Origin of the sequence: Kaistella sp. (assembly GCF_041824135.1) — a bacterium.
In the GTDB taxonomy this organism is placed as follows: domain Bacteria; phylum Bacteroidota; class Bacteroidia; order Flavobacteriales; family Weeksellaceae; genus Kaistella.
In genome coordinates this window covers 1-99,353 of sequence record NZ_JBGZYM010000072.1, presented here as the reverse complement: position 1 = coordinate 99,353, position 99,353 = coordinate 1, and the positions used below count along the sequence as shown (strand labels likewise).

General features: G+C 34.6%; 86 protein-coding genes and 1 riboswitch. Of the genes, 30 read left to right on the top strand and 56 right to left on the bottom strand.

The window, feature by feature from the left end; translation table 11 throughout:
* The first annotated feature begins 201 nt into the window (after positions 1-201).
* Positions 202-1,815: a M1 family metallopeptidase gene (locus ACEYOS_RS08240; protein WP_373707899.1), complete on the top strand. Its 1,614-nt coding sequence runs from the start codon at positions 202-204 to the stop codon at positions 1,813-1,815.
* A gap of 67 nt (positions 1,816-1,882) precedes the next feature.
* Here the strand turns inward: ACEYOS_RS08240 and ACEYOS_RS08235 are convergent, their stop codons facing one another.
* The 3 genes from ACEYOS_RS08235 to dacB form a co-directional block, all read right to left on the bottom strand.
* Positions 1,883-2,827 (bottom strand): hypothetical protein, encoded by a 945-nt coding sequence (locus tag ACEYOS_RS08235; protein ID WP_373707900.1) that lies wholly within the window; start codon positions 2,825-2,827, stop codon positions 1,883-1,885.
* A gap of 120 nt (positions 2,828-2,947) precedes the next feature.
* Positions 2,948-4,114, bottom strand: coding sequence for a sensor histidine kinase (locus ACEYOS_RS08230; RefSeq protein WP_373707901.1), 1,167 nt, complete (start codon positions 4,112-4,114; stop codon positions 2,948-2,950).
* A gap of 15 nt (positions 4,115-4,129) precedes the next feature.
* Positions 4,130-5,503 (bottom strand): D-alanyl-D-alanine carboxypeptidase/D-alanyl-D-alanine-endopeptidase, encoded by a 1,374-nt coding sequence (gene dacB / locus ACEYOS_RS08225; protein ID WP_373707902.1) that lies wholly within the window; start codon positions 5,501-5,503, stop codon positions 4,130-4,132.
* A 166-nt stretch (positions 5,504-5,669) separates the two neighbouring features.
* On the opposite strand from dacB, the gene ACEYOS_RS08220 reads away from it, so the two are divergent.
* Positions 5,670-6,119 (top strand): hypothetical protein, encoded by a 450-nt coding sequence (locus ACEYOS_RS08220; protein WP_373707903.1) that lies wholly within the window; start codon positions 5,670-5,672, stop codon positions 6,117-6,119.
* 186 nt (positions 6,120-6,305) lie between these two features.
* Here ACEYOS_RS08220 and ACEYOS_RS08215 read toward each other — a convergent pair whose 3' ends face one another.
* The gene (locus tag ACEYOS_RS08215; protein ID WP_373707904.1) at positions 6,306-8,393 is read right to left on the bottom strand and encodes a T9SS type A sorting domain-containing protein; all 2,088 of its coding nucleotides are present in this window, start codon (positions 8,391-8,393) and stop codon (positions 6,306-6,308) included.
* Between the two features lie 438 nt (positions 8,394-8,831).
* Here ACEYOS_RS08215 and ACEYOS_RS08210 point away from each other — a divergent pair, with 438 nt between their 5' ends.
* On the top strand, positions 8,832-11,036 hold the full coding sequence (locus ACEYOS_RS08210; protein ID WP_373707905.1) for a bifunctional (p)ppGpp synthetase/guanosine-3',5'-bis(diphosphate) 3'-pyrophosphohydrolase: 2,205 nt from the start codon (positions 8,832-8,834) through the stop codon (positions 11,034-11,036).
* 21 nt (positions 11,037-11,057) lie between these two features.
* Positions 11,058-12,242 (top strand): Na+/H+ antiporter NhaA, encoded by a 1,185-nt coding sequence (gene nhaA / locus ACEYOS_RS08205; protein ID WP_373707906.1) that lies wholly within the window; start codon positions 11,058-11,060, stop codon positions 12,240-12,242.
* Positions 12,243-12,287: 45 nt separating this feature from the next.
* On the opposite strand, the gene ACEYOS_RS08200 is transcribed toward nhaA, so the two are convergent.
* The gene (locus tag ACEYOS_RS08200; RefSeq protein ID WP_373707907.1) at positions 12,288-13,286 is read right to left on the bottom strand and encodes a YihY/virulence factor BrkB family protein; all 999 of its coding nucleotides are present in this window, start codon (positions 13,284-13,286) and stop codon (positions 12,288-12,290) included.
* Positions 13,287-13,316: 30 nt separating this feature from the next.
* Here ACEYOS_RS08200 and rlmH point away from each other — a divergent pair, with 30 nt between their 5' ends.
* The 3 genes from rlmH to ACEYOS_RS08185 all read left to right on the top strand — a co-directional run bounded on the left by rlmH (position 13,317) and on the right by ACEYOS_RS08185 (position 15,035).
* Positions 13,317-13,790 carry a 23S rRNA (pseudouridine(1915)-N(3))-methyltransferase RlmH gene (gene rlmH / locus ACEYOS_RS08195; RefSeq protein WP_373707908.1) on the top strand — a complete coding sequence of 158 codons (474 nt, stop codon included), beginning with the start codon at positions 13,317-13,319 and terminating at the stop codon, positions 13,788-13,790.
* A gap of 92 nt (positions 13,791-13,882) precedes the next feature.
* Entirely contained in the window at positions 13,883-14,665 is a 783-nt protein-coding gene (locus tag ACEYOS_RS08190) for a HipA family kinase (RefSeq protein ID WP_373707909.1), read from the top strand.
* A complete protein-coding gene (locus tag ACEYOS_RS08185) occupies positions 14,652-15,035 on the top strand; it encodes a DUF3037 domain-containing protein (RefSeq protein ID WP_373707910.1) in 384 nt (127 codons plus the stop codon). The genes ACEYOS_RS08190 and ACEYOS_RS08185 overlap by 14 nt, the downstream gene beginning before the upstream one ends.
* An 84-nt stretch (positions 15,036-15,119) precedes the next feature.
* Here the strand turns inward: ACEYOS_RS08185 and ACEYOS_RS08180 are convergent, their stop codons facing one another.
* Positions 15,120-17,447 carry an ATP-dependent helicase gene (locus ACEYOS_RS08180; protein ID WP_373707911.1) on the bottom strand — a complete coding sequence of 776 codons (2,328 nt, stop codon included), beginning with the start codon at positions 17,445-17,447 and terminating at the stop codon, positions 15,120-15,122.
* 254 nt (positions 17,448-17,701) lie between these two features.
* On the opposite strand from ACEYOS_RS08180, the gene secG reads away from it, so the two are divergent.
* Complete coding sequence (gene secG, locus ACEYOS_RS08175; RefSeq protein ID WP_373707912.1) at positions 17,702-18,064, top strand: preprotein translocase subunit SecG; 363 nt, start codon at positions 17,702-17,704, stop codon at positions 18,062-18,064.
* Positions 18,065-18,098: 34 nt separating this feature from the next.
* On the opposite strand, the gene ACEYOS_RS08170 is transcribed toward secG, so the two are convergent.
* The 3 genes from ACEYOS_RS08170 to recR form a co-directional block, all read right to left on the bottom strand.
* A complete protein-coding gene (locus ACEYOS_RS08170) occupies positions 18,099-18,953 on the bottom strand; it encodes a glycosyltransferase family 2 protein (RefSeq protein WP_373707913.1) in 855 nt (284 codons plus the stop codon).
* A complete protein-coding gene (locus ACEYOS_RS08165) occupies positions 18,950-19,759 on the bottom strand; it encodes a glycosyltransferase family 2 protein (RefSeq protein ID WP_373707914.1) in 810 nt (269 codons plus the stop codon). Before ACEYOS_RS08165 ends, ACEYOS_RS08170 begins: the two co-directional genes overlap by 4 nt.
* 66 nt (positions 19,760-19,825) lie before the next feature.
* Positions 19,826-20,437, bottom strand: a complete 612-nt coding sequence (gene recR / locus ACEYOS_RS08160) for a recombination mediator RecR (RefSeq protein ID WP_373707915.1) — start codon at positions 20,435-20,437, stop codon at positions 19,826-19,828.
* A 72-nt stretch (positions 20,438-20,509) separates the two neighbouring features.
* Between recR and ACEYOS_RS08155 the strand changes: the two genes are divergently transcribed.
* From ACEYOS_RS08155 to ACEYOS_RS08145, 3 genes are all read left to right on the top strand, one after another.
* Complete coding sequence (locus ACEYOS_RS08155) at positions 20,510-21,115, top strand: hypothetical protein (protein WP_373707916.1); 606 nt, start codon at positions 20,510-20,512, stop codon at positions 21,113-21,115.
* 30 nt (positions 21,116-21,145) lie between these two features.
* Positions 21,146-21,643 carry a hypothetical protein gene (locus tag ACEYOS_RS08150; protein WP_373797555.1) on the top strand — a complete coding sequence of 166 codons (498 nt, stop codon included), beginning with the start codon at positions 21,146-21,148 and terminating at the stop codon, positions 21,641-21,643.
* Positions 21,644-21,728: 85 nt separating this feature from the next.
* The gene (locus tag ACEYOS_RS08145; protein ID WP_373707918.1) at positions 21,729-23,171 is read left to right on the top strand and encodes an aminoacyl-histidine dipeptidase; all 1,443 of its coding nucleotides are present in this window, start codon (positions 21,729-21,731) and stop codon (positions 23,169-23,171) included.
* Between the two features lie 112 nt (positions 23,172-23,283).
* On the opposite strand, the gene ACEYOS_RS08140 is transcribed toward ACEYOS_RS08145, so the two are convergent.
* The 10 genes from ACEYOS_RS08140 to ACEYOS_RS08095 all read right to left on the bottom strand — a co-directional run bounded on the left by ACEYOS_RS08140 (position 23,284) and on the right by ACEYOS_RS08095 (position 33,868).
* A complete protein-coding gene (locus tag ACEYOS_RS08140) occupies positions 23,284-24,642 on the bottom strand; it encodes a flavin monoamine oxidase family protein (RefSeq protein ID WP_373707919.1) in 1,359 nt (452 codons plus the stop codon).
* A gap of 431 nt (positions 24,643-25,073) precedes the next feature.
* On the bottom strand, positions 25,074-26,816 hold the full coding sequence (locus ACEYOS_RS08135) for an APC family permease (protein WP_373707920.1): 1,743 nt from the start codon (positions 26,814-26,816) through the stop codon (positions 25,074-25,076).
* Entirely contained in the window at positions 26,797-26,967 is a 171-nt protein-coding gene (locus ACEYOS_RS08130) for a hypothetical protein (RefSeq protein WP_373707921.1), read from the bottom strand. The genes ACEYOS_RS08135 and ACEYOS_RS08130 overlap by 20 nt, the downstream gene beginning before the upstream one ends.
* Before the next feature lie 36 nt (positions 26,968-27,003).
* Positions 27,004-27,876 (bottom strand): helix-turn-helix domain-containing protein, encoded by an 873-nt coding sequence (locus ACEYOS_RS08125; protein WP_373707922.1) that lies wholly within the window; start codon positions 27,874-27,876, stop codon positions 27,004-27,006.
* A gap of 181 nt (positions 27,877-28,057) precedes the next feature.
* A complete protein-coding gene (locus ACEYOS_RS08120) occupies positions 28,058-29,179 on the bottom strand; it encodes an alanine racemase (RefSeq protein WP_373707923.1) in 1,122 nt (373 codons plus the stop codon).
* A gap of 1 nt (position 29,180) precedes the next feature.
* Positions 29,181-29,627, bottom strand: a complete 447-nt coding sequence (locus tag ACEYOS_RS08115; RefSeq protein WP_373707924.1) for a GNAT family N-acetyltransferase — start codon at positions 29,625-29,627, stop codon at positions 29,181-29,183.
* 14 nt (positions 29,628-29,641) lie between these two features.
* Entirely contained in the window at positions 29,642-30,547 is a 906-nt protein-coding gene (locus ACEYOS_RS08110) for a universal stress protein (protein WP_373707925.1), read from the bottom strand.
* A 243-nt stretch (positions 30,548-30,790) separates the two neighbouring features.
* On the bottom strand, positions 30,791-31,306 hold the full coding sequence (locus ACEYOS_RS08105; protein WP_373707926.1) for a pyridoxamine 5'-phosphate oxidase family protein: 516 nt from the start codon (positions 31,304-31,306) through the stop codon (positions 30,791-30,793).
* 245 nt (positions 31,307-31,551) lie between these two features.
* On the bottom strand, positions 31,552-33,315 hold the full coding sequence (locus tag ACEYOS_RS08100; RefSeq protein WP_373707927.1) for an endonuclease: 1,764 nt from the start codon (positions 33,313-33,315) through the stop codon (positions 31,552-31,554).
* A 7-nt stretch (positions 33,316-33,322) separates the two neighbouring features.
* The gene (locus ACEYOS_RS08095; protein WP_373707928.1) at positions 33,323-33,868 is read right to left on the bottom strand and encodes a tRNA methyl transferase PRC-barrel domain-containing protein; all 546 of its coding nucleotides are present in this window, start codon (positions 33,866-33,868) and stop codon (positions 33,323-33,325) included.
* A gap of 386 nt (positions 33,869-34,254) precedes the next feature.
* On the opposite strand from ACEYOS_RS08095, the gene ACEYOS_RS08090 reads away from it, so the two are divergent.
* Positions 34,255-34,806, top strand: a complete 552-nt coding sequence (locus ACEYOS_RS08090; protein ID WP_373707929.1) for a hypothetical protein — start codon at positions 34,255-34,257, stop codon at positions 34,804-34,806.
* Positions 34,807-35,054: 248 nt separating this feature from the next.
* The gene (locus ACEYOS_RS08085) at positions 35,055-35,489 is read left to right on the top strand and encodes a cold shock domain-containing protein (protein ID WP_373707930.1); all 435 of its coding nucleotides are present in this window, start codon (positions 35,055-35,057) and stop codon (positions 35,487-35,489) included.
* Between the two features lie 88 nt (positions 35,490-35,577).
* Here the strand turns inward: ACEYOS_RS08085 and ACEYOS_RS08080 are convergent, their stop codons facing one another.
* Together ACEYOS_RS08080 and ACEYOS_RS08075 are read right to left on the bottom strand one after the other, a co-directional pair.
* Complete coding sequence (locus tag ACEYOS_RS08080; protein ID WP_373707931.1) at positions 35,578-36,165, bottom strand: heme-binding protein; 588 nt, start codon at positions 36,163-36,165, stop codon at positions 35,578-35,580.
* 48 nt (positions 36,166-36,213) lie between these two features.
* Entirely contained in the window at positions 36,214-36,522 is a 309-nt protein-coding gene (locus ACEYOS_RS08075; RefSeq protein WP_373707932.1) for a hypothetical protein, read from the bottom strand.
* 182 nt (positions 36,523-36,704) lie between these two features.
* Here ACEYOS_RS08075 and ACEYOS_RS08070 point away from each other — a divergent pair, with 182 nt between their 5' ends.
* Positions 36,705-38,705 (top strand): BCCT family transporter, encoded by a 2,001-nt coding sequence (locus ACEYOS_RS08070; RefSeq protein WP_373707933.1) that lies wholly within the window; start codon positions 36,705-36,707, stop codon positions 38,703-38,705.
* 198 nt (positions 38,706-38,903) lie between these two features.
* Here the strand turns inward: ACEYOS_RS08070 and ACEYOS_RS08065 are convergent, their stop codons facing one another.
* The 23 genes from ACEYOS_RS08065 to ACEYOS_RS07955 form a co-directional block, all read right to left on the bottom strand.
* The gene (locus ACEYOS_RS08065) at positions 38,904-40,061 is read right to left on the bottom strand and encodes a lycopene cyclase family protein (RefSeq protein WP_373707934.1); all 1,158 of its coding nucleotides are present in this window, start codon (positions 40,059-40,061) and stop codon (positions 38,904-38,906) included.
* A gap of 660 nt (positions 40,062-40,721) precedes the next feature.
* Positions 40,722-41,363 carry a vancomycin high temperature exclusion protein gene (locus tag ACEYOS_RS08060; RefSeq protein ID WP_373707935.1) on the bottom strand — a complete coding sequence of 214 codons (642 nt, stop codon included), beginning with the start codon at positions 41,361-41,363 and terminating at the stop codon, positions 40,722-40,724.
* A gap of 498 nt (positions 41,364-41,861) precedes the next feature.
* Complete coding sequence (locus ACEYOS_RS08055) at positions 41,862-42,230, bottom strand: PH domain-containing protein (protein ID WP_373707936.1); 369 nt, start codon at positions 42,228-42,230, stop codon at positions 41,862-41,864.
* A 200-nt stretch (positions 42,231-42,430) separates the two neighbouring features.
* Positions 42,431-43,654: a hypothetical protein gene (locus tag ACEYOS_RS08050; RefSeq protein WP_373707937.1), complete on the bottom strand. Its 1,224-nt coding sequence runs from the start codon at positions 43,652-43,654 to the stop codon at positions 42,431-42,433.
* Positions 43,655-43,663: 9 nt separating this feature from the next.
* Positions 43,664-45,175 carry a helix-hairpin-helix domain-containing protein gene (locus ACEYOS_RS08045; RefSeq protein WP_373707938.1) on the bottom strand — a complete coding sequence of 504 codons (1,512 nt, stop codon included), beginning with the start codon at positions 45,173-45,175 and terminating at the stop codon, positions 43,664-43,666.
* A 5-nt stretch (positions 45,176-45,180) separates the two neighbouring features.
* Complete coding sequence (locus ACEYOS_RS08040; RefSeq protein ID WP_373739148.1) at positions 45,181-46,638, bottom strand: PP2C family serine/threonine-protein phosphatase; 1,458 nt, start codon at positions 46,636-46,638, stop codon at positions 45,181-45,183.
* The gene (locus ACEYOS_RS08035; RefSeq protein WP_373707940.1) at positions 46,638-47,681 is read right to left on the bottom strand and encodes a TerY-C metal binding domain-containing protein; all 1,044 of its coding nucleotides are present in this window, start codon (positions 47,679-47,681) and stop codon (positions 46,638-46,640) included. Before ACEYOS_RS08035 ends, ACEYOS_RS08040 begins: the two co-directional genes overlap by 1 nt.
* 368 nt (positions 47,682-48,049) lie before the next feature.
* The gene (locus ACEYOS_RS08030) at positions 48,050-48,211 is read right to left on the bottom strand and encodes a hypothetical protein (protein ID WP_373707941.1); all 162 of its coding nucleotides are present in this window, start codon (positions 48,209-48,211) and stop codon (positions 48,050-48,052) included.
* An 11-nt stretch (positions 48,212-48,222) separates the two neighbouring features.
* On the bottom strand, positions 48,223-48,861 hold the full coding sequence (locus tag ACEYOS_RS08025) for a VWA domain-containing protein (protein WP_373707942.1): 639 nt from the start codon (positions 48,859-48,861) through the stop codon (positions 48,223-48,225).
* 2 nt (positions 48,862-48,863) lie between these two features.
* Positions 48,864-49,502, bottom strand: coding sequence for a VWA domain-containing protein (locus ACEYOS_RS08020; RefSeq protein ID WP_373707943.1), 639 nt, complete (start codon positions 49,500-49,502; stop codon positions 48,864-48,866).
* Between the two features lie 12 nt (positions 49,503-49,514).
* Positions 49,515-50,195 (bottom strand): TerD family protein, encoded by a 681-nt coding sequence (locus ACEYOS_RS08015; RefSeq protein WP_373707944.1) that lies wholly within the window; start codon positions 50,193-50,195, stop codon positions 49,515-49,517.
* A gap of 81 nt (positions 50,196-50,276) precedes the next feature.
* Positions 50,277-50,888: a TerD family protein gene (locus ACEYOS_RS08010; RefSeq protein WP_373707945.1), complete on the bottom strand. Its 612-nt coding sequence runs from the start codon at positions 50,886-50,888 to the stop codon at positions 50,277-50,279.
* Position 50,889: 1 nt separating this feature from the next.
* Complete coding sequence (locus ACEYOS_RS08005; protein WP_373707946.1) at positions 50,890-51,858, bottom strand: hypothetical protein; 969 nt, start codon at positions 51,856-51,858, stop codon at positions 50,890-50,892.
* An 8-nt stretch (positions 51,859-51,866) separates the two neighbouring features.
* Positions 51,867-52,946 carry a toxic anion resistance protein gene (locus ACEYOS_RS08000; RefSeq protein WP_373707947.1) on the bottom strand — a complete coding sequence of 360 codons (1,080 nt, stop codon included), beginning with the start codon at positions 52,944-52,946 and terminating at the stop codon, positions 51,867-51,869.
* A 1-nt stretch (position 52,947) separates the two neighbouring features.
* Positions 52,948-53,502: a TerD family protein gene (locus ACEYOS_RS07995; protein ID WP_373707948.1), complete on the bottom strand. Its 555-nt coding sequence runs from the start codon at positions 53,500-53,502 to the stop codon at positions 52,948-52,950.
* Positions 53,436-54,311 (bottom strand): phosphoribosyltransferase family protein, encoded by an 876-nt coding sequence (locus ACEYOS_RS07990; RefSeq protein ID WP_373707949.1) that lies wholly within the window; start codon positions 54,309-54,311, stop codon positions 53,436-53,438. Before ACEYOS_RS07990 ends, ACEYOS_RS07995 begins: the two co-directional genes overlap by 67 nt.
* Positions 54,312-54,318: 7 nt before the next feature.
* The gene (locus ACEYOS_RS07985; protein WP_373707950.1) at positions 54,319-54,984 is read right to left on the bottom strand and encodes an HAD family hydrolase; all 666 of its coding nucleotides are present in this window, start codon (positions 54,982-54,984) and stop codon (positions 54,319-54,321) included.
* Between the two features lie 6 nt (positions 54,985-54,990).
* A complete protein-coding gene (locus ACEYOS_RS07980) occupies positions 54,991-55,650 on the bottom strand; it encodes a hypothetical protein (protein WP_373707951.1) in 660 nt (219 codons plus the stop codon).
* A gap of 4 nt (positions 55,651-55,654) precedes the next feature.
* On the bottom strand, positions 55,655-56,230 hold the full coding sequence (locus ACEYOS_RS07975; RefSeq protein ID WP_373707952.1) for a TerD family protein: 576 nt from the start codon (positions 56,228-56,230) through the stop codon (positions 55,655-55,657).
* A 662-nt stretch (positions 56,231-56,892) separates the two neighbouring features.
* Positions 56,893-57,558 (bottom strand): response regulator, encoded by a 666-nt coding sequence (locus tag ACEYOS_RS07970; protein WP_373707953.1) that lies wholly within the window; start codon positions 57,556-57,558, stop codon positions 56,893-56,895.
* Positions 57,559-59,241: a hypothetical protein gene (locus ACEYOS_RS07965; protein WP_373707954.1), complete on the bottom strand. Its 1,683-nt coding sequence runs from the start codon at positions 59,239-59,241 to the stop codon at positions 57,559-57,561.
* 255 nt (positions 59,242-59,496) lie between these two features.
* Positions 59,497-59,835 carry a hypothetical protein gene (locus ACEYOS_RS07960; RefSeq protein ID WP_373707955.1) on the bottom strand — a complete coding sequence of 113 codons (339 nt, stop codon included), beginning with the start codon at positions 59,833-59,835 and terminating at the stop codon, positions 59,497-59,499.
* 279 nt (positions 59,836-60,114) lie between these two features.
* Positions 60,115-61,125 (bottom strand): helix-turn-helix transcriptional regulator, encoded by a 1,011-nt coding sequence (locus ACEYOS_RS07955; protein ID WP_373707956.1) that lies wholly within the window; start codon positions 61,123-61,125, stop codon positions 60,115-60,117.
* A 76-nt stretch (positions 61,126-61,201) separates the two neighbouring features.
* On the opposite strand from ACEYOS_RS07955, the gene ACEYOS_RS07950 reads away from it, so the two are divergent.
* The 7 genes from ACEYOS_RS07950 (at position 61,202) to ACEYOS_RS07920 (ending at position 72,055) form a co-directional block, all read left to right on the top strand.
* Positions 61,202-62,482: a DUF2130 domain-containing protein gene (locus ACEYOS_RS07950; protein ID WP_373707957.1), complete on the top strand. Its 1,281-nt coding sequence runs from the start codon at positions 61,202-61,204 to the stop codon at positions 62,480-62,482.
* Complete coding sequence (locus tag ACEYOS_RS07945; RefSeq protein ID WP_373707958.1) at positions 62,475-62,822, top strand: hypothetical protein; 348 nt, start codon at positions 62,475-62,477, stop codon at positions 62,820-62,822. Before ACEYOS_RS07950 ends, ACEYOS_RS07945 begins: the two co-directional genes overlap by 8 nt.
* A gap of 11 nt (positions 62,823-62,833) precedes the next feature.
* Positions 62,834-63,463 (top strand): VWA domain-containing protein, encoded by a 630-nt coding sequence (locus tag ACEYOS_RS07940; protein ID WP_373707959.1) that lies wholly within the window; start codon positions 62,834-62,836, stop codon positions 63,461-63,463.
* A gap of 69 nt (positions 63,464-63,532) precedes the next feature.
* The gene (locus ACEYOS_RS07935) at positions 63,533-63,985 is read left to right on the top strand and encodes a hypothetical protein (protein ID WP_373707960.1); all 453 of its coding nucleotides are present in this window, start codon (positions 63,533-63,535) and stop codon (positions 63,983-63,985) included.
* 263 nt (positions 63,986-64,248) lie between these two features.
* Positions 64,249-64,821: a hypothetical protein gene (locus tag ACEYOS_RS07930; protein WP_373707961.1), complete on the top strand. Its 573-nt coding sequence runs from the start codon at positions 64,249-64,251 to the stop codon at positions 64,819-64,821.
* A gap of 3 nt (positions 64,822-64,824) precedes the next feature.
* A complete protein-coding gene (locus ACEYOS_RS07925; RefSeq protein ID WP_373707962.1) occupies positions 64,825-68,556 on the top strand; it encodes a hypothetical protein in 3,732 nt (1,243 codons plus the stop codon).
* A gap of 124 nt (positions 68,557-68,680) precedes the next feature.
* A complete protein-coding gene (locus ACEYOS_RS07920) occupies positions 68,681-72,055 on the top strand; it encodes a TM0106 family RecB-like putative nuclease (protein ID WP_373707963.1) in 3,375 nt (1,124 codons plus the stop codon).
* A gap of 476 nt (positions 72,056-72,531) precedes the next feature.
* Here the strand turns inward: ACEYOS_RS07920 and ACEYOS_RS07915 are convergent, their stop codons facing one another.
* From ACEYOS_RS07915 to ACEYOS_RS07875, 9 genes are all read right to left on the bottom strand, one after another.
* On the bottom strand, positions 72,532-74,949 hold the full coding sequence (locus tag ACEYOS_RS07915; RefSeq protein ID WP_373707964.1) for a helicase associated domain-containing protein: 2,418 nt from the start codon (positions 74,947-74,949) through the stop codon (positions 72,532-72,534).
* A gap of 145 nt (positions 74,950-75,094) precedes the next feature.
* Positions 75,095-77,194, bottom strand: coding sequence for a BREX system Lon protease-like protein BrxL (gene brxL, locus ACEYOS_RS07910; protein WP_373707965.1), 2,100 nt, complete (start codon positions 77,192-77,194; stop codon positions 75,095-75,097).
* Between the two features lie 4 nt (positions 77,195-77,198).
* On the bottom strand, positions 77,199-79,676 hold the full coding sequence (locus tag ACEYOS_RS07905) for a PglZ domain-containing protein (protein ID WP_373707966.1): 2,478 nt from the start codon (positions 79,674-79,676) through the stop codon (positions 77,199-77,201).
* A 40-nt stretch (positions 79,677-79,716) separates the two neighbouring features.
* The gene (gene pglX, locus ACEYOS_RS07900; protein WP_373707967.1) at positions 79,717-83,670 is read right to left on the bottom strand and encodes a BREX-1 system adenine-specific DNA-methyltransferase PglX; all 3,954 of its coding nucleotides are present in this window, start codon (positions 83,668-83,670) and stop codon (positions 79,717-79,719) included.
* Between the two features lies 1 nt (position 83,671).
* Entirely contained in the window at positions 83,672-87,313 is a 3,642-nt protein-coding gene (gene brxC / locus ACEYOS_RS07895) for a BREX system P-loop protein BrxC (RefSeq protein WP_373707968.1), read from the bottom strand.
* Between the two features lie 12 nt (positions 87,314-87,325).
* Positions 87,326-87,892 carry a BREX protein BrxB domain-containing protein gene (locus ACEYOS_RS07890; RefSeq protein ID WP_373707969.1) on the bottom strand — a complete coding sequence of 189 codons (567 nt, stop codon included), beginning with the start codon at positions 87,890-87,892 and terminating at the stop codon, positions 87,326-87,328.
* A complete protein-coding gene (locus tag ACEYOS_RS07885; protein ID WP_373707970.1) occupies positions 87,879-88,646 on the bottom strand; it encodes a BrxA family protein in 768 nt (255 codons plus the stop codon). Before ACEYOS_RS07885 ends, ACEYOS_RS07890 begins: the two co-directional genes overlap by 14 nt.
* On the bottom strand, positions 88,646-89,116 hold the full coding sequence (locus ACEYOS_RS07880; protein WP_373707971.1) for a BrxE family protein: 471 nt from the start codon (positions 89,114-89,116) through the stop codon (positions 88,646-88,648). The genes ACEYOS_RS07885 and ACEYOS_RS07880 overlap by 1 nt, the downstream gene beginning before the upstream one ends.
* 225 nt (positions 89,117-89,341) lie before the next feature.
* Positions 89,342-90,208, bottom strand: coding sequence for a hypothetical protein (locus tag ACEYOS_RS07875; protein ID WP_373748097.1), 867 nt, complete (start codon positions 90,206-90,208; stop codon positions 89,342-89,344).
* A 643-nt stretch (positions 90,209-90,851) separates the two neighbouring features.
* Positions 90,852-90,953: riboswitch (SAM-I-IV-variant riboswitch) on the top strand.
* 52 nt (positions 90,954-91,005) lie between these two features.
* Here ACEYOS_RS07875 and ACEYOS_RS07870 point away from each other — a divergent pair.
* The 9 genes from ACEYOS_RS07870 to ACEYOS_RS07830 all read left to right on the top strand — a co-directional run bounded on the left by ACEYOS_RS07870 (position 91,006) and on the right by ACEYOS_RS07830 (position 96,171).
* Positions 91,006-91,419: a hypothetical protein gene (locus ACEYOS_RS07870; RefSeq protein WP_373707973.1), complete on the top strand. Its 414-nt coding sequence runs from the start codon at positions 91,006-91,008 to the stop codon at positions 91,417-91,419.
* 15 nt (positions 91,420-91,434) lie between these two features.
* Complete coding sequence (locus ACEYOS_RS07865; protein WP_373707974.1) at positions 91,435-92,073, top strand: hypothetical protein; 639 nt, start codon at positions 91,435-91,437, stop codon at positions 92,071-92,073.
* Entirely contained in the window at positions 92,070-92,759 is a 690-nt protein-coding gene (locus ACEYOS_RS07860; protein ID WP_373707975.1) for a hypothetical protein, read from the top strand. Before ACEYOS_RS07865 ends, ACEYOS_RS07860 begins: the two co-directional genes overlap by 4 nt.
* A 19-nt stretch (positions 92,760-92,778) precedes the next feature.
* On the top strand, positions 92,779-93,159 hold the full coding sequence (locus ACEYOS_RS07855; RefSeq protein ID WP_373707976.1) for a hypothetical protein: 381 nt from the start codon (positions 92,779-92,781) through the stop codon (positions 93,157-93,159).
* 62 nt (positions 93,160-93,221) lie between these two features.
* A complete protein-coding gene (locus ACEYOS_RS07850; RefSeq protein WP_373707977.1) occupies positions 93,222-94,094 on the top strand; it encodes a hypothetical protein in 873 nt (290 codons plus the stop codon).
* A 64-nt stretch (positions 94,095-94,158) separates the two neighbouring features.
* Positions 94,159-94,410, top strand: coding sequence for a hypothetical protein (locus ACEYOS_RS07845; protein ID WP_373707978.1), 252 nt, complete (start codon positions 94,159-94,161; stop codon positions 94,408-94,410).
* A gap of 5 nt (positions 94,411-94,415) precedes the next feature.
* Positions 94,416-95,180, top strand: a complete 765-nt coding sequence (locus ACEYOS_RS07840) for an N-formylglutamate amidohydrolase (RefSeq protein ID WP_373707979.1) — start codon at positions 94,416-94,418, stop codon at positions 95,178-95,180.
* Positions 95,181-95,215: 35 nt separating this feature from the next.
* Positions 95,216-95,422 (top strand): ADP-ribosylglycohydrolase family protein, encoded by a 207-nt coding sequence (locus ACEYOS_RS07835; protein ID WP_373707980.1) that lies wholly within the window; start codon positions 95,216-95,218, stop codon positions 95,420-95,422.
* 155 nt (positions 95,423-95,577) lie between these two features.
* Positions 95,578-96,171, top strand: a complete 594-nt coding sequence (locus ACEYOS_RS07830) for a murein L,D-transpeptidase catalytic domain-containing protein (protein ID WP_373707981.1) — start codon at positions 95,578-95,580, stop codon at positions 96,169-96,171.
* A 1,144-nt stretch (positions 96,172-97,315) separates the two neighbouring features.
* Here the strand turns inward: ACEYOS_RS07830 and ACEYOS_RS07825 are convergent.
* The 3 genes from ACEYOS_RS07825 to ACEYOS_RS07815 all read right to left on the bottom strand — a co-directional run.
* Positions 97,316-98,476 carry a VapE domain-containing protein gene (locus ACEYOS_RS07825; RefSeq protein WP_373707982.1) on the bottom strand — a complete coding sequence of 387 codons (1,161 nt, stop codon included), beginning with the start codon at positions 98,474-98,476 and terminating at the stop codon, positions 97,316-97,318.
* Between the two features lie 104 nt (positions 98,477-98,580).
* The gene (locus ACEYOS_RS07820) at positions 98,581-98,862 is read right to left on the bottom strand and encodes an AlpA family transcriptional regulator (protein WP_076387087.1); all 282 of its coding nucleotides are present in this window, start codon (positions 98,860-98,862) and stop codon (positions 98,581-98,583) included.
* Positions 98,863-99,091: 229 nt separating this feature from the next.
* Positions 99,092-99,353: tyrosine-type recombinase/integrase (locus ACEYOS_RS07815; protein ID WP_373797554.1), on the bottom strand; the 262-nt coding region annotated here is incomplete at its 5' end.

Sequence of the window (99,353 nt, the reverse complement as noted above, 5' to 3'; positions counted from 1 at the left end):
TTTAAAGTATTGAGAATTTCTTTGTCTTTGTTACAAGAGACAAGAAAAACAAGTGCAAAAACGATGGAAACAATTCTAAGATTCATTAAATAAATTTTTTCAAAAATACTGAATTTTACTAAGACATCAAGAGCCAAATTTTTAAAACAGAAATTCATCAAGTAAAATAATAATTATATTTGCTTCACTTATTTAATTAAAATGAAAAAAACGCTCGCACTTCTTCTATTCTCCTCGGCATTTTTATCTGCTCAGAGCTTCACCAAACAAGATACACTGAAAGGCTCCAATATAGAGTTCAGAAATTTTTGGGATGTTAAAAAGTATGAAATTACGGTGGAACCAAAGTTTGCAGATCAAACTGTTTCTGGTACTAATAAAATCACTTTTGAGATTTTAAAGGATGTTAAAAATCCCGTCTTTCAAATTGACTTGCAGCAACCAATGAATTATAAGATCATTGATTCTGATGAAAAATTATGTTCTTCAAGAAGAGATGGTAATTTTATTTTTATTGAAACCAAGAAAGACTATAAAAAAGGAGAAACGCATTCTTTTACGATTCAGTTTTTCGGAAATCCGACGGTGGCGAAAAATGCACCTTGGGATGGCGGCTGGGTTTTTAAGCAAGATGAAAAAGGAAATCCATGGATGTCGGTTGCACAAGAAGGTATTGGTGCTTCGGTTTGGTTACCTTCCAAAGATATCTGGAGTGACGAACCTGACAATGGAATGACGATGAAAATTATTACGCCGAAAGATCTGGTTGGCGTGGGCAATGGAAGACTGATTGCTCAAACTACAGAAAAAGATAAAAACTTTTTTACCTGGGAAGTTAAAAATCCGATCAACCTGTACTCTATCGTTCCTAATGTTGGAAAATATGTGAATTTTAAAGAAACTTACGCGGGAGAAAAAGGACCACTCGATCTGGATTACTGGGTTTTAGATCATAATTTAGGAAAAGCGAAAAAACAATTTCAACAGGTTAAGCCGATGATGAAAGCTTTTGAATATTGGTTTGGTCCTTATCCTTTCTACGAGGATTCTTATAAACTAATCGAAACTCCATATCTCGGAATGGAACATCAAAGTGGTGTTGGCTACGGAAATAATTATGAAAATGGTTATTTAGGTCGAGACTTATCTGGAAGTGGCGTTGGCTTAAACTGGGATTTCATTATCGTTCATGAAAGTGGGCACGAATGGTTTGCCAATAATATCACCGCAAAAGATAAAGCTGATATGTGGATTCATGAAGGTTTTACCAATTATTCGGAAACATTATTTGTGGAGAATTACATGGATAAAGCTTCAGCGGAAAAGTATATTGTTGGAATTCGTCGTAACATTAAAAACGATGAACCTATTATTGCATCTTATGGAGTCGCAAAATCAGGAAGTGGCGATATGTATTACAAAGGTTCGAATATGATTCACACCATTCGGCAGGTCATTAATAATGATGAGAAATTCAGACAAATTTTACGAGGTTTAAACAAAGATTTTTATCATCAAACGGTAACAACAGAACAGGTAGAAAATTATATTTCGGATCAATCAGGAATTGACTTTTCAACTGTATTTGATCAATATTTAAGAACAACTCAAATCCCAACTTTACAATATTCCCAAACTGGAAATACTTTTAAATATAGATATGATGCAGGTGTAAAGAATTTAAAATTACCGATCAGAATCAATGAAACTCAGGAAATTAATCCAACAGAAAAATGGCAAACTGTAAAATTGACCACTTCAAATCCGGTTACATTTGACGAGAATTATTACATTTATTACGATGAACAAAACTAAATTTCATCAATTTTAATTCAACAAAAAATGCCGCTCTTTTTAGAACGGCATTTTTATTTGTCTTGCGTTATCCTTCATTTCTACAATTCAAAATATCGGAAACCTTCAACCGCTGACTTCCCGTATTTGCTGGTACCGCTACATCATCAGATGGAATATAATTCACCGAAGTAATCGTACTTGGAACGTATATTCTAACGGTCATTTGTTTGTAACCATGCGGCTGGTATGAAGTCCAATATCCATTCGGGTGAAGTCCCCAACTTCCATAAGCAATTTCAGAAGTTACCGGATTTACCCCTCCAAGCAAAGCCAATCGTTCTAAGTCCGAATAATTGGAGGAGGAAGAGCTGAAAAAGTTTCTTATTTTATTTTCAGCTTCTAAGACCATCTGGACCGATTGAGGTAAATTACTTTTGGCCCTAGACATAACGCTTGCCGGCACAAAGTCTAAACCCATCTTCGTTAAAGAAAGCAATTCATTTTTACTTAAAAGTTTCATTGCTGCCAATTGCATATCTGGGTTCATATTTTTGAAACTTGATTTAGCAATAATTCCCCAAACCAAGGCTTGAACGGTCTGCTGCGGAATATCTTGATTTTTATACCAGTTTTTAATTAAAGAATTTACGATTTCTTTTTTCTGACCTTTCAGCGGCCCATACAGATAACCGTCTCCTTTACTTGGTGCGTAGGTCCCGGCGTGCATACAGAAACTCTTCAGTTCAACAGTGTAGAAACCAGGTTTTAGAACATAACCTTCTGACGGAGAAAAATTGACATTACAAAGGTTAGTATATTTTTCATTTTTTCCAAAGTCCGCATTTTTGACATCGATTTTGTTGCAATCTTTAAAACTGGTGCTAATCGCTTCGGTAGTGATGGCACCAATTACTTTATCTCCAACCAAACTCGCGGTTTTATCTTTGACTTTGTCCTTTAGTAAATCTAAAATTTGCGCATTTGCAAGCAAAGAACCAGCAAGCAAAAACGAGAGCATTAGCTTTTTCATAATCAATTAGTTTTTAGGTATTTGTACGAATTTATATCTTTTATTCTAAACTATTGAAGAATAAAGGAGCGTATTTTAACCCTAATTGACTAATGACTTTATATTTTAAAGAGGTGTTTTTTAAGAATTTTTCATAGAGATCCGGAAGGTAGTTCCTGTTCCAATTTCGGTTTGAGCGATTTTAATATCACCGCGATGGTATTCTTTGATGACTCGTTTCGCAAGAGATAATCCAAGGCCCCAGCCTCTTTTCTTAGTAGAATATCCCGCCTTAAAAGCTTTCGCCGCCTGACTTCTGGTCATTCCTGAGCCAGAATCTTTAAAATCGATAACGATATTTCTATTTTTTTCATAGAGCTCGATTTCCAGTCTGCCCTCACCTCTCATCGCATCAACGGCATTTTTCACAATGTTTTCGATCACCCAACTCAATAAGATTCGACTATGTGGAATCAGAATTTGCTCTTTAGGTAAGATCAGCATAAAACTTACTTTTTTAGATATTCTGGATTTCAAATAATCATAATTTTGTTGAATGGTTTCATTGATATTGAGATCATTAAGCTCTGGAACAGAACCAATTTTAGAAAATCTTTCGGAAATTGTTTTCAGCCGGTTGATGTCATTTTCTATTTCTTTTACGCCGACACTATTTTCATTTTCCATGCGTAGGATTTCAATCCATCCGATCATTGAGGATAATGGCGTACCAATTTGATGGGCAGTTTCTTTCGCCAAACCTGCCCAAACATAACCTTCATCCGTTTTTTTAATCGTTCGCAAAAACCAGAAAGAAAAGAAAATATAAGCTAAAATCAGAGCACCTAAAATATACGGTGAATACCGTAAATTATTCAGTAAATCGGAGTTGGTGTAATAAACATATTGATTGTTTCCGTCTGGCATTTGCAGTTCGATTGGTCTGTAAGAACTCGCCATTTTATTGATCAAGGCTTGCATCTTCTTGGGATCTGTGAGCGTAGTTTCTGGAATATTTCTTTGAAAATCAACACCCAATGGTTTTTTATTTTTATCGGTAATGATGATCGGAATGGTATTATTAGATAAATTAATCTGCAGAATTAAATCCAGGGTCATCGCATCTTCGATAATCTCATTCTGTTGATATTTAATCGTCGTTGCAAAAAGTTCGATTCTTTTGATCTCTTCTTTACGCAAATAATCGATAAGAATAACAGACGCAAAAACCACTGCAGCTACCGCTGAAGTGAGCAAAATATAAATAATCCAGTTATTCAGTTTTGAAAAAATTCCTCTTTCGTTCATTGGTCGGAAATCCTGTTATTTTAAAACGTTGAGCACTTGATACAAGGCATCGCTGATATTACCACCTTGATAATTATTGATGATGATGGCAAATACGTATTTCTTACCCTCTTTTGAAGTGTGGTATCCTGCAAAAGATTTGGTATCTTTCATGGTTCCACTTTTCATTTTCATCCCATTTCCCTGGGTTGGAAATCCATCAAAAAACTCACTAAACCACGGTTGTTTTTTACTCCAGAGTAAAGACTGTACTTCCGCTCTGGCAGAAACATAATTTTGAGGTGAAAGACCACTTCCATCTGCAAAGTTAATCATGACTGAATTAATTCCTTTTGCTTTCCAGAAGTCTTTTAAATAAGAAATGCCGGCATCAAAACTTCCTACATTTTTCTTTTCCTTTCCTAAAGTTTTAATTAGAGTTTCACCGTAAAAATTAACGCTTTTTCGCATAAACCAAAAAATTATTTTATCTAAAGTCGGCGATTTATATTCAAGCAAAATATTGTTTTTAGGAGCAAAGGTGATCTTCTCCCCCGCAATTCTCTGCTCTGAGGTAGAAGTCACTTTTCCGTTAAACTCTATTCCTGCTTCATTAAACCAAGTTGTCACTTCTTGTCCGAGACTTAAAGGTGGATTAGGCGTTGACCCAGAGACCGTAATTGATTTTGAAGGTAATGTTCCGTTGATATAAGCAACATTAGAATGTGGCGCGGTGTAGATGAGACTTTGATCAGAACTTCCGCCGGTTTTAATATCATTCACCCAATTCACTTTCGGTAAATCGATATTCAGTTTTTTAATTTCGCCACCGATCATCTGCATATCAAACTGATTTTCACGCCAGTTGACGCCCCAAACTCCTGCCCCGTAATAATTTCCTATATCATTCCACGGCCAGCCACCAGGAATAGTTTGAAAATCAAAGTAAGAATCATCGATAATTAAATCTCCCGCTATTTTAGTAATTCCTTTATCCTTTAAGGATTGAATTAATTTTTGTTTAAAATTTTCCGGTTTGTAACCATCGTACCGCCAGCTTCCTAAAGTCGGATCACCAGTAGAAGTAATATAGAAATCTCCATTTAAATTACCCGCTGAAATCGTTCCTGAATAATGAGCGGTGGTGACATATTGAAAGTCCTTCCCCAAAGTTTCTAGTGCTGCCGCAGCCGTAAATATTTTTTGGGTAGAAGCGGTTGACAGTCCTTTATTTCCATTATTCTCATAAATGAAATTACCATTTTCATCCGCCACGTAGATAGAAAGATTTGCAGAGTAAGCCGCACTGGAATTTAATAGCTTTTTAGTAGCACTTTCTAAGCTTTGCGAAACGTTCTGCGAAAAACAGAATTGCGAAATAAATAGAACCAACGGAATCAACTTCTTCATAAACATTTTTTGATTTTCAAATATAAAGAAATATAATTTTTCAAGTGTTAAAAACATTAACGATAGAGGCGTTCTTTTTTAATAAATACATAATAACCATCGGTTTAACTTGCATAATTCACATAAAAATCGTAAACTTTGTATTGTAAACTTAAAATTTAGAATAATGGCATCAATTATCACCGGCTTATTTAAAAGCCAAAGTCAGTCTCAGCCAATTGGAAGGGATCTAGAAAATGCAGGTATTCAAAACAAAGATTATATCCTCTATCTGCATGACGAAAAAATCAATAAAGAAATTAAAACCTCTATTTGGCAACATTTTTTTAAGGATAAAACTCAGCTGGAAGATGACAGTTTGGTTGTTAGTGTGAAAGTGAGAGATCCTGATCAGATAGAAAAGGTAAAAGAGGTGTTTTCTAAAAACAACTGCATTCATCAAAATTATTTTCAAAACATAAAATTTCGCGCGGCTCAGTCGTTAGAATATTTAAAAAAGATCGTTTCGTTGCGAGCGAAAGCTGCAATTTATAATAGTCCACAAGTTAATTACAGAGGTCAATCGGCAGGGATTAATTCGGAAGTAACTTTTGGAAATTCTAAGTTAGAACAATAGTTCTTTTTATTTTTAGATTCAGAATTTACAACTGCACTTTCTAGAAAAGGTTCAATTAATTACAGCATTAGAAACAAACTTCCGCCTTTATTATCAAAGAAAACATTTATCAATAAAAGAACCCTTCAACAATTGAAGGGTTCTCTTTTTAGTATTAATAAAATACTTTTTAAATAGTGAAAGTCATTATTGTTTGATCACTTTATTCGTAATCACTTTACCATTTACAACTGCTTTTACCAAGTAAACGCCTTTTGATAAAGAGGACATATCGATTTGCGATTTATCTGCTTTCGGTGAGAAGCTCATTACTTTTTGTCCAACTAAGTTATAAACTTCAACATTTTCTATTTTACCAGAAGCCGTGATGTTTAATATTCCAGTTGTTGGATTTGGATAATAACTGAATTTAGTTGCATTCACATTATCAACAGCTAAAGTATTGATTGTATTCGCGATACTAAACATGGTAACTTCACTTCCGTTAGTAGAACCCATGAAAGTTGCTGCACCTGTTGTTACATCTACAGAGTAAAGGCCGCTGGTGAAATCAGTTAAGAAAGCAGCCATATAAAGTTTGTTATCCGAGACGTTGAAGTCTGCTTCTTGCGCATAATTAATATCGATTCCTAAAGCACCAACAAGAGTTGCCACACCTGTAGTTAAATTAAGTGAATATAATGAATCTGTTCCCACATCTGCAACGTAAGCTAAGCCATTATTATCTATTTCTAACCATATAGGAATCGTGGATCCTGTGATATTTGCTACAAAGGTTGGTACACCTGTCGTAAGATCGACAGTATAAAGTTTTGCAGCACCGCCGCTGGACACCATATACATTTTACCATCAGCTCTGTTCCAGGAAAGACCACCAATATTATCTGCAAGAGGAATTCCGGCCAATGTGGCAACAACTGTGGCAACACCACTATTATTAATTCTTAGCAATTCTTTGGTATCATTTTGCACCGCATATAAAACACCTGCTCCATCAATATCGTCTGCAAAGATTGCCGTTGATAATGTGCTAACTAAAGTTTGTGTTTGAGGCGCAGATAGTAAGGAAGTACCAAATTTAGCCGGATTGTCCGGATAACCACGCAGATCATACGTTTTATTAGTTGGCGGCTCTGTGGTATCAGCGATACTGAACATGGTATACTCCGCATTTTGAGCCGTAGTATCACCTACCAGAGTTGCAACACCAGTTGTTGTGTTAATAGTATAAATACCACCAACACCACCTCCTGTGTAAGAAGCTGCATAAAGCACATCGTTATCTTTATTAAAATCTGCTTCCTGAGCAAATTGCATATTGACTCCTAAGGCTCCAACTTCCGTAGCAGTACCCGTTGCCAAATCTATTTTATATAATTTATCACTCGCAATATCTGCTGAGTAGGCTTTTCCTGTATTATCAATTTCCAACCAGATAGGAGCTGTAGTTCCCGTCATCGTACCTACTAATGTTGCTACGCCTGTGGTCATATTGATCGTATAAAGTTCGCCTACCGTGCCTGTAATTGCAACCGCATACATGGTGCTATTCACACTGTTCCAAGATAATCCAGATAACGTAGAAGCAACAGGAATATTAGTCACAGGACCAATATCCGTAATAACTCCCGCATTATTTACGGTAACGAAATTTCTGCTCGCATTATCCAAAGCATATAATTTCCCATCGTCGGCAATATCATCTGCGTAAATTGCTCGCACACCAGGAATATTTCCATTAACAGTTAAGATATGTGGAGGTACTAATGGCAAGGTTCCAAAAGGTCTCGGCGCATTTGCTGCACCTCTTCCATTGGTTGCAAAAGCTTTATTAAAAAGTTTAGATGTACTAGCACTTTGAGGTTTAAGATTTTGAAGTTCAAAAATTCTCAAAGTTTTCAACTCTTGTGTCGTAAATAGATGATCAGGAAAAGCAAGTGGTGAATTTCCCAAATTTTTGATTTTATCTAAAATGGGTTGCACTTCACTTTGCGAAACTTTTTTCCTTAAATCTTGTTCCGTAATCCCATAAGGATTATTTTGTGCATATTGTGCATCTTCTTTTTTCTGAAGTTGATACGCACGGAAGAGATTTGCCTCTTCTTTAGTTAATTTCTTTATTGGGAAAGCTCCTGCCGGATTTTGCTTACCTAATACATCCAACTTGTTGAGTATAGGTTGGATTTGTTCATTTGTTATTTTCTCTTGAGAAAATGCTGAATTGGAGAAGACAATCATCGCAATGATTCCTAATCTGGTGTAAAGTTTTTTCATAAATAGTAATTTTTTTGATTAGGTTTCGAAATTAATTCTTTTTTATCACCCAAACAAATTAAATTACGGATTATAATAATTAACAGTGAAAACACCCTATAAATTAACAATGTTTTAATTAATTCTTTAAATTAAATTTAAATTAAAAATCATTAAATTAAATTATCGAAAAAACAAATAATTATTTGAAAATCTTACATGGAACGCTTTCTCAATAAAATTTCCACAAAAAAAAATTAGAACTTTTAAATTAAACCAAGCAATATTTTATTGTTCATCACCAAAAAACGGGTCATTAAAAAAGAGGATGTGAGAAGAACCTTAAATAACAAATATTTAAATGGAGAAATCGATGGCGCTGGTAACTGCATTTTTTGAGCAAAGCCACAATATTGCGCTTTTTTTTTCTTATTTTCGTGTCCTAATTGGCTTTCACAAATGGTTTACGATTTAGAACAGGAAAATAAAGAAATTCTCGCACGGTATAAAGATCTGATCACGAATACCTACCGCAATTTGGATGAGGAACAGAACAAACTCATTCGAAAGGCTTTTGATATTGCTTTAGATGCTCACAAAGATCAGCGTCGGAAAACGGGTGAACCCTACATTTACCATCCAATTGAAGTAGCCAAAATCGTAGCGAACGAAATAGGATTGGGAGCCACTTCCATTGCGTGTGCACTTCTGCACGATGTTATCGAAGACTCTGATTACACTTACGAAGATCTCAAAAAAATATTTGGAAAAAAGATTGCCGATATCGTCAATGGACTGACCAAAATTTCGGTCATGAATCATCAGAACATTTCGATACAATCTGAAAATTACCGCAAACTTTTACTGACCCTTTCGGAAGATTTCCGGGTGATTTTAATTAAAATTGCAGACCGTCTTCACAACATGCGAACGCTGGAAAGTATGACGCCAGAAAAGCAAAAGAAAATTGCGTCTGAGACCGTTTATATTTACGCACCACTCGCCCACCGTCTTGGTTTATATAACATCAAGTCGGAGTTAGAAGATCTGTCTCTAAAATTTAATAATTCTGAAGTTTATCTGGATATTTCTGAAAAACTGGAGCTGGCCAAAGAAAGCCGTGAGAAATATATTGAAGAATTTAAGAAAGAAGTTTTCGAACAGTTAGAAGATGAAAACTTGAACGTTTCCATTAAAGGTCGCGCAAAAGCAATTTCATCCATTTATCGAAAAATGCTGAAACAAGGCGTTGCTTTCGATGAGGTTTTTGACAATTACGCCATCAGAATTATTTATAAATCCGATGCGAAGAACGAAAAATTTCTGGCGTGGAAAATATATTCAATTGTAACAGATCTTTACCACAGCAATCCGCAACGAATGCGCGACTGGATTTCCCAACCACGATCTACAGGTTACGAAAGTTTACACCTTACCATTTTAGGTCCAGATAAAAAATGGATCGAAGTTCAAATCCGTTCTGAAAGAATGGATGATATTGCAGAAAAAGGGGTTGCAGCTCACTATAAATATAAAGAAGGATTTCGTCAAAGCTCTGATGAAAAGAACTTCGAACGTTGGGTTACTGAAATCCGTGAAGTTCTAGAAAATCAGGAATCTCTTTCTACAACAGAGCTTTTAGATGACATTAAACTTAATCTTTATTCAAAAGAAGTTTTCGTGTTTACACCACGCGGAGAAATAAAAATCTTACCGATTGGATCTACCGCCTTGGATTTTGCTTTTTCTGTCCACTCGGATTTAGGAACTAAATGTTTAGGCGCGAAGGTGAACGGAAAATTAGTACCGATCTCCTACGTTTTATTAAACGGCGATCAGGTCGATATTCTCTCTTCTCAAAATCAGAAACCGAAAGTGGACTGGCTGGATTTTGTTGTTACCTCTAAAGCGAAATCAAAAATTAAAGCGATTCTTAATTCAGAAAAGAATTTCTTGGTTGATGAAGGAAAAGAAATTTTGCAGCGTAAAATGCGTCATGCAAAATTGAATTTCAATGATGAGGAACTGAACAAAATGCAGAAGTTCTTTGAATTAAAAAGTTCTCAGGAATTATTTCTCAAATTTCAGAATGGTGATCTAGATATCGGCGATATTAAAAAATATACCGAAGGCAAAGGAATCTTCAGCAATATCATGCAGCGTTTCCGCAAGTCGCCAGCGAAAAATGAAGTCTATTCTGAAACGCCGGAAACCAATCTTGACATGATTGTTTTTGGCAAGGATGAACAGAAAATGAATTACTCCTACGCAAAATGCTGTACCGTAATTCCGGGCGATCGGATTTTTGGTTTCATTACTATTTCAGAAGGAATTAAAGTTCATAATGACAACTGTCCGAATGCGATAAATCTCCGAGCTCAATATGACTACCGCGTTTTACCTGCAAAATGGGTGAATGAAGAAAGTTTCAAAAACAGAATTAAAATTGAAATTGAAGGCTTGGACAGAATGGGAATGATTAACGATATCACGGCCGTCATCAGTAACAATATGAATATGGACATGAAAAGCATGTCGATTGAATCTAACAACGGTGTTTTCTTAGGCAACATTAATCTCGAAGTTCGCAATCGAATTCAATTAGATGAAACCTTCAAACAACTCAAAAACATCAACGGTGTTTCTCGTGTAAAACGAATGTAAAAACACTTCTAAATAACATTTATGCTAATAACCGACTATTTCAAAAGATTTCTACACAGTTCACAATCTTCAGGAATTATATTAATTCTTTGTGTTTTATTATCACTTCTTATCGCGAATTCGTCTCTTGGCGTTTCATTTCAAACGCTCCTTGACACCAAAATAGGAACCGATATTTTTCAGCTCAATTATCCTTTAAGCATTTGGATCAATGATGGTTTGATGGCTATTTTCTTTTTGCTTGTTGGCCTGGAGATTAAACGGGAAATTGTAGAAGGTGAACTTTCCACCTTTAAATCAGCTTCTTTACCTATTGTAGCGGCAATCGGCGGAATGGTTGTTCCTGCCCTAATTTACTATGCTTTCAATTACGGAACTGAATATGCAAATGGTTGGGCAATCCCGATGGCGACTGATATTGCTTTTTCTCTGGCCATTATTTCGATGCTAGGAAAACGAGCTCCTTTGTCTTTAAAAATATTTTTAGCTGCCCTGGCAATTGTTGATGATCTAGGTGCAATTATGGTGATTGCCATCTTTTACACCGACCAACTGCACTGGATTTATTTAGGATTAAGTGGACTGATGGTGGTTATTTTAATTTTACTGAATGTATTCAATTTTAAGAAACATATTTTTTATGTGGTTCCGGGATTATTCCTTTGGTATTTTATGCATCATTCGGGTATTCATGCTACGATTGCCGGCGTTCTTTTAGCGTTTACGATTCCAACCAATATTTCTACGACTGAAATTTCACCTTTAGAAAAGATGGAGCAAAAGCTGCATTTGCCTGTTAACTTTTTAATCATGCCCATTTTTGCTTTAGCCAATACCAATATTACCTTTAAAGATGGAATGGTTGATGGTCTCTTCACCAACTTTGGTTACGGAGTTATTTTAGGATTAGTTCTGGGTAAAATTATCGGAATCAATTTATTCTCCTGGATTTTCATCAAATTAAAAATCAGTGGTTTGCCAGATCAAGTCTCGTGGTCACAAATGTTAGGAGCAGGACTTTTAGCTGGAATCGGTTTCACGATGTCTATTTTTATTGGCTTACTCTCCTTTAAAGGTCATCCCGAAATTCAGGACGAAGCGAAGTTCGCAATTCTGGTTGCCTCCATTATTTCTGGATTTGCAGGATATTCACTATTAAGATATATCGGGAAAAAGAGAGAAATTATTGCTGAACAGAAAGATTAGGCGTTTACCTAACTTCTGTGAAAAAGAGGAAGTGTTGAAAATTCATTAATCCATTTTAATATGGTGGTGATCACTTATAGGTGCATCGATGTTATCTAAATCGGTGGTGAACTGCAGATCACTGGACGTCATTTCCTCAGCGATCATTTTATCTACCCGTACTTTTTTGATGGCAATGTTCAATTCATTTCCTAAAAGGATCAGGATGATATTGATGTTCACCCAAACCATTACTAAGATGATGGTCCCGATGGAACCGTACAACACATTATAGCGCGCGAAATTTCTAACGTAAATAGCAAAGAAATACGTCAATAAAACAAATAAGATTGTCGTTAAAATCGCGCCCGGAATCGCTTGTTTAAAAGTGGTGATTTTTAAACAACCTACCCAATAAAACAAAGCGAGTAATATAAAGTAGAAAATTGGGAACGAAATAAATCCAATAATTTTAGACATATTATCGACTAACCAAGAAATATTAATTTCTGGTGTAAATAGTTTCAGCACCACTTCACTGTAATAGACTCCCAATAAGGAAGCGACAATTAAAAGGATAAATGCAATGGTGATTACAAATGCCACCAGATATTCCTTCACTGCTCCTCTCTGCAAATTGGTATTGATATTAAAACCATTAATTAAAGAATGCGTGCCATTAACAGCGAAAACCATAGCAAAAACGATGGTGATATTACTGATGTTTTTAATATTAGGAATAATAAAATCCTGAATATAACCAGTCACATCACTTTGCATATTTGCAGGTAAGATATTGTGCATCAGCACTTCAAAAATATAAAACTGTAATTTATCGTAGTGTGGAAGATACGGCAAAAACGAAAGAAAAAATAAAATAAAGGGGAACAAACTCAAAAAGAAACTCCAGGAAATACTCGCAGCACTGCGGCCAATTTGCATTTTAAAAACACCTTGTCCGTAAATTTCAAACATTTTCCAAAGAGAAATCCCTAAAAAGGGAATGTGAATCTCATCCAGAAAATCTTTTATTTTGATGATGAATTGCGGAGTTTTAATGCCCATTAATTTATATTTGCAAAACAAAGATAAGAAATGCGAATTAATTTAGTCTGCATGGGCAAAACCGATGATAAAGAAATTACCAATCTGGTAAAATATTATCAAAACCGCTTGCCAAAATACTGGAATTTTGAGATCATTGAAATTCCAGATGTCAAAAATGCAAAAAATCTCAGTCCTGATTTACTTAAAAAGGAAGAGGGAAAATTGTTTCTCAATCATATTGAAAATTCAGATACCATCGTTCTGCTCGATGAAAAAGGAAAGCAGTTTACGAGTCGGCAATTTGCTTCAAAAATAGATAACTGGATGAGTTCCTCCGTTAAGAAAGTTTCCATCATTATCGGTGGTGCTTATGGTTTCTCCGATGAAATGTACGAGAGAGCCAATGAAAAAATGTCACTTTCAAAAATGACTTTTACCCATCAAATGATTCGTCTTTTTTTTGTAGAACAGATTTATCGTGCAGATCAGATTCTTCAGGGAAAACCTTATCATAATGATTAAGTAAAGTTGAAGGTTTACCAGAAAGTTGTTAGCGATTTCAGCATCTTCGAAAGCCACAATGCCACCCGAAGCTTTTTTCGTATTTTTGTCTCATGACTCAAGATTTATCACTTCGAACCGTAACCGTAATGCGCTATATTCTGCCTTTGCGAGAAGGTGGTTCTTTGCCGGCACTTGCGGAAGCCGACGACGATTTCAAATATGTTTTAAAATTTAGAGGCGCAGGTCACGGCGTAAAAATGCTGATTTCTGAATTGCTTGGCGGAAAAATATCACAGGTTTTGGGTTTACCTATTCCAGAGTTGGTTTTCGCTAATCTCGATGTAGATTTCGGACGCACAGAAGCTGATGAGGAAATTCAGGATCTACTGAAATTTTCCGAAGGTTTAAATTTAGGTCTTCATTTTTTATCAGAAGCCATTGCCTACGATCCTTCCATTAAAGTTGATGCATTGTTGGCTTCAAAGATTGTTTGGTTAGATGCCTACATCACCAATATCGACCGTACTTTCAAGAATACCAATCTATTGATGTGGCACAAAGAATTGTGGCTTATCGATAATGGAGCTTCCTTATATTTCCACCATTCGTGGATGAATTTTGAGAAACATGCGCTTAGCCCTTTCGCTTATATCAAAGATCACGTGCTACTTTCCCAAGCCACCATGCTTGACGAAGCTGATGAGTTTGCAAAAACAGTTTTAACTGATGAAGTTTTACATGAAATTGTAGAATTAATTCCATTGGATTGGCTGGATTGGAATGACACTGATGATTCTCCCGAGCAAATAAAAGAAGTGTATTTCAACTTTCTGAAAACACGCCGCGATCACTCTGTAAACTTTGTAAACGAAGCGAAAAATGCCAGAAAATAAAATTTACGAATACGCAGTAATTCGGCTCGTACCGAAAGTGGAAAGAGAAGAGTTTTTCAACATTGGACTGATTATGTTTTCGAAAAGGGAAAAATATATCCGATTTGAATTTCACCTTTGTACGGAGAAATTTCAGTCCATGAAAAGTAAACTTGAGTTTGATTCTATTTCGCAGAATTTAGCGAATTTCAAACATGTCGCAAGCGGAGAAAAAGAGGGCGGTCCAATTGCCCTACTCGAAATTCCGGAAAGATTCCGTTGGTTGACCGCAGTTAGAAGCTCTGTGATTCAGACTTCTCGTCCGCATCCTGGGAAAACAAAGGATTTGGATGGAACTTTTGATAGATTGTTTGAGGAATTGGTGAAATAGATAGAAAATTGTTATCAATGAATCTACATTAAATTATGTCGATCTCTTAATTTTGAATGCGCCTCTAAGGCACATTCCTACATTTTATATCTTCGTCAATTTCGCAAATTTCAAAATCAAATTCTTTTCACCTTCGTGCTGGAATTTAACTTTTGCTTTGATGTTTTGAGCATCGGTACCATCCAGGAAAATGACTTCTCCAACGCCAAAACGGTCGTGACGAACTCTGTCGCCTACTTCGATATCTTGGGACGAATTTCCACTTGGATTAATAATTCTTGCCGTAGCGACAGGTTTTAAATTTTGTGGTATCGGAGCTGGTTCATTTTTTTCGATGGTTTTCTTCGGATCTTTCTTTTTAAAGAATCTAGGCTCTGAAGGCTCATCATCAAAAATATTAGATTTTAATCCAGAATTATTCATGAAACGACTTTCAGTCGCGGGATTGACGAATTCTAAATACTGTTCGTCAACTTCACTTAAAAATCTAGAAGGCTCGGCACTCGTAATTTTCCCCCATTGAAAACGGGAAACTGCGTACGTGAAAAACACTTGCTTTTCAGCTCTTGTTAAGGCAACGTAAAACAATCTACGTTCTTCTTCTAATTCCTCGCGGGTCGAAGAACTCATAAAACTTGGGAAAAGGTTCTCTTCTAAACCAACTACGTGAACAACTGGAAACTCCAAACCTTTTGAAAGGTGAATGGTCATTAATGACACTTGGTCTCCATCAGCATCTTTATCGGTTTGTGTATCTGCGGACAACGCAATATTCTCTAAGAAATTGGAAAGTGACGCATCACCATCGTCTAACTGTTGCTGTTCTTCAATGAAACCCTGCATCGAGTTCATCAATTCCTGAATATTTTCAACCCTCGAAATTCCTTCCGGTGTCTGATCATCTTTCAAAAATTTAATAATTCCCGTTCTTTTCGCAACTTCCATAGCGACGTTGTACGCATTCTCTGTTTTTAGCATCACCTGAAATGCTTTAATCACCGACCAGAAATCTGAAAGTTTGGTTAAAATTCCATTATTTAATTTGAGATTAGGAGCATAAAAACCAAGATTATCTAAAACTTGAGAAACAGAAATGTTTTGAGAATCGGCAAAAACAATTAATTTATTTTGAGTTGTTTCGCCAATTCCGCGCACTGGATAATTAATAATTCTTGACAGTGCTTCCGAATCATTTTCGTTGACTAAAATACGAAGATAAGCGACCAGATCTTTCACTTCTTTTCTTTGGTAAAATGATAATCCGCCAAAAACTTTATACGGAATATTCTTCCTTCTCAAAGCATCTTCAAAAGCACGCGTTTGCGAATTGGTTCGGTATAAAATCGCAAAATCAGTAAATTTTTTCTGCTCAGAATTATGCTGCTGCCAAATATTAGAAGCGACAAAATTTGCTTCATCCGCATCTGAAAGAGAACGATATACTTTTATCTTTTCTCCTTCTTCGTTATCACTAAAAACGTTTTTCTTGAATTGTTGCAAGTTTTTCGAAATGACCACGTTTGCTGCATTAACAATATTTTGCGTCGAACGATAGTTCTGCTCCAATGATACGGTTACCGCGTCTGGATAATCTTTTTTAAAATTTAAGATATTCTGAATATTCGCCCCGCGGAAGGAGTAAATGGATTGTGCATCGTCCCCTACCACACAGATATTTTCAAATTTCGAAGCCAACGCTTTCACAATTAAATATTGCGAATGGTTCGTATCCTGGTACTCATCTACCAAAATATAACGGAATCGGTCTTGGTATTTCGCCAGAACTTCTGGAAATCTGGTTAATAATTCATTGGTTCTTAAAAGCAAATCATCAAAATCCATTGCTCCATTTCGGAAACAGACATCAACATATTTCTGGTAAATCGCACCGATGTTTTTCATATTGGCACGTTCATCGGCTTCTATGAGTTCTGGATTATTGAAATACGCTTTTACCGTAATTAAATTATTTTTATAGGAAGAGATTCTTGCCTGAACTTTCTTCGGCTTATATAAATCTGAATCAATATTCAATTCTTTTAATACTTTCCGAATAACATTTAAAGAATCCTGAGAATCATAAATCGTAAAGTTTGATGGAAAACCAATATAATGCGCTTCTGACCGAAGTATTCTCGCAAAAACAGAGTGAAAAGTTCCCATCCAAATAGATTTTGCTTCGCTTTGTCCAACCACTTTCGCAATTCTTTCCTTCATTTCCTTCGCCGCTTTGTTGGTAAAGGTTAAGGACAAAATGTTAAAAGGATCGACCAAGTTGGTAATCAAATGAGCAATCCGCATCGTAAGCACCCGCGTTTTACCGGAACCTGCACCAGCAAGCACCATTAGAGGGCCATCAAGTGTTGTTACCGCTTCATGTTGCGCTTCATTTAATCCTTTTAAATACTCCATTTTCATAAAAATTTGACAGACAAAGGTACGTTTTTTATAGCCTTTTTAAAAGTCTAAACTTTCCATTTAAGAAAATACGAACTCTTCTATTCGGATCAATTTCAACAAACAGAGTATTATCAACTTAATTCTATATTTAATTTTGAAAAAATCAGTATTTTTAAATATTTAAGTAAAAGCACAATTATTCTTTGTTAATGTTAAAGAATTACAAAAAATATCCTATATTTGCACACTAAAATTCAGAAGAAAAAATGGGCACTATATTTACATTATTCATGGTTCTAATCATGATTGCGAGTATCTTACTAATTATTATGGTAATGGCACAAAACCCAAAAGGTGGAGGTCTTTCCGGAACTTTCGGTGGAACATCTTCCGCTCAGTTTGGAGTTCAGCGAACCAATGACTTTATGGAGAAAGCGACTTGGACTTTAGGAGCTATCATTGTTTTATTAATTTTGCTAAGTGTAGTCTTAACAGCAAAACCTTCGACAGCATTTAAACAAACTGCGCCAGCAAGACAGGAAGCACCAGCTCCACAAACTGCACCAGGCACTAACAATTCAGTAACAATGCCTATTCCTGCGCCTGCAACTGCACCAGCGGATAAATAAAAAATCGTTTATTACAAAATAAAAAAAGAGATACTTAATTGAGTATCTCTTTTTTTTGGTTTAGTTTTCTTACTTCCATTCTGTGACGCAGTTTCAGTCCTGCGGACAGAAACCGATGCTGAACTGGTTTTTGATTCTTATAATATTTATCGATAAAAATTTGCATCGCTCCGTAGAATCTCTCCAAATATTGAGCATCGCGAACAGTACTTTCTCCTTTGTGATGAAGAAGTGAGGATTTACCGTAATACCAATTTTTATGTTTTTTTCTTAATAGAGTAAAACATAGATCGATGTCTTCTCCGTACATAAAATATTTCTCATCTAATCCGCCGATCTCAAGATAAAGCGCTCTTTTAATGAGGAGAAAAGCTCCTGTGATCACTTCTACTTCGGCGATCTCAAATTCATTGATATCATTTCTGTAATAAGACTTTGATTTTTTCTTCTTAAAGTTGGTAAATAGTTTTTCAAAAGAATTGAACATATCGGGAACAGAACGTTTACTTTCTGGCAAAAACTTTCCAGCAGCATCGTGCATACGAATTCCCAAACAGCCTAAATCTTGATGTTGATCAGCAAATTCTACGATTTCTTTCATGTAAAAACCCTCCAATTCTGTGTCCGGATTCAAGAGCAAAACGTACTCTCCTTTTGCTTTTTTTACCGCCTTATTATTGGCAATCGCAAATCCGTAGTTTAATTCTGATGAAATGAATTGTACTTTTGGAAATTCGATCATAAGATCTTTCCACGAAGAATCGGGAGATTGATTATCGATAACGATAACTTCATAAGGTAAATCCTGTACGAAATTGATTATTGAGCTTAGACAATTTCTTAATAATTCCGTTACATTATAATTGACAATGATGATTGATAATTTCATTTCCCCTGTAAATTTAAACACCTATTTCGACTGATTCTCACCATATACTTTGCTTTATAAAAAATAAAATATCCAAGATATTCCGCGAAATTAATTCTATTTAGATTTAAAACTTCCTTCAAATTTTTCTGAAAACCTTTCTCCATCTCTTCCAAATTTGCCGAAAGTCCGGAAACTCCAAATGTTCTTTTTCCTGAACCCGCTAAAACCAATTCTTCATTTAGAATAGCCATTTTATGATGTTCGGAAACTTTCAACCAATAATTTAAATCTTCAGCGTATCTCTGATGATCATCAAAGTATCCGCTATTTTCTAAGACTATTCTTTTAAAGATAACGGTGGAAGGCTGGACCTCATTTCTAGTCATTAATTTCCGAAAAGAAACTGATACAAGATTATTACCATCAACTTTATAAGGATAAAGAATTTGATGATTTTTTCGTCTGCAACTCAGAAAGTCTATTTGAAAATCTTGATCCTCTAAAACCTTCATTTGGTGCTCTATTTTCTGTGGATACCATTCGTCATCGGAATCTAACAAGGCAATAAAATTTCCTTCTGCGATTTTCAATCCGGCATTTCTCGCGTTCGAAACTCCTCCATTTTCTTTATTGATTAACTGAATTTTTAAGTCGAAATTATTTTGAATATAACTTTCAACCACTTCCCTACTTTTATCGGTAGAACCATCATTCACCACAATAATCTCAAATCTATCCTGAGGAAAAGTTTGATTTTTTACAGAATCTAAAGCGTTTAAGATAACGTTCTCTGCATTATACATGGGGATAATTACCGAAATCACTTTTTACTTTTCTTTAAATTTAAATATTATATTAAAGATCGAAAATAAGAAATATAATCCTTACAATTATTGCTGCTCATTATAAGGCAAACGATTCTGAATCGATCTTCCCAAAGAAATTTCATCAGCATATTCTAACTCATCACCTACTGAAATCCCACGAGCAATTGTAGAAAAACGAACAGGTGAACTTTTGAATTTTTTATAAATATAATAAGCAGTCGTATCACCTTCCATGGTTGCACTAAGCGCGAATATTAATTCTTTAACGATGCCGTTTTCTAATTTCTTTTCGATGGAAGAGATATTGAGTTTATTGGGACCAATGCCTTCCATCGGAGAAATTTTTCCACCTAAAACCAAATATTTCCCCCGAAACTTACCTGTATTTTCAATCGCCATAACATCACGAACATCTTCTACGACACACAGCAGTTCCTCAGTTCTTTTTGGATTCGCACAAATTTCACAAACTTCTGAATCAGAAAAATTATGACAGTTTTTACAATATTTAATATCGATGACTAACTTTTTTAAAGAATCACCTAAGGCGATCGCCTGACTTTCGGGTTGCTTGAGCAGATGCAAAGCCAATCGTAATGCTGACTTTTTGCCAATTCCCGGTAAACCCGAAATTTCATCTACGGCTTTTGCTAAAACTTTGCTCGGATAATCCATTTCACAAAAATAAAGTTTAATAACAGAAGTTCCAAGTTTCGCAGATTTTATTATCTTTAAAAAAAATAATAAATGGTCCTTAAAAATCTGAACTATCCACTTGATTTTAAATTTAAAATAACCACCTTATCGAGTGATTTTAATATTACCGATACCAACGGAAATTATGTGGCCTACGTTCGTCAGAAAATGTTTAAACTCAAAGAGGACGTGGTTGTTTTTAATGATGAATCAAAATCGGAGGAACTGTTTAGAATTAGGGCCGATCGCTGGTTAGATTTTAATGCCAGTTATTCAATCACCGACCTGATCAACAATAAAAATTACGGCCGACTCGCCCGAAAAGGAATGCGGTCTTTCTGGAAATCGCACTATGAAGTTTTAGATGAAAACGATCAGCTAAAATTTAATATTAGCGAAGATAACGCCTGGGTGAAAATTATGGATGGAATGGTTGGCGAAATCCCTATCGTTGGAATGTTTAGTGGATATTTTTTAAATCCGTCTTATACGGTAAGAGATGCCAATGGAACTGAATATTTTCGATTAAAAAAAATGCCCTCTTTAATTGGAAGAAGATTTCAGCTAGACCGGTTAAAAGATATTGACGATCAGGACGAGTCTTTGGTGGTGTTGTCTTTCCTGATGATGGTTTTGCTTGAAAGATCGCGAGGCTAAAAAATTGTAATTATAAAATAAAAATATCAGATGAAGAAATTGATGATTATTGCGTCTTTAATGATGATGTTTTCGTGTAAAAAAGAAGAACAAATAATAGAAAGTAAGCCGTTAACTACAGATTCTTTGAAGGTTGAAACTGATTCCATGAATGTAGGAACCTCTGAAACTTTAAATCAAATCAACTTGGAAACTTTTGGTTTTCCGGCAGAGGTCAATGGTTGTTCTTGCTATTTTTCTAAAAACAAAGAAGATTTTGATCAAGAGAAATATATTTACATCGACGATTACGGGAACAATGCTTATTTAAAAATTGACGGTAAAACCGTTAAAATAAAAATGAAAGAAGGAGATTTTGATCCTGATAATTTCAGTAAGGTTATTAAGAACGAAGAGATTTCTGTAACTATTCAAGGAAAGAAAGTCAATGAACTGGAGGAAGTGATGATGTTTGAAGGAACGATGACGGTAGAAAATAAAAATGGCGAAAAAACGATCACACCGATTTATGGAGAATGCGGCTGTTAAATAGTCTTAAAATTAAAATATAGCGCTTTTGGAAATTTCAAGAGCGTTTTTTTATTTGTATTTTTGAAGTAAATAAAATTTTAAAATGGAATTATCACAACTCGAACCGCAAATCATCTGGAAGAATTTTTCAGCTTTGAATGCGGTACCAAGACCATCAAAAAAAGAAGAACAAGTAATTAAATTTATTAAAAACTTTGGCGAAAATCTAAATTTAGAAACTACGGTTGACGAAGTTGGAAATGTCATCATCAAAAAACCGGCAACCACTGGAATGGAAGATCGGAAAGCAATCGTGTTACAGTCTCACTTAGACATGGTTTGCCAGAAAAACAACGACGTTAATTTCGATTTTGAAACGCAGGGAATTCAGATGGAAGTGGATGGAGATTGGGTGAAAGCAAAAGGAACAACTTTAGGAGCTGACAACGGCTTAGGTGTTGCTTCGATTATGAGTATTTTAGAAAGCAGCGACATTGCTCATCCAGCTTTAGAAGCACTTTTCACCATCGATGAAGAAACCGGAATGACAGGAGCAATCGGTCTAAAACCTGGACAATTACAAGGTCAAATTCTATTAAATTTAGATACGGAGGAAGATGACGAAATCGATATCGGTTGTGCCGGCGGAGTTGATGTTACGGCTTCTCAAAACTACGAGATCGAAGAATCTAAAGGTCAAATTGTGAAAATGACTGTGAAAGGTTTGCAAGGTGGACATTCAGGAATGGATATTCACAAAGGCTTCGGAAATGCCAATGTTATTTTAGGCAGACTTTTATATACCGGTCTTTATAACCAAAATATTCAACTGATTTCAATGGATAGCGGTGGTTTACGCAATGCCATCCCGAGAGAAGGAAATGTGGTTTTATCGGTTCGCAATTCTGTAGAGTTTATGGATCAGGCGAACAGCTTGAAAGCCTCAATCATAGAGGAATTTACTTCTGTTGAGAAAGATTTACAAATTAATATCGAAACATATTCCACTCCCGAAAAAGCAATTTCTGAAGAAGCTTCGAAGAAAGTTATTTTAGCTTTGAAATCTGCTCATAACGGTGTTTACAGAATGTCGCCAGATGTTGCCGACCTAGTAGAAACATCCAACAATATCGCCAGAGTAGAATTAAAAAATGGTGAGTTGAAGATTTTAAATCTTTCACGTTCATCGATTGAGTCAGGTAAATATGCCGTAGCTGAACAATTAAAATCAGTTTACGAATTAGCTGGAATGGACGTAGAATTTGGTGGATCTTATCCAGGATGGAAACCAAAACCCGGGTCTGAAATTGTTCAGGTAATGGAGAAGATCTACGAAAAAAGTTTCGATCATAAACCTCAAGTTGTGGCTTGTCACGCTGGTTTAGAATGTGGAATTATTGGTGCAAATTATCCCGATATGGAAATGGTAAGTTTTGGACCAACCATTCGTGGAGCTCACTCTCCGGATGAGAAAGCCAATATTCCTTCCGTACAGAAATTCTGGGGATTCTTAAAAGAAATTTTAGCAAATATTCCGGCGAAGTAAATTGATTTTAAAGCAATATTATAACTGAATTAACTTTGCCAAAGTCTTGAACTTTGGCAAAGTTTTTTTTAAAAAACGTCAAATGAATTAAAAGTAAATTTTCAATTCAAAATTAAGTTTTAAATACATTTTCAGCGGCGGCTTCGCCAGTTTCAATTGCTCCTTCCATGAAACCTTGCCAGTCAGCGAGATGTTCACCAGCAAAATGGGTATTCATAAATGGTTGCGCTAAGATCGGACGAAGTTTGAACCACTGATCAATTCCATAAAAAGCATAGGCACCGCGCGAATATTCATCATTTCCCCAATAATAAGTTACCTGATTTTTGAGGAAAGGTTTAATGTTTCCGAAGTGAGGTTCCAAACATCGGAAAACATCCTGCGCCAGAAATTCATTCGTCTGATTCGCATTCATCATGGCTTTATCACCAACCGAATAGGCAATTAAAACTCCGTCTTTTGATTTTTGATTTTTGGTCGCATGGTAAAAATACTGTGGTGACTGATCGGTGATCATATCAAAACTTTCATCTCCCCAGAATCGTTCGGTAAAATGCATCGCATGTTTTTGAATCCGAGCGTATTGTAATTCCCTTACGGCTTCGGCAAAATTGATTGGAAGTGCGGGCAACCAGTTGATTCTGCTCAACGCAAAAGCAGGCGCCGTACAAATCACTTTATCACATTCAATCACCGTCCCGTTGGTGCAATGAATACTTACCTTTTTACGGCTTTGATCAATCTTCGAAACGTGATGTTTTAATTTGATATTTTCTGTGCCGATTCTGTTCGCGAATGCTGTTGCTAATTTCCCGTTGCCGCCTTTCATTTTTAAATCCATTTCATTTTTCGGGCTGCTTTCAGCATATTCTGCCAAAGCTGCAAAGGCCGAGACATGACGAATACTTTCCCCGAAATCGGTACTGTCTAACAGTTCACGAATTTCTAAATCTCTGCCTTCACAACCGTTATCTACCAGATAGCGCCACCAGTCGTATTGATCAAGTTTTAGTTTCTCCGCTTCAGACATTTCAGGATATTTTTTTAGAATAGTTTCAAATTTATTGCGCCATTCTTCGCTGTAATCCCATTTTCCAGAAGGAGAATATTGATTTTTGTAGATGAGATGTGATTCGAATTGATTATTCTCGAGCGGTATATTGAACTCGCCACATAATTCCTGAATTCGGGCGTGCGAATTTCCGATCCATTCACCACCCAATTCGATGACGAGATCATTACTCATTTGATGCGAAAATACTCTACCGCCAATTCGGTTTCTACTTTCTAAAACGACGAACGAAATTCCTTTCTGTTTTAATTGATTCGCTGCCGCTAAACCGGAAAATCCTCCGCCGATGATGACCACTTTTACGTTGGCTGATTTCCCACCAATCGACCAGGCATAGGACGGCACCAATAATGCCCCAGCAGCTAACGAAGTCTGTTGAATAAATGTTTTTCTGTTCATGATTACAAGTTTTTATGGTTATTAGTTTTAAACAAAAAATAATTGGTCGTCATAAAATCGATACTTCATTTACTGGGAAAACTGCAGACTTATCATCCGTTTTACTCGACAAAGAATAAGTCACTGTTGTAGGTATTCATCTCCATTTTTTTATCCGACAAAACCAGAAATATATTTTGTCCTGAATATAGTTTTATCAAATATACTGATTTACAATCATATACATGAAACTTGAAATTGTAGTTCAGATAAGAAGATTACTATTAAATAAAAATTGAACTATTCTAAAAGAGCAAAGAATCAATTACATTTAAAACTGATGAGCACAAAAATCTTTAGAATAATAAACTTGGATATTATAAAGAAAGCCATCCCAATATTTTGAGACGGCTTTTATTAAAACAATAATTCTGCTGTATTAGAAAATACAATTACATTATTAAACGAACGCCACCCAGATCGGAAACCCGGTAACTAAACCGATCACTTGGGGAAGCGATAAACATAAAGTTTTTGGGAATATTCCATTTTTGAGAAAGTTGCTCGATGAGATCTGGTGTAAATTCACCTGTTATTTCAATAAACTCAATATCAATTTCGGGGTAAGCACGATCTAAAACTTCAATATCTACTTTCAATTTTTCATTGTCATCGCCAGGTTTCATTATGTTGACAATTTTTAATTTTTTAGTTGTTTCATTGATTTGAACATATTGCATTACTTTATTGAGGATCGCCACATCATCGCGCTTTGTAAAAAAAACAAATTCCTGCGAGTGCACTTTAAAATACATCTGTTTCAATTTTCTATTCGACAGAACAGATAATTTTCTCAACGGTCTGAAAAAAGCATCAGCCGTGACCAATAAAGCCGATATAATGATGGAGCGGTTTAACATCACCATGACTATCAAAAGTGCGGGAATTAAATAAAAGATAAAAGTTTTAAAAGAACTGGGATTTAATATAAAGTTGCCCCAGAAGGCAAGAGCGATAAAGGCAATTGCTACTAAAACACTAAAAACAGGTGCATATTCCGGACGTGGTAATTTTTTACGTTTGACTTTTAACATCAAATTTCCAATCCCAAAAAGAGCCATTACGGAGAGAAATGAAAACGTATAAACTCCAGCAAGAGAAGTCAGCACGCCATTGGTCGCAATTAATACGGAAACACATAATAATAGAAAAGCAAATGCAATCCGATAGTGCGAACCCTTTTTATGTTGTTTAAGAAAAAAATTAGGAAGAATTCTATCTAAAGTCATTCTGTTTACCAGCCCTGAAACACCGACGAACGAAGTTAGAACTGCACCACAAAGCACTAGAACGGCATCTCCAGAGATCAAATAAGCCAGCCATTTTCCGCCAGTTACTTCGCCAACATACGCCAAAAGCGATTCCCGATGCGCACCTACGGAAGCAAGTGGTAAAACGAAAATAATTATTAAAGCAATAAGCGGATTAAAGAAACTCACTGCCAACCACATATTGCGTAATGTTTTGGGAAATATTCCAGGCTCTTGCTCTTCTACAAAATTGGCAGAACTTTCAAAACTAGAAATCCCTAACATTGCCGCTGAAAACCCCAGAAAAAGGGCCATAATGATTCCACCAGATTTCACTGGAACTGCCCAGTTGAGATGTAAAGTAGACAAACCATTATTTGCAATAAACCAAAATCCCGCAATGACCAATAGTGTTAGTGAAACCAAATGGATCAAAAATATCACTACAGCAACGATGGAAGATTCACCAATTCCCGAAATTGTTAACAAAGTAAAAATACCGAGTACGACAATCGTTGCAATCATCACATCAAGACTTGGTATCAGTTGATTTAAAGAATGCATCGCCTCTGAACCCGAGAGTACCGCGGTTGCCATGTAAGACAAGACGGTAAGTGTGGCTGCAAGAGAAGCTAATCTTTTGGAAGAAGTGTTGAGTAAAACGTTGTAAGCGCCTCCGTTCAGGGGAAGCGCTCCTACGACTTCACCGTAAATTTTACGGAAAAGAAATAAAACCATCGCTACAACGAGCAGCGAAATCCAAACATATTGTCCAGCGTACATAATCGTAAGCGCCGATACATAAAGGCAAGAAGATGTAATATCATTGCCAGAAATTGCAGTCGACTGCAATTCATTGAGTTTTTTATGGACGGATTTTTCCATTTCTCATATTTTTCAATTTCGATTTCTCGTCTAAGATCTGATCATTATTCAAGACATTAATCCCACCAATTTTTCGGTCGATCAAGGCTTTTACGCCAGTATGAAAGGTTTGAGATGCTGCTGTTTTTTTGGTTGGTATTGTATTTTTCATCATTTTAAAATTATGGAGTTAAAAATTATTGGTTGCCTATAAAAATTTCTTTCTGAAATTATTAGGACTTTCCTGCGTTATTTTTTTAAAGTATTTGCCGAAATGTGATTTATCTGAAAAACCAAGTTCAAATGAAATTTCAGTAACTGACAGATCGGTGTTGAGCAGTAATCTTTCCGCTTCTAAGATCACTCTATTTTGAATGACGTTTTCTGCAGAAATATCGAGTTTTTCTTTGATCAAAGCATTAAGATAGTTCGCTGAAATCGTAAGTTTTTCCGAGTAGTCAGAAGTTCTCTTCAGTTCTTTAAAATGGATTTCTACCAGATTTTTAAACTGTTCGATATAATTACTTTTGCGATTGGTCTTAAAATCTATATAGTTTGCATTGTCCGTTTTTCTAATATATTTAAGCATTGAAGCCTTTAGTAAAAGACAGATTATTTCTTTGCTTAATACTTCAGGTTGCGTAAATTCTTTTTTAATATCGTTGATTCCTGCTCTGAAATTAACCAAGTCACTTTTAGAAAAATCCATGAATGATGGTAAATGAGAAAAGGCGGTATCGTTTTTAATTTTTCTATTTCCAGTATAAATTAAATTATAAAAAGACCGCGTAAAAAGAACAGCTTCTCCTTTTAAATTCTCTGCCTCAGTTAGTCTAAAGACTTGATTATAATTTATAAAAAAGACTCTTCCTTTTTTCAGGTCATGAACTTCATTATCAATGATCAATTTTCCAAAACCACTTTCTACAATGAACATGGTATAAAATTTCGTTTTAAAAGAATTATCTACTTTGAATAGCGCCACAACATCTGAAAGCGTCAACAAAACAAACTCTCCAGCAAACGAAAAAGGCAGTTTCAAAGAGTCAATCGTCATCGTATTAATAAGTGAGTTGGTCATGAAAAGGTCTGTTTTAATAATTACTCAAAGGTAAAACAAACCATTTTAATCGAAATATTTTTTAAGTATTTTTTGAAAAAGATTATTTTAAAGAAGAATTATTGAAGTAAAAAGCCATCAAAACAATGGAAAACTTTGACCCTTCCACTATCAAATTTTGTTTTATTTTAAAGGAAAAAGTTTAGTTTAGACAAATATATTCGTCTTCTCTACTTTCTAAAGGAACGATTTCGGTATCCACTTTTTTGTCAACGTAATCGGAATTCATGGATCTTAGAACAGCCATATAATTCATACTAAAGTCAATCGTATCGCCAACTTCAAGATTTCCAGAATTTTCTCCTAAATCTAAAATCAACATATCGGAACTTGCACCTATAATTCCGATGCCCGGAACTAAGGACTCGATATCTTTAAGATCAATATCCAGTAATCCAACATCTACTATTGCTCTTAGGGAAGATTTTCCTTTTTCCTCCTCAGAAAAAGTTGGAGTTTCACCAGTGAGATTTGTTCCAGCGATCCCAGAAGGAATTGTTGGTTTCTGTTGCTTTTCAATAATCTCTGCCGTCAGTGTAAAAACGTCCTGATACATTCCAGTAATCAAAGAATCTTTATAAACGTTGGTACCAAAAAACAAAGTTTCACCCACGCGGAAATGATTGATTCCCAAAGGTATTTCTTTTCTAAAAATCAACGGAATCGTTACTGAAGAACCGCCGGAAATGTACGGAATTTTCTCACCAGAATTTTCTTCGATGATTTCTTTGAATCTGTTGAGTTTGTACAATTTTTTCTCATCAGGTAAAATCCCATTTAGACAATTCAAATTGGTTCCTAAACCCACCACTTCGATATTGGGTAACGCCAGAACCTCATCATAAAACTGCATAAGATTAAGCGCCATTATACCTTCCCGCAACTCGCCCATTTCTACCATAAGCACTACTCTATGCACTTTGTTTTGAGCCACTGCTTCTGCAGAAAGTAATTCTAAAGTTCCTAATTCGGTATTGAAACTTACATCTGCAAATTTTACAATGCTTTTTGCCAAACGCTTTGCTGGAGGTTTAATGTAAATGGTCTGCGTTTTTGGAGATAGTTTCTTGATGGTTTTTAGATTGCTCAACCTGGAATCACAAATTTCTTTATCAGACAAGTTCAACAAAACCTGTAAAAATTTTTCATTTCCGCATAGTAACTTGGCAACAATTGCCCACTCAATTTCATTTTCTGCGAAAAGTTGATTGAGTACTTTGTAGTTATGTCGAAGCTTTGCAGTATGTAAAGTAATGTATGACATGTTATTTTTTTAATCTCATTTCGAGATATTTGCTGGAAAAGCCTAATTTTTCATATAAAAATTTCGCTGGATTATCGGGTTCACAATGCAAGGCCATATCACCGTCTGAAAGGTTAATGGCGGTTTGCATCAACTGTTTTCCGACGCCTTTTCCTCTCATATTTTTATCCGTCGCGATATAAACCAAAATGTTTTCCGGAATATAGCCGTCCATTCCAGTTTTATTAGTGATCACGGCTCCAACTATTTTTTGAGAATCAGAATCGATGGCTGAAAGAACCATTCCACCTGGTTTATTGTTTTGCCCAAAAGCGTAAACCATGCATTTTTCAATATCAGCTTTTGGATCACCATATTGCTCTAAACTTTCAAATAGAAAATTAATGATATCATTTTTTATTTCTTCTGTCGCTATATTATCTGGTGAATAAGTATTTATTTTAATCATATTGTAGTTTTTTTTTATCCTGGAATTGGCATTGTGATATCGTAACCCATCAAGTCTTCAGGCTTATTATTAATTCTATCTAGTTTAGACTTAACGATTAAGAGAGGAATATCTGTGCCATTAATCATTTTTTTAAAGAAATTATCTGCCATAAAAGATTTCCAGGAATCTTCATCTTGATCGGCTAAAATAATGATATCACTCTCCTTGTCGATGGCTGCTTGTATGATCACCTCAGCATTATCGTGAGACAATTGAAATTCTGATTCGTAATCTGCGGACTTCAGCATTAAGTTTCTTTTCATAGCGATGTAATCTTTCTTCACATCTTCCATTTTATCTAAATCACCAACCCCTAAAAGATTGATATCACCTCCATTTTTTTCGGCTAAAAGAATAGACAAATCTGCTTTTTGATCAAGCTCATGATTCACGCGTACCGGAAACAGAATTTTTTTAAAGGAAGTTTTTCTAAATGTTTCAGGAATCAACAACACTGAACAGTTCGCATTCAAAAGTATATTGTAAGAATTAGAACCTAAAATAAACTGTCTGATTTTTTGTCGTCCAGAGGTTCCCATTACAACAATATCAACCTTATTAGTTAGTATTAACTCATTGATACTGTCCAGAATACTTTCGCTGCTAATTTTTGTTTCAATAGTTATGTTAAATTCCTGGTTCAATGAAGTTTGAAGTTCAAGCAGTTTCGTTTTAGCAGTGTTCCTGTTTTCCTGAACGGTATCTGCACCAATAACCTGCTTTCCGCCGCGATCGATCATATAATAAGTATGAACAGTATGGGAAATGATCAATTTTGCCTCATGTCGTTGTGCCATTTTAACCGCCACTCTCAAAGCATTTTTTGATAAGTCGGAAAAATCCGTTGGTACCAATATGGTTTTAATTTCAGTTTTCATCTTCATTAATCGTTTAAGTTCATAACTATCTCGGTGCAAAATTACAAAGACGAATATAAAAAGCGTGTCAGTAATACACCCATTTGTGGTACTAATTACTTTTTAATGGAAACTATTTTATACAATTATATCAATTTCAACTAAATAAATAAAATAGAGATACCTTGAAAGCAAAGAAGCCGAAAGACATTCTTCCGGCTTCGTGATTAAATTTTATTCTGTGTAAATGAGCTGTTTGGAAGATTATACTTTTAACTCTCCTTCTACGCCACCGTCTTCATTTTTACTTCCAGTGACGGCTGCAAAAACCATTTTCGCCATAGCGAATATTTTATTATCTTTTGTTTCGTAGTAGTATCCATCTTCTGGACTTACGCCGATTACGGTAACGCGCGGATCATCTTTTCCTTCAAACCAAGCATCCGCAAAACTGCTATAATACTTGTCAATCAGAGCTCGATCCTGCGAAATTTTCGCATTTCCTTTTATAAATACATATTCATAAGAAGAATCATTTTGAAAGTGCAATTGAACCGTAGAATCTTCGGAGATATTTTGGTTGTGCGTACTGTCTATCGCGCTGATAAACCAAAGCGTTCCATGCTCGTCAACTTCTTGCAAAGCCATTGGAATGCTGTGCGCATCATGTCCTACCTTGGTGGTGAAAAAACAGATTCCAGCTTTCTCAGTTAAGTCCTTAATTTTTTCGATGGCTTCGTTTCCGCCTAAATCTTTGTGTGGTGATTGTGCTTGTCCCATAATTTAAATTTTAATGTTTTGGTAAATTTTAATGAGTGAGTTTAAAGTTTTAAAAAATGATATCCTTTAAAAACACTTTTCATAGATTATCAATTTTTAGTCCAAAAACTTACTAAAATATTAAATTTAAGACATTTTAATACTATTAATTACAATTTGATTATTGCCAAAGTTTCCCAAAGCAGAATAAAAAAATACCGAAAGATTACTCCTCCGGTATTTCATAATTGATTAACAATCGAATTTTAATCTACAATCATTTTTGCAGATTGTGATTTCGTTGTTACAAAATAAACTCCTTTTGGTAATTTATGAAGGTTCATTTTTTCTTTGTTATTTACGTTATTAATGGTTTGTAATAATTGACCATTTACACTGTAAATCTTAACCGTTTCGTTTTTATCGATTCCTTTGATAAAAAATTCGCTGTTTTTTACGGGGTTCGGATAAATGGTCATCTTTTCATTTCTGATTTCTGTAACCTCAGTTGCTAAAGAAGAATAGCAAGTCCAAGAAAGATTATCAAAAGAAACTCTATTGCTTGTGGTTTCATCAATTAATTCGATAATTACATTTCCTTCAATATTAATGTTTTCAATGGTTTGGGTTTTTGCCGTTTTAGAATATGGAATTAAACCTTTTTCTACACCATTGATTTTTAAAATATAATTACCAGCACTGTCACTAAACGGAAGATAAGTTTTAACCTTCAAAGTTCCGATACCACCAGAGATGACAGAAGATTTCAAACTTCCTTTTTTAAGACAAATTGCTTTATTAGTTGCGCCATCAATATAGATTTGAGTATCAGTTCTTGCGAAAGTAGACGTCCAAACAATTCCGTTAGCAGACCATGTTCTGTCACCATATGACGAAGCAGGAGGATTTCCACCTGTTGAGGGAATATTCTCAAAGTCTTCTGTTCCACACGTAGTTCCCGGTCCAATCGGACCAGCTTCGGTGGTTCCAACAACTGAAGCACTATTTGCTGATGTATTACCTGCTGCATCTTTTGCTGCAATAAAGAATAAGTATGATGTTTCTGGAGTTAAACCCGTAACCGTTATTGAAGTTGAATTCGAATTGCCAAAAAGAACACCGTCTTTATAAACATCGTAACCTGAAACAGCAACATTGTCTGTAGAATCCGTCCAATTCAAAGTAACACTGGAAGAAGTAACTCCCGTAACCGCTAGATTAGTAGGAACTGAAGGCGCTTCGACATCTGCAACTCCGCCACCACCTAAAGTATCTGGCCAAGTATTCTGTGCTGCAGGACCACCCCAAATCACCGTTGCTAAATAAGGATTATCGATAAAAGGATTTCTATTTTTCTGCATATTGGCTACCACATTCTGTCTTTGTAATTCAAAAGCAGAAACCGGATCTTCCACATTCCATTTTAATAAAATATCTGGAAAGTCTGACGAATACGTACTTGGATTCATGGCAATGTTTAAAGGCAAACATCTCGTGTTGTATCTCACATACATGTACATTAGAATTCTGGCAACATCACCTTTCCACTCATCACCTGGATACCAACCACCACGACTGGTTGTATATGCTAAAGCGCCAAGACCATCATCAAATAACAAACTTCCTCTGGCACTGTTTAATGAAATATCAGCCGGACGAAGATGGTGACCATCAGCTCCTGGGCCAGATGTTCCTAAGTTCGGAGTTCCTTTTGATTTTGCATAAACGTGTTCGCGGTTCCAGCTTCCGCCCGCACTGCGACTACGCTGATGCATACCTGAACCTTGCGATCCGTACACTAACAGGATATTTCCTGCTTGATCAGGATCGGCATCACTCGTTACCATCAACGTTTTCAATTCGCTGTAAGTGATAATCTTAGTGTGTGTGGATGTAATTAAAGTAGCCAAGTCATTCTTCAACTCATTTTGAGTTTTATTAAAATTAATGCCCGAGTAATACGCTGGTGCGGATTGAGCATAGATGAAGAATGAAATGATACTTGCTAAAAAAGATAGTTTTAGTCTCATGTTATAATTATTTATTGTTTTCTGCGATTATCGTATTCTGATAAAGAACACGGAATGGATTTTCTTTGATGATCATTAAAGTTGCTTGATTGAATTCGAGGAAGATCTGTTCCTCAAAAAGGTATAATTTTGCTGGAACTTTATGGTCAATAACAGCTGATTCCAGGTCAACGGAAATCCCAATTTGTAATTCAGTATCGGTACAAGTTGTTTCTTGATTCCATTGAAGAAGGTTTTTTGGAAAAGACAAAACACTCGTCCAGAGTCCGGGATGGTTTTCTCCTGTACCTACAAGAAGGCGATTATTTTCTTTATCGATTTGAATGACGTACAATGGTTCTTTTTTTCCACCTACTTTAATTCCTTTTCGCTGTCCTAATTTAAAATTTTCAAGGCCCGAATGTTCTCCCACTAAAAAGCCATCAAATAAAGAATACTTTGGCTCCTCAGATTTCCAGAGTAGTTCTTCTTTCTTCGATAAAAAATCAGGCTGCACCCTTTTGTAAAAAAGAGCGGATACTGGAATCTCAACTATTTGTCCTTTCTCGGTCATTTTCTAAAAGCCTTAAAATCATCCTATTAAAATGTGATAGCTCATCACTTTCTTTTAGGGCGGGCTAAATTATATATAATATTTTAGATTGTGGGTAATAAATATCATTTTTATAACAATACCGTAACGATCAGCCTTTACGAACGAATTATCAGCAATTTTTCGCTCACAAGTTTATTTTCATCGAAATGAATTAACTATTTCGTAACTTACTTCATTGTGTTTTTTAAATATACTTTCAACTATTTCTAAATGCTAAGGTTTGCAGTCGGAATCCATAGTCATCTATTGATCATCACAAAAACATCCTCTTCTATTACTAAAAAATTACGTCGGTTTTAAACCACTAAAATTTACCGTAAATTGCAACTACTAAAACAATACTAATGAAAATAATTAAAATCGGATTTTTACTTTTATTTGGATTCTTTCTGACTTCATGTGTAGTAGCGGCCGCAGCGAAAGTAGTGACCACCGCAGCGAAAGTTGGTATATCTGCCGTGAAAGGAACCGTAAAAGGAGTTAGTTGGGCCGTAAAAAAAGCGGAGGGAAAAATTGATGAAGACCGTCTCAACGGAACCTGGAAAGTAGTTGGTGTTTATGATGGAACCTACGAACAGTTTGTACAGGACAGTGATCCAGCGAATAACTTCAAAAGCGAATGCGCGCACGGTTCAGAGGTGATTGAATTTAAATCTAAAAGAGGAAAATTTCAACCGGTGCATTGTGAGTCAGAAAAAGAAGACTGGGTGAAATATAAATTTGAGTTTGGCAAAAATCCGCAAACGAAAAATAAAGAAAACTATTTGAAATACAATTCGGTCAACTACATTTCTATCATTGATGTTACCAGTAAGACCATGGTTTTAGAAGGCAACTTAATGGCGAGTTATGCATTCTCTGGTGGCAAATTATATTTGTTTGAAAAAGTGAAATAGACTTTCTGTATTTCATTGGCAGTTATAATTACTTATTATTACAAGTACTGGTTATCGTCAGCAGTATCTAAATTGGTTAACGAAAAAAAGAAGAAGTTTACCAATTATTTTAGCAGTTAAAGGCACATTAATTTTTTAAAATTCAATGGACAACTAAGACGTTAATTTTAACTATTTTAACATTTTATTTGCATCGTATTAATTAATTTTCGTACCTTATCAGATAATTCAAAAACAATACAAAATTTATGGCGGATTCTTTCACAAAAAAAGAAAACATTAAGAAAAAAATTCAGAAACAAAAGGAAAAAGCAATGCGCCGCGACGAGCGGAAAGAAAGCAATGACAAAGGAAAAGGGCTTGATGACATGATCATGTACGTAGATGCAAATGGTCAGCTTACAAGCACTCCTCCGAACAAGAGTAATGAAGAAGGGATTGATGTTAATAACATTCAGTTAGGTGCTGCGCCTATTGAAGCTGAAGAAGCGATTAAAACTGGAACGGTCACTTTCCTAAGTGAAAAGGGTTATGGTTTTATTACCGAGGAGAAAAGCAAGGAAAATATTTTCTTCCACGAAAACAACTGTGCAGAACAAATTAAAAAAGGAAATCGTGTTTCCTTCGAAATTGAGAAATCTCCAAAAGGATTATCTGCAATCGACATTAAAGTGGTTAAGTAAATCATTAAAAAAAAGCTTCTCTCGAAGCTTTTTTTTTGCTTTAAACTTAATCTATCCAACACTTAACTGAATAAACAGTTCTATACTATTATTTCCACTTGATGCTCACAATAATTTCATTTTTTCGATCCAGAACTTGATACGGTGCGTTGTAGCCTAAAAAACGGAAATTACCGAAATACTCGATTCCACTTAATTTTAAAGAATTTTCTAATTGATCAGCATATTTTTTAATATCCTCATCATTGGCATAGCCACCAAACTGAATTGCAGCAACGTATTCTTCCGCTGTCTTCTCGATTTTTATCTCTAAATTATCAGGCTTAGGTAAGTTTTCTCTATTGTATTCCGACGGCATTACAAAACTCATCGAAGATTCAGAATCATTAATGTCCATGTGAACTGGCGACGCCATCGCAATATTTTTTTGATCCTTATTTGCCCCAAATATAAAGGACGCCAATTTTCGAAAGCCAGTTGAAGATAATTCCTTATAAGATTTTGCATTCATCGAAACAGTGGCCATAGTAGCTGACGGATATTTCCGAATCTCAAAATCTTTTTCTGTTTTAATAACTTGATAAGATTGCGTTTCAGTTTTTGCCATGATAAAATAAATTTGAGTCGCCAAAAACAGGACGATGATTATGCTGGTAATGATGAGAAAAGTTTTCATACATCGCGGAATTTAAACGATTTAAGATAAAGAACATTAATAAATACTTTATTGCCTGCTTCTGTATTTCTCCCTTGACAAAATTTTCTCTGCTTCTCTCTCAATGAAAAGCCTCGCAATTGTTTCAGCAGCTGTAATTGTGTTGTCTGTATTTTCAGCCAACTTCTGTTTTAGTTTCGTTTCAGAAATATCTACCCGATAAAGAATACTCACTAAGCGGTTGAAATCATTTCGAATTAAATCATCAATAAAGCCAACTAAAATTGAGAATTGCTCCGCATCAGATTTCTGTTCGCTGTTGAACTCCAGAAGATCAAGATTGTTGACTACAGTATTTAATGCTTTGTTATTTTCCATCACCTACTAAAATTAGATAAAAATTATCACTATTCAATAAATTTCATTTCAGAAACGAAGCTTTTCTTATCTTTTTAACAATTAATTAAGATTTATTTGTAGATTGCTTCAGTGCTTTTATATTATATGAAGAAATTTAATTTTGTCTACCAAAAATCAGCACCTGAAAACAAACGAATTTTATGTTTAAATCTACGCTCAACAAGGGAATATTTCTTCCCAGTATTATCTTTATATTATTGGTTTCTGTGGTTTCCATCCTCTATCCAGCAGTGACTGATCAAATATTGGATACCATCAAAAACTTTATTTTCGTCAATCTGAACTGGGTTTACGTCTGGTCCGTAACGTGTTTCGTTATTTTTCTCATTTATTTATTGTTCAGTAAGTATGGAAAAATCCGCCTGGGTGATAATGACAGCCGACCAGAGCATTCTTTTTTCTCCTGGGTCGCCATGTTATTTTCTGCGGGAATGGGAATTGGACTCATGTATTTTGGGGTCGCCGAACCGATGCAACATTATACTTCTGAAGTTTTTGGTTTGCAGGAATATGTGAACAAACCCAAAAACGCACAATTGTATACTTTTTTCCATTGGGGAATACACGCCTGGGCAATTTATGGACTGGTAGGATTATCACTTTCCTATTTCACTTACCGACTTAAACTTCCTTTATCATTAAGAAGTTGTTTCTATCCATTATTAAAAAATAAAACCGATGGAAGTTGGGGAAACGCAATTGATGTATTCGCCTTGTGCAGTACCTTTTTTGGAATTACTACGACGCTGGGTTTTGGTGTTGTTCAAATTAATTCGGGCCTACAACATTTAAATATTGTTCCAGATACCAGCTTTATGTATCAAATCATTATCGTAGGTGTCCTGGTATCATTGGCGGTACTTTCGGCTCTCACCGGAGTTGATAAAGGCATCAAAATATTAAGCAATATCAATGTCACCATGGTAGTGGCGCTACTGGTATTCATTCTGATATTAGGTCCGACCGTTTATTTAATCGGAAGTTTCACGGAAGGACTGGGCAATTATATCAGCAACTTTTTTCACTTAACATTTGCTACCCACGTTTATGATGAAGAGCAGTTACCCTGGTTTTATGACTGGACGATTCTCTATTGGGCCTGGTGGATTTCCTGGTCGCCTTACGTTGGACTTTTCATTGCAAAAATATCTAAAGGCAGAACAATCCGCGAGTTTATTGGAGCCGTACTGTTACTACCATCTTTATTTAATTTTATCTGGATGACCGTTTTTGGAAACAGTGCCATTTGGTTTGATGAGAATGTAGGAAATGGCGCTCTAAGTGCTGTGGCTGGTAATCCTGACGCGTTAATGTTTCGGTTTTTAGAATACTTACCCTTTTCTACCATCGCCAGTTTTATGACCATTTTAATCGTGATCATCTTTTTTGTAACCTCTGCGGATTCGGGTATTTTTGTAATGAATAATATCGCGACCAAAAACGCTCTGAAATCCCCGAAATGGCAAACTGTTTTGTGGGGAGTATTATTGGGAGGACTGTCTTTACTTCTTCTGAATGCTGGTGGATTAAAAGCCCTTCAAAGTATGACGCTCATCACCGCTCTGCCATTTTCCGTTATTTTGATTTTGTTTATTGTAAGTTTAATTAAAGCACTCGCCATTGACCAGGCCTATTACGATCGTACGTTTTCCAAAGCAACTGTTCCGTGGTCAGGAAGATTATGGAAAGACCGACTGAAACAGATTGTTGCCACCAAAGACCGCAAATCGATTGATCATTTTGTGAACACAGTTGTTAAAGAAGCTTTTATCGAACTTCAGGCTGAGTTCGCCGAAAACGGAATCGCCTCCAGTTTAAATCAAAATTCTAATCCTACAAAAGTTGAAATAGAGATCAAATATGACACGATCAACAATTTCGTCTATGGTGTGGAGACGACTTCGAAAAAAGTATCCGGTTTCTTGGTAGATGAAGATAATATTCCAGAAGTTCAGGAGAAAGGAGCTTTTTATCCAAAAGCCTATTTCGGCGATACCAGAGAAAGCTACGATGTTCAGTACTTTACAAAAAACGAATTGATTTCCGACGTTTTAAAGCATTACGATCGGTTCTTAGATATTGTGTCGGAAGAAAGAAATGAAATGTTTATCAGCACCGATTCGAACGAGCGATATCAATAATCTGCTTTTAATTTTTAAAATAAATAAACCTCTAAAATTATTTTTCAGAGGTTTGTTTTTTGTTGTTATAATGTGGTAATAAACATCAATATTAATCAGATCCTTATTTAAAAAGGTAACAGCGTAGTGTCAAATCATATGATTTTTTATGCAATAATCATCAAATTTAAAAATGCAAAAAAAATAATATCTTAATCTTTACAATTGCTTTAATCCAGCCATCATAAATGGTCCAATTGGCAAAGCGGTCACTATTTTAAGATCATCCAAAATGCTACTTTCATTACCCAAAAATTTTAAAATCTGTTCAGGCGAACGTTTTGAAAACATCAAAGAAAAAATTTCTTTGCCTTGCATCTTTCCAGACAAAATAACTTCGAGTAAAGTGCGGTCATACCACTCATATCGCTTGTCATCAAAAGATTTTTCAAGATTAGGATTTTTTTGCTGCACTAAATTTTTAACGATTTGGGCTGTATTTTTCTGTACAAACTGAAAAGTATAGCCACTACTCGCCTTAGTGTAACCACCCGCTGTTCCAATGTTAATGATGCGATTAAATGCATCACTCTTCCGCTCAAACTTGGCTAATGACATTGGTATAATCCCAAATTCTGTGTGGGTAATTTCGTAATCTGAAATTTGAAGGTTATTTCCAATGTAATGCGTCAAGGCCGTTCTATATTCTTCTTTTGGTAAAACACTCTTGCTGAATAAAGTGTACTCGACCAAAGCTTCTGTGGAACTTGTCGGTAAAACATACATGAAGGTTGCGCCATGTTTTTGATCTAATGTAAAGTCCATTAACGTTCCAACCTTTGAATCGAAAGTTGCTTCTTTCGTTTTAATGACCCAACCCGTAAAATGTTGAAGCAACGAATTTTCTTCTGTGATCTTCGGATTAAATAAAGAAGTTGAATTGAATAAATATTCAGAATGGTAAACATTCTCCTCCGTTTCTACGGTCGCCTCAATAGCATCTGAAGTAATCCTTTTTATATTTTCATTTTTGAAGGTCACATTTTCGAAACCTGCTGCATACGAAAGGACAAACTCATAAAAATCTTTTCCCTGTATCATTTTGTAGCGATACTTTTCCAAATCAAATTGCCGGGTAAAATCTTCATTTTTAAAGATCAAAGATTTCCATTCATGAATGACCACCGATTCAAAAAGACCTTTTCCTTCCTCCCAAAAACACCAGGTTCTATCGTTTTCATTCTTTTGAATCCGATCAATCACCAGGATTTTTTTAGATTGTAAAACGGGATCGATCAGCAATCGGTAAAGCAAACTTAATCCAGCACAGCCAGAGCCAGCAATGATATAATCGTATTTTAGGTCCTTATTCTTCATGTAAAATTTTGAGGTGATCTTCTATTCATCAATAGAATTTTTGAAAATGATATTCGTCGATTAAAGATAGACTTTTGTTGGTTTGAAAATTGAAAACAAGTTTTAGATTGCGTAATTTATTTGCCGATACAGAATCTAAACAATCCTTTATCTATGGTGATTCAAGAGGGTCAAGGTGTACAAAAGTAGTACTGTTCTAACATGCTGCAACATCTTTTTACTTACATTTCCACCCGATTTTCGTCTCCTGTAAGTACCATCATTACTGAATTCTGTAAAAATACAACATTTTTCAAGATTTATATTGTACACCTTGACAAACCTAAAAATCAGAAAATCAATTACTTAACTAAAATAGAGACTATTAAAAAAATAATAGATGTTAACATGATCATCTTTAAATATCCATTACTTAAGATAAATTCTTATCTAAAAGACGTTTTTGATTTACTAATCACTCGAAACAAAATACCAATCTTTAAATTTCTCTAAATGCCAATACTCAATTTTACCTTATTTTTAGTGTCTCGAAAAAATGGAAGATAAAGGTGGGAACTAACATTCGACATCATAGAAAGACGCATATCGTAATTACAGTGAATTATGTATCAAATTACAGTATAAAATTTTCAAGAACCTTTAAAGTTATTATTTAAAATATTAATTATTTAATTTAATATTTGTTAGGTCACTTGTATTCACCTTCTTACCTAAAAATTTAGGCTTTCTCGCAATTACACAATCAAAGAAACTTTTTATAGTAGCAAACCACTCTCTAGCAAAGTACTTTCTCTGCCCTTTAGAAGATGACGAGTATCCGACTGCGTTAATCCCTTTCTGCTGTGCTAGATAAACTGATCGATTTAGATGAAACTTTTGAGTAACTATAACCGCATCCTTTATACCAAAAACCTTGCTTGCTCGTGACATTGTGGAATAAGTATCAAAACCCGCATAATCTCCGAAAATCTTATTTTGTGGAATTCCGGCATTCACCAGATATTCGTTCATTGCACTAATTTCATCGTAAGATTTCTCACCATTATCTCCAGAAACTAAAACTTTCTTAATAATTCCTTTATTGTAAAGATCAACTGAATCGTCTAATCTTTGTTTAAGAAAACTACCCGGCTTACCGTTTTTTTTAACACCGGCGCCAAGTACGATCGCAAATTCTTTTCTCGGAATATTAATACTTTGATTATAAATTTCATCTTTAACAGTGTACTTTACATAAATTGGCAATACTAATATCAATACTGCAATTATAGCGGTAATTACAGTCAGTGGAAATATTTTCATAGAATTTGGCATGTATTATTACTTATAAGAAGAAGTTCTCAACATAAAATATATTCCGGCAAAAAGAAGGGAAACTCCAATTTTGCATGCAATAAAAAGTACAACTGCTACAGAAATAAATAATAATCCAAAGATATTATCAAATATTTTTGTCTCTCGAACTCTTTTTCGGCAAGTCTTTTCACGCGCTAAATAGTAAGAATAAATACCGCATATATTTGATCCTTATCAAACCTTTCTTCTCTAAAATCCTGAGCCCAAATTTTTAATTAAGTTTCTCCTTATGAAGAAGATGCTTAGATCTTAAGATTATATTCTCTCTTTGCATAATGTATTTATTTAAGAACCAGAAAAGCCTTTAAATTTGCATGTCTAAAAATTTATTTTTAATTGGGATATCATATTAGTGCTTTGATGCAATTTTGCTAAAGGCACGCACGAATTTGGATGATTTACGCTTTTTGGAGATTTGAAAAGCCATTTTGAAACATCACTTTTTTAACATAACTCTTGAAATTTTTTCCTGAATCGAAGAGGTTTTCTAATATTTGTAAATAATTCTCTAGTACCCCCAGTGCCTACTATTTGAATACTTCCAAATCCTAATATTCTGCCCAAAACACTTTGATTAACATTGACACTTTCAATTTTCGTCAAGTTAAGTTCAACCGTTCTTCTTCTAATTAATCCAGTCTTTACAATTACCCTTTTATTTGTAATTGCAAATTCATCTGTCCAACGGTCAAGGATAGGTGCGATAAACAATGTAAGTAATGACCTTAATGAAATAAAAATTATCCAATGATAAGACGTTTCATATTGTACATGTTCTCCCGAAATCAAATTATTTTTTACGTAAGTTCCCATTTGTTAATTTTTGTATCAATGATAACCAATTAATTTATCTTTCAAAATATTATCACTACTAAACAATTTTTCAATTGCAGCTTATAAGTTTAAAAGCAAAAACGGCAAATGACCGAACAAAGAACTTTATCACAAAGTAAGTCATTTGATTATTTACCGTTTTTTAATAGTTTTAATTATTTATACAGCATAGCATAATACTACATTTCTAAGTCCTCACCTGTTAGATCATCATCTAAAGTTGACGTTACATCTTCTTTTGTTTCAGGAAATACTAATGATGCTAAAACGGATATAATTAAAACTCCAGCGACAATTCCTAACGAAATGGGTGAGGAAATATGATACCATGGTGAGATTAGCATTTTCACACCGATGAAACTTAATACTATTGCTAACCCATATGGTAATTTGCTAAACATGTGGATGAAATTTGCTAGTAAAAAGTACAGCGATCGTAATCCCAAAATCGCAAAAATATTGGAAGTATATAATATAAATGGATCTTTAGAAATAGCAAAGATTGCAGGTATTGAATCTACGGCAAATAGCACATCGGTAAATTCTATAACCGCAACAACAACTAACAATGGTGTTGCCATTCGCATTCCATTTTGTACGGTGAAAAATTTATCGCCATCGTAATTATCTGAAATTTTATAGAATTTTTTTACCAGTTTTGCACCTGCAGTATCACTAAAATCTTCATCTTCGTCGTCATCGCCAGATCCCCAGGATTGAATTCCTGCATAAATTAGAAACAATCCAAACAAAGTCATTACTAAATTTATTGGAGGTAATTCTACTGTCTTTACATCAATAACATATTTTGCATTAATAGCAACAAGAAGTGAAACTGCAAATAAGATTCCTAGACTTAAGAAGATCTTTTCTTCTCGTAAATATTTAAATGTCAAAACAATCACTGCTAATGCAATCAAGCTCCATATGACATAAAAAGTATTGCTTTCATTTGTCAGGAATGCTGATAAATAAGTTACGTTTATAATTCCAACGCCGGCAAATATAAATATGGCTCTAAAAATTAAAGCACCAATTATCCCCCAAAATAAAACTTTATGGTGTAGATGTTTTGGTACTTTAAAAAAACTAAATACTAGAATAAATACAAATAAGTTATCTACAGACAAAGCTTTTTCAACCCAATATGCTGCTTGAAATTGTGTAAATTTCTCAACTGCAATTTCATGTCCGCCTGCATCTTGATTAAAAATCCAATAAACAACACCAGAAAAGACCATTGAAAGGGAAATCCAAATGACACTCCATATCGTTGCTTCTTTAGATGTTACTTCATGCGCTTTTTTATTAAAAATTCCTAAATCTAATAAGAGCATGATAAAAATGACTACAGCAAATCCTACGATCAGGCCTGGATGTAAATCGATAATGTTTTGATTCATTTGTTAAGTTTATTTGTTTGTTAAAGTTATATACATTAGTCTCCCTCCATCTTCATCGGAGAGCATTATTTTTTTACCATCAGTCAACTCTACCATCGAATTAATTGGAATTACTTTATTCTCTGTAACATCTTTCATATTAGGCAGAGATTGATTAACCAATACCCATCTATTTTGATAGAAAGTAAAATATCCGACTGGTTTTTTATCAAGGGCGGTCAAACTTTCATTTCGGATTACTTTTTTTGAAACATGCCATTTGAAAAGATATTGATTATGATAAACCATTAATCTGTGATTTTCCGGTTTCCAAACATCATCCTTGAATTTATAGTATAAATCAACCACCGGTAATGTCCCTTTGTGTGCAGTTCCACAAAATGGGCATTTAGGTTTTGAGGTATTGTCGAAAACGTACCATTTTTCATCACAATTAGGATTACTGCATGGTTGAATTAAATCTACGGTTTTTAATAATGCGGTTTCCCACTCATTTGCGATAGGACGTAAAATTGGATTGTGTAACCCATCAACAAAAGCTCTTTTAAATAAGGCACTTAAATAGGGCCCAGTTACCGTGTAAGGTAGTTTTTTCGGATCTCCCCAAAAAGAATCCCATTTTCTTAAATGCTCTACTTTAACCCGATTCGTTGAATCTGTTGGATGCTCAATAAAAATTGCTTTTTCACCCATTGACAAAATTTCATCCTTTTCAGACTCTAAATCCCAAACCTTTCCACCTCTCAAAGGATGTCTTCGCAATAGATACATATAAATTAATATTGCTAAAGCATGTAGATCTGTCTTCTGATTTGGTAAAATTCTACTAGGATCTTGAATTTTAAGATGCTTGGTTTTCAATACTTCTGGTGCAATAAAATCAGCAGTCCCAATCACTTCCGGTGGAAACAAGCCAGGAACAACCAAACCATCTATATCGATAATCGCAGCAGACTTTGTCACAGGATCAATTAAAACATTATTGTAAGAGAGATCAGAATGTGCTAAGCCCATCTGATGCATTTTCTTTACTCCCCGACTTAAATTAATACCGATTTGAAAGTAACTCAACCAGTCCCCCAATTCTGACTTATCTAAGGCCAAAGGATATTGTTTATTTCTAAAAGAGGGAGCCGTAAACCATTTTCCTTTTTTTTCCACTCCCTTAATCGCTTCATTAGAAATGTAACCTTTTTTGAAAAAAAACTTGGAATCATAAACTGGTACAATAACTCCTACCTTTCCATTTTTTTCTACAGCGTCATAAGGCCATCTATATAAAAGATCTAGATAATAATCTGCGCTATGTCCTTTTTTAATATTATCAAGATACAATTTCACTATCCTTTTAATTCTATCCTTTTGATTAAAATCCAAGGGTTCCCGAAAGAAGGCTACCACATATTTCCTATCTTCAGAGAAATAAACATCTTTCATCCCACCTTTCATCGGATTACCATCATCCACGTAATTGTAAGATTTGGTTGGGTCTAAAATTGAATTGACTTTAATTACACTCATAATATTTAATATATTATTGCTAAAGTTCTGTCATCGTGATTTCCTTTACTCCAGAAGTCCATCCAATCTGAAAGCTGATTTTCGATATTTGTGTCGTCATCGAAATTTACTTTTATTTCATCATCATTTTCGCCATCTAAGTCACGAAGGAAATTTTTCCAACTTTCGACATTTTCCAGTTTGCTTTCCACAACAAATTTAGGATCATAAATACCATCAGTCATTAGGAAAAGTTTTGAAAAGTCCTCAAAACAGTTTAGGCCAAAACGATTTACCATATCCGGACGATTGAAAATTTCCGGCATGGTCATAAAACGAGTTGCACCACTACTTTCACCAACATCTAAAAAATTAAGTAAGTGTACACTACCATCTTTATTAATCACATTTATAGGACAATCACCAACACCAAAAGATAAAATAACATATCCAAAACTAAATTTTTTCACTAAGGTGAAAATTAGAGTTGTATGAAGGTCTCTGAGTAAGATTTCTTCACTTTCTGCATACTTAGATAGTGAATCATGTAATTCCTTAACATTTTTATATAGAAGATTAATAATGAAGCTCTTATTTTTAATTTTCAGATCTTCTACATCACTCGATATAACTTCGTCTTCAAAAGAAACATCTTTTGATTCAGTTTCACCTTTGTCATTCTCAATACTTTCAGAACTTTCAGAAGTAAAATATTGGGTAACTTTTTGTGATAATTCTTGCAAAACCTCCTCCTTATCAAAACTCTCAATAATATGATTACAAGCATATTTTGATCCAGCTCTCGCATATTTTGCAGATCCAGCACCGTCCGCAACAGTAACAATTGACCAATCATCAGGTAATGCTTTTACTAAAAAATCGTCATCTCTAAATGTTCCGTTATGGGCATGCGACCGACCTCTTTTAGAGGACACGACAATTTTTTTATCCAAAAACGAAGATTTATAGTTTAAGATTTCATCTTTGTAAAACCTACTGTCTGTAGGACTTGGTTTATCTAACCACAAATCTTTAGGATCTGCATTTACAATAAAAGGAACTACTTTGGTATCAGTCAATAAATTTTCATCGTTTTTATTAAAGAAAACAATGTGAATATCAATGGTATTAGCAACAGAAGGAACACCATATATGCAAGATTTCTCATCATCAAACTGCAAACCGACCAAATCTAAATTTTTTATTTCTTTGATCTTAATGGCTGGAAACAATGATAAATCAAAAGTAAAGTTATACTCTTTCTTTGCATTGGCGTTCGGAATAGGGAAATGTGCTTCTATGAATTCTTCACTATCTCTTTTCATTTTAAAAATTTCTATAATTTGATTTTTTATTTCTTTGATGGACTTTGTCAATTCAAAAACTTTTGAGTTATGTGCCAGTTTCAGAACTGTTTTCTCGACAACTTTTGTATTTTCAATATTAAATTCTGACAATAAATTATTTAATTGATCTTCCATCATTATCCTAAAGTTCTATTAATATCAAACCCACCTTCTGCCAAACCATAATTCGCTTCGCTACCGCACCAAGGACACTTTGCATAACCTTCTCCAGAAATACAATGAATTCCTCCACACTGGCAAGTAGCTAAAGCAAAGTTATTTCCGCATGACGGGCAACTAGGATTTCCCTGAATTTCCTCGCTTGAAATTTTCACTCCACTTACTCCTCCTTCAGAATATTCTTTATAAGCGTTTTCATCTATTTTGTACGCACCTTCAATTTTATAAAAGCGAGTTTCGAATCCAGGCACACTTGATTCTTGTAAAGTTTTTTTAAACTTCATCAAATACAACTTATCATTTGTTGAACATTTACCATTCAGTACTACAAAATTATTATCCGGTAAAGAATACTTTTTTGTTAAATCAATCTCTTCAACTACACCAGGATCTGTTTTGCTCAAATTAATTCCGTCTGTATTGGTATTAATAATATTCTCGCTCGTTGCTTTGATGGATGCTGTTACCCATTTGAAGAATTCTTTATAAGCATTAGTATCTGTATTATTAAACAACAACACCTGATCTGATAAGCGACCTAAAAGATTAAAATTAGTATTATCTCCGATTGAAATGATTATTAAATTACATTTGCTTCGATAATTGGTATTCCATGTCTGGATTGCTTTTTCTGAATCATCTGTAGGAACACCGTCAGTAAATAAAAAGACAATTGGTTTCCAATCACCCTTTCTTTCGAAAGTTGTTTTAACGATATCTTTATCCAATGAATTCATTAATTCTTCTAAACCTTTTGAAAGTGAAGTTCCACTGCCGATCGGGATTTTTGGTGGATAAAAAGTAATCACATCTTGTAGGGGCATAATAACTTTACTTTTACCTGCAAATCCAATGATTGAAATCCAAACTGTTTCCAAGGCATAGGGATCAGTTTTTAATTCTTTAATAATCATTGCAATTCCTTCCTGAACTTGCTCTATTGGCTCTCCCACCATCGATTCAGAAACGTCGAGCAGGAAATAAATTGGTAATCTTCTCATGATTTTCAGATTTTAAACTGTTATTATATTTTGTTTTTTTTTTTCTTAATGCTATGAAAATAGCTTATTAATCTTCTTACATTAAATTGATTCTGATTATTATACTCTAGGAATTTTTTTGAAGATCAATTATTACATGCTCTGTTGATAGATCTGTAAACATCAACTCACGTAACTTCTCTTTAAATGGTTAAATCATTATCTTCAGGTTCCTAATCTGGTAGGAATTTATAAATATTACTATTTAAAGGATTAAGTCATATGTCAACTATCCGAATTTTTGCTGAAAACACATAATAAACAAATACAAAAATCCAGGTATAATTGCTGCCATTGTCAAAACAAAAATCTTAATTCCTATAAAAAAATTATTTATTTTTTCCTAATAATGCTTTCAAAACTATACTACCTACTTTTCTTTTTAAGCCATCTTTCGTTGTTGGAATTCCAGTTTGCCTCGCAAATTTTTGTTTTGCAGCTGTAATTCCTAAAAGTCTATTTAAAGAAAATGAAAATCCAAATTTTCCCATATTTTTATTATTTATACAACAATATTCAATTCAGTTGGTGGCGGTGGCAATGTCATTTTCTCACCCGTCCCTTGTGATTTGCTACCCATTTCAATTGATGAACTTACCCATTGGAAAAAAGTTGATAATGTAGAAGAATCGGTCGCATCAAGCTTTACCACATGATCAGTTAATTCTAACAAAAAACTTTCTTCCGCTTTCGGACCGGCAGCACATGCTACAACTGCACCGAAATCTAATGCTTTTATGATTGGAATCATCTGTCGGTATTTTTGGATATCAGAAGGTTTTCCATCAGTAAAAATAAATAAGAGAGGTTTCCAATCTCCTTTTCGATCCATAGAACCTTTAACGAGTTCAGCACTTACTAAATCACGTAACATCTCTAAAGCCTGTCCTGAATGGGTCGGACCACTCTCTGGGCATGTTATTTCAATTGGCTGATAACTTGCCAAATCTACGAGTGGAATAATATTATGAACTTCCCGATCGAAAGTGATTGCACTAATATAGAGAGAATCCATTGCTTGCGGATCTTGTCTTAACATAGATATTAAGCCATTAAACCCATTATTTAGCGCAGCGATTCCCTCTCCCCGCATTGAGCCAGAAGTGTCTAATAGAAAATAAGCGAGTAATCTTCTGTTCATAATTAGGAAACAATTACTAACTCAGAAGGTGGCGGCGGAAGTTGGTCTAAACCTGCTAACTCAATACCAGTTTCTTCAACTTTTGTTGAAGTCGTAGAAATTGAAGCGGTTACCCACTGAAAAAACTTTTCAATACTACTTGAATCTGCATTATCCAATCTTACGACAGCACCCGCAACTTGTTTTAAAATGGTATCATCAGCACCATTTCCGGCAGCACATGCAACAATTAAACCTTTATTGACCACTTTCAGTTTATTAAATCCTGATTGCCAGTCGTCCGTAGGAACTCCGTCAGTCATAATAAAAGTCAATGGTTTCCAGTCACCTTTTGTATCAGTAGTAGTTTTTGTGATTTCAGATTCCATTTTATCAGCCAATAAAGAAAGTGCAGCTCCTAAAGAAGTTGTACTGGACGCTTTAATATCAACCATTTGGAAAGAGGCTAGATCAGTAAGCGGAACTATTTGTTTTGCTTCACTATCAAACGTAATTACGCTTACATAAGCGGTTTCTAAGGCCTGCGGATTTTGACGTAAAGAATGCAACATCATTTGAACACCATTTTTAACAGCTTCAATTGGTTCACCAGTCATTGATCCAGAAGTATCCAATAATAAATATACAGGTAATCTTCTCATTTTAAATTTAGATTATTTATAGTTTTGTGTAATTTTTTGAATAGTTTGAATAAAAAGTTTGTCATCTGTAGGATCACCAATAGCATCAAACTTCCATTCACCATTTCTACGATAAAGCTTACCAAGAATTAGGGCACCTTTTCCACGGTAGCTTGAATCGGTCACAATATCATAGTTTGAAAAAACACTGTTAACCCTCGTAGGTGTACCTTCATACATTCTTATCTTGGCAAAAGGAATCTGGGAAAAATCAAAATTTTGACCTTGATTTAAATAAATATTAAGAAAGAAAAAAATTTTATCAACGTTGTTACTGACACGATTTAAATCGACCGTAATAATCTCGTTATCTAATCCATCATCTCCACCTACATCACCTTGTCGGTCATCTCCGCTGTGACGTAAACCACCATCATTTGAAGTCAGCTTACCTAATGGAAATTTATTTTGTGATAGCCAGGCATTGTATTCTGGAGAGTAAATCCAATCTACGAGTTCTCCATTTTGGTCAAGCATTATACAACTTAGATCCAAGTCTACATCTTCAATTACTTTTTTACTTCCGATACCAAAAAGACCTGGTTTTGTAGTTTCGATTGCACCCCAATTAACGCCAACGCAAAAATTGGTCAATGCTTCTCCCGACGATTTTCGTAAATCAATTTTTTGTCCTTTTTGTAAATTTATTGCCATGATATATTTTTTTTAGTACAAAAAAGTGCCTGAAATAATTAAAATTAAACAGGCAGCGTTTAAATACATTTTTATGATATTTTACAAATAATTTTGCTGAACTGTTTTCACAGTTTCTTCAAGTTTTCTGTCCTTGGTAGGTTCACCGATGGCGTTGAATTTCCACTCACCGTTTCTTTTGTAAAAAACTCCCATTACCATGGCAACGTGTCCAGCGAAATTGTCACCTTTCGCAATATTGTACGTTGCAAAAACTTCAGAAACTCTTGACGGAGTACCTTCATAAATACGAATTGATGCAAAAGGAATTGTGCCAAAATCTTGTCCTTTATAACTATTTAAAACAAAAGCAACAGAGCTAACATTAGCATTAAGTTTTGAAAAATCTAAAGTTATTATTTCATTATCAAGACCGTCATCACCTGACATATCTCCCGTAAGATCATCTCCACTGTGCTTTATTGCTCCATCTTTCGATTTTAATTGCCCAAAGTAAACAACATCAAGCGAGGTTTTTGAATCATCAAATAGAATGCAACTCGCATCTAAATCTACGGCTTCCTTAGACATTCCACCAAGCCATCCTTTTTTCTCTATTGCACCCCAGTTAACTCCTACGCAAATGTTTTGTAGGGTATTTCCATTGTCTTTCTTCAGATTTATTCTTTGTCCTTTTTGTAAGTTAATTGCCATTTTATTGTAATTTATTATTTAAATTTAAAGTAAGCATAGAATTGAGGATATTCAACTCTTCATCTATGCTTAATAATTGATTAATTATTTCTTGGTTTTCTAAGTTCTCTTTATACTTTTCTAAAATTGATATAACCTGATCTGGCAAGGTAGTTTTTAAAATTTTCGCCCTTTCTTCTAACTCTTTATTCTTAGTATTTAATTCAGTTACAAATGATTTTTTCGACGAAGTATTGGGCGACTTATCAAGTAGTACTGAAATATCCTCCGGAATAATATAGAATTCGTTTATCTGCAAATTCCAAATAAAATCTTCGTCGATATCCGTAATTTTGAATAATTCAAAAATTTGATTGTTAATATTATAACCGCACAAAAATCGAATTTTAAAATGATTAGAATTTAATTTTCCCAATAATTTCCTTTCTACATCGACATTCTCAAATTCATAACATTTAATATTGGGCAAACTAATCAAGAACTCCATCTTCGCAGTAGTTCGATAATACTCTACAGCGTAATTATTTGAAAGTTCACGAATCTTTTTGTAATCAATGGGTTTTCGTACATCAGTTAAATTACTATAAATATTTTCTAGAAACTCCGAGACATAACCGTTTTGGTATTTTCGGTCGATATTAAAATTTCTACCACCATTCTCTCGATCAACGAAAGAATCTATATAATCCTTATTTGCATCAATCTCCTTATAAATTGTAAGGATATTTGCCTCTTTCTGTTTTTTTATTTTATCTAATAAAACAAGTAGACTGTCTGTGTATTGAAGGTGAAAAAGTTCTAACTTATTAAAATCTAAACCTAGCTCAGATTTTGTCTCAAAATAAGACTGAATAATCTCTGTCTTTATAATGATATTAATAAGTTCAGTTTGTCCAAAAAATTTGCTGAGAAGTTTTAATTTTTGAATTCTTCTCTTGCTTTTTTTTAATATTTCTTTTTCTTGATCCAACTTTTATATTATGACTTTTGCATTTGATTTTTAAGAGTTTGTTCTAAGTTTTTGAGTTCTCCATCTAATACAAGTCTATTTTGTGCACCTTGCTGTTGAATCTGTTTTACTTCATTCAAAGTATCAATCAAAGAACTGGTAGTTTCTCTCAAAGTTTCTACAGATACGATAGTCTGCTCATTAGCACGTGCTACATCGACGGTATTCTGTTGTAATCTCTGAGCATTTTTTCTCAAAATTTCCTCAGTCGTTGAAGATACCTTTTTCTGCACTTCAATATTTTGCTGTTGTCTATGCATGGCTACAGCTAATGTTAACTGATTCTTCCAAAGAGGAAGGGTGGTTGTTAATATGGTCTGTGCTTTTTCCGCGATGGATATATTGTTGGACTGAATTAATCTAATTTGAGGCAGGGACTGCAAAATGATAAAACGAACTACTTTTAAATCCGCCAATCTACGGTCTAACCTAGAAATAAAATCTCTTTTGTCCGATATTTGATAATCCTGATAATTGGCAACATTAGATTCCATCATAGCTAACTCTTCACTGGATTGCTGAAACTTTAATGTCCCAGCAATAATGTAATCTTCAATTTTTTTAACCGAATCTATATTGCCAGTAAAGATCGTCTGCAAGACCGCATTGTCTTTGGTAGAATTTATAATTCCTGCATTAACCTTATTTGAGATATCAGAAATATTGGTTACAATTTTATCATATTTCACAAAAAGGGTTTCTACGGAGGTCACCATTTTCCCGAAGAAAGGAATTTTCTTCAGAAACTTTTTTACAGAGCTTCCCTCTAATTCATCTACATCCACATAATTTAACTCGACCAAAAGTTTGTTGATCAGTTCTCCCACTTCGCCAGAATTCGATTTCCGTACATTATTTAGGAAAGAATCACTTTGGCTCGCCAAAGAATTCTGCAAATCTGACCCAAAATTAATAATGGAATTAGGATTCTGCTCATCAATAGTTGTTGCAATACTGTCATATTTTTGCAAATCTGCACTTGGCAATACTGCCAGATCTACGTTTCCGCTTTTATCTATGGCTATATTTGTTGTTGGTTGTGGTTCCATATTAATTATACAGGTCTAAATATTTCTGTAAACCTTCTCTTTGTCCGTTTCCTACCGCTTCAAATTTCCATTCTCCATTTTTTTCATAAACTCTACCGAATTCTACTGCAGTTTCTATGGAGAAATCTTCATCTAATTCATATTTCAAAATTTCCTCATTAGTCTCAGTATTAAAAATACGAATGAAAGAATTTCTAACCTGTCCAAAATTTTGATTTCTGGAATCAGCTTCATGAATGGTAACTACTACAATAATTTCTTTCACACGGCCATCAATTCCAGTGAGATCAATTTTGATTTGCTCATCATCACCGTCGCCATCACCTGTAAGATTGTCACCGGTGTGCGTTATAGATTTGTCTGGCGTTTGCAGATTATTGTAATAAACGAAAAAAGAATCATCTACTAATTTTTTACTATCGCTTAATCCAAAAATGGAAGCATCTAAATCAAACTGACCCCCAGTTGAAGAATTATTAGCATCCCATCCTAATCCGATGGTAAATTTTGGTGCATTAATGTTTTGTCTTTGTCCTTTTTGTAAGTTGATTGCCATTTTATTTTATTTTTTAATGTCGTTATATTTTTTTTATATTCTTCTACTTGGTGATAATTGTTACTAATTGCCAGACTTAAAATTTCATTTCGTCTTTTTTCTGCAATATTATCATAAAGATGCTCAAATTCAGATACCTTCATAAGAAGGATGAATTTTGTTATTCTTGTATTAAAATGAAAGTCTCTTCCATTAATGACTTCCACTAAATCTTCGGTTGTTTTAACTTTAAAGTAATTGTAATGGTTTTCAATTTTAGGATGAATATTAGTATTCATTAATTCCGCAAAATAGACAAAAATAAACTCTCCTTTTACCTCATATTCTTTCAGAATTCTATCCACAGTATTTTCATGACTTCCCGTAATTTTAATATCATCTAAGAAAATGCAAAATTTTCCATCGACAAAATGTTTATCGATATAGTAAGTGTCATTTGAAATTAAATTAATCCTCTCTTCGTAGTTCATGTTGCCATAATCCTCTACATAGGTTTGCTGCCGGTATATTTTCCCCTCTATGCACGCTGCTCTACCATGTTCGAAAAGAAAATAGTTTAGTTCTTCTTTAAAATAATGACACAGAAAGTTAGAAGCTGTGGGAATACTGTAATATGGACTTGGGAAAAGAATTATTTCTTCCTGCTTTAAAATCTCACTCTTAAATTCTGCGATAAAGCCAACAAATAATTGCTTGGCAAATTTTCTTGCAAAATAGGTATCACCAAATTTAAACAGGCTATACTCGCCTTCATCAAACGGACTTTTTTCCTGACTTTCTATTTTATTTAAACTATATCTTTTCCTCATTACTTATTTAAAATTTTATCAATTTGGCTTCAAAACCAAAATTTTTTGCGCCCTCAAAATCTGCGATTATATTATCACCGATATGCAATATTTCACTTTTATTTACGGTCTGAAATTCATTCACTTTTCTGCACACTGTTTCAAAAATCTTTGGATTCGGCTTAGAAACTTTTTCGATGTCTGAAAATATCATGAAAGAAAAATAGGTACTTAATCCCAGATCGTCCAGCACTTTTACCAAAGATTGACCATGAATAAAAGCGGTATTGCTTAAAACATTCGCTGTTTTACCAGCATCTTTAATTTTGATAAGAATTTCTTCGATATTTTCCCAAAGCAAAACAGGCCTGTACTCTAAAAATAAACGGTCTACCTCTGTGAAAAAAGTACTTAAACTCTCCGTTGTGATCTCCTCCTCATTTTTACCTAATGTTTTTAAAATTAAAAGAAACGCGACTTCGCGTTGAATATGAAACCCTGTTTTTTCAGAAATTCTATTAAATAGCAAATCATAATAACGTACTTCTTTACGAATTTCGTCAAGGTCTTGATCTAATGAAAAAAACTCCTTAAGTAAACGATCTCTTTTCCCTTTAAATTCAGGATTAGACCTAATAATAGTTAGCCAAAGATCAAACGAGAAATGAGAAAATTTAGATATGTTTAAGTCCATTACATATTATTTCGATCCCGTCGCCCATTTCATTCCCCAACTATACATCTTATCACAATCACTATGAGTGTTATGGAAGGTTACTAATTTTTTAACCTGCAAATTAGTCGGTGAAAATATAATTTCAGCAATCGCACAAAACTTACGAGAGTCCGTCTGTTCACCCATTTTCACCTCAATATCTGGATTTCCTTCTACTTTAATGGTTACAACTCCATTTGTTTCTGTCCATTTTGCAACGCCATCATAAATAAAACAATAAATAATCATTCTTTTTATTCCATTAACACCTGCGGGATTCACTACAATATTTTCGCCAGAACCTGCTGCCGCACCTCTATCATCACCGGTATGCCATATCCAGGGAGAATTTGTATAGCGTCCCTGACGAGTTTTTTGATCTCTATTTCCACCATTACCTTTAGAGAATTGCACTCCGTCGATCACATTTTTCTCGCCATTATCCAGTTCATAAAAACAACCAAGATCCAGATCTATTTCTGAATTACCACCTAGTAGATTGCCAAAAAAACTCTTTTTGGTTGTGCCTTGCGACCAATTTAAGTTAATCACAATTTCACTCGAAGCTGAGCGATTTTTTGTAAGATCTATAGATGCTGTGTCGCCAGTTTTTTCAATGGTAACTTTTTGTAAATTAATTGCCATAATTTTATTTAATAATTGTCCCGCTGTAATATTTTTCTAAAAAGAAACCTAGATCTGCTTTGTACCCAATTCCTGAAGCTTCGAATTTCCAACTGCCATTTCGTTTATAAAGTCTACCGAATTCGACACCTGTTTCGATTGAAAAATCTTCATCTAACTCATATTTTGCAATCTCCTCATTATTAGAGTTATCTACGATTCTTATATAAGAATTTCTAACTTGTCCAAAATTTTGTTTTCTGGCTTCAAAATCTGCAATTGTTACTACAAAAAGAATCTCTTCAACTTTAGAGTCTACCTTTGCAAGGTCAACGATAATTGCTTCATCATCATCACCATCACTGCTCTTTCCGTCTGGGTCGTCACCGGTATGAGTTAATGCTCCATCTGGAGAAACTAAATTATTATAAAAGATGAACGAATCTTCACCAAGTAATTTTCGTTCAGCATTTATCATAATTGCAGATGCATCTAAATCGAATTCATGCCCTGTTCCCTCACTTGGATCCCATCCAAGACCAATTGTCATTTTTGATAAACCAATATCAATTTTTTGACCTTTTTGTAAATTGATTGCCATTTTTTTGAATTATTTTAATTTAACACAAATTTTGACCGTGATAAGTAAAAAATTTGCGAATATTTTATTAAGTTTCGAAAGATAATAAAAATTTTTAATTGCTGAAATGTACTTATTGAATTTTGCATCATTAATAGTAAATTCATAACTTCTCGACAACTTTTAGTAAAAAAACTGGTCGTTTATACGTTTAATCCGACTTCAAACACAAATCCAAAATTAAGAAAATAATGGTCTAATAAATTTTGTAATTGTTAATCTACGGAACTATTCTCGAAGACGTTAAACTGCAACATATTATTAAATTAGCTTTCCTATGAGTAGTAATTAAAATTATAACGTTTCAGTTTATATATTTTACAATAAATCGCAATATAAACTAATTTATTCCTGCCATATCTATACTTTTTAATAATAGCATATCCAAACAACAAATAATTCCACCTCCAACTCCAGAAAAAAACTATATAAATTTGTGTTTTGAGCTTCCTGTTTTTGCTTTCTGGAGCTTTTGGTGTTTGAATGTTTTTCAGGTCTCAAATATAGAACACCACAAGCAGACTTCCTTACGGGAAACCGTAAAGCGCGAAGTATTATGCTAAAAAATCGAATTTATTAAGGGAAAAAGGAAGAACTCAGGAGAGGCAGTGCGAAAAACATATTTACAACACCCCCAAATCTTTGCAGATCGCAATCAAATGTTCGTTGCTTTTGGCCGCAAAAGTCTCTTTCAAATAATTTAAAGTTTTTTCTACTGAACTTAAGCTGTTGGGTTTTAGGGATCGTTGTTTCAAAATTTCAGTCATATCTTTTTGTAGAACTCCCTCTGAAAGCAATTTTAAAATTGAAAACTCTACAGAAGTCAGTTCTATGGTGTCTGTTTTTCTCAAATTAATGAGATTTTCTGAAGAGAGGTACGTTTTATTTTCAAAAATAGTTTCAACGGCAGTTTTAAGATTTTTACCATCCATTCTGCCTTTATTGACATAGCCATCAATTCGTAAATCACTGAACAATTCTTTAATAATTTGGGGCCGTTTTTCTCCCGAAAATACCAGAATTTTCAGGTTCGGCAGAAGTTTCCGAGCTTCAACAATGAGTTCTTTTCCTGATTTTAAATTCTGCTTTGAAAAGTCTTCTTCAAATGAAAGATCGGTGATCAGTAAATCGAAAGGTTTATTTTCGCGAAGGCTTTCTTTGAGCAAAACAAGCGCTTGGTCACAATAATATACAAATTTTTTTTCTGCAATATTTAAATCAGTTAGTGATTTTTGCACTGAAATGCTTGCACTTTCGAAATCTTCGGCAGCGAGAACTTTTTGAAACATTTATCCGTTTTTTAAAGGGAAAGAAATAAGAATATGAGCTCCTTTTCCTGTTGTATCGTCAAAAGTAAGATTTCCTTTTTGAGAAAAAATACGGGTTTCCACATTTTGGAGCCCATTTTTTTTCTCCATCGTGTTTCCAAATCCTATACCATCATCTGAATACACCATTTTCAGGCTATTCTTGACAATTTCAAATTTTAAAATTATTTTATTTGCCTGGCTGTGTTTTTTTGTATTGATCAACAATTCCTGCAAAATAAGCGCAATTTCCGTCTTCAAAGTTGGCTGAATTTCGGACCATAAAGCTTCGTCATTTCCAATAATAATTGTTTGTAAAATGTCGGATGAAAATGATTTCGTCAAGGTTCCAACCTGCAATTTAAAATCTGCATCAGCATTTCCCGTCAAATTCTCATAGGAGATGTCGCGCGATTTCTCGTAAACGATCTCTAGCTTATCGAGCAATCTGTTTTTATCGATTTCGGCACTGTTTTCAATTTCCGACATGACTTGATAAATTCCGTTCGAAACCACGTCATGCACTTTTTTAGAATACTTTAAGGCGGTACTTTTCACCTCGAAATCTTTTTCCTGTTTTAAATGCTCCTTCCTTTTCTGCGTCCAAAAAATGGCGAAGATTAATGCCAAAAAGGCTGCTCCCAACGCAATGTTTCTTTGCAGGATCTGATAACGGTTCTCTATATTTTGCGCTTCAGCTTTTAAAAAATCTACCCGGTTTTTTTCAGATTCATACCGGATTAATGCAAACTGATTTTTCGCCTTGTTCCGAATATTTGTTAAGCTGTCCTCCAGATTTACATATATTTTATAATATTTTTTGGAATTAATTGGATTTTCTAAATCAACTAATTTTTGCAAAGCTTCCAATTGATCATCGGGACTTTCTATTTTCTTGGAGATTTCGTACATCTGATGGGCGTGAAAAAGAGATTTTGCAACATCTTTCTTCGCAAAATAATCTGACAAATGCGATTGACTTGCATTTTGGCCCCACAAATCCTTTTCATTTTCCCTAGTCTTCAACGCACCGTACATTTTCATTTCTGCTTTATAAGCGGGATTCTGTAAAAATTTGATGTACGCAAGATTATCGACTACTCTAGCAAATCCTTTTTGATCTTTCACGGGATCAATATTTTTAAAAATATCTTCTAAGATGTTAATCGATGCATCATAGTTTTTCAAATACTTGAAACAGTTTGCTTTATTATTCAAGCAGGTATTGATTTCTGACTGAGAAGTTGCAAAGGCAATTGCCTGCTCGAAGAAAGAAATCGCCTTGTTATAATCACCTAGATTTTTGGTCACAATTCCTAAATTATTATAATTAGAATACAGGATGGGATGTAATTTCTCTTCCTTTTTATTTAAATATTTGATGGCTGACAAAGACATTTCCTGACTTCCATAATAATCGCCTTTTTCAGCTTGTATAATGGCCATATTAACCATGCTGTTTCCTATTCTGGCAGAATCACCCGTTTGTGTGAAGGCATTTTTTGCAACATTAAAGTAAATAAAAGCACTGTCTTTTTCACTGGTGGATAGAAAATCGTAGGCTTTATCGTAAAATTTATTTTCGCTTTTCGCAGGTTCAATAATTTGCTTCTTGCAGGAAACTAAGGAGAAAAGTATGATAAGGAGATAGAATTTCAGTTTCAAGTTTTAATAGTTTAGTCCAAATTTAGGCAAAAAAAATAGCGAAAATAAATATTTCGCTATTTCTGTTATAAAGTTTAAATTTTGGGAGGCGGAACTTGTCCGTCTTCGCCGCCAGTATCAAAATTTAAAGTTGTTTCTGACTGATTTTGATTATTAATATGCGTGTTTATATTGCCATTAGGGAAAGTGAATCCCAAAATCTCCTCCTATTCGTCAGCATGGCCGTAGATATCTCCTATGAAGTTGTACATAATATCAACAGTTTTTCTTTTCCAGAATTTCTCCAAGCATAATAGTGAAATTGCAATTTTCTGTGGTTAGTAGGTCTTTATCCATATCAAAATCTTCGTCGGTTTCTATGAACACACCCTCGCATCCGATTATTATTTGTGGCGCATCTTTGCTATAGCCCATTTGAAATTTTACCGTGTCATATTTTTTAGTACCCTGGATTTCTCCCTTTTCATCAACTTCGCATAAACGGTTGATATAGAAATCTGTAAAATCACGGTATTCTTCGGTTTTGGTACCATCGAGAATTTCGTTGAAATATTCTTTCTTTAAGACGAGATAGAGCTGTTTTTTGTCGTTCATATGCTTTTTTTTCTCATGACGAAAATCTATATTTTCGTATGAAATGTTTTTAAATTAACATCACAAAGAGAAGCACAACCTGTGCATTCTAACTGCATCTCTTATTTATTTCGGAAAATATTCTAATATTAAGACGCAGAATAATACATTTAATCATTGACTCCAAAACAATTGCGTACACCATTTACTCTTACTCTAATTTAAAATCATCCTAATATTCTTTATTTTAAAAGCAAAGGCCGTCCTTCAATTGTGCAGGAGGTGGTGTAATTATTATCGTTACAGTTTATAACTAGCGATGGCTTCTTCTAAGATAGAAATTATTTTACTTTTTAAATGATCCGGTGCGATTACCGTGACCTGCTTCCCAAAAGAAAGAATTAATTTCTGGAGTTCGAAATTAGGAATAACACTGATCCGGATTTCCAGATGTTCTCCTACCTCTTTTGTCTTTTGAGATGCGTGAACAGGCTTCGTTAAAACATAAGGTTTTGCTTCTGCACTGAAAAGTAATTTTACCTCTTCTGCTTCTGCCTCAAAAGGTCGGCTCACTCCTACGATGTCGTAAAAATAATCCTCCCAGTCTCTATCTGAAGAAATATAGAAGTCTGACGTTTCCTCGATTAGACTTATCCGGTCCAGAGCTAGATTCCAGGTATCGATACCGTTTTCCGCATTGAGTCCAAATGCAAACCATCTGTTATTGTATTGCTTTAAATGGTAGGGATGAAAAATTAACTCGGCAGCTTTCTCCTGTCTGAATCCGTGGTAAGTAATTTTAAGAACGCGCTTATTGTGAATGGCATTAAAAATAACTTTAATGTATTCAGCTCCTATATAATCGATGTTGGATTCGTAACTGATGATACGGCTACTGTCTTCAATTGCACCAAATTTGGCTTCCAACCTTGGTAATATTTCATCCATCCACTCAAACTGGGGAGAACCGGAAAATCGGGAAAAGATCTGCATTGCCGACTGCATATGAACCGCTTCGGCTGCACTAAGTGGTTCGTTCCTTATACTAAATTCTTTATCAGAATACCTGTAAATTTTCTTTTTGCCGTCTTTGATCTTATCTAATGGAATCGAAAAACCATCTTCACTTTCCATGTATTTGATATCATCAAAAAGCTGACGGCGCTGAATACCGGAATTGCCTGGATTGTTTTCAAACAATCTGTTATTGATCTCTTCCAACAGATCATCAATCGTATATTTTCTTCCGGTATTTCGAAAACAAATGTCCAGGATCTGATATCTCAGATATGCGTTTTTATTGATTGCCATAGTTTAATTATTAAGATGCAGATTCACTGCACAAGATACAAATACTTTTGTACTGTCAATCAATAAAAACAAAATGATGAAAACTCAAAAGCAAACAATTAACTGCCCCAGCTGCGGAACTGAGATCGATGTTAATGACGTATTTTCCCATCAGATCGAAGAAACTTTAAAATCTAAACTTCTTGCAGAAGAAAATTCTCTAAAACAAAAATATGCAGAAAAAGAAGAAATGCTCCATGTAAAACAGAAGGAAGTTGAAGAATTAAAGAAAAACCAGGATTCTATTCTGAAAGCCATCCTTGAAGAGGAGAAAAAGAAAATTGAAAAAGCAGCTGAAGCGGCTATTAGAATAAAACTGGAAGCCGATAATGCAGAAATCCTGAAATCAAAAGATGAAGAACTGAACACCAAATCGGAACAGTTAAGAGATTTTAATAAAATGAAAGCTGATTTTGCCAGAATGGAACGGGAAAAAAAGGAACTGAAAGAAACTTTGGAAGCGGAGAATGAGCATAAACTCAATACAAAGCTTGAAGAAGAACGCCAGAAAATAAAAATGCAGCTGGAGACACAGAATGAATTTAAAGTAAAGGAACTGGAGAAAAAACTGGAGGTACAACAAAATTTAACCAAAGAAATGCAGCGCAAACACGATCAAGGTTCAATGCAACTGCAAGGTGAAGTGATGGAACTTGCTATTGAAGAATTTCTCGCACTTAATTTTCCCCTGGATACGATCGACGAAATTAAAAAGGGTGCATCAGGCGCCGACTGTTTGCAGACTGTTAACACTTTCGACACTCAAAACTGTGGAACCATTTATTACGAAAGTAAACGCGCAAAAAACTTTGCAGGAGCATGGATTGAAAAATTTAAAAATGATATCCGTGAAAAAGGAGCTGACATCGGAGTTCTTGTAACGGATGTTTTACCGACCGGGATGGAAAGGATGGGATTTTACCAGGGTATCTACATCTGCAAATTTGATGAATTTAAAGGCCTGGCAAGTATTTTACGACAATCATTGATCACCATCAGTGCTGCTGTTAAATCTCAGGAAAATAAAGGGGATAAAATGGTAATGCTCTATAATTTTCTTGCCGGTACCGAATTCAGACTGCAGATGGAAGGAATTATCGAAGGTTTTCAACAAATGGAAACTGACCTGAACACAGAAAAAAGAGCCATGATGAGAAGTTGGAAGCAACGCGAAAAGCAAATCCAAAAAGTCATCAATAATACGGTGAATATGTACGGCTCTATCAAAGGAATTGGTGGAAATGCGGTTCAGACCATAGAAATGCTGGAAATAGGATTTTCCCAATATCAACTTGAAAATACGCTTGACAATGAATAATATCGTAAGAAACAAACTCATCGAAGTTTCGAAAAACAAAAGTATTATCAGTTATCAGGAATTGTGTAATGCCTGCGATTTAAAACTCAACATGCGGGACAATCCCTCTGATCGGGGTGAAATTGGAAGGATCCTGGGAGAAATCTCCGTCTACGAATTTGAAAACAACCGTCCCCTATTAAGTGCAGTTGTACTTTCAAAAAATGGTGAAGAAGGCGATGGGTTTTATAAGCTTTGCGAGGATTTAGGACTTACAAAAAACTGGAGAAAGCTGAAAGAGGAAGGAATATTCAGTATTCAGGAAATTATTAAATGCCATCAATATTGGGCTAACAACTAAAATTATTTATTATGGAAAAGCAACACGTACACAACCTCATTATTTTAGACGAAAGTGGCTCAATGGGCAGTATTAAATCGCAAATCATTTCAGGCTTTAACGAAACAGTTCAGTCGATTAAAGGTTCCCAAAAAAAATTCCCGGAGCAGGAGCATTTTATCTCTGTAGTGAGTTTTAATGATCTTGCCAACAAATTGTTGCACTTCATTGATCCGGTAGAAAAACTTAATGAGATCGATGCTGATCTCTATCAGCCGAATGCTGCTACTCCACTCTTCGATGCTATTGGATTTGCAGTGACGAAATTATACAGCATGGTGAAAAATCAGGAAAAGTGTAATGTTCTTGTCACCATTATGACAGATGGTGAAGAAAATGCTTCGAAAGAATATTCCGGAAAACAGATTAAAGAACTCATTGAAAAGTTGAAACAGGAGAAATGGACCTTTACCTACATCGGAACCGATCATGATGTCGATCAGATCGCACTTAAACTTTCCATAACCAATACTTTGATCTTCGAGAAGAATGAAGCCGGCATTAAGAAAATGTTCGAGAAGGACAGAACTTCACGTGATGTTTATTATTCTAAAGTACGAAGAAATGAAGATACTAAGGATAATTTTTTTGAAGAGCTGTAATAAGAGCTGCTTCAGATTTCATGATAACATCATTAAAAATAATAAACTTCAATATAAAAATAATTAAACATGGCAAATACCACCCAAAGCCCCAATGAAAAATATGAATTCGATTTCGATATGAATAAAATTACACTCGAAGATTTAAAAATTCTTTATGCTCATTTTCAAATTGATGATTTTGGAGACGCAAAAGCTGCATATGATAAAGAATCTTTTTTTAAATGTTTTGTTGAAGATGAGACAAATGGTAACGACGACGCTTTTTTACTAATCCGATTGGCAGCGATGCTGTCTTCTGGAAGTGCTAAAGTCATACAGGAAGAATTTATTAGAGATGATTCAACTACTTACTTCAGAGATTTATTAGGGATAAGAACTGGATATAAAGTGGATTTCCAGGAGATGGATTATTATGAATTGACTGATGACGGTGAGCAGATATCTGTGGTGATTGAGATGTTTGATGTGGAATCGATGACGCCATTACTTTCAAAATATGATTTTTTAAAGCAGGTCTAATTAATAAATATTCTGTTTAGAATAATAAAGACCATCATTGTGGTTTTCATAAAATCGTTAAATAAATAAAGTTATGATTTTTTTACTATCTATATTATTTTAATATGAACACCTCAAATATTTAATTTAAATGGAAATATAATCGTATTTATGTAATCCAAAAATCTAAAATTTAATAATTGGAATGAGTGGTTTATAAATAAGAGATAAAGTTTCTATTGTGATTATTAATTTGCCAGTTTAAAATAAAAAAAGACACTTCTATGAATGACATCTTGAATGAGAATTTTGTAAGGAAATATAGTGAATTAGAGTTCGACAAGAATCGCTATTATTGGTTACATGGGATAGATTGGAAGTTAAGTAAAAAGGAAATCATAAAACAACTGAATGAAAACTTAGCTGATATTACCGATTTTATATGGCACTCACTTACGTTAAGTTTGGTTAATAAAATGATTTACAATTATGCACCACAAGACCATCTATACATTAGCAATTACTTTCGATGGAAAACCGGCAGCAGTGAGATATTTGCGAAATTTTATCCACACGCATTCTGCAGGATGACTGATATTGTATTGGGGAATTTACCGGGAAACTTACGATTGGAGGTAAATAAAATTTCTAAAACGAATATGGATCTTTACACCGATTTTTTCATAAGTATATTTAATCACTTTGATTTGGATCTCGTAGGTATCGAAACAGACGCGATCTTAACCAGAGCGGTAGATGATGAGTATTTTATAAAAGAATTTTCTGATGAAACGGGTTGTCTGTCGAAAATCTACTTAAGTTCCTTAATTCACAAAATCAGTAAACATAACCAATAATTTATGGGTAATCTTTTTTTTATTCCAATGCTTTCTAAAAATTTCACAATTGAAGGCGATGAAACTATTCTGCATGAATTTAAAGAGAAATGGAAGACAGCGAACCTGGCATACTATCCTAGTTCCGGTTTAGATCTTAACGATCTACAATACCTCAACAGAAGGCGTTTTAAGGAGCTTGAAGGTAATGATCCGGAAATTTATATCCACAGTGATCTTTTATGGCCAGATATTGAGTACTATGACAAACGACGATGGCTTGGCTGTCTCAAGGAATTCTCAATCACTTCCGTAAATACCTTTAGATATTTACACGGTGAAAATAGATCAGTTGAAATTCACAAAGTAAAGATTGGTAACAGCGACACCGTAAAATGGCTACTGTATTTCCGGGGGTATATGAATGAAGAAGTACTGGCCAATCTCCTTCGTAATAAAATCCAGATCCCAATCGTTTATACTTATTGCGACGGCATTACACATGGTATGGGCAATTTTGAGGGAACTATACCAACAGTTTTCTACCCGCTTATAGCCCGGCAGCTCGGTATAAAAATGATCATAACAGAACAGTCGGCTGAAGATTTTTGCAAACGAACAGATGATAATAAGAGTCTCCGAGAATGGATTAAAAACACGCTTGACCTGACTGGAAGCAGTGTACTGAAATCTTTTTTAAAATTAGATGATGCGATTTTTCGCCAGACACTGCATCAAACCCTCTTATCAGTTCCTGAATATTCGGTCAATACTGAGGCGAAAAAACGTCTGTTTGTCAGGGGAGGTGATATTGATATGGTAATTAAAACTCCGGAGATCGGTATTATGAATATATTATCAGCTTATATAGAAGAAAATTCAAAAGTTGAGCAAATTACAGAAAAAAAAGAGGAAGAAAAAGAAGTAGAACCTGAGCAAAACAACTACAACGGTGAACTTGAAGACCCCATTTATTCCCAGGATATAGGTTTGCTTGAAATTCTGCCTGGAATTGGTAAAATTCCGTACCAAATAAAAAACCATTACAGAACCATTGATGAGCTTCTTTTTAATAATGAAATTATATCGCCCCTCGTAGGGACTTTGAGACAAAGAATTATCAATAATAAAGAGATAAGTGTTTATTTGATGTCACAGCTTCTTCTTCGGAAACTCAATGAAAACGTGTCTATTACAGATTTTGAAGGTGAATTGAAACTTTTTATTGAAAATGCATATGGTATTTTGCCGTCGGAGGAAGATCTTTTAAACTGGGACAGACTACAACTTTCAGATTACAGCAAATTACTCTTGCCAAAATGTCTAAAAAGAATGCTGGAAAATGAGCAGCCAAGCAAACTAAAGATCATGTGTACCGATAATCACTCTTTTCTCAGAATAAAAGGAATGACTGAAAATAAACTTAATGATTTTATTGAATTCCAACGAACATTATTAGACAGTGACAGTATAAAAGCACTGGAAAAGCTTCCTAGCAGAGATTCACTACATCTAGATTATGATTATGAAAAAACACTTACAGAAAATATTGAAAAATATAGAGACCGCGTCGTTGACCATGTAGAGAATTTCAACATTAAGTACGTTAATAAATATAGAAGTCAGGAGATCCGAAACCTGCAAATTTTTAAAACTTATTATAAAGAACAAACAGATCTTAATTACAACCAAACCGGAAGAATTTATGAGCTTTCGGGAGAAATGATCCGGCTACTTTTCACAGAAAAAGAAAAGCCTTATAATATTTTCTCATTTATTTTCGGTTCTCCTAATGAATACCTACTGGACCTGACAGGAAATTTTACGGAGGAAATTAAAATTATATTGAGCAGCGAACTATACAATCCTGAATTTGGAGAGCAGTTAAATGCTAATGCACAAAATTATGAGACTCTTGCTAAATATATGTCCCTGTTTGGATTTGACTTGGCACAGTTTCACAATAACTCCGTAATACCTTATTATGTACTGATTGAGCCTGAGATATATGGTATCACAAAATTCAAACACTTTAACAGAGAACTTTTTCAACTGATGAAAAACTCTCCATATAGCCTTACTCTGGAGGAGATCGTAGAAAAACTTACAACAAAATTTACGGTTGATGAAGGTGTGCTCGAAACTGTTTTAAAGTTCAAGCCTTACCAGTGTGCAGAACATGAGGACGGAACACTAAAATATAATATTCAGCCCAATCTTTTGGGAAGTTTAATGCTAAAAGTAGAAAGGCTATTGTACAGGAATGAAGATAATATGTCCTCAGACCAAATTTTAGAGGAATTGAATATGATTCAGCGAAATTACGAAGACGATGAATACACTGCAAATCAACTCATCATCAAAAGTAATAGAAATGTTATCAGTTTTGGTAACAATACCTGGATTCATTCTGAATACTGGCATCATGCTGAAAGAGAAGTGCCTTCTGTTTTCATTGAAAATCAAATTATTACAAATGGAGGAAAAATCTCTTATGCTGAAGTTATAGAAGCAATTCGCGACAATCACTATAACATTAAGGATAGTTCAGTGAGAGCTTATATTATGTCATTTTGCAGAACAAGCAAAGATGATCTCAATCTTTTCGTTCACAAAGATTATGTTAACGAGTATCCTGAAATTAAATTTCATCCGGTCAGAAATCAACTTATCGGTCGGGCCATGTTGGAAGCGTATAAAATAGCCTCAGAACATAGCCCGCAGTTTACAAAAGAAAATATACAGAATCGAGTATGGGAACTTCTTTCTGAAGAGAACAGGGACGAAAGACAGATAAAATTATATTTCCGAAATCTGTCAGAAAAAGAATATTTTCTTGAGCATAACGGCATTTATATGGTTAACCCTGAAAAAAATATTGCGAAGATCAAATACCGGAAAGAGCCACAGTACAAGACGCTTATCCGGGCTTTTATCGTACAGGATCTCAAAGCCAACCCAGAAGGATTAACTTTAAAATCCCTACGTTCAAAGTATAAGGAAAATATTCCCGAAGGCGTCAGTATCAATAATTTTTATAAATTTTTCCACAACGGTCATTTGTTTGAGAAGTTTAGACGTGATAATATTGAATATGTAAAACTTGTACCGGAATATCTTCCAGAAGCGCAGCCAGCAAATATCAATACTATTGAACCGGAAGCTGACGAAAGAGCGGCAGTGGGACATGGTTTGGAATATGTGGAGGGTAGAGCATTCAACAGGGAAGAACTAATGGTTGCTTTGCAGGAAAAACTTGAGCCTTACTTTATATCAGAAAATCACTATGTGCGATCCTTTAATAAGTTTGTGGAACAAATGGAGGATTTAACCAATGGCAGTATTACCTTACATTATCTTTTTAAAGTTTTCGTGTTGAAAACTGATCACTATGAAAGGTTTGCTTTTCTTGGAAATATTGTGAATTTTTATGAACCTTATTTGAAGTCTTTAAACTTTGAACCGAACAATCAATATGAAAGAGGTTTAGGAAATATAATCCGCAGTAATGGGATATTGGGAAATCTTCGAATGTACGAAAGAGATATGAAGCACCGTCCTGCATATCTTGCAGATTCCAGAAAACTTTACTTTTCAAAATCGCTTAATAGCCTAATGCACTATCGAAATCTTAAGGACCATGACCTCACTTCGGAATTACTTCTGGAGGAAAATATAAATATTGTAGAACTTATTTCCCAGTTTGTGGCTTTGTACATGTATACCTGTACAGAGGTTTATCAACCGGTGGCATAAAACATAATCTATCTCTTTTTTTAAAGCATTACAAAACCTAAAGAGTGATGCACTTTTAATTGACGGTCAAAAAACAAAGGAATATTAATTCCACAACCCAAAGAAATTAGCAAAATATCTAGCCATGAGAAAATCCAATAATCAAATCATTTTTTCTGCTTCAGATCTCTCGAACCATATTCACTGTAAGCATTTGACTTCACTTAATAACGGAGTTTTAGAAGGTCTTTTGGAAAAACCCGTGAACAACAACAGGGTACTGGATGTTTTGCGGGAACGCGGAATAGAATTTGAGAATTCATTCTTAACTTCATTGGAAAATGAAGGCTGTTCGGTTTTGAAAATAAATCCCGAAGAAAGTGATCCCAGGCAAAAAACCCTACAGGCAATGCAGGACGGTTTTGACTATATCTATCAGGCAAGACTTGGGAATGACCAGTGGCAGGGTTGGGCAGATTTTTTAGTGAAGGTTCCTTTACCCAGTAATTTATGGGCTTGGTCATATGAAGTTATCGACACAAAACTTTCCACCCATACCCGAGCCGGAACTATCCTACAAATCACTTTATATTCTCAGCTTTTAGAAGAGGTTCAGGGTGTATTGCCGGAATATATGCATGTGAGAACACCGGAAGGAGAAACCGACTACCGGGTAAATGATTATATTTCCTATTTCAGACTGATCAAAAAAAGATTGGCAGCTGATTTACAAAGTCCGAATGAGACCTATCCGGAACCCTGTTCTCATTGTGATATCTGCAACTGGTGGGAACACTGCAACAAACGACGGAGAGCAGATGACCACCTGAGCTTTATCGCCGGAATGGGGACGTCACAGATGAAGGAGTTAAAATTCCAAAGTGTTGACACGCTGGATCAGTTGGCTTCCCTACCCCTTCCTTTGGCTTTTAAACCCCATAGAGGATCAGTAAGCACTTTTGTGAAATTACGCGAACAGGCGCGCGTGCAAAATGAATCCCGTTTAGCAAACAGGCCAGTATATGAGCTTTTAGACAGGATTGAATCAACGGGGTTCTATAATCTGCCCGAGCCTTCCCGTGGAGATATTTATCTGGATTTTGAGGGCGATCCATTGATTGAGCCTTCGGGAATTGAATATCTTTTTGGATGGGTTTTTCAGGATGAATATTTTAAAATTTGGGTAAAAGATCTGGATGAAGAAAAAGCTGCACTGGAGCAGTTTGTTGATTTTGTATTTGAAAATCGGGCACTATTCCCGGATCTACATGTCTATCATTTCGCGCCTTATGAAACCATTGCCCTAAAAAGAATGATGGGAAAATACGCCGTTAAAGAAAATGAAATTGACATTCTGTTACGGGCCGGAACTTTTGTAGACTTACACCGTATTTTGAAGCAGTCTTTAAGAGCCGGTGTTGAAAGGTATTCTTTAAAGGATCTGGAAAAATACCACGGTTTTGTCCGTGAAATGGATCTGCGGAAACTTTCCAAAATAAAAGCCTATTACGAATTTTTACTCGAATTAAAAAAATTTGAATTGATCACTGAAGAGATGACAGATGCCATTCAACTTTACAATCAGGAAGACTGCTTTTCTACGCAACATCTTCATTTGTGGCTGGAGAATGAAAGAACACAACTGATCGAGAATGGTGAGAACATATCACGACCTTTTCCACAGAATGTTGAAGTACCTGAATCTGTAAATGCACATTTGCTGAAGATTCAACCGTTATATGATGCATTGATGGAAGGCGTTTCTTTTGACGCCACGGAAAGAAATAAAGAAGACGAAGCGAAATATCTTCTTGCCCATATGCTGGACTGGTACCGTAGAGAAGAAAAATCTTTTTATTGGGAATATTTTCGTCTCCTGGAAATTGACGATGATGAAATTATGGAAGAAAAAGAAGCGATCAGTTATATGCAGTTTACCGGTGAGCGTGTTCCAAGTTTATCCTGTCATATAGATACCTATTCTTTCCCACCGCAGGAATATGAATTCAGACCTAACGATAATCTGCAAAATCAAGACGGAGAAAGAGCGGGAACCGTTGTAGAAGTTGATGAGATAAGAAATTTGATCAAAATTAAAAAAGGACCCTCCATTCATAACGTACATATCGAGAAAATTATTAAGTATAATAAGATTTCCAGTGCTAAAAAAGCAGAAACGCTTATTCGCATTGCAGAATGGATCATAGAAAACAGTTTTAATCATGATAGTAACGACTATAGCGTAACGAGAGATCTTTTACTCAACGGCTTACCAAAAGTTTCCGCACCTCCAATCAATGAAACCGATACTGTAAAAAGGAGCATTGACTGGGCCTCAAAATTAAACAACAGCTTTTTACCAATTCAAGGACCACCAGGTTCCGGTAAAAGCTTCACGGGCAGTCATATGATCTTCGAATTAATAAAAAAAGGCTTTAGAATTGGGGTTAGCGCGTTAAGCCACAAGGTGATCATGAACTTACTCCTGAAAGTGAGAGAAGTGGCTACTACAGAAAATTTTGATCTTAAAATTAATTACAAAGGCAGTTCTTCAGCCGAGCGATCACCACACTGGAATAAAGCAGGTAACATCAATTCAATCGTAGAAAATCTCACCAGTTATCATATCATTGCAGGTACGAGTTTTATGTGGGCAGATGAAGCACTTCGGAATTCTGTTGATTATCTCTTTGTTGATGAAGCCGGACAGTTTGCTCTCATCGATACCGTTGTAGCTTCCCACGCTGCCAGAAATATTGTATTATTGGGAGACCATCAGCAACTGAAGCAGCCGATACAGGGAATACATCCTGAAGGAACAGAGGTTTCTGCTTTGGAGCATTTACTCGAAGGCCATAAAACGATCCCCGCAGGAAAAGGAATTTTTCTGGAAAGAACCTGGCGCATGCATCCTGACATCTGTTCCTTCGATTCTGATATGTTTTATGAATCCCGACTAAATCCTATTGATGAACTGGAGAACCAAAGAATTGAAGGAAACACTCCGTTTCAAGGCTCTGGCTTATTTTATAAAATGGTAAATCACACCGGGAACAGTAATTTCTCGGTAGAAGAAGTTGACTGCATCGAAAAAATAATCGAAGATTTAACTAAAGGAGATGTTTATTTTTTTGATAAGCAGAATAACAGACACCTTTTGCAGCATAAACATATAAAAATCATCACTCCGTACAACAGCAATGTTTTTGAATTACAGAAGAGATTACCTGAAATCGAAACAGGAACGGTGGATAAATTCCAGGGGCAGGAAGCACCTGTGATTATTTACAGTATGGCAAGTTCCTCTCCTGAAGACGCACCCCGCGGCATGGATTTTCTCTACAGCCCAAACCGCTTTAATGTTGCAGTATCAAGGGCGAAAGCGGCCTTCATTCTGGTGGGAAGCCCGAAATTATTCGAACCCGATTGTAAATCTCCGGAACAGATCAAATTGGCGAATCCTTTCTGCAGGTTTATGGAAATGGCCACGAAAGTGGATACCATTTTCGCGGAGATTTAAATAGAATAAACTTTTTACCATCTTACATTTTGCACCCTAGTGATTTATCATCAGGGTATTTTGTTTTATACCACTTTATAAAACTTACAATCTTTTCCACACCCTCTTGTCCGCAAGACCAATGAGTATAGCATAACTTTAAAAGGAATGGGCAAGCCATCACCAATCTGCATGTAATTACATGTAAGATCATGAAATACCTAACTTCTACCGCTCGCCGTGTTGATCAAATCGCGCTTAATCTTTTCATACCTATACTTTGATTTTCGAGAAGAATGAAGCCGGCATTAAGAAAATGTTTGAAAAGGACAGAACTTCACGTCATGTATATTATTCTAAAGTACGAAGAAATGAAGATACTAAGGATAATTTTTATGAGGAATAATACTGGGTAGTTCTTCACTACTACCACTTAAGCATAGTGCTTGGATTATAAAATCTGAGCATTATGATTTTTTTTAAAAATTTATTAAATCTTAAATAAGATCAAACGGTTGAATTATTTTAATATATAATTGTAAATCTTGGGGAGATAATTTTTTATTATTATAAAGATTTCTTTGCCTACAAAGAAATCTATACAGATAACTTTCACCAATATTTTTGGATTTGGGAAGTCTCAAATTTGTTTTGATGAACTTTTGTAAAGCAGTGTATTTAATTTCTGTTGTTTGCTGTACTTTTCCGAGACCACCGCGAATCTTATTTCGTAAAATAAACTCACGAAGTAACTTAGATTGATGAAATGTCAACTCTCCTGAAATTAATTTTGACTTTTGAACTTTTAGCCATCTATAAAGACTTAATTCAATTGCATTAGAAGAACTGCTTAAAGGTATTGAATTATTTTCTTGTAAAAAAAGCTGTAGGTCTTTAAATCTCTCGTCCCAAGTTTTAACTGGAATTTGGTTTACAGATTTCAAAATAATAAAAGTCAAATCGTAATCTTTATTTTTAACGCCAACATAATTATTCTCAAAAAACACAAATGATTTTGACTTCTCCAATTTTAAATTTTCAAGAATACTCCTTTCGGTAGTACGTCGATATTTTGAAACAAAATGTAGAATTTCCGAAATATTTTTCGGCTCTTGAAAACCATCTAAATATTCGAAAACAATACTACGTATAGTACCTGTCCCAATTTCGCTAATCAATTCCTCCCATGATTTCAGACCATATAAACCAGTTCGTCCGAAAGAAATAATACTAACGGATCTTTGACAAATAGTTTTGATACTTACATCACTTTTATATAAATCTGGAAAATATAATTGCAAATTTCTATTTATCTCATTTATCGTAGAAGGTTTATCTAATCTTTCCAAAACCTCAATAACACGCTCAGCTAAAGTTTTCTTCGTTGTTCTTTTGAAAACAATATCACCATGTCTTATTTCGATGTCAAATTCATTCCTAATAAAAACAGAAACCACATTTTGAATTTTCATAATCTCCTTTTCATCCTTTGTTTTTAAAAATTTAAAAACATAATCCTTAAAATTTAAAATATAAGATTTATCTCTTTTTTCCAGTGTTCTTTGACTTAGATCTTTAAGTAATTTTGTGAAATTAATTTTAAAATAAAGTTCTCGTTCTATCAGATAAAAATATTTTGACTTGTCAAATATTTTTTTATCATTTTGTTGTCTTTTAAATGCTTCGTCTATATTTCCGAAAATTTTATATTTTTTATTTGTAGAAATATAAAGAAGAAATAATATAAACTCCTTGGAAAACTGTGTTCCATTTATTAAATTAATATTTTCTGCTTCTTCTTCATTAATAAAAATACAATCAAGATTCGAAGTAAGATTAATGACGAATTCGTCCTCAAAATAAGTTAAAAACGAAAAATTATTTTGTAGGTTTTGTAATAAAGCAGTTCTAATTTGAACAATTTTAAATTCTGCTAATTGCAATATTTCTGCAGCATTCTTAATCTTTAGAATGTCCTTTTTTATAAATATCCGCAAGCAATTTTCAAAGATGAAATTTTCTTTGCTATCGAAAATAACTTTCTCATCCAATAAATATTTTACGAAAGAGAACATAGATGATATAACCTGCGATGGATAATTATCTATAGATGGGAAGTATTTATTAAGAAGAAATCTGTTTTGTAAAGCATTTAATTCTTTCTGCTTTTTTTGTACACTAACTTCCTGACTTAATAAAACAATTTTTTTAAAGAAATCAAATAATTTTTTTTTTAGATTATTATTAACTTTTAGTGAATCATATAATGCAAAAGTATCAATTAGGATGATATTTTTATAAATATTAGTTAGAGTTAAGTCATTATTTAAATAATCATTTAAGATATCTCTAGCTTTTAAAGGAAGTTTTTTAATTTCGGATAAAATTATAGTTTCTAAAACCTTTTCTTGACTTACTGTAAGTTCAACCGATCCAGTTTTTGAAAATGATTGATTTGTTAAATTATCTTTATATAAATCATTGTATTCTAAACAAATACTTAAAAATTCTGATTGCGTTTTTTTTCCGCAATTTTTAAAAATAAATTGGTGGTTCACTCTATAGTGCTTAATAATATCATTGATACAAAAAAAACGTTGATCTTCACAGGCATTGTAAACCCTACTGCTAATTTTATTATTTTCTAAAAGATATTTAATATTTACATTTAAAGGTGACTCAATAAATAATGTTTTTGCGTCTAATTCTTCAATTGCAATTTCAGGTTCATAATAATTACAAACTTCTGTCAACTCGTTAATACATTTTCGACCACAATTTTTTAAATCAGTAAATGTCTTTTTTTCATTGAAATAATGTCTAATATCCTCTAAATTCAGTAAGCCATATGATAAACATACTGTATGAGCTCTTACACTTATAAGCTCTTTATCAAGTAATATTTCTATAGTCATACGTATTTAATTATTATTTCAAATTATTTTTCCTGAAAAAATGCCCCTTAAAAAATAAATACTTGTCTTCCCACATCCTTCTTTAAAATATAACCTTCAAACAAAAAAGAATGTTTTTTAAGATTAAAATTACGAAACATTTACGTTACATGTCGTTCTTTATAAAGTCAAAACTCGTTTCTAAACAAGGTCTCAAACTCTGATCATTCGCACCGATCTGCATGTAATTGCCGGCTAGAGACTGAAAGTAATCTAAACCTCTACCCATCACGATACGCCATCCACTACTTGTTTTAATTTCACGATCGTGTATTGTATCTGAGAATTCAAATGTAAATTGTATCTCATTTTCAAATAAACTGTCAGCAATTTGTTCAAAGGCTATATTATTCTCTTCTTTCTGCTCTCTATCATCAGATGAAGTTATGAGGTGAATTCTTTTGCAGTCCCCAATTTTCACGATCATCTCTGCCAATTTAATAAAATTGGAAATTTGATGCTTCAATCTAATATATGGATCCTGAATCGTAATTGATTCTGCACCGATAAAATAATTTTTAAATACATCTTCGTAACTATACCCGATGTCACCATACAGAATTTTGAGATTCTTCGGTTTAGCTTCAGTTTGTTTTATGAAATTCTCAGATTGAACCTCCGGAATTGGATCAGCGTCGAAATTCAGTTCCGGATTTATACTTTCGATTTGCAGAGTAGTATCTGTTCCTTTATTTAAAGAAATATCTTGAAGCACCGCTTTACTTTCTGGACAGTAAATAATTTTTTCAACGCCTGCCGCATTGATGTATGACAAATCAACACGACTGTATTCATCATCATCTTTCATTTTATCCATTTGTTCCTTTACTCTGCGTCGCCCTTCAATCGCATATTCCAAAATTTCGTCAAATTCCTCATCAGTTGGATTAGCGTCTGGATGAATAATTTTCAATAAGGCCATTGCTGTCTTCTGGATAGCTAAATCATCACGTCCTTCCACATTAGGCCCAAGTCTCATTTTAGATGACAGTATATTGCTGTATGCACTGCTGTTTTTAAGCATGTGATGAAATGCCTCTGCAAAATAATCGGTAATCAATCCATAGTTGGAAGCATACCATCTTGGATCCATTTTAGGAATTTCCCAGCCGGGTAAATAGTAAAAAAATCGATCTTGAATGGCAAAGTCAAATGCTTTTGGCAACGTTAAAAATAGTGAATGGTCAGAAGATCGCACTACCTGTTCTATAGAATGATCAATGTTACCGACAAAAGCAAAACTTGCATTAGCGATCACTTCTCGACCACGGCTAAATCTACCTTTAGCCATATAATCCTTCATAATTTGAATGGTATCTGTATCGGTAATTTTCAGGTTTCCGACCTCATCAAAGCCAATGGTATCCCAATACCCAACCAGACCAACTTTTTTCCGGGCATTATTGTAAAGTAAAGTTGCAGTACTCGCTTTACCACCACTAATTAAAGTACAGTACGGCGAGAACTCGCTGTAAAAGTGGGATTTTCCTGTTCCACGAGGACCCAGTTCGATAAAGTTATAATTCGCTTGAACCAACGGGATCAATCGTGCTAAAAAATGAAACTTCAATCGCTTTCCTTCCGGAACTCTGCCTTTATATTCTTTAGGAAGATTATCGATAATTTCAGGATTAATACCAACACTTCTAAGAACAACATTTATCCATTCTTCAGTTGTAAAGTTTCTTCGTCCTTCCAGAAATTTGTTAAAATCAAACCTAGATAACTGAATGGGTTTTAGATCTTCAATATAAAACGCATAATCATCATCTTCAATTTCATTGTAACCCACCGTAACTTCAGCCCATACTCCACCTTCAAGAAGCTTTTCATTGTCTTTGTAGAATTTTTCATTAATGGCAATACGGTTAGATCCAAAATTTTCCATCTCTGCCCAGTGTCGTTTTTCACGTTCTTTATATTTTACATGAATTCTGTCAATAAATTTATGTCGGCCTTTTTGCTGCACCATGGACTGCGCTTTATTTGCTTCATCTGGTCTAACATAGTTTTTTTCTACTACTTCTAAAACAGCTTTTTTACCCGCGATAATTTCTTCGGGATCATCTGTTGCACAATATTTTGCCAATAGAAATTCCAAAACAAAAGCCGGAACATTCGCCGCTTTTTTAATATCGTGAACCAAATCTTTTCTAACCACTTTTCCGGGATAGAATTCGTTTAATTTTAAATCTAATTCATCCATAATTTTACATGTAATTGGTTGTTAGTTTTAATTCTGAAAGGATCAATCCTGTAGCTGGTGATTTTGCATATACTGTAAATTCACCTTCGAAATCTTCCTCCATTGCCAATGAAAATTTCAATGTAGTGTTTTCTGCGATTTCAACATATCCAGTCGTTGAATTCACCGATTCTGACGGCGCTGGGCGACCAACGATTTTATCTCCACTCACCGCTTCAATCTGAACATCATTAATTTCTCCGAAAAGAGATTCTCCAAAAGCAGCGAGTTCTAAAGAGGGTCTTAATGTAGTGATGCTACCTGATGCCTTACCTTTGTAGGTTAGATTGATCTGAATATCGTCCTTTTGCGAAATTTTCTGCGGGCGATAAGTCAAACATGGTGTGATGATTTCCTGTAACGAAATACCTTCGTGAAAAAATTGCTTACCGCGTTCATAAGTAGCATAATTTTTTAAAAATAAAAATTGATCTACCTCCGAGGTTATACCTAATTCTGACGCTGACAATTCGACGTGGTCAGTATTTGTTGAACCCTTTCCAGCGAGGCATCGTGATTTTTGAAGGTACCAGTCTCCAACAGGTTTATGACTGTTGTTACCCGCTTTGAATTCATGTAGTAAAACAAATCCATGGTCGGCAGCCAATACAAATTCTTCATAACCTTCGTCTTTCAATTTACTGGAGATTTTAAGAATCTTCATCAATGCCTGTTCAATGAGCAACTGTGCATTATCTGGAGAATTCTCTCCTGCCTGATCAATTTCGGTTGTGGTCACAATCAACAGATCTGTCTTATTATATTTATCGGTCAAAACATCTTTATCCCACGCCCAGGAAGCTTTGTCTCCTAAAATTTGAGAAGTATATTTTATACGACTCTCCCGCGTAGATGATTCAACATCAGAGAAATAAGGTTCTAATTTGTCATTTTTTATTTTAAGTGATAAATTCGAAGCTGCTTTTGGCATTAAGGCTGCCATGGCGTATTTAGTAACTGTAGGAGAAAAGGCCAAAGCAGGTTCCAGTTCGGTATCAAACTGATTCCTTTCTAATCTTTCCTTCAGTTGACTTGCAAGTTCGTAACGCATTGCATCTGCTAAAAAATAAACGGTCTTTTTACCCGATTTTAAAAGTGGCTCTACTCTTTTGTCAAACAGATCAATATTCCGTTGAATCGAAAGGGTGCTCAATCCCTGGCCTTTCACTTGATCGAGAAAGGTTTTTTGTAAGTCTTCGACAAAAGTCAAATATGCATGTACGGCGTATTTATGAACTTCTTTTAATATCGGAGAAGCGGATATTAATTCAGCGTAACTTTTATCCAATTCTCTATGCAAGGTATCCAATTGGTGAACTTCGGCCGCATACCAATTTACTATTGCATTAAGATCAGTATATTTTTTTGCATCTGCGCTTAATTTTTCGACCAATTTTTTAATAAGATGTGCTTTTTTACCAATCAACCAGGAAGATCTTCGGTCATCATCATAGGTACTCCAAATAGATTCTTGGTTGAGCAATGTTTCCGCTTTTTTCAATTCACCGGAAACGAGTTTTTCTTTAAATTCATTAAAGAAAGTGGTGTCCTCAAAAGCAAAGGTATTGATCCGACCTAAGTCGGTCTCTTGCGCAAATAGTTTCGGCAAAGAAAGTTCTTCACTCACGCGCTGTGCCTGATTAACATAAATTTCTTCAACATCTTTTGTTTTTCTTAGTTGTGTACAAACCTGTTGAATTAAAACCATTGTATTTGGTTGTGCAAGCGGAACATCTTTAAGTTGTTTCGGTAATTCAATCGGCAAATCATGCACAAATTCACTGTATAAAACAAGGTTCCATAGTTCCTGCGAAACAGCCTGAAACTTTTGATTTTGTAAAGTAATCCCTAAAACGCTTTTCGTAAAAGCTTTTAATTCTTTATTCCAGGTTTTATCATTTAATAAAAAATCCTTTTGAGCCGTGGAAGGGATCAACATTGCGATCAGAATTTCTGTGTTTGATGATGCATTTAATCCGCTTTTTAATTTCGGATAATTATTGCCTCCCTGCAATGCATCGATTGCGTCGAAGGAAGGATATTTTTCATCTTTGAAAAACTCTTCAATTTTCGTTTCTTTCTCCGGAAGAGCGGCGAGACATAACTGCTTATATTCATCGGCAGCCTGATCGGGGTATATGCAACCACCGGAAGAAAATATAATGAAGGGATCGAAGGTGAGATCATCTGGATCACTTTTGTAAGCGAACGGCACGTACACTACTATTTTTGATTTTTTATTTTCAGGCATTATATTCACCCAAAAATCAAGTGCTTCTTCTCTTGCAGTAACCACATTTTCCGACGCATCAAAAACTTTGATGTCTTCATTTTCTAACCCGAGAACGATGTCTTTATAAAATAAATGGGGATCATAAATAACCAAACCATAACCTGAGCCCAGTTTTTTTTGAAAATGTTGATGGATATATTCTTTTATCATTCTTCTCTATTTAAAATTAAGAGCGGCTGCTTGATTTATTTTACAATTTCCCTTGTGTTTCTTTTGGTTTTACTGCACATATCTCTTCTAAACCATGCGCAATGGCCATGCTCAGATCTTTTTCGCATTTCTTGCGTACACGTTCCGGCCAAATACTGTAGGCTAAATGTGCCCAATCGTACTCTCCTTTTTCGAGTTGTTTCCAACAATCCTGGGTGGCTTTTTTCCATTTGGTGTGGCGGAAAAGATTGTGTAGTGGTGCAGCAGTGATGAGTACACCATCATCCTGGTTGGGTCGATAAGGCAAGTGAGCAACGCGAAGGATTTCTTCTTTGAAATCTTCCAGTTCTGCTAAAAATAATTTTTGATCTGCGTATTCTTTCCCCGAACCGTTCATTTCCAGTACTTCTACCTCTTTTGTAATTTCTTTGATCTTTGGCTCAACCAGTTCGTTGACCATTTTAAAAAGCGAAGCATCGTTCAGTTTTGGATAGTAGACCCAAACATTGAATTTGCCGGATGGAACACCAACATGCCAGTAAATTGGCGAAATTCTTTTATTGCGGGAATAATCCTTCAGGTGCGCATCAAAGAATTTAGAATGTTTATCAAATATTTCGGAAAGTTCATTTACTTTAAAATGCTCCATTAATTCTTCCTCAATAGTACCAAAGGTTTCCGGCCAAAAGTATTGAATGACCTCTTTTAATTTGCCGACGACCGGATTGATATCTGAAACGGTGGCAACATCTTCCAGAACTTTTATAGGATAGGGCATATCCCAGATTTCTCTTATTTGATCATGGTATTCCGGAAGTACCAAATCTAAGGTTGATTCTCTGGCTCCATATAAAAAAGGACTGTGATTTCTGGCTTTAAAGATATCTTCGTCACTCCATTCTTCCTTCCAATATTTAAACAAGCTGATGTCCCAACGACCAAATATTGATCCAATCAATATTGAAATAAAAGAATCAAAAAGAATTTGCTCCGTTTTTTCAAATGCTTTACCTTCGTTCTCATTACCCGCTTTCAATGTTATTTCATCAATATTCTGTTGATCTTCTTTGCTAATTCCAAAATAATCATAAACCAATTCATTCAATTCTTTAAGCTCCTCTTCATATAACTTTTTTTCCGTATTCAATTTGATTCGCCACACCTTACTAAACTCCAATAAATTTCTATATTTAAAAAAATCATTATTTGTGAATGCAGTACTTTTTTCCTCTATATTAAATGTAAATTTCACACGATTTCTCTGTCTAAATGTCATTTGTGCAAGACTATTTTTCAGTTCTTCGGGTAGTTCAGGGTAAGGTAATTTATTAACGGTGCCATTTATAAAAGTAGGTCGTTCAATCCACTCCATACTAAGTTTTATACAATAGTCAAAATATTTACTATTAAATAAAGCACAAGTAGAAAGAATTTCCTTTTCATTCTCGATAAATATTAAATATCTTTTAGCCCCTGATATACAGCCAGATTCGACAATATGCGGTTTAAAAATACTTGTTCTGTTAGCACAACTAAGTCCTTTCTTAAAATAATATTCTAAATTTTGTGGTCTTGATTTAATCTTTCCTTTTAAATTAAAAAAATTTTTAATTTCAATTCCATTTCTACTCCAGTTCACAACAGTATCTTGGTTCCTAAAGAACCGTTGACTTTCTCCGCCGGAAAGATAATTATAGAAACTGTTGACTTCCCACCTATTCCGGACAAATCTGAAATCATCTGAAGTTATTAAACCCTGGATAGCATTTCTTGATTTTGATTTAAACTTTTTTTCCTCTTTAAATAATTTTTCAGTCTTTAAATTTACCCAATAGGAAAAGGGTTCATTTGATATTGCTTTAAAAACTTTTGAATCTATTACATAAATATTTTTATCATTCTTTTTTGTAACCATTTCTTTTAAAGCTTTTTCCTTTATAGATTGATTAGTACATCTAAAAAAAATAGATTTTTGATGAGAAAGACCTTGTTTTAATACGTAAGCAGATGTTTCAACCATTGCATCGAGAACTCCCATTCCTAAATCTGCGAAATATTTTACAAAATTTTTATTAAGTAACTGTTCTGTTCTCCAGCGACTGTATGATCCTAAAAAAAAGATAGTTCGCGTGGTCAGACTTCCAACGTTTCCGTTTTCTTCTAGTAGCTCTAAAGTTCGGTCCACAAATACGGAGGCTAAATCGTATTTACTCAAAGAATAATTTGTATCAACGTAATTTTTAGACTTTTCTGCTGCTGCTCCAAAAGGCGGATTCATAACAATCACGTCATACTTTTTCCTGCATAACTCTATAAATGCAAATCCACGCGTGGTATCTTCGGCAAAGAGTAATTTCTGAAAAGCATCTTTACCTTCAGCATTTTCAGAGAAACGTTTTAAGGCTTTCAAAACTTCCTCTTCTGCAGTATCAAAAAAATCTTTGGTAATGTTCTGGCCTTTTCCGTAAATAGCGGCCATCTTCGCAACTTTCTCTTCGGCTTCGGTATCAAACAGGCCCAACTGAGCAGAACTGTTTTTGTATTTTTTATATTCTTCTTTGGTAATTTCAATTTCTTTCTTCAGTTCTTCTTCAATTTTCAGGAGAAGACCGGTTTCGCCCACCAATTGCATTTTATCCCAGATCAATTTTACCAGTTTCCCAATCGGTCCCGGCAGACTTTGGGTAAATTCAGCCAACAACTCCGGATCTCCCGGCATAGGTTCGGCAAGTACTAAATTACTCTTGCTGATCGCAGGCCGGTCTGCAGGATCTATATTTAATTTGTCAAAAGTTTTCTGGGCTCTTAACCATAAACTCAGTCCGGCGATCTGCAGCGCTCTGGGATCAATATCGACCCCATGAATATTGTACCGCAGAATAAATCCCGGTATCATCTTTATAAAATCCTCCCGAAGATGTTGTTCGCGAAGATCAGTAAACATTTTCGGGTGGTTGTCCCAAGCTTCAATATAGATCTGCTCATAAATATCAAAACAATACAATCCAAAGTGCATAGAACCACAAGCTGGATCCAGCATGAGAATATCGCGCGGATCTTTCAACGCCCGGAATTCAATATAATTTGCACCTTCAATTTGGGCATCGGGCGTAATTTCACCTTCTGTCAGGAAAATCTCCTGATCTCTTTTGACCATGTATTGGCATAGATCAACCAGCGCGGTCTGGCTTTTGGTCATTTCAAACCACTGTCTGCCCAAACTGTTGTCTACCAAAAACTGCACGACATATCTCGGGGTAAAAAACTGATTACGGACGGCCAATTCACGGCTGTTTCTTGGTGCTCCGGAAGCCTCGCGCATTTCGGAGATCTCTTCGCGGCCGTTATAGTATTGGTAGATCCAACCGATGGTTTCATCTTCGGTCCAAAGGTTTACTGGTTGCTGCCCTGTTTCCCGATAAATAGTTACTTCTTCGTCATTAATGATCGCCAAAAGATCAAGCAATACATTTTCTGAGGGGAATAATAAGGCATAAGGCGAAAAACGGTCAAACACTGCAGGTAGATCAATGGAGAGCTCATCGAAGACGTGACCAATATACCACGTGTAACGTGTAAACTCATCTGCAGTTTTGGCACCGCCGGTCAACTGATCATAGACAAGAAATCCTTCTGAATTAAAACTCTTGCGAACCGATTCGCGGATAATGTTTCGTTCTTCAGACATCCGTACTGCGGCTAAACGGTTTAGCACGGTAAAGGCCTGTTCCCTAACCAACTGCTGCACAGCTTCTGCTGCTTTATCATTTCCTGCGATTCCTTCTTCCAAATAATGAAGTCGCTGGCGAAGCAGTCTTGCAGTTTCAATATCTGAAGCTTTACGGGAGGTTAATTCTTCAACCAAAAGACAGGAACCATCCGGACGGATACCGTAGTACTGCTGTAACTGACTTTGAAATTCGTTCATCAACAACTTCTTTGCTGACTGAACGATGGATTTTATTTTATTTCTTGCGCCCTGCGTTAATGCCATTTTACCAGTTTATTTCGATTATTTTTCCGTCATCAAGATCTTTTCGTAACTGTTCCAGTTCCTTAATGATACTACTCAATTGTTGTTCATTTAAAATTCTTTTAGAAAAATTGCTCATGTTCTTATGTATGGTAATTTTCTTCATAATTGGATTTACGGGAGAAGTGCCACCAGGTTCCGGAGAAACTACAGGAGGAATAGGCACGGGAGTTTTTACATATTCTGTTATCTGTCCCCTAACTTCCGTAAAAGTATTATTGATGCTGTAATTAAGATTCAAAATTTCCTTAATTCCATCAAGACCCTGTTTGTTCTCGACGACCAAACTGCCAAGTTTTGACAACAAAACTTCCTTCTGCTCCTCTTTCAATTCGCTCCAGTCCTGATCATTTTTAATCTGATCAATTTCCGATTGAATTTTTATATTTTCTGTTGTCTGCAATTTTTGACAATAATCAGAACACAAGGTTTGAATATTTGATATTGCATTTTTCAGTTCAGAGGTTCTTTCAACAAAAGCTTCATCCGCGGTTATTTCTTTAACCAGATCGAAATCACTTTGAGTGCTTTCTTTAAGATCTTTAAGAAGACCTGAATCCGGGAGATTTTCTATATTTTTTCGTAAATCATTTGCTATTCTGAAAGATTTTTCCATCCCGTTTTCAAATCCTTTATGAACCTCTGTGATCCACATTAGATTTAGAAAAAGATCAGAATCATCTTTGCCCAATCTAAAGGCAGCATCTGATCCTTCTCCTTTCAAAACTTCAGCAATCCCGTCCTGTACTTCCTGAGCTCTTTCCTGCCCCGGAAGTTCCAGGTATTCCAGTTTGGTTTTGATCGCTGAATATTTGGTTTGAAATTCAGGGAAGAACCGTCTTACCACTTCTGCTATTTTATCCTGCAGCGGAGCAACCTGCTCCCCGGTCAACTGCGCAAGGCGTCTTACGGAAAGCGATAACATCTGCATGGTAGGTCTTTCGTTTGCCTGATAGGTAGAAATTCCAATTTTATTGAAGCCAATTACATTTTTTAATGCTTCGATCGCCTTTGGCCCCTTTACTTTGATATCATCACCGCTGATCCTTAATTTAACATCTGAGGCTAAGAACATCGCAGATACCAAGAACCGGGTGGTATCTTTGCTCCAACCGAACGGTGCTGAATCGAAATATTCCAAAAGCTTGCGGCCTTCTACCTGGTCTTCCTTGACAATATATTCTCTGATCGATCTGAGTGCTTCGGTTTCTAATTCTACACTGCCATCATTCTTTAGCAGGTCAAAATGATTGAGCGATGGAGGCAAGGTTTTTAAATCCGGAAAGTTCAGTAACTTCTCGGCATCAGAGCCGCCTACCACGATTGGAGCCTGGCGATACTTACTGTAGACCAGTTCTGCAACTTCTTTCAGTTTCCCGTTCGCTGAATCGCGGAGCTTGGCTCCATATGAGATCACAGGTTTATTATTCCCTCTAAATACAAATTCTCCTTTTTCAAAAGCCTGAACAATGGTTCGACGAACGACATCGATCAATCTTTTCGCTTCCTGATCCTGGCTGTTTAGATAGTCGATTATTTCTTTGTCCGAATGTCTGGTTCTGGTACCATAGATCATTTCGTTCTTAACAATATCGATTAGTTTATTGTCAAGATTTTTATCGTTCTTACCAATTAAAAACATTCTGGAATTTGCGATACTATCTGTACTGCTCTTAATTAAATCATCCCTTAATTTGTCATAAGAAGCAGGGTCTGCAATAATCACATCCATTTGAATTTCTTCATTGGGTTCCAGTAATTTATATACTTTCCCATCCTGATTAAGATTGATTCCCGTACGGACAGTTTTGGTATTTAAAAGTCGGGTCTGCGGAACGGGAGAAAAAATATCTTTAATAATATTTTCATATACTTTTCGGATATCTCCTGAGGTAGGATAAATTTTATTTTTTTCGTTCTCAATATTAATGATGGCATCGGTCATAAATCTTAATTCACCGTCGATCTCATTTAAAGTACAACCCGGCGTATCTTTTAAAGCTTCTACTATTTTCGAAACCTCGTCGTACATTGAGTTACTGGAAACATTGGGATGCATGAGGGCAGCAACATTTTTAGTGGAAAGATGAAAATCATCCAGCAACTGTAAAACTGCAATAGATTTGGAAACCTTTGCCTCTTCCGAAGTATCACCATAAATCCCTGTGATCTTATTAACGGCAGCGACAATATGGCTGTAGGATTTTCCGATATCTGCTTTTAACACATCATAAATGTGATAAGTAGTCGCTAATTTCCCGATCTCAAATTCTGCTAAATCCTTATCTTCTGAAGAAAGTTTTTCAGTCAACACGTCCTGAATTACTTTAATAGCAGACCTTAAACCAACACCACCTGTAATTTTCGCCAATCTTCCCAATAAAGATATAATGATCTCAAAGTGCTGTGGTAAGAAGGGATACAGATTGGTAAACAATTTTTCATCCAGCTCATCTTTGCTGTACATCGTTCTTTCACACTTTTCGAGTTTAGTGTAAAGACGAAGTTTATCTCCGTTCGTTTTGTATAATCCTTTAAGATGATCTGAAAAAACAGCTGACTTCCCTAAAATTCGTTGTGTACAAATCTCTTTAATATCAGAAGCTTCAATTTCAGCTTTGATCGGAAACCTGTCTTTTAGCTTGTATAATTTATCTGAATTTAGACGCGAGCTTGGATTATCTTCCGTTAACGTCTGCTGCGCCGTTGCGAGGAGCCAGGCCTTTCCTCCCCCAATATCTTTCAGGTTCTCCAGAGTTCCCTGCAATGATAGGATCAGACTCTCTTTTGCAGAAATATATTGGCCAACTTCATCGATAACAAAAATAATATTCTCTTTCCCAGTCATGAGTCGAATTGTTGAAAGCAGTTCTTCAATTTTCTGCTTATCGGTCCGCATATCATCAACTTTGGTTATTTTAAAAGCTTTGTCGTCCCTCCAGATTTCGGGATAGAATTCAGAAGCTAAAATGCTGGCAATTCCTTTAGCTCTTAGCTGGTCATTGATCTTTATTTCGTCCCAGTTCTTACCATGGACTTCCTTAATTTTAGAAACAAAGTCTGAAAGTCTGTTGTCTTTCTGTAGCATCTGTTCAAGATTTGCTAATTGTCCATCAGTAGAATAACCGGCAAGCTGATTAACTTTAGCAACTAAAAGTTCGAGTATCGGCGGAAGAGTTCCCCCTTTTATCTGCTCAGTCGCACAGTCCAATAGAATAACGGCAGGATCATATTGATCGACAATTGTTTTAAACATTCTGCTTGTTGCTTCAGAATTGATCCGGTGAGATAATCTGTCCATAAACAGCTGTCCATCAACCGTAAAATCTTTTTGAAGACCATACGCAAGATATTTCGCAAAAGAACTTTTACCAGAACCGTAAAAACCTGAAACCCAGATTCCAATTTCATTTGACCCGTCTAGCATACCATCCTTAAGCGCATCAAGGATTTTATCAAAGTTATCTTTTAATCTGTCCGTTACTACATATTCTGAAATCTCATTCTTCAGGTTAATTTCCGTAGCGTTTCCAAAAGTTACTACTTTTTCAATAGTGCGATAAATATTTTTTTCAGTGCCAAATATCTCTTTAATTTTTGCCATAATATTGTGTTTCTAAAAATGCTTTGATCTGTAATTTCCGTCTTCAGGGTAAAACTCTAAAAATTTTAGTGCTGACCCTGTCATTTCGCCTGGATACATAACGATAATGGGAACTTCAATTCTGTTGTATATTTTCTGTTCAATAGGTCCGAACCTTGTGTAGGGGTGGATCGCTTCCAGATCGGTTATAACCAAAACTCCATTCACGATTTCTTTAATATCTTCCTGCTTACTTAGTATCGCATTTTCAATAATTTCCTGTTCCTTTAAATTATTTCCCAAGCTATCAAACAATTCTCTCATTTCATCTTCTGAATCAGATGCATCTTTCCCGACTTCAATTCTGTAATCATCTGTCTGAAAAAAGTCCTTCAACACTTTATGAATAGAGAGTACAACAGGACTGAGTCCTTTATGTCTAACTATATCCAACCAGCCGTCGTTCAGTTTTTGTTTAACATATTGTATCCTTGAATTAGGAAATGTTAGGTAGCAAATTGTTTTACCACCACCATGATCAAGTGCTTTAGGCTCAACCAAGTAATTTAATAAATCTGTAAAATTTTTATCTATATTCATTTTCTATAAGTTGATCCATATTTTTATATTTCCACCCGATATTTAATATTTGTCCCGAATATTGAAAAATAAAATTTCCTTTAAAAGAAAGTTTCTCAATTTCACCTATTACCTCATAATTTGTAAGACCAAACAATTTCCACATCTCGACTTTTACAATTTGAGCATCACTTTTTCCCTGAAAATGAAATTCATGTATCAAATAATTAATTACGGTTTGAATCGGATAATTTGTTTTAAAATGCCCCTCTATATTCATTAGATCAAAATCCTTTAAACAGGAAATCAGATAAGAGGACACCCGCTTAATGATAGAATCACTCCATAACGGAACTTTATAATCCGACATGGCCTGCAGCAAGAAATTCCTAGCAGTTTCGGACTGTATTTTCTTGTGATTATTAATTTCAACCAGTTCAAAAATAAAATCTTTAAGAACAGGATTTGCTTTGGCTGTGTAGTATAACATAAGAGATCTCATACCCTCTAAACTTAGTCCGTTTTCTCTTAATTTTTTAAGATATGGAATAACATTTCCTGTATCGTTCCAATAACGAGGATAAAATACAAGGGTGATGATATCTTTCGTTCTTTTTTCCGTGGATTTATTTAAAATATTTTGTGATATACAGCGATTTAAGAATGATACTTTTGTATCATTCTTCTCATAAAACGCTATAAGTGTTAAGGTTTCATTGATCAAACCGGTACCCTTAGCTAAATTCGAATTGTATAAAAATTTAGTAACTTTCATTAATTCAGATAGGGGTGAATTTGATAATTGTTAAGAAACGCACGGTAATACTGCGCAGCAAATGTTTGAACAGTATCTTCACCGATATGATCCGCGCTTCCAATATTAATCGGGCCAGTGTTGTTTTCGACATTTAAGCCATCTGACAGTTCTTTTAACAATTTAACAGCTTGTTGTTCATTCTCAATTGTAACTTTCTCTGCAGAATTAGTTTTATAAATTTGCTCTTCTAATTCTATTGGCAATCTGAAAAGATGGTAATAATTGGAACCAACTTCATTGTCTGTTGAGAATCTCAAAGCCTGTACGAAATGGTCGGCGCCATGTTTAGTTGATTTGGGAAATATAAAAGTCAAAAAATCCCGTGATTCCGGTGCAAAAAACTCAGTATTCCACCATTTTTTATTTTCAATCATATAACCAACAGCCAAGCGTAATCTGTTGATTTTAATACTAACATCTTCTTTCATTGATTTAAATTTGACAGTTTATTAATTTTTGTTTCATCAAGCGGTTCTTAAATTGCTAATATAGCGATTTGCCGTAATATTTTCATACTAAAACTTTCTAATGTTTATTGTTTATCACGATGTCCAGCTATATACTTTTAAACTCTTTATCATTGAAAATAATCTAAAAATATTTCGAATGTAACTTCTGCAAAAGTAAAAACCCACTGTGCACTAGATGTGCATTTATTTGGAAATATCCGCAGAAGAAAAATTATTTTTATCCTTACTTTGTAGTAAATCTTCCAAATGATCAAAAGCGAAAAAAAACGTTTTGAGATCCGCTATAAATTTTTTAAGATGTGAAAAGTTATAGATCAAATTACCTTCCTCGGCTTCACTTATAGAAGTAAGATGTCGGGCATGAGCAATATAGTTTCGCAGTTTTTTAAGAATATAGGATGGGAACACCGATGAATCTAAAAGTTTACAATCAATTGCATATTCCAGGAGATCTGAAAACAGAAAAGTCTGAAAGGCATAAAGATTCCGTCTTTCATTTTCAACACGCCATCTTTTGCCGTCTTCTGCAGGCATTAGTGTTACATATCTTTTGGTCCAGTAATTTTGAGTATTATCGTCTTCATAAATTTCGCAGTCGCTCATCACCCGTACCCACTTTATAAAATCCTCATTCTTCAGGTCTTTTTTTATCAACAGACTTCTGAGATTATTTTCAAACCGAAGAAACGCTCTATATAATTCTACCAAAAGATATTCGCTGTTATAATCTACAATATGAACAACACCATAAATCTTTCCATCCTGTAGAACAAACCTGATCTCATTATGATCTACTTTCGTAAACTTTTTTATGGTAATCTCATCAAAAATAAGTTCGCCCGGGCTCATGCAGAGATCATCATTTATTTTTTCCTGTACGAAACCATCATCAGTCATTTTATAGATAGATTTCCTGTCTTGGGACGGTATATAGGAGATTGAATTTCTTCTGCATAAGTTCAAGAGTTTAGGAATATTTTTTTCGTCGTAACAAAGTAATTCTGTTACCGCAATATCTCCGATAGTTGCATTTTTAAGCCGGTTGATCATTCGTGTTGTTTTCAAGCGGCATAAATTTAATATTTTTAACTGAAATACACTACATTCAAAGTTTTGGAAATATAAATTGTAAAACACGCTTATTTCTAGCGATAAGAATAATAGTGTTAAGATGCTAATCGTCTGAACCTTTTTTCAACAAACGTCACATTATTTTCTCGCTCCCGCATCACAAAAAGTCCATGGTAAAATATCTACCAGTTATATCTCTATTTTCTCCACGACCTTAATTCCACAAGAACTTTTGTTTTATCGGTTATTGAAGCGAAGTTATATCATAAAAATCTTTCTCTATACTTCTAAAAAAATCAACTGATTTCGAAAGAATAAAATAAATTTCCATAGACAAAAAATCTGTCTAAAATGATATTGTTTTTTGTCAAAGAACCTTCGAAGGAGGTTCGAACAAACATCGAACAAACCTCGAAGGAAGAATATTTTTTTTCACTTAAAAAAAGTGCGGGATTTTACTGATTTTGTAAGATTATGAAACAGCATCCAACTTTGATTTTCGTACGGTAATCAGAGACACTAATTACGCTAAAATCTTGAACAGGGAATTCTATCCAAAAATAATTAATTTTTACTATGCAGATAGATTGCACCCTATTGTGTTTTCTTTGCAATAGTAAACAACAATCATCAGGAGATTCTGCTTCAAAGCAGAACGCCAACCGAGAGTTCATCCTCCACGGTGGCATAGAATGAGGGCTGCCTGCCAAAATAAAAGGTTAATTCCCACTATTCCCTGCTGATATAAATAAAAATTAATCTTAAAATTTATTTCTATGAGCCAGAGACAAAGCAGAACAATGAGAATGTACAGAACTACCGACTGGTCATTTCCAAGTACGGTAAGTCACAATGTGCAAAAAACAACAGACGAGTCAAAACTTTTTAATTCATCTCCAAAAAAGAAAAATTGTAAAAGGCACTACTGTGTTTCTGATGTCAGAATGGAGTTTAGTACAAAAACTGGAGGATATGAGTTTCTTAGTGAGACTGCAACAACTATTCTTCAATTAATTCTTTCAAAAAGAAAAGAAACAAATCTCTTTTTAAATTTAATGAATTTCTACGTTAATATTTGTCAAAAAAGAAAGTTGCCATCTTCACTAAATGATTTTATATTAATATTCCGGACAAGTGATAAAACTCAAACGGCAATAAGAGTTCTGATTCCGTACGTTTCAATGCAATGATCAAACAGTGTAAATATGAAAAACAGCATCCTCTATTTTGAGAAAGGCAATTTCCGGATCATCGGAAATGTGAACTTTTTGTTGCCGGATTTGGCAGAAGTGCAAATGATTTCACCCTGTGAGGGATTTACTTTACAGGGCGTTCCAAATCAATCAAATGAACCTGACGAAAGTAAGTTTGTAAAAACCTTGTTGGAACAGGCGTATGATCTCTGCAAAATTATCCAGAGTCAAAAAGAGCAGATCGCTTCTGATTTTAGAATACTTCTGGAAACCCTGGAAAAATTTAATAATAAAAAAGTCGAAGACTATCATCGCAACCGTGAGGAGTTGATGAAAATTTTTATGAAAAATCACTTCAGCACTTTTACCGATTCTTTCAATGGAAATACAAGCGAAGAAATATTCCGATTTCTCTCTCACTACTTCATCAAAAACGGTAAATGTGCTGATCTTGACATCAGAACCCGATTCACTGAAAATGCACAACCACCCATCTTTTCAGAATTAGAAGCAGACCTGAAAGAATATATGGAGAAAAATGAATATCAAAGGATTGAATTGCTGGCGGAACAAATCCTGACAAGAACAAAAGGAAAATACGACTGGTTTCTGCAACAGGAATTTTTGGACATAACAAATTTAGGATTATGATAAAAATAGAACAAAAACGCAAACAACTGTACACTAAAACAATATTAGATGATTATGGAACAACGCTGGAAATATGTGCGGTAAACGAATCTGATGACAATAATTTTATTGACCTGCAACTTTTGATACCCTATCAATTAAATGCGGAAATATATTGTGAGAAAGGATACAGTTTTGACGAAAAAATAAGAAAAATAAATGATCTGATGGAGGGGTTATATTATGCAGCACGGTGGATTTACAAAAGAAAAAATCAACCGCTTAACAATGAGAAAATGGGTGATGGACCTGCAGAACTGTGCGATCAATCAGATTATGAAAATGAAAAATCTGTAGATAGCATACTGTACACAGAAAAAATATTAGAAGGCTTTAAACCAAGGGATATCAGCGTGAGTTTAAGATCAAGAATTCACGATATGGTGCAGATGATTTTTATTGATGGGAAAGCGTACAACAAGTCAAGTTTTCCTATACAATTTATTTATATGGTGATGGGTATAAGGAAAATGTATCGATTTAACATGAACACATTACTAGACGGTCAACGATGCAGAATTTTTAATGAATTTTCTGAGAATAAAAAATTAAATCTTTATCTGGATTTGCATACCGGTATAAAGACAGAATTTGAAGAGCAAATAAAAGAATGGTGGAAAGAAAATTATAAAAATTTCACCCAATAAGATATAAAAATTCCAAATTATGACAAATAAAAAAAATTACAAGGGCATTATTAATATCGGACTTCAAAAAAAATATAGTGGTGTGTATTATAAGAAGGCGGATTATATTGAATTCATCAAGCGGTGGCAATTAGAAAGGACTGCAGATCATCAACTGATGTTTTGTCCGGCAGTTTATGAATTTGATTTTGTATGCGGAAACCTTACAGAAAAGCATCTTGCCTTGAAGTTCATCAATTATCCAAAACAGCTTGTAGGCAAAAAAACTTTTAGGAAGACGGTTTTAAACCTTGCATCCCAAATGATGCAAACTTTCTCTCAGAACAGGATTTTAATAGAATTCAGCGACCGCAATGTCCTGCTTGAGGCTGATGATGCGACAGATCCGAAAATAAAGTAACGGTAAGTTATGCTTCATATGAGACACAGAAATTAATACTATAAACAGCAAAGAAATACACCATGGAAAAAATAATCATCACCACTATTTTAGAGCATCAAATAATTTTCAAAATAACAGCTGATACTTGTGATTATTTTGAAGGCGAGTTTCTTTATCCATTCGTCGGGATGAAATTTGAATATTTTAATGATGACACCTACCTGGAAGAATACAGTCCAAAGGGATTGAAGATAGATGTAGTGGGTGTGTTTTTCCTCTTATATCATCAGTTAATTTCAAATTATGAAGCGATACTGGAAGAATCAAAAAATCATCCCGAACTAAAAATAAGTGTTGATGATAACGATCGGTGTGAAAAGACAGTAAATGAATATGCCCAAGAGAAATACAGACAATATATGCACGGTTATCCCGGGAACTATATCAGTAAAAGAATAAGAGAGAGTTTTTGCAAAAGCATTGTTAACCTTATCACACGACGGAAATTGGATATTAACTATCTATCTCCAAAAGATTATCAACGCGTATATAATGAGGTATACGAAAATAATGCTGAAAGCTTGATAAGTGACGAAATTTTGGAAGCCAAGAGCAAAAGGAAATGGTTTCAGGCACTATCGAAAGACAAAGAATACGGTAGTATTAGATTAAAAACTATAACTCAAATTATTATTAATCAAAATTTTTCATTTGAAGAAACTTGGGAAGTTCAAATGGACGTTTTTTTAAACCCAAAAGATTCACGAGTACCTTTATTTGTCGGAACCCAGTTTGGTATTACGCCGCGATTATCACCAGAACAATATGAGAAACTGGAAGGCTATAAAATAGCGATATTGGGAAAAAGTCAATTATCAGGACATGTAGCAGGTTTGGGCATTTATGAAATTAAAAATGGACAGAAAGTCCGCCTGGCATATTTCAATAATTAATTAATTCCCCTTCATAAAAAGAATTTATAAATCAGTAAAAAAAAATGCACCCATAATTATGATAATGAGAGAACAAGAATTTGAAGAACGATTTGCGATGGCAAGGGATGAAAAACTTATCGAAATGTTCAATCACGAGGTAGGAATTACGGCCTGGGGAAATGCAAGAGCAGAATATTTAGATGCAATGAGGTACGAATTTCTAAGAAGAGATTTTGACAGCAGTTTAATTATCACTAAAAATACCTTAAGACTTGCCAGAAAAATAAAACAGGTAAACGGAAAAATTGTTTTCCAAAGCGCAGAAATACAATAAATGTTATGTTAAAGACAATTCTACATATCCCCCATTCTTCAACGCACGTTCCTTTGAAAGATGGATACATTGTTTCAGATTACATCCTTGATCAAGAGATTTTAAAGTTAACCGACTGGTACACCGACGACTTATTTTCGTCGGAAAGTGATATGATCATTAAGGCTGAATTTTCAAGAATTTTCTGCGACCCCGAACGGTTTTCCGATGACGAACAAGAGTTGATGGCGCAGTTTGGGATGGGTGTACTTTACACGAAAAGTGATAATGGAGAAACCATTCGAAATGTTAGCCCGGAATTAAGAAATCAAATTTTAAATGACTATTATTGGCCACATCACAGTCAGCTTGCGAATACGGTCAGAAATCAGTTAGAGGAAAATGGCAGAGCGTTGATTATCGACGGTCATTCTTTTCCTAACATACCCTTAAACAGAAGTCTGGATAAATCCCCGAACCGACCCGATTTTAATATCGGAACAGATGCTTTTCATACCCGTCCTGAGCTAACTGAATATTCTCAATCATTCTTTAATGATAAGGGATATTCAGTAGGAATTGACTGGCCGTATGCAGGTTCTATTGTACCGATTGAATTTTATCAAAAAGAGAAAAAGGTGCAGTCGATCATGCTGGAAATTAACCGAAAACTTTATCTGAAAGAACTTACCAATGAAAAATCAGATAACTACTTACAAATTAAAAAAGTGGTGACAGAATTTTGTAAGGGTATGAAAATGTACTTCGACTCTTTAAAAATTACCAACTAAAATTGTATCTTGAACTTCTTTAACGGGAACTAAAAATGATTTTAAACACCAATATCCTCTTAGGAGCTGTAGCCGGTGATATCATCGGATCGACCTACGAATTCAATAATGTAAAAACCAAAGACTTCAACCTCTATCTTGAAAATTCTAAATTTACAGATGATACGGTGCTGACCATTGCAGTGGCAGATGAGCTTCTAAAAAACAAAGACTTTTCTGAAAATCTATGGAATTTTGCCTGAAGAGTTTTTCGAAATTATGATAGAGTTTGATTCAAAATACAATCAGTAATTAAAAAACACCTATTAATTATGTATGTCTTAACTTACTATATTTTTTTTATTCTTCCTGGTTTCCTGTGAAGCGGACAACACTAAAAATCATTAATAAATATTATATGAATAAAAACTTGTACTTTTTAATCGCACTATTTCTCATCACTATTAGTTGTGGAAAGAAGGAGCAAATGCGTTCAAAGGTTTATAAAAACTATAATACACAAGCTGATTCCGCCTTAAAATATGCTAAGAAGAATGGGCTCTCCACTGATTTTTTTATATTGGTGGACTTATCTCTTCACTCCGGAAAAGACAGACTTTACATTTGGGATTTTAAGAAAAAGAAAGTGACCAATTCATTTTTGTCTATGCATGGATCGGGCAAAAAGCGCAAATCAGATAACGTCACTTTCAGTAACGATCCTAAAAGTTACTCCTCTTCTCTTGGAAAATATGTAATTGCAGCCAACAAACAGATCAGCTTAAATTATGGTTTTAAATACGAGCTTGAGGGCAAGGATGCTACCAACAGTAACGCCGTATGCCGAATGATCGTACTCCACCCATCCAACTACGTTCCCAATAAGGAAGTTTATCCTAGAAAAATCGGAAAAAGCAGAGGTTGTCCTGCCGTTTCAAAAGGCGCTTTTAAATTTATTGACCGAAAAATTCAAAAAAGCGATCAGCAGGTTTTGCTTTGGGTGATTGGTTAAATAAATGAAATCTATGATGAATATTACTGATGCATTTATTAAAATCTCCATAGATTTTTATTGATCGCAACTTTCAGGTTAGGTGTTAACTAAGTTTTTACTAATGTTTTGAAGATGCGTATTTTAGATTAATACTTCAAATATTAATATTAAGAATTTATAGATTACTAAATTCAGCCGCAGGGCAATAAAAATACTTTCAAAAAATCCAAATAACACTTTAATTTTCGCATCGCCTAATATTTTTTTTTCAGCATCATCATTTCTTTTTTTTCTAATTTTATAGAAATTCATCTTTTCTAAAAAATTCTCATTCATTAAAAAACGAGTCCCGAAGTTTTTTCCCCTTTTGCAAAAAGGCAAGATCGTCTTTGTGGCTATAAACTTGAAAAGTTTGTGGGTACAAAGACACATCTTGCTATACAAAAACTGTTTTTTCTTTCAGACCTCTAAAAAATGGTGTGGATCATCTGTAATAAAATGACTTACAAATAGATATGATTTTTAGAGCTCTAAAATATGAAATATTTTAACCTGTACTTATTTTACGCAGGTTACCTGTATCTATTTTACGCAGGTTGGCCTTAGTGCTGGTATTATTTTACGCAGGTGACTTGTATCTATTTTACGCAGGTTATCGATATTGCTGATACTATTTTACGCAGGTGACCTGGATTTATTTTACGCAGATATTAATCATATACCTAGGTCTATTTTACGCAGGTTAGATTTATAAATATTATTAAAAGTTGCCCGTAGATTTTTGCTTTAGAAAAGAAAAAAAATTGGATCTGATTAATTTCTGAATAAATAAATCGCTAAATTTTCAGGGAAATACAAAATTTAATGAAGTTGCTTCTAAAAGATAAAAATCGTTAATCATTTCTGATACTTCTCTTTCATTATAAAAATGAAAATATATTTTCTATGTTTTACGCTAAACAACCTACCTACTTACCAAACATTAGATAATCAATTATTTAAAGGAATTTTTTGTTCTTACCTCATTCTACCTACTTACCGAGTGGCTTTAAATAGGTAACTTTAGGTAACTTTATTTAATTCTACTTACCTATATAACAATCTGACATAGAATCATTTAAAACCGTTAGGTAAGTAGGTAGTTGATTTTCTATTTATAAAATTAATCTGTGGTTTTCAACCGAATGAGGTAACCATAGATTTGTCTTTGTGGATGTTTTACTCTGGGAAATTTGAATGATGATAGCGCTCTCCCAATTTTTAAATGATTTAATCGAATTCCTTGCGTGCTCAAATCCATCATCACTTCGGTCGCAGTCTTAAATTCTTCCAGATTATCCGATGGTTCAAAAAACTTGTTGACCATTTCTTGTTCTAAAGTCATCTGTGTAAATCGCTCATTGCGCTTTTCGTTTTCGGAAATATCCGCTAATGTTAATTCCGGATTGAAATCTTTTCTTTTATAAGCATTGAAATAGGCTTGAGCCCATACTTTATCTATGTCGATTTCCAATGAATAATTAAAGTTGATTTTCTCGGTCACTTCAAAAATGATCCAGCGCACGCTGCCCGATTCATCAGTCAGAAAATCAGTTTTGTTAGTAGAACCAACAAAACTGCAAATCCGCTCCAAATATTCTGATTTCCTCGCATAAGGCAATCTTTCGTTGATGTGTGTTTTCGAAATAAATGCTTTCAACGAATTGATATCTGCTTTTGCTAAAACTGAAAGTTCATCTAAATTGATAATCAAATTTTTACACAGTTTAATTCTGCTGTCTTTATCCAAACCGATATCTTCCGAGAGATAATTCATCAATTTTCTCGGAATAAAAAATCTCAAAAAAGTTGATTTGCCACTATTTTGAATAGTATTGGCGAGGACTAAACAATGTTTATTTATTTTTTCTTTTTCTAAAGCACATAAAACTGCTCTGGTAAACCATCTCTCCATATGATAAAGAAAGGCTTTATCATCATTGGTTTTTACGTAACTACAAAGGTTTTTAATGTGATCGTCGCCGTCCCAATCTTCCAAACTTTCAAAATATTCCGAAATGGGATCATATTGTTCAATGAGATGACTTCTTACCAGGATTTCCAATTTATTCATTGGGATATCAATTCCGGATTGAATGAGTTCGATATACAATGAACTTAAGTTCAAACTCGACCATTTTTTATCTAATGATATTTTGATTTCAAACTCCAGAGATATCGTATTAAATCTCAAAGAATACTTAGAATTAAGATATTTCAGCGTTCGATCAAATATAGTTTTGCTTACTGCACCAGTTTGATACAGCATTTTATCTTCCTCCATAAAAGATTAGGTATTTGGGAAGCAGAAACAAATAATTGCTATATTTGTACTTCACTTCCAAGTGAAACAATACATTTAAGCCCAACTACTGCAATAGTTGGGTTTTACTTTTTTCGTAGAGAAAACTCCACAGCTTCCTGTTGGATTTCATCATTAGATTTATGGCTGTTTTTTAACAACCAAGTATCAATTTTTTTACGTTCGAAAAAGAGAACTTTTCCGTTGGGTTTAGAAAAAGGAATACTGTTGGTATGAACCAACTTGTAGATATAGGATTTCTTGAATCCAGTATAATCAGATAATTCCTCTGTGTTGAGAATTTCTTTCAGTCCGAAAATATGTTTTTCGATACGATTGAGTTTGTGTAGAATGAGTTCATTTTCCATTTGTATCGTTTGATTGATTTATTGATACAAAAGTCAACATCATAAACTTAATGGGCAATACCAGAAGTTTGCAAAAGGCTAAATACTATTACTTTGGATTAAAAACGGTTCAAAAAAAGTCTAAATAAGATTAATCTGGGCTATTCTGGATTGTATTTGCTTAAAAGTGAAAAATTAGGTTTTAAAACTCAGATTTTTCTTTAATGTAACATACTTCAAAGAAAAATACTCACATTTCCAACGTAAGTTCCGGAATTATTTCTGCTGCTTCTTTCATTTTACTGTCCACGATTTTAGCATAAATCGCAGTTGTTCTAATTTCGCGATGTCCCAGTCTTTTTGAAACCGTGTAAATATCTGCACCGTTTTCCAGTAATAGCACGGCATTGGTATGTCTTGCAGAATGAAAAGTAATGTGCTTTGGTACTGCCGCGCGATTGCACCAACGGATAATTTCAGTGTTATAAGTCATCCCATATTTCAAACCTTTA

Excerpts from the sequence above, each read along its gene's own strand:
- ACEYOS_RS07905 (WP_373707966.1), bottom strand. The coding sequence starts at position 79,676 with ATGATAAAAGAATATATCCATCAACATTTTCAAAAAAAACTGGGCTCA.
- ACEYOS_RS08000 (WP_373707947.1), bottom strand. The coding sequence starts at position 52,946 with ATGGAACCACAACCAACAACAAATATAGCCATAGATAAAAGCGGAAAC.
- ACEYOS_RS08085 (WP_373707930.1), top strand. The coding sequence starts at position 35,055 with ATGGCGGATTCTTTCACAAAAAAAGAAAACATTAAGAAAAAAATTCAG.
- ACEYOS_RS08050 (WP_373707937.1), bottom strand. The coding sequence starts at position 43,654 with ATGAATCAAAACATTATCGATTTACATCCAGGCCTGATCGTAGGATTT.
- ACEYOS_RS07860 (WP_373707975.1), top strand. The coding sequence starts at position 92,070 with ATGATAAAAATAGAACAAAAACGCAAACAACTGTACACTAAAACAATA.
- ACEYOS_RS07935 (WP_373707960.1), top strand. The coding sequence starts at position 63,533 with ATGGCAAATACCACCCAAAGCCCCAATGAAAAATATGAATTCGATTTC.
- ACEYOS_RS08230 (WP_373707901.1), bottom strand. The coding sequence starts at position 4,114 with ATGAACGAAAGAGGAATTTTTTCAAAACTGAATAACTGGATTATTTAT.
- ACEYOS_RS08140 (WP_373707919.1), bottom strand. The coding sequence starts at position 24,642 with ATGAACAGAAAAACATTTATTCAACAGACTTCGTTAGCTGCTGGGGCA.
- ACEYOS_RS08180 (WP_373707911.1), bottom strand. The coding sequence starts at position 17,447 with ATGGAGTATTTAAAAGGATTAAATGAAGCGCAACATGAAGCGGTAACA.
- ACEYOS_RS08040 (WP_373739148.1), bottom strand. The coding sequence starts at position 46,638 with ATGATGGAAGATCAATTAAATAATTTATTGTCAGAATTTAATATTGAA.
- ACEYOS_RS07850 (WP_373707977.1), top strand. The coding sequence starts at position 93,222 with ATGGAAAAAATAATCATCACCACTATTTTAGAGCATCAAATAATTTTC.
- ACEYOS_RS07930 (WP_373707961.1), top strand. The coding sequence starts at position 64,249 with ATGAATGACATCTTGAATGAGAATTTTGTAAGGAAATATAGTGAATTA.
- ACEYOS_RS07840 (WP_373707979.1), top strand. The coding sequence starts at position 94,416 with ATGTTAAAGACAATTCTACATATCCCCCATTCTTCAACGCACGTTCCT.
- ACEYOS_RS08030 (WP_373707941.1), bottom strand. The coding sequence starts at position 48,211 with ATGGGAAAATTTGGATTTTCATTTTCTTTAAATAGACTTTTAGGAATT.
- ACEYOS_RS08110 (WP_373707925.1), bottom strand. The coding sequence starts at position 30,547 with ATGAAAACTGAAATTAAAACCATATTGGTACCAACGGATTTTTCCGAC.
- ACEYOS_RS08055 (WP_373707936.1), bottom strand. The coding sequence starts at position 42,230 with ATGGGAACTTACGTAAAAAATAATTTGATTTCGGGAGAACATGTACAA.
- brxL (WP_373707965.1), bottom strand. The coding sequence starts at position 77,194 with ATGGATGAATTAGATTTAAAATTAAACGAATTCTATCCCGGAAAAGTG.
- ACEYOS_RS08025 (WP_373707942.1), bottom strand. The coding sequence starts at position 48,861 with ATGAACAGAAGATTACTCGCTTATTTTCTATTAGACACTTCTGGCTCA.
- ACEYOS_RS08010 (WP_373707945.1), bottom strand. The coding sequence starts at position 50,888 with ATGGCAATTAACTTACAAAAAGGACAAAGAATAAATCTGAAGAAAGAC.
- ACEYOS_RS08060 (WP_373707935.1), bottom strand. The coding sequence starts at position 41,363 with ATGAAAATATTTCCACTGACTGTAATTACCGCTATAATTGCAGTATTG.
- ACEYOS_RS07855 (WP_373707976.1), top strand. The coding sequence starts at position 92,779 with ATGACAAATAAAAAAAATTACAAGGGCATTATTAATATCGGACTTCAA.
- ACEYOS_RS07870 (WP_373707973.1), top strand. The coding sequence starts at position 91,006 with ATGAGCCAGAGACAAAGCAGAACAATGAGAATGTACAGAACTACCGAC.
- ACEYOS_RS07950 (WP_373707957.1), top strand. The coding sequence starts at position 61,202 with ATGAAAACTCAAAAGCAAACAATTAACTGCCCCAGCTGCGGAACTGAG.
- ACEYOS_RS07990 (WP_373707949.1), bottom strand. The coding sequence starts at position 54,311 with ATGAGGAAAAGATATAGTTTAAATAAAATAGAAAGTCAGGAAAAAAGT.
- ACEYOS_RS07955 (WP_373707956.1), bottom strand. The coding sequence starts at position 61,125 with ATGGCAATCAATAAAAACGCATATCTGAGATATCAGATCCTGGACATT.
- ACEYOS_RS07880 (WP_373707971.1), bottom strand. The coding sequence starts at position 89,116 with ATGAAAGAAGATGTTAGTATTAAAATCAACAGATTACGCTTGGCTGTT.
- secG (WP_373707912.1), top strand. The coding sequence starts at position 17,702 with ATGGGCACTATATTTACATTATTCATGGTTCTAATCATGATTGCGAGT.
- rlmH (WP_373707908.1), top strand. The coding sequence starts at position 13,317 with ATGCGAATTAATTTAGTCTGCATGGGCAAAACCGATGATAAAGAAATT.
- recR (WP_373707915.1), bottom strand. The coding sequence starts at position 20,437 with ATGGATTATCCGAGCAAAGTTTTAGCAAAAGCCGTAGATGAAATTTCG.
- dacB (WP_373707902.1), bottom strand. The coding sequence starts at position 5,503 with ATGAAGAAGTTGATTCCGTTGGTTCTATTTATTTCGCAATTCTGTTTT.
- ACEYOS_RS07825 (WP_373707982.1), bottom strand. The coding sequence starts at position 98,476 with ATGGAGGAAGATAAAATGCTGTATCAAACTGGTGCAGTAAGCAAAACT.
- ACEYOS_RS08095 (WP_373707928.1), bottom strand. The coding sequence starts at position 33,868 with ATGACCGAGAAAGGACAAATAGTTGAGATTCCAGTATCCGCTCTTTTT.
- ACEYOS_RS08130 (WP_373707921.1), bottom strand. The coding sequence starts at position 26,967 with ATGAAAAATACAATACCAACCAAAAAAACAGCAGCATCTCAAACCTTT.
- ACEYOS_RS08125 (WP_373707922.1), bottom strand. The coding sequence starts at position 27,876 with ATGACCAACTCACTTATTAATACGATGACGATTGACTCTTTGAAACTG.
- ACEYOS_RS08035 (WP_373707940.1), bottom strand. The coding sequence starts at position 47,681 with ATGAGAAGATTACCAATTTATTTCCTGCTCGACGTTTCTGAATCGATG.
- ACEYOS_RS08120 (WP_373707923.1), bottom strand. The coding sequence starts at position 29,179 with ATGTCATACATTACTTTACATACTGCAAAGCTTCGACATAACTACAAA.
- ACEYOS_RS07865 (WP_373707974.1), top strand. The coding sequence starts at position 91,435 with ATGAAAAACAGCATCCTCTATTTTGAGAAAGGCAATTTCCGGATCATC.
- ACEYOS_RS08220 (WP_373707903.1), top strand. The coding sequence starts at position 5,670 with ATGGCATCAATTATCACCGGCTTATTTAAAAGCCAAAGTCAGTCTCAG.
- ACEYOS_RS07970 (WP_373707953.1), bottom strand. The coding sequence starts at position 57,558 with ATGTTTCAAAAAGTTCTCGCTGCCGAAGATTTCGAAAGTGCAAGCATT.
- ACEYOS_RS07980 (WP_373707951.1), bottom strand. The coding sequence starts at position 55,650 with ATGGCAATTAATTTACAAAAAGTTACCATTGAAAAAACTGGCGACACA.
- ACEYOS_RS07960 (WP_373707955.1), bottom strand. The coding sequence starts at position 59,835 with ATGAACGACAAAAAACAGCTCTATCTCGTCTTAAAGAAAGAATATTTC.
- brxC (WP_373707968.1), bottom strand. The coding sequence starts at position 87,313 with ATGGCAAAAATTAAAGAGATATTTGGCACTGAAAAAAATATTTATCGC.
- ACEYOS_RS08090 (WP_373707929.1), top strand. The coding sequence starts at position 34,255 with ATGAAAATAATTAAAATCGGATTTTTACTTTTATTTGGATTCTTTCTG.
- ACEYOS_RS08100 (WP_373707927.1), bottom strand. The coding sequence starts at position 33,315 with ATGAGACTAAAACTATCTTTTTTAGCAAGTATCATTTCATTCTTCATC.
- ACEYOS_RS08240 (WP_373707899.1), top strand. The coding sequence starts at position 202 with ATGAAAAAAACGCTCGCACTTCTTCTATTCTCCTCGGCATTTTTATCT.
- ACEYOS_RS08115 (WP_373707924.1), bottom strand. The coding sequence starts at position 29,627 with ATGATTAAAATAAATACTTATTCACCAGATAATATAGCGACAGAAGAA.
- ACEYOS_RS07830 (WP_373707981.1), top strand. The coding sequence starts at position 95,578 with ATGAATAAAAACTTGTACTTTTTAATCGCACTATTTCTCATCACTATT.
- pglX (WP_373707967.1), bottom strand. The coding sequence starts at position 83,670 with ATGGCATTAACGCAGGGCGCAAGAAATAAAATAAAATCCATCGTTCAG.
- ACEYOS_RS08200 (WP_373707907.1), bottom strand. The coding sequence starts at position 13,286 with ATGGGCATTAAAACTCCGCAATTCATCATCAAAATAAAAGATTTTCTG.
- ACEYOS_RS07915 (WP_373707964.1), bottom strand. The coding sequence starts at position 74,949 with ATGACTATAGAAATATTACTTGATAAAGAGCTTATAAGTGTAAGAGCT.
- ACEYOS_RS07940 (WP_373707959.1), top strand. The coding sequence starts at position 62,834 with ATGGAAAAGCAACACGTACACAACCTCATTATTTTAGACGAAAGTGGC.
- ACEYOS_RS07995 (WP_373707948.1), bottom strand. The coding sequence starts at position 53,502 with ATGGCAATCAACTTACAAAAAGGACAAAGACAAAACATTAATGCACCA.
- ACEYOS_RS07845 (WP_373707978.1), top strand. The coding sequence starts at position 94,159 with ATGAGAGAACAAGAATTTGAAGAACGATTTGCGATGGCAAGGGATGAA.
- ACEYOS_RS08070 (WP_373707933.1), top strand. The coding sequence starts at position 36,705 with ATGTTTAAATCTACGCTCAACAAGGGAATATTTCTTCCCAGTATTATC.
- ACEYOS_RS07875 (WP_373748097.1), bottom strand. The coding sequence starts at position 90,208 with ATGATCAACCGGCTTAAAAATGCAACTATCGGAGATATTGCGGTAACA.
- ACEYOS_RS08045 (WP_373707938.1), bottom strand. The coding sequence starts at position 45,175 with ATGAGTGTAATTAAAGTCAATTCAATTTTAGACCCAACCAAATCTTAC.
- ACEYOS_RS08020 (WP_373707943.1), bottom strand. The coding sequence starts at position 49,502 with ATGAGAAGATTACCTGTATATTTATTATTGGATACTTCTGGATCAATG.
- ACEYOS_RS08235 (WP_373707900.1), bottom strand. The coding sequence starts at position 2,827 with ATGAAAAAGCTAATGCTCTCGTTTTTGCTTGCTGGTTCTTTGCTTGCA.
- ACEYOS_RS08080 (WP_373707931.1), bottom strand. The coding sequence starts at position 36,165 with ATGAAAACTTTTCTCATCATTACCAGCATAATCATCGTCCTGTTTTTG.
- nhaA (WP_373707906.1), top strand. The coding sequence starts at position 11,058 with ATGCTAATAACCGACTATTTCAAAAGATTTCTACACAGTTCACAATCT.
- ACEYOS_RS07975 (WP_373707952.1), bottom strand. The coding sequence starts at position 56,230 with ATGGCAATCAATTTACAAAAAGGTCAAAAAATTGATATTGGTTTATCA.
- ACEYOS_RS08015 (WP_373707944.1), bottom strand. The coding sequence starts at position 50,195 with ATGGCAATAAATTTACAAAAAGGACAAAAAATTGATTTACGAAAATCG.
- ACEYOS_RS08185 (WP_373707910.1), top strand. The coding sequence starts at position 14,652 with ATGCCAGAAAATAAAATTTACGAATACGCAGTAATTCGGCTCGTACCG.
- ACEYOS_RS08215 (WP_373707904.1), bottom strand. The coding sequence starts at position 8,393 with ATGAAAAAACTTTACACCAGATTAGGAATCATTGCGATGATTGTCTTC.
- ACEYOS_RS08065 (WP_373707934.1), bottom strand. The coding sequence starts at position 40,061 with ATGAAGAATAAGGACCTAAAATACGATTATATCATTGCTGGCTCTGGC.
- ACEYOS_RS08145 (WP_373707918.1), top strand. The coding sequence starts at position 21,729 with ATGGAATTATCACAACTCGAACCGCAAATCATCTGGAAGAATTTTTCA.
- ACEYOS_RS07985 (WP_373707950.1), bottom strand. The coding sequence starts at position 54,984 with ATGGACTTAAACATATCTAAATTTTCTCATTTCTCGTTTGATCTTTGG.
- ACEYOS_RS08105 (WP_373707926.1), bottom strand. The coding sequence starts at position 31,306 with ATGGGACAAGCACAATCACCACACAAAGATTTAGGCGGAAACGAAGCC.
- ACEYOS_RS07920 (WP_373707963.1), top strand. The coding sequence starts at position 68,681 with ATGAGAAAATCCAATAATCAAATCATTTTTTCTGCTTCAGATCTCTCG.
- ACEYOS_RS07885 (WP_373707970.1), bottom strand. The coding sequence starts at position 88,646 with ATGAAAGTTACTAAATTTTTATACAATTCGAATTTAGCTAAGGGTACC.
- ACEYOS_RS08210 (WP_373707905.1), top strand. The coding sequence starts at position 8,832 with ATGGTTTACGATTTAGAACAGGAAAATAAAGAAATTCTCGCACGGTAT.
- ACEYOS_RS07835 (WP_373707980.1), top strand. The coding sequence starts at position 95,216 with ATGATTTTAAACACCAATATCCTCTTAGGAGCTGTAGCCGGTGATATC.
- ACEYOS_RS08190 (WP_373707909.1), top strand. The coding sequence starts at position 13,883 with ATGACTCAAGATTTATCACTTCGAACCGTAACCGTAATGCGCTATATT.
- ACEYOS_RS08155 (WP_373707916.1), top strand. The coding sequence starts at position 20,510 with ATGGTCCTTAAAAATCTGAACTATCCACTTGATTTTAAATTTAAAATA.
- ACEYOS_RS07820 (WP_076387087.1), bottom strand. The coding sequence starts at position 98,862 with ATGGAAAATGAACTCATTCTACACAAACTCAATCGTATCGAAAAACAT.
- ACEYOS_RS07890 (WP_373707969.1), bottom strand. The coding sequence starts at position 87,892 with ATGAATATAGATAAAAATTTTACAGATTTATTAAATTACTTGGTTGAG.
- ACEYOS_RS08170 (WP_373707913.1), bottom strand. The coding sequence starts at position 18,953 with ATGAAATTATCAATCATCATTGTCAATTATAATGTAACGGAATTATTA.
- ACEYOS_RS08075 (WP_373707932.1), bottom strand. The coding sequence starts at position 36,522 with ATGGAAAATAACAAAGCATTAAATACTGTAGTCAACAATCTTGATCTT.
- ACEYOS_RS08150 (WP_373797555.1), top strand. The coding sequence starts at position 21,146 with ATGAAGAAATTGATGATTATTGCGTCTTTAATGATGATGTTTTCGTGT.
- ACEYOS_RS08135 (WP_373707920.1), bottom strand. The coding sequence starts at position 26,816 with ATGGAAAAATCCGTCCATAAAAAACTCAATGAATTGCAGTCGACTGCA.
- ACEYOS_RS07945 (WP_373707958.1), top strand. The coding sequence starts at position 62,475 with ATGAATAATATCGTAAGAAACAAACTCATCGAAGTTTCGAAAAACAAA.
- ACEYOS_RS07925 (WP_373707962.1), top strand. The coding sequence starts at position 64,825 with ATGGGTAATCTTTTTTTTATTCCAATGCTTTCTAAAAATTTCACAATT.